The sequence below is a fragment of the Brevibacillus brevis genome, assembly GCF_022026395.1.
Classification (GTDB): domain Bacteria; phylum Bacillota; class Bacilli; order Brevibacillales; family Brevibacillaceae; genus Brevibacillus.
On record NZ_CP041767.1, the window covers coordinates 2,835,842 to 2,951,184 of the forward strand.

The window sequence follows — 115,343 nt, forward strand, 5'->3', positions numbered from 1 at the left end:
AAAAAGCAAAGGTTAAAGAAATGGCGCTGGATGCGATTCGCTCCCTGGACAATAACAAGGTCATTTTCCAAGAGCTACTGACAAATGAAAAGAGCAGCAAATTTAAAACGCTGCTGCAAACATTTATCGACGCCGAGGAACAAGGGCCAGATGCGAGCTTGACTCATTTAGGCAACCTGACCGACAAGCGCAAGCTCACACGGATTAAATGGATGCCTCTGGAGCGCATGCCAGTCCTTCGCGACCAAGACGGCAACGAGCTAGGTCAGGAAGTAATGGAGTACATGCTCACCGCCTCAATCGATTTCCCGACAGCGCCAAACCAGTTGGTACTTGACTTGAAACCGTCTCTGCAAGCGGCATCTGTTGCTGACTTTACCACGGAAGTTTTGCGCAGTTGGGTCGATAATGGAGCAGTAGCCAAAGAAAAATGGGTCATGCCGCTTTGCGTTGCTTTTGGAGATCGTCGTATAGTCGATACGCTTGGTCAGTTGATTAAGGAGTGGACAGATCACTCTCGCGGAGCTTTGGCTGCGGATGGCGTACGTGCTCTGTCTTTCTCGAATGATTTGACTGCGCTGCGTCTAATCGACCAGATTAAACGTACGATCAAAAACAGGCAAGTCAAATCAGCCGCAGAAGAGGCGCTGTCTATGGCGGCTGCCAATCAGAACATTTCCGCGATGGAACTGGAAGACCGATTGGTCACGACGCTTGGCTTCGATGCGTCTGGCAAGCAAGTCTTTGACTACGGCGACCGCACCTTCACGGTCAAAGTCAGCAACGAGCTGGAGCTGGAAGTTACGAACGACAGCACAGGAAAAGCGGTCAAAAATCTGCCTGCACCGTCTGCGAAAGACGATCAGGAGAAGGCAGAACAAGCGCGATTGACTTTTGCCCAATTGAAAAAAGACCTGAAAAATATGGTGAAAGTGCAATCTCTTCGTCTGGAGGAGTCCCTGTCCAAATCACGTTATTGGTCAACGGAAGCGTGGAAACGTCTATTTGTGGAGAACGTGTTGATGCAAAAATTCGCAATCGGGCTCATCTGGGGTGTATACGAGGATGGAAAACTCGTAGATACGTTCCGCTATATGGACGATGGGACATTTAACACCGTGGACGAGGATGAGTATGAGTTGGCAGATGAGCAGCTTATTGGCTTGATTCACCCACTGGAGCTGGACGAAGAGACGTTGAACGGCTGGCGTACTCAGCTGGAAGATTACGAAATTACGCAACCGTTCGAGCAGTTGAGCCGTGAAGCGTTCCTGCCAACGGAAGAAGAAATAAAAGCCAATGAATTGCTCCGCCTGCCTGTTGAATCGTATTCACCTACTGCTTTTGCGAAAATGATGGAGAAATTCGGCTGGGTTAAAGGAACCCCGCTCGATGCCGGTTATTATTACGAGTTTTACAAACTGTATGACGGTATGGTGGCTGAGCTGAAAATCAGCGGGGCGAGCATTTCGTACTGGGAAGGAATGGAGGATGTGAAGCTGGAAACGTTGGCTTTCTTTCCAAACAAAGATGCCGAGTACAAGCATTTTTACTTCAAACCAGTGGATCGACTGAAGCTCACTGATATTCCAACACGCATTTTCAGCGAAACCGTCTATGATGTCATGCGAGCAGCAGGAAAATAACGATGGCGGATTTCACATCAGAATTTCATCGGTTTATCGCGCTGTGCAACGAAGAGTATCTGATCAAATACGCGAACAAAGGCATTTACAATCGTTCCATCAAGGAAATGGAAAAAGGAATGTCCGTTTCCTACGAGTTCGGGGACGATTACGTCGAGTGTGCGCTGTCAGATGACAGCGTATGCCGACTTCATGCAGATATTGATCGCTTTTCCTGCTCATGTCCATCAGACAAGATTTGCAAGCATGTTATCATCGCCATCGTCTACTATGCCAAAAACCACTTGCAAGCAGGAGCAGAGACTGGGGAAGAGCTGGAGACCTACAAGCCTGACTTTAGCTGGCTCTTGCAATTGCAGCCGTCTCACATTAGCAAGGCTTTTACCCCAGCACAGCTGGAAGAAGTGCTGTTTCGCCTCGACTATTTCGAGGAGATGGAGGTCGTTGAAACATCCTTCTTAACCATGACATTGCGCACCCAAGATATTTCCGTATCTTTTGACAGTGAATCGGAGATCGGGAAGAGCATGTGCACCTGCAAGGCGAAAGGCAATTGCTTGCACAAGCTGGAGGTCATTTTACGCTATCGGGCCATGCATCAGCTACAGGATCGGGAGCAGTTACAAGCATCTGTAACCGATGTCAGCTACGAAACCGATGTCGTAGCGGAAGCCAAAGCGATAATCGCAGAGATTCTTGGCATCGGCTTGGCGAAGCTATCCCAAACGATTTGTACACGGCTGGAGCTGCTTGCTATTGCTGCGCATAACGGCAATCTTCCCCGGGTGGAAAAAGACCTACGCGGCATTCATGGGGAGCTGAACTTATTTTTTCAGCGTCATGTCAAGTTTTCGACGGAAGCGCTGCTCGACCGACTTTCCCGGGTGTATCTCAGTTTGCTTGCCATAGAGAAGACCGATCACATCGAAGCGAAAAAGCAGCTGCTCGGCAGCTTCAAAAGCAAGTACCATATGGTTCCACAGTTAAGTCTGTATGCATTGGGAGCAAATCCATGGGAGACACGGTCAGGGTACAAGGGGATTACGTATTACTTTTATTCGCTTTCTGATCAACGCATTTACACGTATACAGAAGCGCGCCCCGTATATTATGAGGGCATATCGTTTTCCTTTAAGGACAGCTATAAAGGCAAGGTCCCATGGGGCGGGTTGATCTCCATGGAGGAGCTCTCTCATTCACAGGTCATCCTGACACAGGCAAAGACGAATCGGGAGCAGCGCTTGTCTTCCAGTGAAGAGACGCGGCTAACCATCGTTCCCAGGGACAGCATCGAAGAGCTGGATCTCGGCAAGGTGCTCGTTTGCGACTGGTCAAGTGACTGGAAGGACGCGGCAGGCGATATGTTTGAAACTGCTTTGGACTCGGTTTTTCTATTGAAAGCGAACAAGTTCAATCAAGTCGATTTTGATCAGAAGTCGCAACAGTTGATTTTGACGATCGAAGACGAGCAAGGTTATTCCCTCCCATTGAGCATCTCCTATCAGGGGGATTTCGCCCGCAATATACGTCATCTGGAGCAAAACAAACGGCTGCTGGAGTTGCGCGATGTGTATTTGCTTGTGCAAAAAATAGGGGATGGGCTTTATCCCATCAGCATCATGCAGGGAAAATCGCTGACGAGCTTCAAGTTAGACCTATAAACGGTGAGGGAGTGGACATAAAATCATGGAGGAGTTATATTCCTTTACCGAAAAGCTAACTGATTGGCAGGAACGCTTGTTACTCAAAGGAATCCATAAACTTGATAAGCAAGATTTGCAGGAATTGAAAAAACTGCAAGAGCTCGCAACCGAATACGATATGAGCTTTCTGGGCTCATTGATAGAAGATCTGCATGTGGAGGGCAATCGCTATTTGCAGGAAGTAAAAGCAGATGCCGAGTTGCTAACGCAGCAATATTTGTATGTGGTGCAGTACATCAATATGATGAAAAAGCCTTTGACTCGATCATCGTAATAGAGTCCAGTGAAGAAAGAGAGATTCTTGAGGAGTCTCTCTTTTTTGTTTATTTATCAAGTTGTAAAGAAACTGAAAATAAAGGTAAACAAAGTGAAAATACAATGACTGAATATTGTCTAAAATAAAACATGTTTGAATGCTAAAACATTTGCAACAAGAATTGGGGGAACACAGATGAAAAAGAAAAGCTTTTATCACACGCTGATTGCCATGACAATCGCGGTATCTGCGGCATTGGCTGGGTGTTCGTCGGGGCAGGATGCGTCGACTAGCGCCGGACAAGCAGGGGGTACTGCGGAAGCTGGCAAAACAGGGGGAACCCTCGTCATCGCTCGTCTGTCCGATGCGAACAACCTCGATCCACATTTCCTGTCCCAAATCCCTTCTGCAGCAATCGTTCATCACAAAGTATATGAAGGGCTTGTCCGCATGGATAAAGAAAGCAAATACGTCCCATCCCTGGCAAGTGAATGGAAACAGCTCGATGACTTGACATGGGAGTTCAAGCTTCGTCAAGGTGTGACGTTCCATGATGGGGCACCTTTCAATGCGGAAGCGGTAAAAGCAACGATCGCTCGTGTTCAAGACCCTGCCGTTGGCTCCAGTCGGATTAACATGTTTGAAGCAATCAAAGAAGTGAAAGTAGTAGATGAGTACACGGTACAATTTCTACTGAATTACCCGTACTCACCACTCTTGTCTGTTTTGGCGAGTGCAGAGGGAAGCATTATCAGCCCGAAAGCCATTGAACAATATGGAAAAGATTTGAGCAAGCATCCAACCGGTACAGGCCCGTACAAATTCGAAAAATGGACGCCGGGTCAAGAAGTGGTTCTGGTGAGAAACGATAGCTACTATGGCGGTACAACGAATTTGGATAAAGTCGTTTTCAAAACCGTACCGGAAGACACAACTCGCCTTGCCATGGTTGAGACAGGAGAAGTTCAAGTGGCAGAAAACTTGCCTGTGAGTGACATCGATCGCGTACAAAATTCTCCATCCATGCAATTGGGTCGATACCCTGGGTTCTCTGTCGACCACATCGGATTGAATACAAAGAAAAAGCCGTTTGATGATGTGCGTGTTCGCCAAGCCATTGCCCACGCCATCGACAAGAAAACCATTATTGAAGGCGTTTACAACAGTGTGGGAACACCAGCTCACTCCTCGATTACACCAGCGATGGTTGGGTACAGCCCGAATGTAAAAGACATTCCGTATGACGTCGAGAAAGCGAAGCAATTGCTCGCAGAGGCTGGTTATCCAAATGGCTTCAAAGCAAAAATCGCGTTGAATGATAACAAAGCACGAATTAGCGTAGCCGAGGTTTTGCAACAACAACTGAAGCCAATCGGTATTGATCTGCAACTGGATGTGATGGAATTCGGGGCGTATATCGAAGCAGCATCCAAAGGGGAGACAGACCTGTTCATGAGTGGATGGGGAAATGCTACAGGCGATGCCGACTACAATCAATCGAACCTGTATCATTCGAAAGCACATGGCGCACCTGGTAACCATTCGTTCTACAACAATCCGGAAGTAGACAAGCTGATTGACGAAGGACGCAGAGAAACAGACGCAGAAAAACGAAAGCAACTCTATGAAAAGGCACAACAAATCGAAATGACTGAAGCACCGCTCATTCCGTTCCGATTCTCCGAGAACCTAGCGGCGATTCAAAAGAATGTACAGGGTGTATGGATTAGCCCTGCAGGCCATATCGAGATTGACGAAGTAACGATTCAATAACATGAGGCGCCGCTGACATGCTTGTGTCAGTGGCGTTTTTGGGTTGAAAAGTAGAACGCCATCCCCTAAGATAGATTATATTTTGTTGACCAGCGTGGAGTGGAGGTGGAATGGCGTGAAGCAAGGAAAAACGAATGCGATGCGGATATTGGATAAAGAAAAAATCGCATACACCATGCTGACATATGCAACGGATGATGGGAAAATCGACGGAGTCGCTGTCGCCCAAAAGATCGGTCGCGAAGAGAACGTTGTCTATAAAACTTTGATTTCGCAAGGGACGAGCAAATCATATTATGTGTTTGTCATTCCCGTTGAAGCCGAGCTTGACCTCAAAAAAGCGGCGAAAGCAGTCGGCGAGAAGAAGATCGAGATGATTCCCGTGAAGGAAATCACAAAGGTATCCGGCTATATTCGTGGTGGATGTTCGCCAGTCGGGATGAAGAAATTGTTTCCGACGGTGATTGATCAACGAGCACAATCGCTAGAGTCGATTATCGTCAGTGGTGGAAACATTGGCGTCCAGATCGAGATGGCAGTAGAGGGCTTGTTACAAGCAACGAAAGGCTCCTTGGCAGATGTATCTGCAATCTAAAGCAAAAAGGCCACGGCATTAGCTGGGGCCTTTTTGCTGATTATGGAAAAAGTCCCGTCCAAACTTGGATAGGGGTGTCGCATGAGCAGCAGTTCAATTCACCAGCAAGATAAGGAAGGTGGGCAAGCAGCGTTTTATCCTCAATTGCAAGCGCACTTTGGTATAATCCCTGAAGTCCGCTGTCGTTTGTAGTGTCCGGTCTTTTGGTGATGATTGAAAGTCGTTTCGCTTTATCATGAAAAACGGGGTCTTCTTCGTAACCATACAAGACTCCCTCTTCCTCATCTGGCCATATATAGATAGACTGATCGCACGTTGGACACACCGTTACATATTCGTCTCCCGCCGAAAAGGTGAGAAGCATGTTGGCAATGTCTTTGTCCCCACGAAACGCAGCGTTCGCAGCTAGTATGTAGCGCTTCTCTGCATTATGCTCTCCCATCCGTGCTAGGTGAAGAATCGATTCTGTCTTCTCTGTCAAAGAGAGAATGGCCTGTCGGTATTCCCGATAGATATCTCTGATGGTATCTTGATCCAATAATGGTATCTTGATCCAATAATGGTATCTGATCTCGTAAAAACTCCGATGGTATTTCCAGATGAGGCGCATTTTCGCTACTGGCTTCGAACATGCCGCAGGTTATGAAGATGTCCAACAAAATATCGGGGCTCTCTGTTTTTCGTGCGATCTCAACTAAATAGGGGACCGCAGCATATGTACATGGATAAATCGTATTTTGATGATACAGAAGCTCCCAATACAACTCTTCTTTTTCCTCGGAAAAATAGTCGTGCTGAATATGCTGGATGAGCGCAGGGATGTGATCGGAAAGACCATAAGGACCATGTAGCTTCCCCCATACAGGACTTGCTAAATCTAGCATAAGAACTTCACCTCTCTTGCTGAAATGTGCCACTATTCCCATATCATAGTAGAACTTTCCGCCTTTCGCTATAATTTGAGAATGATTAGCATATGCGTTGTACAAATCTGTCCCTGCATCCAGAGATGGGGGAGGGGTATGTTCGTCGGTTTCTTCCGCGATATAATAGGAAACTTATTGAGCTTTTCCAGATGCTTGGCAAGCCAAAAAGTACGCATACGATCACCTTCATGTATACTTAAGCATAAGCGGAACGAATCGGTAAGCAACTAAAGGAGATCCATACGTAATGAAATCAGACCGAATAAAATTCCCGGCGGGATTTTGGGCGGGATTACAACGACTAGGGATTGCCCCCGACGAGCTCGTTCGCAAAGCGCGCCTGCCGCTCACCATTCTTACAGAACCAGCTGTAGTCACCACTGCCCAATATTTCACAATCTGGCAAGCGTACTCTGATCTAGTTGGTGACATTGCTACTGCAATCGTCACACTTTCAACCAACTTTGAAACGGCACAATACCCACCCACTGTTTTAGCGACCTACCATGCTCGTGACTATCGCGACGCGCTTAATCGAATGGTACGGTACAAACAACTGTGCCCTCCGGAAAGGTTGCGTATAACAGAGGAGGGAGAGCACTGTACAATCGAATTGAAGTGGATGCATAGTGAGCAACCCGGACCACCAGTCTTGGTTGGAACCACGCTCGCCTTTCTTTTAGAACTTGGACGACGGGGCACGGGCAAGCGATTAACCGCACAGTCCGTGGAATTTTCTCATTTGATGGGGGATGTCACTGCTCTTGAAGCTTACTTCGGTTGTCCGATACGGATTGGCACCACCGATAACCGATTAACACTCCATCGCCGGGACCTAGACCGCCTCTTTCTTTCGTATAACAAAGAATTGCTGGAGATATTGACACCTGTATTGGACCGATCATTGGATGAACAGTACAGTCATTCCGTTGCTGAGATGGTCAAGTGGATTTTGAAGAGAGGTCTAACCGGAGGTCGCCTTGATATTCGAGCTGTAGCGAGCGAGTTGGGCATGAGTGATCGTACTTTGCAGCGCAGACTTACGGATGAATGCACAACGTTCAAGCAACTGTTAACAAAGGCACGGCATGAACAGGCACGAGAATACTTGGCTGACCCCAAGCTCGATATAAAAGAAGTGGCTTTTTTACTTGGATATGAGGATCAGAACTCATTTTACCGGGCCTTTCGCCTTTGGGAAGGCGATACACCTTCAAATTGGCGTTCCAAAACTCTCAGGTCAATCCCGTCGTCATAGAATCCGTGACCTAACCCGTTCCTCCCAGGGCTAGCATTTTTACGGTTTCTCATATTTGGCGGGTTCAGCAAGAATTTTGGCGCAGTACGCTAGTTACCCAACGATCCAGAAAAAGTACGATAATCTCTATCCGGAGCACAAGGATGTTCCAAGATGAACTTCTAGTCAAGCTTGCCGTAGATGACAACAAAGGAGACAAGTGTTATGGATATGGGATTAAGGAACAAAACTGCTTTAGTTACTGGATCGACGAAGGGTATTGGGAAAGCAATTGCCATTGAGCTTGCCAGAGAAGGCGTCAATGTCCTCGTAAATGGACGGAATGATCAAGAGGTAGAACGTATCGTAAATGAATTGAAGTCGGAATTCCCGGATACTTCTCCTCAGAATGCTACGGCCGATCTTGTGGATAGGCAGCAAAGAGAAGCTTTATTTGAGAAATATCCCCATGTAGATATTCTCGTTAACAATATGGGTATTTATGAGATCATGTCCTATGAAGACGTTGACGATGAAGTATGGGAAAAATACTTCCGAACAAATGTCCTTGCCGCGAATGGATTATCTAAATTTTACTTGCCTAACATGTTGAAGAACAATTATGGACGAATCATCTTTATCGCAAGTGAAGAAGCGATCATGCCTTCAGGGCAAATGCCTCAGTATTGCATGACGAAGTCGATGCTATTATCACTGTCAAAAAGCCTATCGAAACGAACGGTAGGAACAGAAGTCACCTCCAATACAATCATGCCAGGTCCAACGCTTTCCGAAAATGTCTATCAAATCATTGATCGTTTGTTTTCTGATGATATGGCATTTTCGGAAAAAGAGAAGCAATTTATGGCAGCTAACCTCCCTCAATCCGAGTTACAGCGGTTTATCAAGCCTTTTGAAATAGGCAGGCTGGTAGCATTTGTATCCAGCCCTTATGCAACCGCATTTAAAGGTTCACCAATTCGTATGGACGGGGGCATGGTGCCAACTATTTTTTAAAATACGGAGATCGATACAAAAAGTCCTGATGCATTGTTCATCAGGACTTTTTCTTACTCTTGTTGAAAAGAAGCGAGAATCTCCAGGTAGTGTGCATTGTACATGATGCCGAGGACATTCCCAAATGGATCAAGGACAGAAGCCGTAATGAATCCGTCACCTCGCTGGACCAAAGGTTCGTACTCTCTTGCTCCCATGGATAACAACTTTTCCAGTACGGATTCGATATCGTCGACGTGCCAGTACATCACAGCTCCGCCCGGATCAGGTACCGCTTTAGCAGGTGCGAAACGGCGATCAATGAGGCCTAGCTCGTGCTTGTAGTCGCCAATGCGAAACTCGACATAGGCGAGCTGTCCATCTGGTCCAGAGCGTTCGAAATATGGCGCATAGCCCAGTAGTTCTGTGTACCACTTTTTTGCCGCCTGCACATCATCCGCCCAATAACTGATCGTAGCAAAGCCCCGCAAGGTTTGGGTGTGACTCATCATCATCGAAGTTCCTCCTTAAAATGGATGGTACTTCCGATTATAAGGATCGACTACTGACAACTGTCTGTCAGTAGTTTAACTGTACTTACTCAGCACATCAAAAAACTCTTTCAGAAAATGATAAAAAAGCTTTTCGGAAGGGGGGAGCTCCCGGTTGTTGGGGATGATAATGCCCACTGTTCGCGTCACCAATGGCTCACTTATCGGGATTTTCACTGTCTCACGAGGAACGTTATCCGTTAAGGTAAGCTCTGGCAACAAAGTGACGCCCAAGCCCGCTGCCACCAACCCTTTAATGGCATCGATGTCTTCCCCTTCAAACGCAACTTTAGGAGAAAAGCCCATTTGCGAGCAAGCATTGACTGCGATATTGCGGAGGATGAAACCGGGTGGAAACAACACAAAGGTATCTTCCTGCAATTGACTGAGACGCAAGCTTGGCTGTTTGGACAGCGGGTGCTTCGCGGGCAGGAGTGCCACGATATTTTCAGCGAAAAAGATGTAGCTGCGCACATTTTTTTCCTGAGTGGGAACAGGTCCAAGAAAAGCCAGGTCAATTTCTCCGTTGATGACCGAGCTGATCAATCCCTGATAAGAACCTTGCTTCAATTGAAAGCCGATGTCCGGATACCGAGCCCGAAAACCTGAGATGACCGTCGGAAGGGGATTGGCTGCAAGGCTGCTCGTAAAACCAACACGAATCGTGCCCCGTGACGGGTCAAGGAACTCCTCGATCTTTTCCTTCGCTTTCTCAATTTCGTTCATCGCCATTTCGACGTGCTGTAAAAAGATTTTACCAACTGCCGTCAGCTTGATATTGCGACCTTCGCGGAGGAACAAGGAAACACCAAGCTCCTCCTCCAAATTGGCGATTTGCCGACTGAGGGCAGATTGGGCGACGTGCAAATGATGTGAGGCTTCGGTGAAATGCTCTCGTTTGGCAACCTCGATGAAGTATTGAATCTGTCGTAGCTCCATGAATACTCCCACCTTACCCATTTATCTCGATTTGAGATAGGTTTTGTATAAATTATATATTGTTTGTATCGTTTCACTCAATCTAAAATGTACATACCAGAGAGAGCAAGGAGAGTGGAGATACATGACGACACAAGGAATGCCTGCTAAGCAAGGTCTGTACGATCCGATTTTTGAACATGACGCTTGCGGAATTGGTTTTATTGCCAATTTGAAATCGAAATCGACGCATGATATGGTCCGGAAAGGTCTGAAAATTCTGTGCCAACTGGAACACCGCGGCGGTCAAGGCAGTGATCCGGAAACGGGAGACGGTGCAGGGATTTTAACGCAAATACCACACGCCTTTTTCAAAAAGACCTGTAAAGAGCTGAATATCACGCTACCGGCGCCAGGCAAATACGGTGTAGGTATGCTGTTTCTTCCGATGAATGAAGCGAAACGCCAAATGTATGAAGATCAGCTGGAGGCGATTGTTGCGGCAGAGGGACAAAAGCTGCTTGGCTGGAGAACCGTTCCTGTCGATTCTACGAAAATTGGTAAGACGGCTGTAGCGAGTCAGCCTTATGTCCGCCAAGTATTTATCGGAGCCAGCTCGAATATACAGGACCAAATGGCATTTGAACGGAAGCTGTACGTCATTCGCAAGCAGGTGGAACAGGCAACAGGTGCTGATTTTTACGCCGCTTCCATGTCATCGCGCACAATTGTCTATAAAGGATTGCTCACACCAGGACAACTGGATGCTTTTTATCTCGATTTGAAAGATAATTCATACACTTCTGCCTTTTCCGTCGTTCACTCGCGTTTCAGCACGAACACATTCCCAACATGGGAGAGGGCGCACCCGAATCGTTATTTGATTCACAACGGGGAGATTAACACCTTGCAAGGAAACATGAACTGGATGATGGCTCGTGAAAAAATGTTCCAGTCCGAGGCGTTTGGTGCTGATTTGGCAAAAGTGGTGCCAGTCATTGATATGGCGGGCAGTGATTCGGCGATTTTGGATAACTGCGTGGAGTTTTTCTCGTTGGCAGGCCGTTCCTTGCCGCATGTCGCGATGATGATGATTCCTGAACCGTGGGATCAGGATGAGCGGATCGACGAAAATAAGAAAGCTTTTTACGAGTACCATAGCTGCCTCATGGAGCCGTGGGATGGTCCAACAGCTATTTCATTTACCGATGGCAGACACATCGGCGCGATTCTCGACCGAAATGGCTTGCGACCAGCGAGATACTATGTGACGTCCGATGATACCATCATTTTCTCATCGGAGGTTGGAGTTCTCGAAGTACCAGATGAAACAATTGTTCAGAAAGGACGGCTGAGTCCTGGACGGATGCTGCTCGTCGACCTCGAAGAAGGCAGAATCGTAGCTGACGAGGAAATCAAGCAAAAAATCGCAAGCGAACAGCCATATCGGGAGTGGGTGAAAAACAACCTGTATGCGATCGAGGATTTGCCGGCAGCAGGTCGCATGGAGGAGCTGCAAGGAGATAGCTTGCTTGCGTATCAAAAAGCATTTGGCTATACACAGGAGGAAGTCGACAAGGTACTTGTCCCGATGGTGGCAGAACAAAAAGATCCCATTGGTTCGATGGGAGTAGACACACCACTTGCGGTACTGTCTGATCGCCCACAGCTTTTGTACCACTATTTCAAACAATCATTCGCCCAAGTCACGAATCCGCCGATCGATGCACTACGAGAGGCTTGCGTAACATCGACCCATACTGTGCTTGGCGCGGAAGGAAATCTGCTTGCACCGGATGCGAGGAATTGCCGCAGAATTCGTTTGTCCAATCCGTTGATCTCCAATCAAGAGCTGGCGAAGCTTCGTGCGAATCCACACCAAGAGTTCAAGGCAAAAACATTGTCGACACTCTTCCCGGCGCAAGGGGGCGAACAGGAGCTAGAGCAGGCACTTGATCAATTGTTCGCTGCGGCAGATGAAGCGATTGCTGCCGGTTACACCTTGCTGATTTTATCTGATCGCGGAATGAATCAAGATTTGGCTGCGATCCCTGCCTTGCTGGCTGGAAGTGGACTTCACCATCATCTCGTCCGCACAGGGACACGTACCAAAGCGAGCATCATCATAGAATCCGGTGAACCGCGTGATGTACACCAGTTTGCCATGCTGATTGGTTACGGTGTCGATGCGATCAATCCGTACGTCGCTATCTCAACGGTAAACCATCTGGCTGTATCGGCTAAGCTGAAGGATATCACAAGCGACGAAGCAGTCGAAGTGTACCTGCAAACAGCCGTAGAAGGTGTCGTAAAAGTCATGTCCAAGATGGGCATTTCGACCATTCAGAGCTACCGTGGCGCACAAATTTTTGAAGCGGTGGGCATTCATTCTGCCGTCATCGATCGCTATTTTAGCCGTACCCCTTCTCAGATTTCAGGGATTGGACTGGATGTGATTGCGCAAGAGACATTGATACGTCATGCGAAAGCATTTTTGCCAGAGCATTCCGAGGAAGCATTGGAGGCAGGCAGCGATTTTCAGTTCCGCCGTGATGGTGAGTTCCACCTGTTCAACCCGAAGACAGTTCATGCCTTGCAAAAAGCTTGTCGGGAAGGCAGCTATGAGCAGTACAAAATTTATGCGGAGCAAGCCACAGCCCAGCAATTCGTAGCCCTACGCCATTTGCTCGATTTCAAGTCCAACCGACAACCGATCCCGCTGAGCGAGGTAGAATCTGTTGACTCCATTGTTCATCGTTTTAAAACGGGGGCGATGTCATACGGTTCTCTCAGCAAGGAAGCGCATGAGACCTTAGCAATCGCCATGAACCGCTTGGGTGCGAAAAGCAACAGCGGGGAAGGCGGCGAGGATTCGGCACGCTACATCATGGATGAAAACGGAGATTTGCGTCGCAGTGCCATCAAGCAGGTCGCATCCGGACGCTTTGGCGTATCCAGTCATTACTTGGTCAATGCCTCTGAGATCCAGATCAAGATGGCACAAGGAGCAAAGCCGGGCGAGGGCGGTCAATTGCCAGGAAGCAAGGTCTACCCGTGGATTGCCGAAGTACGCGGATCGACGCCAGGAGTTGGGCTCATTTCACCGCCGCCTCATCATGATATTTACTCGATTGAGGATTTGGCACAGCTGATTTTTGACTTGAAAAATGCGAATCCACGAGCACGAATCAGCGTGAAGCTCGTATCCAAGGCGGGAGTCGGAACGATTGCGGCTGGTGTGGCGAAAGGTCTTGCAGATGTCATTGTGGTCAGTGGACACGATGGCGGCACAGGCGCTTCCCCAAAATCAAGTATCAAGCACGCAGGACTGCCATGGGAACTCGGTCTTGCTGAGACACATCAGACGCTGTTGTTGAACCAGTTGCGCGACCGTGTTGTTCTGGAAACAGACGGCAAACTGATGACAGGACGAGATGTCGTCATTGCAGCTTTACTCGGTGCGGAGGAATTCGGCTTCGCTACGGCACCACTTGTTTCGATAGGGTGTGTCATGGCTCGCGTATGCCACCTCGATACATGCCCAGTGGGTGTGGCGACACAAAATCCCGAGCTGAGAAAACGGTTTAAAGGCGACCCGCAGCACGCCGTGAATTTCATGCGTCACGTTGCCCGTGAAGTTCGAGAGATCATGGCGGAGCTGGGCTACCACTCTATCGAGTCGATGGTCGGTCAGAGCCATGTCCTGAAGATGAGTGATTCGGCAAAAGAACATTGGAAAGCCAAGCACATTGATTTGTCTGCGCTCTTGTTCCAACCGGATGTCTCCGAGGATGTGGGCCGCTATCATCAGCGCAACCAAGATCACAAGCTCGAAGAAACGCTGGATCGTCAAAAGCTGCTCAAGCTGTGCAAGCCAGCATTGAATAAACAGCAGCAGGTAGAGGCAAAGCTCGCCATCACCAATACGAATCGTGTGGTTGGTACGATCTTGGGCAGCGAGGTAACCAAACGTTTTGGCGAGCATGGTCTGCCGGAGGATACCATCCGCCTGCATTTTACTGGGTCGGCAGGTCAAAGCTTCGGGGCGTTTGTTCCACGTGGGATTACGCTGCATCTTGAGGGAGATGCAAACGACTACGTAGGAAAAGGGTTGTCGGGCGGCAAAATAACGGTCGCACCATCGAAAAACAGCAAATTCGCTCCCGAGCACAACATGATTATCGGAAACGTTGCGTTCTACGGAGCGACCTCTGGAGAGGCGTATATCAACGGGATGGCTGGTGAGCGATTCTGCGTTCGCAACAGCGGCGTGACTGCAGTGGTTGAAGGAGTAGGTGACCATGGTTGCGAGTATATGACTGGAGGACGTGTCGTTGTTCTCGGCCCCGTTGGCAAAAACTTTGCAGCAGGCATGTCAGGTGGTACTGCCTACGTACTGGCCGAGGATAAAGAGAAGTTTGCTGCGATGTGCAATCAGGAAATGGTACTCCTAGAGACACTGGAAGATCAGCGGGAAATCGCTCGAGTCAAACGCTTGCTGGAAAACCACGTCAGCCACACAGGCAGCCGTCATGCACAAGCTTTGCTCAATGAGTGGGAACGTACCGTCCAACAATTTGTCAAAGTCATTCCAAAAGATTACAAGCAAATTGTTACCACAATGGAGGAGTTGGAGAAATCCGGCATGAAGCGTCAAGAGGCAATATTGGCAGCTTTTGAAATGAGCCAGAAGAAAGGCGATGCCAAAGCATCGAAAAAGAAAGCCAGCGAGCAATCCTTTGTTTCAGTGGGGAAATAAGGAGTTGGCCGATGACTTATTATGTGAGTCGTCGGCTTTTTCTTTTGGTAGCCAATGCGACGTGGTAGGGGATTGGGAAGTGGAAGAAACTCTGCTATGATGATGAGTAAAAAGGTAGAGGAGGGATCGCAATGGGCATGTGTGGCAATTACATGATAGCAAACGACGAGATGATCGATTCATGGATTGCAGGAGCGATCGATTTATATGACGTAGAGCTGATAGAAGAGGATATGCTGGATATAGATAAAACCTGGCAAGCCATTCCCTATACTTTGTGCGGAGAATTAATGGATGGAGAGCCTCCCTTTTGCTATGTGGTACCTCTATTAACGGACCAAACAGGTGAATTCGGGGAGTTTGGCGCATTCTATTTACATAGTGAACAGGTAAAAGCAGCGTATGAGGCCATTGCCAATATGTCCGAGTCAGCTCTAAAAGAGAAGTACCATTTTCCTACTTTGGTGGAAAACGATGTGTACCCACTTCACGAGGGAGATGAAGCAGAAGGATTTTTTGCGTACATGTATCATCATTTTCAATCCATTCAAGCATTTTTCAAGCGAGCAGTAGAGCAAGAAAAAGGCCTTATTTTCTACATCAGCTAGTGGAACGAGGTGCAGGTTTGCCCCTGCACCCCATCTTGTCAGACATAGAAGAAGCTTGTTTTATTCGGTTCGGTCTCTATTGGCATCATTATTTGTAGCACCAAACGCGTCATTGGCGTCAGCCGACACATTTTCCCCCATTTTGTTGCCAAGTGCACCCCCGGCAACGGCACCTGCAATGGTACCAAGAGGACCTAAAATAGAGCCTACAGCCGCACCTACAGCCGCACCGCCAACTGTTCCTACAGCTTCACCAGCTCCATTGCCTGTCATGTTCGCTCCGTCGTTGCCAACAGCATCGTTGTGATTGCGTTCGTTGTTCGTAGCCAAGATTGTCACTCCCTCGATTAGTGTTGGGAAGCTCTGCTATATCAAACGTGCAGCCCCAAGGCATAGTGTGTCCCAAACTTATCATTTCATTCCAAAAAAAACCTTCAAGGGTGGTACCCAGATTATGATTCAGTCCATCGTCCATATCGCGCTCGTGGTCAAAGATTATGATGAAGCCATTGAGTTTTATACCAAGAAGCTCCATTTTACCTTAGTGGAAGATACGTATCAGCCAGAACAGGAAAAGCGGTGGGTTGTCGTATCTCCGCCTGGTTCTGTTGGAACTACAATCTTGCTTGCAAAAGCATCAAAACCTGAGCAAGAGCCATTTATCGGGAATCAGGCTGGCGGGAGAGTTTTTCTCTTTTTAAACACAGACGATTTTTGGAGAGATTATCATGAGATGGTCGGAAGAGGAATCCAATTTGTGAGAGAGCCAAAAGAACAGCCGTATGGAATGGTGGCAGTCTTTCAGGATTTATACGGCAACCTGTGGGATTTACTGGAGCTGAATGAGGATCATCCGATTGCCAAACGAATGAAGTAGCAAGTTACCGAGCCAGACCAAAAACAGGTCTTACCTCCAACGATATGGATGGAAAGACCTGTTTTTCATTTTGTGCTACACGATATAGGACAGTCCCATGATCAGAATGATTGCCACAACAGAAAGAATGGTCTCCATCACTGTCCATGTTTTAAGCGTGTCTTGCACAGACATATTGAAGTATTCTTTGATCAGCCAGAACCCGGAATCGTTTACGTGGGACAGAATCAGGGAGCCAGAACCAGTCGCCAGTACCAAAAGCTCTGGGCTGGTTCCAGGGATTTGCAACGCGATCGGACCTACGATACCGGCTGCTGTCATCATGGAGACGGTCGCAGAGCCTGTTGCCACACGGATCAGGGCCGCGATCAACCAGCCCAGGAAAATAGGGGAGATCGCAGATGCCGTAGCGAGCTCGGCAATATAGTCACCCACACCGCTGTTCAGCAGTACTTTGTTGAATGCGCCACCTGCACCGATGACGAGCAAGATTGTCGCGGTTGGGGCCAAGCAATCATTTGTGAATTTCAGAATATCGTCTTTCGTAAATCCACGGTTGAACCCGAGCGTCCAGAAGGAAACACTCACGGCAATCAATAGAGACGTAATCGGGCTTCCAATAAAATCAGCCCATTGGCGAATCGTATGTTCTTTTGGCAGAGTTACATCCGCAACGGTTGCAGACAACATCAACAGCACAGGGAGCAAGACGGTGAAAACGGTAATCCCAAAGCTAGGCAAGTCACGCTCTGATTTTGGTTCTGCCAACTGGGAAGCGAGCTCTGGAGAGATGCTGGCCTTGACTCGTTTGCTAATCCAGCTGCCGTAGATCGGTCCTGCAATGATCGCGGAAGGCAGGGCGACAATGATCGAGAGCAGAATCGTTTTACCGACATCCGCCTGGAACAGATCGACAGCGGCCATAGCAGCAGGGTGAGGCGGGACGATCCCGTGAACGATGGAAAGGCCGGCTACGAGCGGAATTCCGATTTTGACAAGGGAGACCCCTGTTTGTCTGGCAATCGTAAACACGAGAGGAATCAAGAGCACAAAACCAACCTGGAAAAATACCGGAATCCCTACAATAAATGCCACGAACATCATGGCCCAGTGCACGTTTTTCTCACCGAAGAGGTTGATGAGCGTACGGGCAATGCGTTCGGCACCGCCAGATTCAGCCATCATTTTGCCAAGCATGGTTCCCAAGGCCAGCACAATCGCGATAAAACCGAGAGTGCCACCCATCCCATCCTTGATTGAATCTACAACTTTTACAAGCGGCATGCCGGATGCGATTCCCACAAATCCAGCGGCCAATAACAGTGCGATAAATGGGTTCAGTTTGAAACGAGTAATGAGAACGAGCAGGAAGACAATGGACAGCAGTGTAATGACGAGTGGCATGATGAACCCTCCCTAGTTGTTGTCTCTAGTTGTTTAACCGCTTTTGGAATTCGGCTATCAGCTTGTACTCTTCCAGCAGGTTGTAGTAAACACGCTCGTATATATAGAAAAGCTCCAAATAAGCACTGGATCGTTCCAAATCAGGCTCGTGGCGATGCGAAATATGAATCATCTTTTTCACATCTTGTAATTGATCCATCGCTCCCAATGCATGCATCGCCAGAAGAGCGGCACCAAAGCTCGAGCTTTCATGACTCTCCGGAATCAGCACTTCATACCCGAACATATCGGACATTATCTGCCGCCATTCCCGCGAGCGGGCGAAACCACCCGATGCTCGGATTTCCTTGGCTCCACCTGCCAGATCACGCAGGGCGATACCAATGCTGTAGACGCTAAACAAGATTCCTTCGAGAACAGCTCGGATAAAATGCTCGCGCTTATGATGCAGGCCGATACCGAAGAAGGAGCCTCTTGCTTGTGCGTTCCAGTACGGAGCTCGTTCGCCCGACAAAAAGGGGAGAAAGAGCAACCCGTCTGCACCAGCTCGAACATGCTCAGCAGCTTGGATCATGACATCGTAGGGATCAACGCCGAGCTGTTTGGCTTTTTCCACTTCAGGCCAACTGAATTCGTCACGGAACCAGCGAAGCATGATCCCGCCATTGTTCGAGGGTCCACCTATCACCCAATGGTTTTCCGTCAGCACGTAGCAGAAAGTCCGTCCTTTTGGATCCGTGATCGGCTCTGGAACAACCGTTCTTACTGCGCCACTCGTGCCAATCGTGATGGCTACTTGTCCGGGGTCAATAGCTCCAATGCCGAGGTTTGCCAAAACCCCATCGCTGGCACCGACAACGAAAGGGGTATCGGGATCGATCCCAATCTCTTCCGCATAACGAATCTTCATTCCTCGCAGGATATGAGTAGTCGGTACAGGCTCACTGAGATGATGCTTGGAAATGCCTGCGACTCGCAGCGCCTCCTCATCCCAGTCGAGCTTTCTCAGATTAAATAGCCCCATAGCAGAAGCAATGGAGTAATCGACGATATACTCACCAAAAAGCCGATAAATGACATACTCCTTGATCGAAATAAACTTGGCAGCCCGCCGAAACGTATCTGGCAAGTTCTCCCGTAGCCACATGATTTTGGGCAGTGGAGACATGGGATGGATGGGCGTGCCCGTCGCTAAGTAAATCTGATGACCGACACCGTCGGCTTTTAATCGATCTGCCTGTGCCACGCTCCGATTATCAGCCCAGATAATGCTATTCGTCAGGGGATTGCCACTCGGATCGACAGCGATCAAACTGTGCATGGCAGTAGAGAAGCCAATACCACCGATCTCGCTTTTAGCAATGCCTGCATGCTCCAGTGCTTGCTTCAATGCTTGAATGACAGCAGCAAAAATCGTCTCCGGCTCTTGCTCAGCCCAAGACGGCTGGGGAACGAGCAGCTGATAATCGATATTGCCCGTACCGCGGATGGCGCCGGAAGGAGTGAAAACAATTGCTTTGGTACTGGTTGTCCCGATATCAAGCCCGATAAAGTAGGATTGCGTCATAGAAGTCACCCCTAATTGAATACGCTTTCAACGTGTTGTCGTGGAGATAACGCGATTATATCGAAATTTTTTTCATTTGTTAAGCATTAAGAAAAAAATTATTTCGTAATTAAACATTTCACACGATGCTTGTATGATTTGCATTTTTCACCTACAAGTTGCAAGAGGAGGCAAGCAAAAGAAAAAACGCCTGATTTACAGGCGTTTGAGTGAGATGGCTTCGCGGATGTGCTGGATATTGGCGATCGTATCATCCTGCCGCCGTAAGGATACGGCTACATAGAGCAGATCAATTAAACTGAGCTGAGCAAGCCTGGACGACAGGGCTTCTGTACGAAATACCGTTTCGCGTGAAGTCGTGTACAAGCACATGTCTGCCAGACGAACAAGTGGGGATTTCCCATAGCTTGTGATGCCGATTGTTTTTGCTCCGGCTTCCTTGGCAACCTGCAGGGCTGCCAAGATATCTTTGTTGGACCCAGAGTGGGAGATGCCTACGACAACAGCACCCTCGGTAAGCAGAGAGGCGGACATCACTTGATAGTGGGCATCAGAATGATAGAGACAAGGGATGCCTGTCCGCATAAATTTGTGGTATGCGTCCTGTGCGATGACAGCTGAGCCTCCCGAGCCATAAAACTCGATCCGGCTAGCGTTTTCCAAACAGGAGACGATTTTCATTAACTCATCTTTATTGATAATCTGCTGCGTATCACGAATCGTCTCGATATTCGCTGTGAAAATTTTTTCAGCGATTGCACTGACGTCATCGTCGTCGAGATTGATTTCTTGGTGAATCGTTTGCTTCGGATTTGTGACTTCACTCGCCAAGGCGATCTTGAATGCTTGGTAACCGCGAAATCCAAGCCTGCGACACAGACGAAATACGGTAGCATCTGCACACTGGCATTGATCGGCTAGCTCCGTGATCGAGAAGTGAATAATTTCACTGGCATGCTCCAAAATATAGTCGGCGATCTGTTGTTCTTTCCCGCTTAATTGTGTATAGATAGCGCGTAATTGCGTGAGAACACGCGGAGCATGCGGGGTGGAAGCGTTCATCAATAGGTACCTCCTAACGTTCCATTGTGAATCTGTACTGATAGTATAAGGAAAATCAGACTCCTTTTCATAGGTTCGAAAAAATTTTCTTCATTTTTGATGAAAGATGAAAATTTTTGTCTTATAATACGTGGTAACGGATATGATCCAAAAAAGGAGTGACGTACACGATATGAAACTAGCGATCCTCGGATTAGGAAAAATGGGGTACAATCTCACGCTGAATTTGCTTTCGCATCAGCATGAGGTTGTAGCGTATGATGTAGATTCTGCGCGTGCAGAAGAGTTGAGTCATGAAGGCGCGATTCCGGCATTTTCGGTGGAGGACGCTGTAGCGAAACTGCCGACACCTCGCGTAGTATGGATGATGGTACCAGCAGGAGAGATTGTGGATCAACTGGTTGATCAACTCTCCACCTTGCTTGCCGCAGGAGATATCGTCATTGACGGTGGCAACTCTCATTACAAGCAATCGCTAGATCGCTATGCACGCTTGAAAGAGAAAGCTATTCACTTCATGGATGCAGGAACGAGCGGAGGCATGGAGGGAGCGCGCCACGGAGCATGCATGATGATTGGCGGAGATCGGGAAGCATTCACGTATATCGAGCCGATGGTTCGCGACATTAACGTTGAAAACGGATATTTGTATGCTGGGGAAGCGGGCAGCGGCCACTTCTTGAAAATGATTCATAATGGAATCGAATACGGCATGATGCAGGCGATTGGAGAAGGTTTTGAGGTACTTGCGAAAAGCCAATATAACTATGATTTTGCAGAGGTCGCACGCGTGTGGGCAAATGGTTCCGTCATTCGAGGCTGGCTGATGGACTTGACAGAGCGAGCTTTTCGAAAAGACGCCAAGCTTGATGAAATCCGTGGGGTCATGCACTCTTCCGGGGAAGGAAAATGGACACTGGAAACCGCGCTGGATCTACAGGCAGCCACACCCGTGATTGCGATGTCCTTGCTGATGCGGTACCGTTCGTTGGATGAGGATACGTTCCACGGAAAAGTGGTCGCAGCCTTGCGTAATGAATTTGGCGGGCATGCCGTAGAAAAGAAATAAGATAGGGGATGACCAAAGGTGCTTCGGTGGTTGAAGCTCCGGGGTCATCCTTTTTTTGTGTATGGAAAAAGAAGGGATTTTTGATTCGGAAAGCAAAGTGTGCAGGTATCATCCAGAAGTTTGCCTGGTCGAAAAGTGCTTTTATTCAGTAGCTTCTAAAACGATGGGAGGATGGAAAGATGAGCGTTGAAGAGGTTGTTTTGTACAAAAATGAGAAAGGAATTGTGACCCTTACGCTAAACAGACCAGAGGCATTGAATGCTTTGAACCGAGATGTCCTTAATCAGCTTTCGACCATCTTGGACAGGATCAAAACCGATACCAGTGTGAGAGCGATCATCCTTACAGGGGCGGGAGAAAAAGCATTTTCGGCCGGCGCTGACATTTCGTATCTGCATCAGGCGACACCGTTGGAAGTTAGGAATTTTGCTCAGTTGGCCGTGTCGGTGACCAGTAAAATCGAATCGTTGGGAAAAGTAGTCGTTGCTGCAATGAACGGCTATGCGTTAGGTGGGGGACTTGAGATCGCCGAATCGTGCACGCTGCGTATTGCGGTTCACCATGCCAAAATGGGACATCCAGAGGTACGAATTGGAGCAGTGGCGGGCTTTGGTGGAACAACCAGACTTCCTAGGCTAATAGGAAAAGGCCGAGCTGCGGAATTGCTTCTTACAGGGTCAGCGATAGATGCGGATGAAGCATATCGAATGGGTCTGGTAAATCGGGTCGTTTCGCGTGAGCGGCTACTGGCGGAAACAGAGGAGCTTCTCCAGGAAATTTTGTCTCAGTCTCCGCTAGCAGTGAAACTGACGTGGGACGCGATTCACCGCGGAAGCAACCTGACAGTAGAGGAGTCCGCACTTCTAGGCGCAGACTATTTCGGACTCGTGGCATCCACCGAAGACTTTCGGGAAGGAACCAAAGCTTTCTTAGACAAAACTCCACCGCGTTTTACAGGGAGATAATCACACGAGCTTCAGTACCTCACACAATTCAACCAACCGCCTAACTCCGTACATCTGATGGCGATTGCGATCGTGAATGCTTCTAATCGCATTCGTCGTCACTTTTTTGGCCTGCTCAATACTTTGATTTTCTACTGCTTGTACAATTTCTTTCATGTTTGTTAAAAAATACACCGTATTGCGCAATGTCCGGATAAGCAAAATCTTCCGAATATCCATGGGAGTGAATTGGCGGTAGCCATTCGCAGGATCTCGTGGCAGTACGAGCAAGCCTTCTTTTTCCCAATGGCGAATCGCAGACGTGGTGACTCCTGTGTAAGCAGCGACTTCACCAATCGTCATGCGATCTCGCCACTTTTTGTTAGAAGGCAAGGAGACATCGAGATTTTCCAAAAGTCCGAGTGTTTGGTCTGCTGCGACCTTCTCTTGTTGGAGGGTGGCCTGTTCTTTATTCACAAGCCAAAAGGCAGCATCCATATCTGCTTTTTGAATCAATCGAAGGACTTCACAGGTGATGGCGACACCGAAGCCGGGGAACATAGCGCGAAGGCAACGAAAATAGGCAAGATGGCTCTCTGTATAAAGTCGATAGCCATTGTCTGCACGTTCGGGAGCAGGAACGACTCCCCAAGATTCATAATGGCGTAAAGCACTCGTGCTAATATGTAGCTCGCGAGCGATCTCAATCGGCTTGAAATAAGGCATCTGACGCACCTCCCGCTGGTTTGTTATCGCGGATTTCACTATACCAAGAACAGCAATTCGAAGCAAATAATCCTGTCATTTTTGGGAAGTCGCCATACTTTTACCCTGTTCAGCATGGGATGGAAAGGCGAATATTGTCAGTAGATATTCATACTTCTTTTCCAGAGGTGAGACAACGTATGGCCATTGTTCAGCTACGCTCAGAGAACCCGGATTTTTCGTTCATGATCAAGAAAAATCCAAATTCCGGGCTGAGTTTACGATCTATTCGAAAAGGCATCGCTTACGGGTGGTTTTCCAATACGGATACATACAACGTTTACTTTAAAGATGCAGAAAATGAGGTTTCCTACAAACAATCGGAACAGGAGCATTTTGAATATTTGAATGTCTCCCGGTACAATACACCCTTGTTTCCGTTAAATGCGATTAATGAATTTTTTTCCGCTTCGATGAAGCAACACGACGAGCGGGATGCTGAAGGGTATGAGCATGTTTTTTTCATCAACATGATACACATCGAACGCCTGCTTTATCTGACTTTTTTTGAGAAGCACCTCAAGGATTTCACCTTTGAACTCAAGCACCACGCCGATAAAAGCTACGCTCTGACCATCACAACGAGAACGAGTCTGCATCAGCTTCTCCATGTCGTAAGCGTGCTCTGTCTATTCTTGAGTATGTTTGGAAAAGAGTACATCGATATATCCGATAACATCCTGGATAAATACATCAAAAGCATCCATGTCATCGACGCACCTTTTTACATACGAAGCCTGTTCGCACGCAACTTCCTGACAACCAGAGATCGCTATCGCAAGTATAAGACCGAGATCGAGAAGACAAGCCGCTACCCCATTCAATTGGAGTATGGCAGCACTGGTTTGCAGAGAAGGAACTACATCGCGAGTAAGCTTCCTTTTACCAAATCGATTGTGGATATCGGATGCGGAGAAGGCTTTTATGCGATTCCGTTTGCTACCAAGCTGCCACAGTATTACTATGCCATCGATATCGATGAACAATCATTGGAAGTAGTCAGACGCAGGGCAGAGGAAAAAGAAATCTCGAATCTCATTTTGTTCCGCTCGCTTGATCAGTTTTTACAGGATTACAACGGTGAACAGGTAGATGTCATTTTGACTGAGGTCATTGAGCATATGAGCAAAGAGGAAGCGCGAGCGCTCATTAAGCAAATCTGCAGTCTATTGGATTTTGACCATCTTATCATTACAACGCCCAACGCGGATTTTAATCAGTTCTACGAGCTGGAAGGCTATCGCCACGACGATCATAAATGGGAAATGGGACAAGAAGAGTTCCAGGCATGGATGACCGAGATCATGGAAGAAGCCGGGGTAGAGGGGCAATTTGTATCTATTGGTGACGGCGTAAACGACATCCATACCACGCAAGGCGTCATTCTCCAGAGGAAGGGGGCGTAACGATGCTGTTACAGACACAGGTTCATACGATTTTCATGCTCGTCGGTCCCACCGAATGTGGGAAAACGACTTTTGCCAAGGAAGTACTCATGCCAAATCTTTCATTCGAAGATGAACAAAAAAACGTAAAAGCAAATGTCCAATACATTTCCTCGGACAGCATTCGCCAGGAATTGCTGGGCTATGATTACGACAAGTATGATCAGGTGATGCTGGAGGCTAGTGAGCAGGCTTTTCAGCTCCTGTTTGAAAAGCTGCGCTTGGTGACTTCGTTTCCGATCAACGCCGAATTCGTGGTTGTCGATACAACAGGGCTAGCGGAAGACTTCCGCTCGAAAGTCCGCGACATTGCAGCCGAGAACAATTACCGCTTGGAAGTGATCCTCTTTGATTATCGCAATCGGGAAGATTACTACGCATCTGAACGGTCGAAAAAACTGATTACCAACCATATTCTCCGTCTAAAGCAAGAAGTGCTCCGGGCATTGTCCAAAGAAGGGTACCACAACATTCACAGGATACGGCACAAAGATTTTTATGCAATAGCTGATGGGATGGCAAATCCTCTATATGAGGTCGTGATCGAAAATAAGGATGCCTATCTGGCTACGATCCTTCCCAAAGATCAAACATACATCATCATCGGAGACGTTCACGAATGCGTCCATGAGTTAAAAGGTCTTCTGCAAACCTACGGATTCAAGCTGGGGGACAATCGTCTCATCTCGACTGACAAGGTGCAGCATACCAAAATCATCATAGCAGGAGACTGGATCGACAAAGGAGCGCAAACGAGGGAGATCATCGAGTTTTTATATACGAATCAAGAGTATTTCTTGTTTGTTCTCGGGAATCACGAAAATTTTGTCTACAAGTACCTGCGCAAGGAACTAAAAGGGGTAGACCCACAGCTACTGGATACTTATTTTGATTCCATACACGTCCTGGAAAAAGACGCCGAATTAACTGAGAGGTTCAATCACCTGTATACGCTCGCTCAGCCGTTTTATCGATCGAACGCACTGACTGGCCCGTCCTATTATGTCACACACGCGCCCTGCAAAAAGAAGTATATCGGAAAGCTTGATGCGAATTCGATGCGACGCCAACGCAATTTTCGGATAGACCGAACAGCTTCATTGGAAGAGCAACTCGCATTTTTGACGGTTGAAGCAGTAAGTAACCATCCCTACCATATTTTTGGGCATATTGCGGCTCAAAAAGCGTTTCGCTTGAAAAACAAGCTTCATCTCGATACCGGATGTGTGCACGGAAATGCTTTGACCTCTGTCGTGATCGCACACAAGCCGTTTTTCAAATCGTTTCAGTCTGAGCATCGGGTGATGACTGAGGAGTTGCCGATCTTGTTCCACGCTGAAAAACAAGTATCCATAGGAGATTTGGAAGAGGAAGAACTTCGTCGACTCCGTTACTGCTCGCAAAACAAGGTCAATTTTATTTCTGGAACGATGCCTCCCGCGGATACGAATGCGGCGACTCAGGAATTGGAGTCGTTGAAGGCGGGGCTAGACTATTTTGCGAGTCGAGGCGTTCATCAAGTCGTGTTGCAGCCAAAATACATGGGTTCGCGATGCAATCTCTATCTCCATCATGAGCGCGACAAATGCTTTGCGATCAGCAGAAACGGTTATGCCATCAATCAGGTTGATTTGACACCGATTTATGACAGTCTATATGCAAGGTTCCGCACGTACATGGAGCAAAATGAAATTGCGATGCTCATCCTGGATGGTGAATTGTTGCCGTGGAGTGCAATTGGGAAGGGCTTGATCGAAAAGCAGTTCAAACCAATTGAATCCGCGTTGCGGAGTGAATTTGCATTTTTGCAGGAAAACGGTTTTGAAGAGGCGCTTCAGCAACTCATTCACAGCTATGACGAGAGCGGATTCGAAAAAGACCAGTTCCATCTATCCAAGAGTGCACTCACGGAAAAATTCGGCGCGAGCTTGTATCAAAACTATAAGTATGTGCGAGAAATCAAAGAGAGCTACGTTTCTGTCGCCGAGCATTTGGAGGCCTATCACATTTACCAAAAACAGATGGAGCTCTATGCAGGAGAAGGGGAGCTTGCCTACAAGCCTTTTACGATTCTAAAGACCGTCTATTTGAATGGGGACGAGCAATTGCCCGATTGGAAAACATCCGATATGTATCGCTTTGTCAATGACGATCATTTTCTCACTATCGATTTGTCTGAGCCGAATGCGTATGAAGAAGCGGCTCGTTACTTTTCCACGATTACAATGGAAAACAAGATGGAAGGCGTCGTGATCAAGCCAGAGCTGATCAATCAGAAGGTCGTTCCTGCCATGAAGGTACGCAATCCGGAGTACTTGTCGATTATTTATGGCTACGACTACCGATTCCCACACAAATACCGCAAGCTTTTCCATCAGAAAAATATTACGCAAAAACTCAAGACTTCCATGCAGGAGCATAGGCTGGGTGAGCGGATGCTTGGTTTCAAATTCGCCGATATTTCTCCAGAAAATACGGAGTATCAAAAAGTAGTCGCAACGATGCTCTTTGAAGTGGCGAAGGAAAAAGAGATCGATCCACGATTGTAAATGAAAAACGAGAAGCCGCTACTACACAGGCTTCTCGTTTTTATTCGTTGCGTTATTTGTTGGAGGAAGGCGTAGCATTATCCCAGGCTTCAATATTATTGAGACCTTCAATACTGTCCTTGTAGAACACAGGGTCTTTTCCTGCCTTTTTCTGTTTCAAATAATCATGTAGCGCAGCATAGGCGACTTTTGACAACATGGCAATTGCAATCAGGTTGACAATGACCATCAAGCCCATGAACAAATCGGCCAAATCCCATACGAGCTGTACCTTTGCCACTGATCCGAACAACACCATAGCGAGTACACTCAAACGATACAGCAATAGCCAAGCTTTGCTTGTTTTCAAAAACTCGATGTTGGTCTCGCCGTAGTAGTAGTTACCAATCAATGTACTGAAGGCGAACAGGAATACCATAATGGCAAGGAAGCCGGACGCCCAAGAACCAATATGAATGCTCAGTGCTGCTTGGGACAGCTCAATGCCACTCAATCCTTGTTGCGTGTACGCGCCGGACAGCAAAATGATGAAAGCTGTGCTTGTACAGATCACGAGGGTATCGAATAGAACACCGAATGCCTGAATCAGACCTTGCTTCACTGGATGGCTTGTCGTTGCCGTTGCCGCAGCATTCGGCGCACTACCCATACCTGCTTCGTTCGAGAACAATCCTCGCTTGATGCCGTGCATGAGCGCTGCACCCAGAGAACCACCTGCGATTTGTTCGAAGCCGAACGCGTTTTTCACAATCAACGCGATCAGTGCAGGCATCTCGGTGATGTTCATCAACACGATAAACAGCGCCATCCCGATGTACAATACAGCCAATACAATTACAATGTACTCAGACATTTTCGCAATGCGCTTTACGCCGCCGAAAATGATCGCTGCAAATGCGATCGTCATGATGATACCCAGTATCAAACGATCTGTCCCAAACGAATTTTCAAAAGCAATCGTGATCGTGTTGGATTGCACTGCGTTAAATACGAGACCAAACGAAAGGGTGATGAGGACAGCAAACAGCGCGCCCATCCAACGTTTGTTCAGGCCTTTTTCCATGTAGTAAGCCGGACCGCCACGAAAACCGCTCTTATCCTTGATTTTATAAATCTGAGCGAGCGTACTCTCAACAAAACTGGATGCCGAACCGATAATCGCGATGACCCACATCCAGAATACGGCGCCAGGACCACCTAGAGCAATGGCAATGGCAATTCCTGTAATGTTCCCTGTGCCGACACGCGCGGCCATACTAATAGCGAAAGCTTGAAAAGGGGAGATGCCACCGTCGTCTTTCGCTCGTCCTTCTTTAATGGAACGGATCATTTCCGGCAACATACGTACTTGCAAAAATTTACCCCGGTAGGTAAAGAACAAGCCTAACGCGATGAGCATGATAATGATAATATAGGACCACAAAAAATCGTTTATAGAAGTTGTTACATCCAGTAGGAATTGTTGCATCGTGTCACCTCGGAGTTTGTTATGAATGTTTCCTTAGTATTCTCTAAAAAATTGTTACATCCCATTCGTGAGCCATATGTTTTAACAAAGAAACGCCCGCTACACTATTTCCACAACCGTCAATGGAAGGTCCGAAAATACCGATTCCACAGCCATCTTGAAACGGTGAATGTGGTTTGCGGTTAGGAGGAACCAGCGTCATGATACCGCCTGATACGCCACTTTTTGCTGGCAAGCCAACATTCGCCGCAAATTTGCCCGATGCATCGTACATGCCGCAGGTGAGCATCAGTGCTTTGGCTAAACGGACGACATCTTTCGGGAGAACTTGTTCGTTGCGCAGAGGATGGAAGCCGTCGAGTGCCAACAGGAGACCAATCAAGGCGATTTGCTCGGTAGTTACTTCAATCGAGCATTGCGTCAGATAAACCTCCAAAGCCTCTTCTACTTCGCAGGCCAGATAGCCTGTATCCTTTAAATAATGGGCGAGTGCCCGGTTTCTGTGAGAGTTTTCCCATTCGGAAAGAAACACTTCCTCGTTCACCATTGGCGTGACACCTGTGATTTTACTGAAAAATGCATACAAGTAGCGCAGCTTATGATCCGGTGATTGACCAGGGAGGAGTGAAGAGGTCGTAATTGCTCCCGCATTGATCATCGGATTAAAAGGCTTACCTGGCTTGTTCATTTCCAGTCGGATAATGGAGTTGAATGCATCTCCAGTCGGTTCTACATCCACCCGATCCAACACGTAAGGGATGCCATGGTAGCAGCAAACAGCAATAAAACTGATGACTTTGGAAATACTTTGCATCGTAAAAGGAACTTCCCAGTCACCCGCGGTGTGCATTTTTCCTGTAGGCTCGATGATACAAATCCCTAACTGATTCGGATCCGTTCTGTACAAGGCAGGGATATAACTGGCACATTTTCCTTCTGATGCCTTGGAACGATATTGTTCCACCCATTGCTCTAATTCATCCACGAGTAAAACCTGTTGAATCAACGCCTGTCCCCCCAAAAATCGAATACACTGCTCTTACGCGAAGTGGATGAGAAAGCGCTTCCATGCTTCGCGAAAATACATATAATGATCACTTTACAACCACCCTACAAAATAAAACAAAAACTCACAGATTGTTTCATGAGAGTTTCACATTTTTTTTTACTTGTCCGATATGCGTATCCTCGGTAAAAATAGATAAGGGCATCAAGAAACAACATGGGAAGTGAAAGGCGTGCGTGTTCAGACACAAGTAAAACGAGATTGGTATATATTGGTGCTCATGCTGATTACGGTGCCATTGGCAGGGGAGTTGAAATTTTATCCCGTCAATGAGACTTTTCGAATTAGCTTTGGAGCTCCTACCTTTTTCTTCTTTTTATTATTGTTTCAACGAATTCCATCTGTTCTCGCTGGCTTTTTGACGGGGATTACGGTCGTATGCTTCCGGGTTGTGATGGACCTCATCGCCGGGAATCATACAGCATGGGAGGCTTCTCTCCAAGCGCATTATTCTAGCTTTTTCTTTTATTTCGCTTATTGTGTTCTGTTTTACTTAACCGGAGTACGTCATTTTCACAACAGGACGATTTTGGTTGGATTAATGGGAATGGTCATCGAGGTATTGGCTGACCTCATTGAGTTTCTCTCGCAACATGTACTGCTGGATACCGTCCTCACATGGGGAGCGGTGCAAGAAATGCTCGTCATCGCTCTGTCCCACAGCTTTATCGTGATCAGTTTTCTCAACATGATGAAGCTGTACGAAGCACAGTCGCGCGAGCAACAGACAAGAAAACAGAACGAACACATCCTGATGCTGATATCAAACTTGTATGAGGAATCGATTCATTTGAAAAAAACATTGCAAAATGCCGAGAGTATTAGTATGAAGTCTTTCGAGCTATACCAAGGCTTGCAGGAGCTCCATAAGGAACAGGTGGTCACGAATGTAGAGAGCTTTGCCAAGAAAGCCTTGATTGTTGCAGGCGAGGTTCACGAGATTAAAAAGGATAATCAACGCATTTTTGCAGGGCTGCACAAGCTGATTTCCGATGAAAGCCTTACGGATTACATGGACATCCATCAGCTCGTGGACATTATCAGACGAAGCAATATGAAGTATGCGACTTTGTTGGAGAAGGACATACAGATAACAGCTTCCATTACGGGGACACATCCGCTCTACCATGTTTTCATGATGCTTTCCCTGATCAATAATCTGGTGGCAAATGCAGTGGAAGCTATCCAGCAAACAGGAGCCATTTCCATTGAAATTGATCGGATTGGGGATCATGTGGAAATCAAAATCAACGATGACGGGCCGGGAGTACCTCCACGGAGAAAAGCTTTATTATTCAAGCCTGGCTTTACTACGAAATACGATCAAACCGGCAACCCCTCTACAGGGATCGGACTGTCTTATGTACAACAATTGGTAGAACAATGGCAAGGGGAAATCTCCCTACAGGATGGAGTAGATGGGAAGGGGACGACATTTCTCATGCGAATACCAATTGATCCGATAACGAAGAAAGAGTGAGAAGATGCTGTTTTATTTAGTGGATGACGATGATGCTGTTCGCCTTATGCTGACGGAAATTATAGAAGACGAGAATCTGGGCGAAGTCGTGGGGGAAGCATCTGACGGTTCGATGGTAGACGGTCATACGTTAACCGCACGCAACGTAGATATTTTGCTGATCGACCTGTTCATGCCCGACCGGGATGGGATCGAAACGATTCGCCAAGTAAAGCCGACGTTCTCAGGAAAGATCGTTATGATCTCACAGGCAGAAACGAAAGATTTGATTGCCCAAGCTTACGCCCTTGGAAGCGAATACTACATTATCAAGCCTGTAAACAAAATCGAAGTCGTAACGATCCTCCAAAAAGTGATCGAGAAAATTCGCCTCGAGCGTTCGATACGGGACATTCACAAATCGCTGAATGCCGTCATGCAAGTGGACCAGCCACCTTCCGGACAACATCGTCCGTCACAGGGTAAACCACTTCGCGAGGCGGGGCAATTTCTATTAACAGAATTGGGCATCGCGGGGGACAATGGTAGTAATGACTTGCTAGATATTTTGGACTTCTTGCATGGATACGAACAGACGCACACGTTTAAAAATGGATTTCCTGCGTTAAAAGAGATCTTTGTGGCAGTAGCTCAGGACAGGCTAGGAGTAGCTCCGGATGATCCACAAATCGCTAAGGTTGTCAAAGCTTCTGAGCAGAGAGTACGTCGAGCGATTTATCAGTCGCTGAATCATTTGGCGTCTCTTGGGCTTGCGGACCTCTCGAATTGGAAGTTCGAGAATTACGCTTCGCAGTTTTTTGATTTTACGTATGTGTGGAAGAAGATGGCGGAATTGAAAAGCAATGCTACATCGCCGAGTTCAGATATTCGGATCAATATGAAAAAGTTCATTCAAGTGCTGTATGCAGAGGCGAAGCGCATACAGTCGGAGTCGTGATTGGCAGATTCTAACGTATAGAGGTAAGTCCTGATCAGGTTGATTAGGGCTTTTTGCTTTGTATGGGGAATACATGTTTTTTATTGACTAAACGTTCATTCAATAATAAACTGGGGTCATATACCAAATACCAAATCTACAATTCACGGAGGGATCACCGATGGATTTGTACTATGAGGTTTCAGGGGAAGGAAAACCAGTCATTTTGTTGCACAGTGGCGGTGCTGATTTGCGGGATTGGGTGTTTGTCGCGCCGATTCTGGCGAAGCATTTTCAGGTCATCGCTTTTGACGGACGCGGCTGCGGGAAATCGCCGTCTCCAACAGAGACACCGAACTACGTCGATGATTTGCTTTCCGTCATGGACCATTTTCGGCTGGATGAAGCCACACTCGTGGGGCATTCGATAGGTGGACGAATTGCAACTGAGTTTGCTTTGGCTTATCCGCAGCGAGTGAGCAAGCTCGTGTTGATCGCTCCGGATTTGTCAGGCTATACGTTCAGCAAGCCTTTCACAGAATGGATGCAAACAATTCAAGCGGCAGCACCGGATGTTGACCGTATGTTGGAGCTTTCTCTGTCCTCCTGCTCGTACCGCGTCGTGATGGCAAGTCCCGAGAAGGACCTCATGGTAGAGATGACGAAGCATAATATAGCGAAAATGTTCGAGTGGGCCACCTGGGAGTCCGTATGGCCGCAACCACCTGCGATTGAGCGTCTGGGAGATTTGGCTCATAAAACATGCTTTCTCCTCGGCAAGGAAGATGCGCCTGATCTACAACGTATCGCCGAACATTTTCAACAAGTCTTGCCAGAGCATAGGGTTATCGAGATTACGGGTGCCGATCATAAACCAACGTTGACGCATCCGGAAGAAATCGCTCGCGCTATCATTGGATTTTTGGAGGATTGATGTAAACCGTGCCGCGTACTCCAGCTGAAAATGAACGCATTCGCCAAGCTGCAAAAGACAAAATCCATGCAGCCGCGATGACGCTATTCATAAAAAAAGGCTACCACGCGACCTCAATCGACGATGTAGCCAAACAGGCCCAGATATCGAAGGGACTGCTTTACAATTATTACAAAGGCAAAGAAGAGCTTCTCGCCGCGATGGTTCAGGTACGGATCGAGGAAGTAAAAGAAGTGATGGAGGCTGCGACTCAGCTTGCAACGCCGAGCGAACAGCTGCGCCATATTGTCAACGGTGCGCTTGATAACGTATACCAGCGACCGGATGTTTATCGTTTTTACTTGAATTTGCAGACGCAGCCCGAAGATGATCGTGTTCTTGCTTCTTACAGAGAGCAATTAAATGAGGAGTCAAGCAGGCAGTTTGAAGTCCAGTGCCAGATCTTCAAACAATTAGGAGTAAAGCAGCCCAGATTGAGATCGCTCTATTTTTCATCGGCGCTCCAAGGCGCAATGCTGATGATGACGACTTATCCGGAAGGGTTTCCGGTTGAAGAGATGAAGGAGCAGATTGTTCGGGAGTATTGTAGCCCTCCGGCAGAAACAGAGAGTTTTGATTGATAATGAAGAGGCTATCCCATTCGTAAAGGATACAGGTGGGGTAGCCTCTTTTTTTCTGTACCTATGACCTATGGTATTACTGAAAAGCCCAAAACACATACCATCCAAACCACCGCTTTGATATATCAAAATATTTTAAATTGACAGAAATAAATAAAACCAATATATTGGTTTTATGGACATGAACCTAATCAAACAGATCGAACGCCCCACATTACGCGAACAGGTATACCAAGGCTTGAAGAAAGCGATCATCATGCTGGAGCTAAAGCCAGGACAACGAGTCAACGACAACGAGCTGGCGGCTTTATTTGGCGTGAGTCGAACACCTGTGAGAGAAGCGCTCAAACGGCTGGAGGACGAAGGGCTTATTGAATCCGTTCCCGGCTCTCTCACACGGGTGACACCCTTACTCGAAAAGGAGGCGAAGCACGCTTTTCCGGTTGTTGCGGCCTTGCACGGGTTGGCAACACGATTGGCGATGCCATTTGAAACAGAGGTCATCTGTAGTTTGGAGCAATGGAATGAAAAGCTGCAGGTCGCACTCGAACAGCAAGATGTGATCAAAGCGCTTGAAGCAGATGATGGCTTTCACGACGTGATCCTCGAAGCTGCTGGGAATCGTGAAATCTACCTGGCTCTTGAGCGAGTTGTACCGAAAATTCGGCGTTTGGAATTTGCTCGGTTTGGTTCCTTAGAAGGGGTGGAATCAGTAGAACAGCATCGCAGAATCATCGAAGCGATTCGAGACAACAACAGTCAGCTTGCCTCTTCTTTAATGGAAGAAAACTGGATCAACCTTGGCAGATTGCTTACGGACCATTCTAATGATGAATAGGGGGTAATGGCATGAGTACGGTTGAAATGAAGGGAGAAGTACATGATTCGCGTGTTCTTCAATGGGCACGATCCATTATCGAAGAGAGTCCGTCCCACCGTCTGATTCAGCAAGAGATCGTGAATGCTGTCAACCGCAATGCGATTTGGCGCGGCGAGGAATGCCTGAATTTGCTCGCACCAGAAGCTCCTACCACGCCCATCGTACGTCAACTGCTCGCTTCTGAGGTTGGTACTCGCGCTGCGGAAGGACATATTGGCAGCACGCAGAGATGGTTCGCTGGCACAAAATATATCGACGAAATCGAAGCGCTATGTGTGGAGCTATTGAAAAAAGTATTCCACGCCAATTTTGCTGACCATCGATTGGTAGCGAGCATGATCGGGAACATGACAGTCTATGCGGCGTTAACACAACCGGGCGATACGATTATGACGATTGCGCAACCGTTTGGGGGGCATTCCAGCAATCGGGTGGACGGGCCTGCTGGCATTCGCGGTTTGCAAATTGTGGATGTGCCAATGGACCCCGCTGAGCTTACCGTTGATTTGGACGAATTCGCGAAAGTCGCACGGCAAGTTAGACCAAAGCTCGTTACCCTCGGCGCGTCCATGACCTTATTCCCATTTCCTTTGAAGGAAATGGCTGAGATCGTGAAGGAATGGGGCGGGCGCATTTATTTTGATGGTGCACACCAGTTGGGGTTGATCGGTGGTGGTCAATTTCAAGACCCGCTACGAGAAGGGGCATGTGTGATGACTGGCTCGGCTGGCAAAACATTTAGCGGTCCGCAAAGCGGCATTATCGTCTGGAATGACCCGGAACTTTCGATACCGATTACAGATGCCATTTTCCCAGCCCTTGCCGCGACACATCAAGTCAACCGGGTAGCGGCACTGGCTGCGGCGGCGGCAGAGTTTTTGGCGTTTGGCAAAGAATACATGGCGCAAATTGTGACGAATGCGCAAGCGCTGGGAAAAGCATTCGATGAACGGGGTATTCGAGTTCTTTGCGCCCATAAAGGCTATACACGTACACACCAAGTCATTCTGGACGTAAAAGAGTTTGGCGGTGGGTACGAGGTAGGTAAGCGATTGGCAGAAGCGAACATCATCACGAACAAAAATTTAATTCCAGGCGATGGACCAGAGGATTGGGACTTTCCAAGCGGTCTGCGTATCGGGACGACAGAAGTCACTCGCTTTGGTATGAAGGAACAAGAGATGGACATGATTGCAGAACTCATTGTTAGTGTGTTGTCCGGCAGGGAAAAGCCCGAGGTGGTTAAGTCAAAGGTGATCGAATTGCGCAGATCGTTTAGCAAGATGCAGTTCTGCTGCCCAGAATAGAGCCGGTGGGAAAAACACCGTATGCCGGTGGGTCAAACCTTGGCATACGGTGTTTTTCGAGTGGTAAGTGGACTCTCATTCTTGACAATGTCTTTTCATTTCGTAAATAATCGATTGATACCATCAAAGAATGGGAGTCTAAACGGATGAGTACAGACCATACAAACTCAAACTCGGATGTTACTATTGATCAGACAACGAAAGAGCTTGCTCTCGTATTTGGTCAGCTAAAGCGGATCGGACATGTTTTCAGTCCTTCGAAAGACCTCCGTCAGAGCGAACTGAATTTGCTAGTTCACTTGACCTACGTCAGTCCACCTGGCACGAACGGCATCAGAGTTTCTGAGCTAGGCAAGCAGTTGAAAATAACGTCTGCAGCTGTGACCCATGTGATTCAATCACTCGAACAGCAAGGCTACATAACCCGTACCGTAGGACCTAAGGATCGACGCTCCATTCTCGTAGCCCCTACGAAAAAGGGATTTGATTTTGTGGCAGCGAGAGAGCAAGAGCTGTTTAATCGTTTTCAGCAGCTGCATGAACATCTAGGTACGGATGATGCACAGGCACTCATACGAATTTTAACGAAATCAATCCGATTCCTGCATACCTATCAGGATAGCGATGAATCACACCCATAGTTCGAAGAGGAACTATGGTTTTTTATTGTTTTGATAAGAACCTTGCTCCAGCTCTTTAAGGAGAGAGTTCGCAGAGGGGCTCCATTGCAACTGTTGTTCCGCGCGCAATCCAGATATCCTCTGATTGATGCTCGCCCCCCAAGCGGCTGGTCCTAACTCCTTGGCCGCATCCTCATAGCTCCATGATTCCGCTTTGTCTATCCCAGCTATTTTGGCAATCGAAGTCATGAGCTCTTTCGTCGTAATCATTTCCTTAGAAGTTCCGTTAAATAATGAGCCTGGTTGTGCGCGTAAAAAAGCGCATTCGTAAAGTCTCGCCAAATCATCAATATCGATAGTAGACCATGCCGTTTGTCCATCATCGATGTAGTTGGCTGACTGAGAGAGCTTCGTTCTTTGAATCGTTGCTTGGACGAGTCCACCACCACGACCATACACAAGTGTAGGACGTATGACGATTGTTCGAATGTTGCGCTCGGCAGCTACTAAAACTTCCTGCTCCTGGTTCGCTTTCCATTGGAGAAAAGGCAAAGGGTTGAGAGGGGAGTTCTCATCCACGACAGTGTCGTACGTATCGTTATAGATCAGCGTTCCGCTCGTATAAATGAATGGCTTCCCTGTCCCTTCCAAACCATCCAGCATTGCCTGAACCGCAGCTACATCCAGTTTTTCCATATCAGGAGTGTGCGAGATCGCCATATGAATGACCCCATCGAATTTTTTAACAATCTCCGTTAGCAGTGTGGTGTCCGCAAGATCGCCAGCAATAGGGGTGAACCCCTGTGAAAGCAACAGCTCCGCTTTCTCTTCCGATCGTACAAGTCCAGCAACCTGATACCCAAGAGACTGAAAATGCTCGGCGACTACGGACCCGACATAACCTGTTATTCCTGTAAGGAAAACATTCATGACAAAACCTCCTTCATACATAATTAATTTAGTAAATAAATTATATAGTGAATTATTTAGTAAGTTCCTTGCAATGTCAACACAATTTATAATTAACTAAATATTGACAAAACGAAAATTGGGTGTTATTTTCACATTAGGAAAACGTTTACCCGCTACATAGAAAGTGAGTGAAGAACCATTACTGTAACCATTAAAGATATCGCTCAACTCGCCAACGTTTCCATCGCGACTGTTTCGCGCGTGCTGAACAATTCCAAGCCAGTCCGACCAGAGCTGCGGGAAAGAGTCTTGAAAATCGTGCAAGAGACGGGCTTTCAGCCGAATGCGATTGCCAGGAGCTTGGTTAGCAAGGAAACCCGCATCATCGGGGTGATGATTCCCGATATCTCCAACAATTTTTACTCCAATCTCATTTACGGAATTGACAGCGTCATTAGCGAGTACGACTATAGTATGTTTTTGGCGATATCCGATGAAGTGGTGGACAAAGAGCTGAAGTACTTGCGCCTGTTCAAAGAAAAACAAATCGATGGTGTCATTATTGCGAGCATCCATTTCCTGGAGGGCAACATCCAGACGCTGCAAGAGATTCAGGTTCCCCTTGTTGTTACCGGCCACGATTTGCCCGGCTATCAGATTCCGACTGTCAACGTGAACAATGTGCAAGCTTCTTATGATGCTACCGCCTATCTCATTTCGCAAGGCCATACAAAAATCGCGTGTATATCTGGTCCACTGTGGGACCCGCCGTGTGGTCTGGATCGCATGGGTGGTTACCGAAAAGCCATGCGGGCACATGATTTGCCCATCCATGAAGGATTTGTCGTGGAAGGAGAATTCACAGCCAAGAGCGGTTACGAAGCCATGCGCCGTATTTGTGAGGAAAAAATTCGTCCAACAGCCGTTTTTGTCGCCACAGACCTGATGGCGGTTGGCGTCCTCAATTACTTGTACGACCATGGCATTCGTGTACCAGAAGACATCTCCGTCATGGGCTTCGACAATTTGGAGCTCGCCTCACTTTCCCGTCCGATGCTCACCACCGTGCACAATGACCCGTTCATGTACGGAAAAGCCGCAGCAGAGCAATTACTCAGACAAATCCGCAATGAACCTGTAGAGAGAATGAGCACCGTCCCCCATCATCTCGTCATTCGCCAAACTGTAAGCGTTTTACTGGAGTGAGGCAACAAGTCTTTACCATATAGAAGAAGCAAACGAGTTTACGCATTCAAAAGGGGTGAAGAGATATGAAGCTTGGCGTATTTACTGTTCTTTTTAGCGAGAAGTCGTTCGAAGAAATGCTGGATCATGTGAAGGCAGCAGGTTTAGAGGCCGTGGAAATCGGCACAGGCTGCTATCCGGGCAATGCACACTGCAATCTGGATGAGCTGTTGGAAAGTCCGGAAAAAAGACGAGCGTACAAAAAAGCAGTAGAGGATCGGGGATTGATAATCAGCGCGCTTAGTTGTCACGGAAACCCGTTGACACCAGAGAAAAGCTTTGCGCAGCAATCCCACGATACGTTTGTGAAAACGGTACAATTAGCCGAGATGCTGGAGGTGCCTGTGGTCAACTGCTTTTCAGGCACGGCAGGCGACCACGAAGGAGCGAAATACCCGAGCTGGCCCGTTGCTCCTTGGCCCAATGAGTATCACGATGTGCTGCATTGGCAATGGAATGAGAGGCTCATCCCGTATTGGCGCGAATGGACTGCTTATGCGACTGACCATCATGTCAAGGTTGCGCTGGAACTGCATGGCGGATTTCTCGTCCACACACCAGGGACACTGCTAAAGCTGCGGGAACAGGTAGGCGAGGGAATCGGGGCAAACTTCGATCCAAGTCACATGTGGTGGCAAGGGATTGATCCTGTAGCTGCGATCAAAATCTTGGGCAAAGAAAAAGCTATCTATCATTTCCATGCCAAAGACACGTATATCGACCAGGAAAAAGTGAACATGTACGGGCTGACGGATATGAATTCCTACGCCAACCTACATGAACGTGCGTGGTATTTCCGAACCGTAGGCTATGGGCATTCGCAGCAGACGTGGGCGGATATGATGAGTGCACTGCGCATGAATGGATACGATTATGTCGTGAGTATCGAGCATGAGGATGCCATCATGTCGATTGAAGAAGGCTTTTTGCGCGCTGTTCAAAATCTGCAGCAGGTCATCTTGCGAGAACCAGTCCAGAATCTATGGTGGGTGTAGGAGGGAAGGAAATGACGAGTAGACGCAAATGGAAAATCGGAATCATCGGTGCAGGGGGGATTACAGAAGCACACTTGGAGGCGATCAAGGAAGAGCCGCGAGCAGAGGTAGTTGCGATTGCAGATATTTCAGCAGAAATGGCTTCCTTTCGTGCGAAACGGCATGAGATTCCGCAAGTTTTCACCGAATACCAGACGATGCTGCAAGAGTCTGATACGGACGCAATCATTGTTTGTGTCCCGAACTACTTGCATGCAGAAGCGACCAAACGTGCGCTTGCAGCAGGCAAACACTTGTTGTGCGAAAAGCCGATGGCGATGAATGCCCAGGAAGCAGAAGAAATGATCGAAGCCGCGAAGAAAGCAGACAAAATCCTCATGGTAGCTCAAAACAACCGATTCCGAAGCGATTCCCTGCAAGTCAAAACATGGCTGAAGGAAGGAAAACTGGGGAACATTTATCACGCCAAAACCGGTTGGATCAGGAGAAATGGGATTCCCGGATGGGGGAGCTGGTTTACGCAAAAAGAAAGGGCTGGCGGCGGTCCGTTGATTGATATCGGCGTACATATGCTCGATTTGACCTTATGGCTCTTGGATCATCCAAAGCCTGTATCTGTCCTCGGGCAAACGTATGCGCAATTCGGACCTCACAAACGCGGCTTGTCAGAGTGGGGAAGGATCGATGATAACGGGAAGTTTGACGTGGAAGATATGGCAGTTGCGATGATCACTTTTGAGAATGGATTGTCACTTACGCTCGATGCAAGCTGGGCTTCTCACATCGCAGAGGAAAACGTTTTCCTTCAACTATATGGACAAGAGGGTGGGGCCTCCCTGCGTTTATTGGAGAACCAGTTCACGCTTTACCACGAGTGGAACGGCGTAACTGCTTCGACAGAATTAACACCAAAACCTCAAAAAGAACGCGTACTCTTATTCCGTAATTTCATAGACGCCATCGAAGGGAAAGCAGAGGTGCTCTGCACACCGGAACAAGCCTTGTACATCAACAGATTGATCGAAGCCATCTACGCATCTGCACAAAAAGGTGAAGCAGTCCGCTTCTAACATGAGCATAGGGGGTTACTTAGATGAAAGTTGCAAAAAGACTTACATCCGCTGGACTTACCTTATTAATGGCCTTCTCATTGGCAGCATGTTCTTCCACACCTCAGCAAGCTTCTACAGATACAACCCCATCACAGCCTTCAACACCAACCGCACCTAAAACAGAGCCATCACAGCCCACAGCAGAAAAAATCAAGCTTGTCTACGCACGCGGAAAAGACGCGACGGATTCCACCAAAAAGCTCGTGGAGGCTTTCCAAAAAGCCCATCCGAATATCGAAGTAGAAATCCGTGAGATGCCTGCCGATTCCGGGCAGAGTCATGATCAATACGTTACCATGTTCAGTGCCCAATCCTCCGAGATCGATGTATTTGACCTGGACGTGATCTGGCCGGCTGAATTCGCACAAGCGGGTTATCTTCTGCCGCTCGACCGCCTGATGGAGCAAGATGGAATCGAGACCGGAAAATATATCAAGGGGGCCATGGATGCTGGGAACTTTGGCGGCCAGCAATGGACCATGCCCAAGTTTATCGACGCGGGACTCTTGTTTTACCGCAAAGATCTTGTATCCGAAGCACCAAAGACGTGGGATGACCTGATTGCCCAAGCAAAGGCAACGAAGGGCAAGGGCGGCACGAAGTTCGGCTACTTGATGCAAGCCAAGCAATATGAAGGACTGGTTTGCAACTTTGTCGAGTTCAGTGCATCGTACGGCGGAAAAATTTTGGATGAACAAGGCAAAGTAGCGGTCAACAATCCGGCTACGATCAAAGGGTTGAAAAAAATGATCGAGGTCGTCAAATCTGATTTCGTCCCATCCAATGTCACCACATTCATGGAGCCGGAATCACACACCGCATTCCTCGAGGGGCAGGCACCTTTTATCCGTAACTGGCCGTATCAGTTCGCGTTGGCGCAGGATCAGGCCCAGTCCAAAATCGTTGATCAAGTAGCGATCGCTCCACTGCCAGCTGGCGATGTAGGCTCCGCAGCAGCACTTGGCGGTTGGATGGGCGGAATCAACAAGTTCTCGAAGCACCCGAAAGAAGCATGGGAATTCCTCAAATTCATGACAGGTCCAGAGGGTCAGAAAATATCAGCGATAGAAGGTGGGCTCGCACCAACTTACCTGCCAGCCTATGAAGACGCCGATGTTCAAAAAGCCAGTCCGTTGTTCGCCAACAAAGATTTCGTCGATGGCGTAAGCGCTGCTGTATCTCGTCCAACGACTCCGATCTATCCCAAAATTTCGGAAGTGATCCAGATTGAAGTGTCCAAAGCGCTTGCAGGGCAGCAAACAGCCGAGCAAGCGGTGCAAAACATGGAAACGCAGATGAACGACTTGATGAGAAATTAAGCGGCACCATATGGAGCTTCCAAGGGAGTCTAACCGACTTCCTTGGAAGTTGCACAACGATCAGGCAAGCCCAAGCATGCTTCTAGCGGGAAGGAAGGTGGTGAACGGATGAATCGATCAACCAAAATGTCTCTCTCAGAAAAACAGATGGGGTATGTGCTGATTTTTCCTGCACTGCTCATCATACTTGTTATCGCGATTTGGCCTGTCATGCGATCCTTTTGGATCAGTCTGCACGATATTCGGTTGAACGACCCGACGAAATCAGAGATTCACTCTTCATACGGACTAGATATGGAACGCTACGTCAGCACGTTACCCAATCTGCTCCGGTATGTAAAGAGGGAGGCGGACTCTGCAGAAGGGTCATCAAAAGAAAAATTGAACGCGCTCCAAGTGCAAATCGAGCAAATGAACACTTCCCTCAACCAAACAGGCGAGGTCGCGAGCCGATACCAAATGATCGACCAGCTATTGCTGGACTTTAAACCAGTCCCCACAGAACTCAAATATGTGAGCCTCTCGAACCTACAAACAGAGTCTATCAAAAACACCTTGGCGGAAATCAGAGCGGTCCTTTTGCAAATGAGTGAACAAAAGCTGCTTTCGAAGCCAGAGGGTGCTCTTGGCGTGATCCAAGGCATTGAAGCTTCGATAATCGAACCCAACTTTGTTGGCTTTGCCTACTACAAGAAGTTTTTAACGGACGCCCGGATGTGGGGGGCTATGTACAATACAGCATTTTTTACCGTTATTTCCGTTGCTATTGAACTAGTGCTCGGCATATTGATCGCGCTGTTGATCAATCGACCTTTTCGTGGAAGGAGTCTTGTACGAGCAACTGTGTTAATACCGTGGGCGATTCCGACTGTTATCTCCGCGATGATGTGGAAGTTTTTGTACGATGGGCAAAATGGCATCGTCGCCTATCTTTTTGAGCAGGCAGGGCTGATCGCGGATATGGGGATGCTCCTGACGACAAAGGCTGGAGCCATGTTTTCCGTCATTTTGGCCGATGTGTGGAAGACGACGCCGTTCATGGCTTTGCTCATATTCGCAGGCCTGCAAACGATTCCCCAAAGCTTGTATGAAGCAGCTTCTGTCGACGGTGCCACCCGCACCCAGCAATTTTTTCGTATTACGCTTCCGATGCTGAAATCAACCATTCTGGTGGCGCTATTGTTCCGCACACTAGATGCGTTCCGCGTATTTGACCTGATTTACACGCTGACAGGTGGGGCACCCGGGAACTCAACCGAGACCATTTCCATTTACGCGTACAAAACGATGTTTGCTCAAATGAGTTTTGGAGAAGGTTCTGCGCTTGCGGTCATTGTCTTTTTATGTGTGGCATTGATCTCCATCGGCTATGTCAAAATATTGGGAGCTGATCTGCTGAGTGATGGCAGTAGCAAATAAGGAGGTGATTGGATGGGTAAACATACAGGTCCCTTGTTTTACGTGGGGCTACTGCTATTCGTTTTTCTTGTGATGTTCCCGTTTTTATGGATTCTCCTCGCAGCATTGAAGCCACCAGCGGAGCTGTTTGGAGAGCGAGCCTTTCATTTTATCATCCAAAATCCTTCGTTGGACAACTTTGTCCGCGTCTTCACGGAAAGACCGTTTGCCCGTTACTTGTGGAATTCAACTGTCGTGGCGACGTTAACCACACTCTACTCTATAACGATCGCTTCCTTTGCTGCATATGCAATTGCCTGGCTTTCCTTTCGGGGGAAAACGGTTATTTTGGGTGTCGTACTGGCTGTGTCCATGTTTCCGCAGATCGCTACCATTTCTCCTATTTTTATGTTCATGCAATCGATGGGCTTAACGAACAGCTACATTGGCCTGATCATTCCGTATACAACCTTCGCGCTGCCGCTCGCCATCTGGAATCTGACCATCTTTTTCCGCAAAATACCGAGTGATTTGGGCGAAGCAGCCAAAGTAGACGGTGCGAGCATTTGGCAAACGATGACGAAAGTGTTTTTCCCGCTTGCTATGCCTGGGGTTTTTACGACCGCCATCCTCGTTTTTATCGCAGCGTGGAATGAATTTTTGTTCGCCTTGACGTTGAATACACAGGAAGCGATGAAGACAGTGCCTGTGGGAATCGTCATGTTTCAGGGAATGTTTACAATCCCGTGGGGAGAAATATCTGCTGCCTCCATCATTGTGACGATCCCGCTCGTAGTGATGGTGTTGATTTTCCAGAGGCGGATTATTTCAGGATTGACGTCCGGGGCAGTAAAAGAATGAAAGGGAGTCATTCGATCATTTGTCCCGCAAATGTGATTGTGTTACGGTGGAAGCAGCAATCAGAAAGCGAGTTGACGAACGCATGAATAATCTTACAAAATTTCAGATTAACAGGCCTGCCCATGAAGTGTTCGAAGCTTTCGTGGACCCGGCGAAAATCGGCAACTTCTGGTTCTCTTCCAGCTCGGCAAGGTGGGAAGAAGGGAAGCACATTACATTATTCTACGATATTTACAACGCAGAAGTAGGGATTGCCGTTCGCGAAATCAAAGAGCACAAACGAATCGTTTTCCAGTGGGCGGGAGAAGAAAATACTGTAACGATTACATTAAACGCGTTGGATGAAGCCACGACGATCATTGAAGTGAATGAAGAGGGTTTTCAAGAAGATGATCCAGCGCTTCTACAAAAAATCGTCGACAATAAAGAAGGCTGGGTGTACGTCTTAAGCTGTTTGAAGGGGTATCTGGAGCATGGGATCAACACTTTAAGAGAAGGGCTTGTGAAATAGCCCCCGGATGTTTGCGAGACCATACGCTGAAAGAACGAGAAAGCCCGAACCAAAGTGTATCGGGCTTTTCCTTTTGCCTTATTTAATGCCGAGGGTACGCTTTTTTCGAACGAGCGTAGATATGTTCACTTGCAGCTTATCCGCACACTGCTGCATGGTGTCTGTCTCTTTCAAGAGGCGCTGGATATACGCTCGTTCAAACCGTTCGACCGCTTCTTTTAGCGGCAATAGCTCATCCATTTTAGCGAGTTGGAGAGGCAGGGCTGTCTGTTGCGTATTACGAATGGATGTTGGCAACTGATCAAAGGTAATCCGCCCATTTTCACACATGTGGAAAGAACGTTCCACCACATTTTTCAACTCGCGTGTATTCCCTGGCCAATCATAATCCATCAGCGCCTCCAACGCATCTGTTTCGATGCGCATCTCTTGCTGGTACTTCCATTCGAGCTTTTTCAAATAGTAGAAAATGAGAGCCGGAATATCCTCGCGGCGCTCACGCAAGGGTGGGATGGTAAGAGAAAGTACGTTTAGCCGGTAGAACAAATCCTGCCGAAAACGCTTTTGTTCCACCATCGCTTCCAAATCACTATTAGTGGCAGCGATGATACGCATGTTCACTTGACGAGATGTTTTCCCCCCAAGTCTGCGAATCCGTCCATCCTGCAACACATTCAAGAGCTTCACCTGTAAAGGAAAGGGAAGGTCTCCAATCTCATCGAGAAATATGGTTCCTCGATCCGCCAGCTCAAACAATCCTTCCTTTGACTGGCTTGCCCCCGTAAATGCGCCTTTCTCATAGCCAAACAATTCTGACTCAAGCAAATGCTCGGGAATGGCCCCACAGTTAATCTTGATAAACTCTCCAGTTCGTCCGCTTTGCGCGTGAATGTAATTCGCCATGACATCTTTACCAACACCAGACTCACCTAGCAAAAGGATGGGAGAGTCGTTGGTCGCAAAGCGCTTGGCGAGTGAAGCGATTCGATGCATGAGCCCACTGCGATAAATGATCTGCTCGTCAAAGTTACCATCGGTTTGGATATGCTCCAGAGCCCTTTGATACGCCGAACTGATTTGACGTGTTTCTTCCAGCTCCTTCTGAAGCTGATTCAGTTCCGTGACGTCGCGCACATTTCCCACTACTAACAATAATTCCTGGTTCGAATCGAGCAGCGGAGTAGCCGTGTTAATCGCTTGCCGACCGTTTGGATAATCGATCACGACACTATGGGTTCGTTTCGTCAAAATCGTCCGCACAGCAGAAGAGTCAGGAACAAGATGCATTTCTTTTTGCTCCATAAAGCTGAAATTATTCAGGATGTCGGCGGGAACTCCCGTGATGTTCAAGTACGCCTCATTGTAGAGCAGGACGTAGCCGTTGCGGTCACAGATCGCCAATCCATCGTGGGACGTACTGAAGATGGTTGTCAGCAATTTTGCGAGTTCATGATTGTCACTGGCCTGGAAATACTTGGTTTGATACATGGAAGTCCTCCTATGTAAGCTTGTAAACGGAATAATCAGAATTAATCATCGATGCGCAATTATGCATATGCAAAAGTGATCATTTTTGAATGGTTTTGTTGTGAAATCGCTTTCAAATGTTTGGCATGCTACTTGCTCTTCTATAAAGACGAAAGCAAAAGCAAAACGATCAGGATCACACTAACGAAAGACACCGCGGTGTTTTTCATTGAAAAAGAGAGGGATGTTCTATGTCTTCATTATATCAGGTATTGAGTCCAGCGGGTGAGCTGGTAGGCGATCTCAAGGGGCAATTAGACGAGGCGACGATGATCAAGATGTATGAAAATATGGTGCTGGCTCGCCAGTTTGACCGCAAGTCGATTAACCTGCAACGACAAGGAAGAATGGGTACGTATGCTCCTTTTGAAGGGCAGGAAGCTTCGCAAGTAGGCAGCGCGATGGCATTAACACCTGGAGATTGGCTTTTCCCAACCTACCGAGACCATGCGGCAGCAATCGTCCATGGTCAGTCCATGGCACGGGTGTTCCTCTATTGGATGGGCCACATGGAAGGGAGTATCAGTCCGAAGCATTTGAATATCATGCCGCCCTGCGTACCGATTGCGACTCAAATGGTTCATGCGGTAGGGACGGCTTGGGCGAGCAAGCTGCAAAACGAAAAGCATGTCAGCATCGCCTACTTTGGTGATGGAGCAAGCTCAGAGGGCGATTTTCATGAGGCATTGAATTTTGCAGGCGTATTTCAAACACCGACCATTTTCTTCTGTCAAAACAACGGCTTCGCCATCAGCGTTCCGTTTTCACAGCAGTCTTCATCGAAAACGATTGCACAGCGTTCGGCTGCTTATGACATCCCTGGAGTTCGGATAGACGGCAATGATATCTTCGCTGTTTGGCTGACGATGAAAGAAGCCATGCAACGTGCACTAGATGGCAAGGGACCGACGTTGATCGAAGCGGTGACATTCCGCTATGGCGCACACACAACCGCAGATGATCCAAAGAAATACCGGGATCAAGAGAGTTTGTCCGAGGAATGGCGTCAAGAACGCGATCCACTCCAACGTCTGCGTGTATATCTGGAGAATCAAGGGTTGTGGAATGAAACGAAGGAAGCAGAGTTGGTTGCACGGATGAATGAACAGATCGACGCAGCTCTTGTCGAAGCAGAGAGCTATCCGAAGTCCAAACCGGAAGACATGTTCAAGCACGTCTACGCTGAACCATCGTGGATGGCAACGGAACAGGAGAGCGAGCTCGTCAAGCCATCGAAGCAGGAGGGAATCCCCGCATGAAACGCAAACTGACGATGATTCAAGCAATCACGGAGGCTATGGATCAAAAATTGGCAGATGATTCACGCATTATGCTGCTCGGCGAGGATATTGGCGTGAATGGTGGCGTGTTCCGGGCGACGGAAGATTTGATTCACAAGTACGGTCCGGATCGTGTAGTGGACACGCCGCTTGCTGAGGCGGGAATCATCGGGGCAGCAATCGGTCTTGCCATGAACGGGAAAATTCCTGTGGTCGAGATTCAATTCCTTGCCTTCATATATCCGGGTTTTGAGCAAATTGTTTCTCATGCGGCACGCATGCGCTATCGGACTCGCGGACAGTACCATGTCCCGATGGTCATACGCACACCGTATGGAGCAGGGATTCGCGGTCCTGAGCTGCATTCGGAGAGTGTCGAAACGTTTTTTGCTCATGTCCCTGGCTTAAAGGTTGTAGCACCAAGCACACCTTATGATGCAAAAGGCTTGCTGATTGCAGCAATGGAAGATCCTGACCCGGTCATATTTTTGGAGCCGACCAAGCTGTATCGTGCATTTAAACAAGAGGTTCCAGAGGAAATGTACCGTGTCCCCATTGGAAAAGCGAAGGTCGTCCAGGAAGGCTCGGATGTATCCATTTTTGCTTGGGGAGCGATGCTTCGCGTCGCTGAGGATGCTGCGAAGCAGATCGAGCGCGAAAACGGCTTGAGTTGTGAAGTCATTGATCTGCGGACGCTCTATCCATTGGATCGGGATACGATCATCGCCTCGGTCAAAAAGACTGGACGCGCAGTTGTCGTACATGAAGCGCATAAGACAGCCGGGTTGGGTGCAGAGATCATCTCCATAATCAATGATGAAGCATTGATCTACATGAAGGCTCCCGTGAAACGGATTACCGGATTTGACGTCCCCGTCCCGCAATTCAGTATCGAAGATGACTATTTGCCAACGGCTGAACGCGTGAAGGACGGAATTTTGGAAACGGCTACGTTTTAAAGAGAAGGAGCGAGTCATATGGTTGAGTTCAAGCTTCCTGATGTGGGAGAAGGTATGCATGAAGGAGAAATTGTAAAAGTACTGGTTCGCACGGGCGAATCCGTTCAACAGGATCAACCGCTGCTGGAGGTTCAGACAGACAAGGTGAATGCCGAGTTGTCTGCGCCAGTGACAGGCATTATTCGTGACATTTTCATATCAGAAGGGGAAACAGTAGAGGTCGGAACTACCCTTCTCGTAATCGATGCAGGTACGGAAGCAAAGAAGGAAGAGACAAAGCTTCCAGAAAAGGTCGTAAATCCGGATAAGACAGTCAATTTTGCCCCAGCTCGTGCTGATCACCGCCGCTCATTGGCCACACCATACGTTCGGCAGTTGGCACGGGAAATGAAGCTGGATATCGAGTTGGTCACGGGAACAGGAGCAGCAGGGCGTGTGACGGAAGAAGATTTGCGCCAATTCGCCAATCGACTGCAAAAATCAGTACCAGCCAAGTTTCCGACTTCGGCTACTGGCAATGAGCGTCTGTTGGAGGCAAGTACGGTGGAGGTTGAGACTGAACCGGTTGTTCAGCCGAAAACAGGAACCACTACTCGCGCGACCACCTCGTCGCAGGGAGATATCGAACGGCTACCTTTAAAAGGCATCCGGAAAAAGATTGCCGAGCATATGGTGAAATCAGTGACAATCATCCCGCATGTTACTTCAGTCGATGAGCTGGAGATGGATCAGCTGCGTGCTTTGCGCGAAAAGCTAAAGCCATATGCGGAAAAACGGAATATCAAGTTGACCTTCCTGCCGTTCTTTATCAAGGCGTTGGTCATTGCACTGAAGGAATTCCCGACGCTGAACGCATCGATTGACGAACATACGAATGAAATCCTGCTCAAGCGTTTTTACCATATCGGCATTGCAACGGATACGCCGGAGGGCTTGATTGTACCAGTTATCAAGGATGCAGACCACAAATCGATTTTTCAACTCGCAGAGGAAATCGATCAGCTGGCACGCTTGGCTCGCAAAGGCAAATTGACTATGGAGCACATAACAGGCGGCACCTTCACGGTCAGCAATGTAGGTCCTATCGGGGGACTGCAAGCAACTCCCATCATTAATCACCCCGAAGTGGCGATTATCAGTTTGCACAAAATGGAGAAGCGTTGGGTCGTGCGTGAGGATGAAGGCGTTATTCGCTGGATGATGAACCTGTCACTTTCGTTTGATCATCGCCTGATCGATGGCGTGACGGCGGTACGTTTTACCAACCGGATCAAGGAGTTGCTGGAAGATCCGAATCTATTGTTTGCGGAGATGGTATAGATGGTAGTCGGCGAAGTAGCAGTAGAAACAGATGTGGTTGTCATCGGCGGTGGGCCAGGAGGTTATGCAGCCGCTATTCGTCTCGGACAGCTGGGGAAATCAGTTGTTCTGATTGAGAAAGAAGTACTGGGTGGGGTCTGCTTGAATCGCGGATGCATTCCGTCGAAAGCCTTGATTCATACAGCAGGCGAATACCACAAGCTAAGTAGTCTAACTAAGCTTGGAATTCAACTGCCGACAGGGAAAACAACGTTCCACATGCCGAGCTGGCAGACGTGGAAGTCTTCTGTCGTTGCTCAGCTGAACAAAGGGGTCGATTATCTCTGCCAGGCCAACGGGGTTACGGTCGTAAAGGGGACAGCAACATTTCTGTCGAGTGATCGGATTGGCGTAGAGACGGGTGGCGATTTTGAAACGTACAAATTCAAACAAGCGATTATTGCGACAGGATCACGTCCATTCATTCCATCGTTTTTAAAAACAGATGGAGAATATATTCTGGATTCTACTGATATGCTGGCATTGGATGACGTACCGGAAACACTGGCCATTATCGGCGGGGGCTATATTGGAATGGAGCTCGGGATGGCGTTCGCCAAGCTTGGATCGCAGGTGACTGTCATCGAGGCAACCGAGCGCATTTTGCCACAGACAGCGGCGCATCTCTCTTCGGAAGTGCTCAAGCAAGCGAAACAGCTCGGGATGACGGTCAAGACCGCAACAAAGGTAGAGAAGGCTGAGGTAGCGAACGGAAGAGTCACGCTCGCATGCACCTCGGAAAAGAACGGTTTCGAAAGTGTCATCGCACATAAAACACTCGTCACCATAGGGCGAGTGCCGAACACAGGCGAACTCGGACTTGCGCAGGCGGGTGTAGAAGTGGACGAGCGCGGCTACATACCCGTGACATCGATTGGCAGTACGAACAGGGCGCATATTTATGCCATCGGCGATGTAACACCTGGCCCTGCGTTAGCCCATCGTGCAACGAAGCAAGGGATTGTGGCAGCCGAGGTGATCGCAGGGCTGCCTAGCAGCGTAGATTCCCCTTTTGTACCTTATGTGATTTTTACCGAACCGCAAATAGCGGGTGTGGGGATGACACGCGAAGAGGCAGAACTTCAAGGATACAAGGTCAAGGTAGCGGCTTTTCCTTATCGGGCGAATGGAAGAGCACTCGCCATGGATGAGGGAGAGGGTTTTGCAGAAGTGATAGTGGATCAAGATAGCCATTTATTATTGGGAATGCACGTTGTAGGTGCGGATGCCTCAAACCTGATTGGGGAGGGTGTGCTGGCACTTGAGCTTGCTGCACGTGTAGAAGATGTGGCGTTAACTATGCATCCGCATCCCACTTTAAGCGAAGTATGGCTGGAGGCTGCTGAAGCGGTGTTAGGTCATGCCATTCATATCGTAAACAAATCAAAAGTAGCTGTGAACCAATAGAACTATCGTGAAACCTTAAAGATATGTGACGGATATTCATGACAATGATCAGCCTCAGACCCTGTCAAGATTAGCATTTGCATGAATGTGCTACGCTTGAATTAATCTCGTGCAAAGGATGTGTGGTCATTATGAAATTGAATCACGTCAATCTTACGGTTACGGATGTTCCAGCTGCTTCTGATTTCTTGGAGAAGTATTTTGGCTTGAAAAAGTTAGATACGTCGGATGATGCCCGTGGCGATAGTTTTGGGGTCCTATTTGACGATAACGGCCTGGTGTTTACCTTGATGAAGGGTGCCGAAGTCCAATATCCAAAGACATTTCATATCGGCTTCATTCAGGAGAGCGAAGAGAAAGTAAATGAAATCAATCAACGCTTAAAAGAAGATGGTTACAAAGTAGCACCGCCAGTAAGATCGCATGGCTGGACGTTTTACGTGAAAGCTCCTGGTGGATTTACAGTTGAGGTACTTGCGTAGCATTAAATACACATAGTTGAAAGCCTTCTTTTTCTTACAAGAAAAGAGGGTTTTCTTTTTTATTGTTTAAACATCCGGTAAATCAGAAGGGGTGGGCGTTAAGTTGCAACTCCCACCGCTGGCTACGATAGAAAAACATTTTTTATACTTGCAGGCTCTCTTTCTTCCCATAATGGAATCCCAATTGATATGCACGGTCCAACAACTGCTCGATATGCGCAGGATTTTGCGCCAAGGTGTCATAAAGGAACTCAACTCTCGAATTGTCGATTCCGACGTAACCAGAGATTCCGACATTGAGGTGATGCGCTATCATTTGGTCATAACTTCTTTTTTGAAAATGATCTTCCGTTGCAGCTGCCAGACCAATCCACAATGCATGCTTATGATGCAGTTTACTTGAGCCGTAGGCAAACCCGTTGTTCCAGACGCGATCGATATATCCTTTCAACATGGCTGGCATGCTGAACCACCAGATCGGAAAAATGAAGGCTAACGCGTCGTGTTTTCTCATACGCTCCATTTCAATCTCGACCTCTTCGGAATATTTCTTATCGCCATTATTCCAATCCGGCTCATCTTCCTCCCATAATACAGGGTGAAACCCACTGCGATGCAAATCCAAAACTTCAACCTCATGCCCTGCATCTTTTAGGCCCTGAACGAAGCGTTCTGAAACGGCAAAGGTCAAGGAATTGGTTCGTGGATGGGTAACAACTGTCAGTACTTTCATTTCATACACCCTCTATCTTTGTAGTCATTTATACGGCCATCTTCTAAGGCGCTGGTATATCCGAATCATGCACCATATAATGGAATGTGAAAAGTACGCACTTTTTTGTGCTTTTAATACCAAAAAGTAACATAGGAACAAAAAGGTTCCTGAAAAAATCGTAAGCCATGAGGGAGGATAGTAAATCGATGAGACCAAAGCTCAAACATACATACCAAATTCCTTCTGAAGCAACGCTAGATGTTTTAGGTGGAAAATGGAAAACCTTGATTTTATGTCAGCTATACTACGGGCCAAAAAGAACGAGCGAATTGAAAAAACAAATGCCGGACATTAGCCAAAAAATCCTGACACAGCAGCTTCGTGAGTTAGAAGAGGATGGAATCGTCATTAGGACCGTGTACAGCCAAGTACCGCCAAAGGTCGAGTATGAATTGAGTGAATTGGGAGAATCGCTCAAACCAATTATGGATCTCATGTGTGAATGGGGCGAACGTTACCTACGCGGGGAAATACCGGGCAAAGAAGTTGCAGACCCTGCAAAAAACGCGGTTAGATACAGAGCTATTCAAGGAATTTGACAGAAAGATCAGAAATTGGCAAGAAAAGCAGATTGTTTCAGCAGCATGGGTTCAAGAGTCGATTCAGCCAAAATTTCGGACATACGAGAGGATTGGGTCTTACGGCTTGTTGTGTTCAGCAGTGAGCTGTATGACCATTCTTTGCGGCCTTTTGCTTTATTCAGAAAGTACATACTTGCAGCGGAATAGAGCGAAAACCAGTTCAGGGCACGAGCAGGTCCTTCGAACTGGTTTCTTTTTACATGAAACATTTTATTTGGGTGGTGCGTCTGTATGGACAAGAGTTGACTGGCAGATTGGCTAGCAGGAGGAAGATGTTGCTGTACACAGATGCGCAGGATTTGCTAAGCCCGTTCAAGGATGCATTCAAATAAAGCATCAAGCAGGATACAAGTGGATAAGGAAGGTATTGTGTACCCATAATACCTTTGACAGACAACAAAGAATTCGGGGTGTTTAGAATGAAAAAATGGAAACTGTTATCGCTCATGCTGATTACCGCAATGGGGTTAAGCGCATGTGGCGGTCCTGCTGCACCGGATGTGCTGGAGCAAGTAGAAGTTGTACCGAAACCTACGTATACAGTAGGGAGTGAAGTCATCTTGAAAGCAAGTCACCAACCAGGGATGCAAGGGGCGAAAGCAAAAATCGTGGGGGCTTACGACACGACGGCCTATTCCGTTACCTATACGCCTACAACGGGTGAGCCCCCTGTGAAAGGTTATAAATGGATCATTCAAGAAGAAATCAAGAACCATATCCAGCAACCGTATAATCCGGGAACGGAAGTCGTCTTGAAGGCGGATCATGTGAAAGGGATGCTCGATGCATCAGCCAAGCTTGATACGGCAAATACAACGACTGTCTATATGATCGATTACACTCCCACGACAGGGGGAGGAGAAATAAAGAACTACAAATGGGTAACGGAGGATGAGATATCACCAGTCAAATGATCGATGCCATCCTTTTATGGAAAAAGGCAGCCGCGGCTTTTTCAGCGCCAAAGCTGCCTTTCTGCTTTTCCATTGATACGAGCTATTTGCTGTTACATACGACGAGACTTCCACTCAACGAGCATTTGGTTGAGAGATTCCCTGTATAGCTCAATTGCTTCCAGCATCTCATGGAATCGCTGCATAACTAGCTCACTATCCTGCAAATTTTCAATTTGCATTCCTTTTTCTATGATATTCTTTAATGATAGGATTCGCTCTAAACCCTGTATAAGCTCTTCCTCAATTGTGTCTGGTGCCATGATGTAATAGCTCACACGGTCGCCTGTCACACTCTTTTTTTCCGCGAATCCAATTTTCAAAAGCATGCGCATATTGGTAGACACGCTTCCGAGACTGACTTGTAATGTAGTGGCAATCTGCTCGGATGAAAGGGGTTCCTGAGAGACCATCAACAGTCCAATAATCCGGCCAGCAATTCTGGATAATCCTTGATTTTCGTGATGGAGAGCCATTTCTTCAATCAATTGCATTGTTTCCGCCGTTAATTTGTCCAACTTCATGACTCCTTTTTCCTCGTTTTGCCCGATTTCCATGCTTTTGTCTATTATACTACCAATAGTCATCGCTTTCTTCAGAAAATACCAAAAGAAAATGCACCTGCTCTTTTGACAGGTGCCCACGTCATTCCTTATTTTAGTGGCGTGGAAGTAGTTTCATGGGTTTGACGAAGATATTCCATGATCATCAAGGCAGAACCTAGCTGGACACCGCACAATTCGCGCAGCGGACGCATCGACCAGTTAAAAAAGGAGAGTAGCTCTTGTAAGCCTTGATTCAGCCATTGTTCTGAATCTGCTCGAATCTCCGAAAGGGCGATGTTGTCGGGCTGGGCATCCAGCATGCGGATAAGCATGCTACAGCAGCATAGAGAACTCCAAAAAGTGCGTAGTTTCAGGTCAAACATTTCAGCTACTGTTGCGAAGCGTGCTAAAGCTGCATCACTTTCAGCTGATTGTAAATGATGGGATCGAACTTCCTCCATACCGATCAGAAAATCCTCTACAGACCGCTGAAATTTGGTTGGTACCGTTATGAATGCCTGTGCGTTTTGGTACTGTTTGGATAAAAAAGCAATCTGTTCCCCTTCCAGTTTGGCTATGTCCAGCGTAGCATCCTTGTAGCTATGAGTGGTTTCCGATTTATCTCCCATCCTTGGATCCGTAAACAACGATATTTCCGAAACAAGGCAAAAGGTATCGTAACGTGTCCCAGCATAATCGCGCGATGAGCCCCCCATGAGGATTGCTTTCGAAGGGTCTTCTCCAGTAGGCAGGATACTTTGGTAGTAATCGTACATAGCAGACAGCTCAGGTAGCAGATAAAAACCGGCTTGGATAGGGGGCATGAATGGTGCCTCCGGTTCGCCGATCATCAGCGGTAATTGATGATCATGGGTCAGTTTTATGATCTGTTGGCACAATGCGTCGGGAAGAGGAGTCGATACATAATAAAACGTTCCAGTTTGATCGGAGCTGTGCAAGCTGTTGAGGAAATGCGGCTTGGCTTCATCAATCGCCCGCATAAATGCTACGGTTTCAGGAATGGGCTCGCTGAAGCTGAACGTTTTATACGCATACGGGAATGTCCATTCAACTTGTTCGTGCATACTGGGACGATAGTAGTTGCGGATGTAACGATCTGGAGAAAACGGGCCGCCGTACCAACCTTCATTCAGTCGGCAACCATCTACATCGATTTCTTTGATGATATAAAAGGTATAATCCATTTGCTCTAATAGGGCTGAATCCTCACATAGCTTTTTGCTGAGATACTCTAGCGATAGAGCTCCAATCGGCTCATTTGGATGCGGACAACCGACGAACAGCGCGCGATGCTGGCCATTTCCAATTCGCAGCATAAGGATGGGGTGTCCTTCTGTTGAGTGACCGATGGTACTGAGGGTAACAAGATCTGGATAGGCGGCTGCTAGTTCACGGGAAGAGGTGTCCAATTCCTCAATGGTTAGAAAATGTGAAAAATCAGGCATTTCTTGTAACAGTTTTTGAATGAAATCAGTCAAGCTCCTCACTCCTTTTGAGATGGATAAGAAAGGATGAAACAAGTGCAATTCCTGCACCTACCAGCAACAGGGAAAAACCGGCTTGAAAGGAGAACGCCTGAATAAATGCGCCCATCGCGATTGGTGTAAAAATACTTGCCAGCTTTCCTCCGGTTAACAGAATTCCACTAGCAGTACCCAAAGCATCTGAGGGAATGATACGCATGGTAAGGCCAATAATGGGTTGAGTGGTAAGGGAGAGAAAAAACAAAGAGATCGACTCAAACAACAGAAACTGGTTGACATTGTCAGATAGGATCATAAGTGTAAGGAGAATCGTTGAGAACAGAAGGGACGGAATGACCATCGATCGAAACTTTTGATGAAAATAACGGTCAAACAACCAACCTCCTGCCAAATAGCCAAGCATGGAAATGAGAAGAGGAAGCGATGCGTATAAGCCTGATTGGGTAATAGCAAGATGTTTTTCCGTTGTTAAGTAAGTAGGTACCCATGTCAAGCATCCAACCATCACGATTTGAATTCCGCAGAGCATACTTGTTAGTTTCCACAAATGCCCGTTACGGAAAAGAGACATGAAAGGGATGGGGTTCGACTCTGATGATGCTGAGCATGATGGTGATTCCTTCACGAAAGGACGGGGAAGGGATATCCAGAGAATGGGGGCCAAGAGCAGGCCGATTAATGCTGTAACAAAAGTAGCTTCCTGCCATCCCAGTATCGCAATCAATGGTGCTACTAGAAAAGGGGCAAGTCCAGTCCCAATTGGTTCAGCTGATGAAACGATGGAGACTGTGGTCGTACGGATGTTTGCAGGTGTTCGTTCGGCAATCGCTTTTAACATAGCAGGCATTAGGGGGGCATCGATAAACCCCAACAAAAATCGGATGACGAGTAAGGCTGCAAAACTTGTGACCGCCCCTGTAAGCGCAGTCAATATTGCCCACAGTACCAAGTTGATTACAATAATTTGCTTCGATCCTCGTTTATCAGCAATGATCCCTCCCGGAATGGTAAAAATCGCGAAGCCTAAAAAATAAACACTGATGATCGCACCTTGCTCCACTGGATTCAGATGAAATTCTTCTCCAATAAATGGCAGCGCAATAATGATGCTGTACGAGCCAAGAACCCCAACGAGTATGGTGACAAACAAGAGCACAGCACTGATCGAAGTAGTTTTTTTCATGTGCATCACTTCCTAAAAGATGTTATGAGTATTATATTAAGTATTTTCAGTAATTTTAGTCAATACTGAAATTACTGAAATGAATGTCGGCTGAAAAAACTTCAAAGCCATGAGGTGCGGTTATGGAGGTTCCTTATGGCAATGAGATTCAACTGCACATATAATGGGAAGCCGCTGAGAGCTACATTTCGAAAAACGAAAACGACCTGTGGGTTGCACGAATGGTTTTCCATCGTGTTACCTACAGGTCGTTTCATGATCTCATTTCGTAATAGATTGTATCCGTTATGATTTAGTACTTTCTTGTGAGAATTCGAGAATGCTCTCCGTCTACAGTGATTTCCCAGCCTCTTGGGATTTCATAAGCAAAGGCTGGCGAAGGGTGTTTGACCGCTTCAATGCTGGATTCAGTAGGGATACTGGTGATATTGACGATTTGTTTTTCATAGAGACTTACATTTACCACGACCCAGCCATATGGTACAGGCACCCCGGTACCGACCCATTTATTCTCCAGCTCGTGAGGTTGGTACCGTTTTTTATTCTCATTTCTGATATCGATATAAGCCTGTCTCTTGCTGTTATAACCTCGACCGATTTCTACCCAACCAGAAGGGATGTTAAAGCTCAAGCTTCTTTCCACTTGCCCATAATTCGCGCCATTAATATATTTCGCTACTTCATATCCAAGCTGTGTTCCACGATGTGGCTCTTTTTCAATCGAAATCCATCCATTCGGAAAGAACGTATCGTATGCCACTACTAACGTATCACCGTACTTCCAGTTTCCATCAAAGATATATTTTTGTGGACGGACGTTAGAGTCTTTTCCCTTTCCTACCGCATCCGCTGCTTGAGTCGGGACGAACAGGAATGATGATGCCAAGACGAGAATACCCAGACTTCTTACCACTTTTTTCATGATTTACTCCTCCATATGAATGCGAATAAGAAAAAAGAATTTCAATAAGCATGAGAATTCTAAACACATTTGAAAATACCTTCTTTTATGGAAAAAAATTCTTATTCCAGCAAAACGATTGTTGCGAGGGTACACGAGTTTTCAATAGAATCGCAGTAAAAAAACGGAAATATTACTTGTTGAAACGTATAAATGAATATGTTATGATGCTGTTAACTTAATGACTGGAGCTGAAGAGTATAATGGATAATTTTCTTGCTTAAAAAATAAAACAAACTGCGATATCTTTCGCATGTTTTATTCTTTATGTGCAAGAAAGTTACTTATATCTCTTCACTCAAACAATATATCCTTATCTAACTTCATTTTTTGAGTTGGATTTGCTGTATTTATTTGAGCTACAAGAGAGTAACTTTCTTGTAGCTTTTCTATTTTTTGCATGCAGGGGGATGATTGTATGTCATTAATCAATGTAAATAACTTGACGTTTGCCTATGAAGGCAGTTTTGATAACATTTTTGAAAACGTGAGCTTCCAAATTGATACGGATTGGAAATTGGGTTTTACGGGAAGAAACGGCAGGGGGAAGACAACTTTTCTCAACCTGTTGCTTGGTAAATATGAATACAGCGGGAAGATTAGTGCCCATGTCAGCTTTGAATACTTTCCTTTCCAAGTCGAGAACAAAGAATATCTGACGCTTGATATCGTTCAAGACATTGTCCCGGACTATCAGCTATGGGAATTAATGCGCGAATTCTCCCTCTTAAAGGTTTCAGAGGATGTTCTATATCGTCCATTTGAATCTTTGTCTAACGGGGAGCAAACGAAAGTGATGTTAGCCGCCTTATTTCTAAAGGAAAACAGTTTTTTGTTAATTGATGAACCAACCAATCACCTCGACATGCATGCAAGGGAGCTCGTCAGTGATTATCTCCATTCCAAAAGCGGTTATATTCTTGTTTCTCACGACCGAGCATTTCTGGACAATTGTGTCGATCACATCTTGTCCATCAACAAGACGAACATCGAGGTGCAAAAAGGGAATTTCTCCGATTGGTGGGAAAATAAACAGAGACAGGATAACTATGAACTCGCTGAGAACGAGAAGCTCAAAAAAGACATTAAACGCTTGTCGGACGCAGCGAAACGAACGAGCAACTGGTCGGACGCTGTGGAAAAGACGAAAAATGGTACCTTAAATTCAGGCTCTAAGCTCGACAAAGGCTATGTGGGTCACAAAGCTGCGAAAATGATGAAACGCTCTAAATCAATTGAGCAAAGACAGCAATCTGCGCTGGAAGAAAAGTCGAAGCTCCTGAAAAACATTGAAAGCCATGACAGCTTAAAGATTGCACAGCTTGCTTACCATAAGAACCAACTTGCTGAACTGGATAAGGTTTCGATTCGTTATGGGGAGAAGTTGGTTTGCTCAGATATTAGTTTTACGATTGAGCAGGGGGAGCGTATCGCGCTGTCAGGCAAAAACGGCTCTGGCAAATCCAGCATTCTCAAGCTCATTTGCGGGGAGAACATCGATCATACTGGTGCCTTCCGAAAGGGGAGTCAGTTGAAAATCTCGTATGTATCCCAAGACACTTCGCATCTAAAGGGCAATCTGACGGATTTTGCCCGAGAAAACGGGATTGATGAAAGCCTGTTTAAATCGATTTTGCGAAAGCTGGACTTTTCCCGCGTACAATTTGAGAAGGACATTTCCGCTTTTAGCGGCGGCCAGAAGAAGAAAGTATTGATTGCGAAAAGTCTTTGCGAGAAAGCCCATCTCCATATTTGGGATGAGCCACTTAACTTTATTGATGTCATTTCGCGCATGCAAATTGAAGAGCTGCTTCTCGAGCACTCGCCAACGATCCTTTTTGTCGAGCATGACAGGGAGTTTTGCAATAACATTGCTACAAAGATCGTTGAACTGTAATTGGACGAAAAGTCTCTAAAAGAAAGAAGGTGGGGAAAACCGTTTCGTTTTCCTCACCTTTCTTTGTAATGTCTTCTCTAAATGTAGGAACGACTACCTCTGCTGGAGGGGGAATTTGAGCAGTCGAGAAGAAATACTAAGTAGTGAAATGTGGTAATCTTTTGATAATACTTTTGAAAGAATGGCGGAGATTCGATGGGGAAGATAATGGCAAACGTAAGCAGCACATTGAATGGTATTTATACGGGGCCGACAGGAGAAGAAGACAATATGGTTAGCTGGGCGTTGCCTGGAATTATCGACGCCACAGATGATGGTCTTGCGTTCTTCCAGAGGGTTGACGCCATCTTGATGGGGCGAGTCACCTATGAAGGCTTTGCAAGCTATTGGCCGTTTCAAGTGGGGGATTGGGCTGATGCAATGAATAAGACTCAGAAGTTTGTAGTAACCAATAATCGTGAGTTTACAGAAGTTCATTGGGGGAACTACACCGAGACGATTACACTCCTTCATTCTGATGTCATGACAAAAATACAACAGCTAAAAACACAAATCAAAGGTGATATCATTGTTCCTGCAAGTGCGAGTCTTGTTCAAAGTTTGATCAATGCTGATTTGCTTGATGAACTCCGGATAATCATTCATCCGGTCTTAATGGGCAGCGGCAAACATTACTTTGACAACATCAACACACGTCACGACATGAAGTTGCTAGAAACAAAGCTTTATGGAAAAAGCGGGTCCATACAACTGCGATATGAGATCGGAGAGGCACAAGTAAAATAAATGGTTGTGTTAACAATTAGTTGTACTCTGGAAGAATAAAAAGCCCCATTTCACGGATAGAGAAATGGGACTTTTTATTGTTTTGCTCTAATTCGTCCGCAAAGCAGGGTACACAAAAGCCTTTAACGTAACGCCTGTAAAGGAACATCCGGAAGCCTTTGGATGACCGCCCCCACCGTAATGTTGGGCGATCACCGACAGATCCAGGTCTTCGCGTATGGTTCGAAAGCTGATTCTGCCTTTTCCAGGATCGAGCATCGCGACGAAATCAATCATTTCCGCATTTTTACATAAGAAATTGCCTGTCGTGGAGTGATATTGCTCAAGGAAAACCACGCCTACTTGATATGTTTTTGGCTCATCTAAATCGATTTCTACGGGGATCAGCTTCATTTGCTTCAGCTTTTTTTGTTCAAATTCATCGATTCGCTTTTCTTCTGTATAGATGAGAATAGATTCTACTTCATCAAATACAAATTGGTCTGTATTGGCACCATCAACACGCAAGCGTCCTAGCACATTTTGAATAAACGTGTCTCGCTCGATCATATAGAATAAAATGTTCAGTTGATTAGCCTGTACAGTACCGGTTGCATCCCAATCCCACGTATCAAAGGCCCGAACCAGCTCCACATAGTCAGAGAGAACGCCAGTAGGGGTCAGATACCCCTGGTTTACCAGGTAATCATAATAAAGGCTCGTTGCCGAAGTCTTTTTCCCTGATTCTTCCGTAATAACTTTTGCCCATTCGTACTTGGAAGCCAACGGCAAGGCAGTTGGGTGATGATCGATCAAGACAAACGCATGTCCTTGATCGACCTTTTTCTGAATAAGCGATCCGACCTCGTCAGTGACACTTACATCGGTAATCATCACGTACGCATCGGGGGTAAGCTCTTCTTCGATAAACTTTTGAACTTCTTGATTGACAGTGTAAGGAGTCACCCCGCGGTAATCGACTTCTTGATTGGAAAAAGCAATTTGACTAAGAATTGCACAGGATACGCCATCCAAGTCCTTATCACTGAAATGAATGATTTTTTGATGATTCATGAAGTATCTCCTTAGGAATCCGTCTGTCGTCCGAATTGTACTGCCTTCATTCATCTTTCCCATTCAATAAGACGTGCTTGCACGAAGACAACAATTGGTGATTATTTGCAATATTACTTTGGTTGTATTATAATGCTTGGGTTAAAAGCACTCCACGTTAGTTCAATCGGTCGGGCGTGTTCGCGTATGTTCGTGATCGCCCTTTTTTCTATTACGCGAGTAAAGCAGTGGAGAGAAAAAGTAAAAGGTGGTCCTTAACATGAAAAAGTCTACATGGATCCCGGCTGCACTTCTGCTAGCAGTCCTGACTGCTTGCGGCAACACGCAGCCTACAGAGCAACCAAAAAATCAAAATCAAGCGGCAACAGGTACCCAACAGCAAGCGGGTGAAACAACTACGCAAAAACCTGAAGAAACGAAAAAAGAAGAGCAACAGGTGATCGCTACTCCACAAGAAATCGTCGTGTACAAGCAAGGGGAAAAAACATCCCTGAAGCCGGAAGATGACAAGTTCAAGGAAATTCTTGCGCTCATGAACAAACGCTTTGAAACACCTGCGGACCAAATGCGTTTTGACGAGAGCACCCAAGCGGTGGAGAAGGACAAGAAAGAGGCTTTGGCAGTAGAATTCAACTACGCTGAAGTAACGACAAACACTTTGCCAGCGACTGTTAATACAGATAACAAAGCGGAAGTAAAGGCGAAGACACTGTTCTTCGTATTGAGTGGAGAAAACAAAGACCATATGTTTGATTCAGAAGATGGCAAAACTTATGGAACGGCACCGTTGCACTTGACCGAATCCACTGAACTGACCGAGCTATTGAATAAGTAAGCGAACTACCCAGACTGTCGAGCAATCGGCAGTCTTTTTCTATCTGTACTGCCTGATCAAAGAAAACCCTCTTGATCTTGGGGCAAACGATCAAGAGGGAAGGGCATGACAATCTATTTCCTTTTTTGATCCGGTTCGGATTGCACGACAGTTAACGTCGTATCACCATCGGTCTCCACCAGATGCTTCAACATAGAGAGCTTATTGTTCCAAAACTGCTCGTAAAAGGAAAGCCACTGCTTTACTTCCGTCAGAGGACCGGGATGCAACCGATAGATTTTCTCGCGACCTACCTTATGTCCTGTAACCAAATCTGCGTCAGCAAGTATATGAAGATGCTTGACTACAGCCGTTCGGCTTATGGGGAAATGAGAGGTAATCGCTGAGATCGGCAATTCTTTTTCAGCGAGCAAGCGAAGTACTTCCCGACGAGTAGGGTCAGCGATCGCTTGAAATACATCAACCTTTTCTGCTGAAGCAGACATTTACCCTTCCACAACCTTTTTCAGACGTTCGTGTACAATACCAACCCAACCTTGATTCATCTTCTCGCGAATCATTGAGCTCTTCGCGTTTGCTTTTCCGATAATCTCATCTGCCGCTTTCCATCCACCATGAATGAGGGTAAACTCCGTTTTTTCTCCCAGTTCTTTTAAAAGAAACGAGACGACCCACCCGTCTGTATCCCAAGCAAAAGAAAGGCGATGTGGTGCTTCTACTTCCAACACTTTGCATGGAGACGGCCCAAAAGGGGATTGGATATGGAACTCATGACCTACCACTGGTTGAAAATCATTGGGCATAAACCAAGCAGAAATGGCTTCCGCAGTGGATACTTTCTCCCATACCTTTTGAATAGGGGCGTCGAAAACGATGGTTTGTCTAATATCTTCTACGGCTTGTTGATTGTTTTGTTCCACGATAAAATCTCTCCGTTTCGTAGTGAAAATCTAACACCCTTTGGTTATACTTTAAGATAATATAACACCTTTTGGTTATATGTAAATGGTATTTTTCCTCCCATTCACGAATTATATTCGGCTGGGAGTGCGCTAAAAATGTACGAATGTGCTCGAAACTCGCAAGAAAAGGGTATAATAAATTGGCAAAATGTATCATGTGTACGTTACGTCCATGTAAATAACGCCAATCGATAAAAGGAGATCCAATGACAGACAAAAAAGCAACAATCGAACCGGGATGGAATTTTGATAACAGCTATACAACGCTGCCAAAATCGTTTTTTTCCAGGCTCAATCCACCTCCTGTACGATCACCGAAGCTAGCCATTCTCAATGAACGTTTGGCAAAAACGCTTGGGCTGAATGTCGAAGCTCTGCAAAGCGAAGAAGTCATAGCCATGCTTGCGGGAAACAAAACCCCAGAAGGCGCAATGCCTCTTGCCCAAGCATATGCGGGACACCAATTCGGTCATTTTACCATGCTAGGCGATGGCAGGGCTCTTCTTCTTGGTGAACAAATTACACCCTCCGGCGAGCGCTTTGATATCCAACTGAAAGGTTCAGGCAGAACACCTTATTCACGCGGCGGTGACGGTAGAGCAGCCCTTGGCCCGATGCTGCGCGAATACATCATTAGCGAGGCCATGCATGGATTCGGAATTCCTACTACGCGGAGCCTTGCAGTAGTGACAACGGGCGAGTCTGTCTATCGCGAAACCGAGCTGCCTGGTGCTATTTTGACGCGTGTCGCTGCCAGTCATATCCGAGTAGGGACGTTCCAATTCGCGGCAAGATGGTGCTCCATAGAAGATCTCCGTGCGTTGGCTGATTACACGTTGCAAAGACATTTTCCAAAGATCGCAGCAGAAGAAAACCGCTACCTCCTCTTACTGAAGGAAGTCATCCAGCGTCAGGCTGCGCTGATTTCCAAGTGGCAACTCGCAGGATTTATTCACGGAGTCATGAACACCGACAACATGGCAATCAGCGGCGAAACGATTGATTACGGTCCTTGCGCTTTTATGGACACATATGACCCTGCAACTGTATTTAGCTCCATTGACGTTCAGGGTCGGTATGCTTACGGAAATCAGCCGTACATTGCTGTGTGGAATCTTTCTCGTTTTGCGGAAAGCTTATTGCCGTTGTTGCATGAAAATGAAGCGCAGGCTGTAAAAGTGGCCGAAGATGCACTTGCCGAATTTAGCAAACTGTATCACAGCCATTGGCTCACAGGAATGCGGGCAAAACTCGGATTGTTCAACGAAGAGGAGCAAGACGAAGCGTTGATCGAAGGTCTGCTCAACATGATGAAGGACCACCATGCTGACTATACGAATACATTCCGTGCTTTCACGCTTAATCAACCAGAAGAAACTGCAATGTTTGGCACGAGCGAATTCACGGAATGGCACGAGCAGTGGAAAGCACGACTAACAAGACAGCCAGAGGACACCGCTGCGGTACAACAGGTAATGAAAAAGAGCAACCCGGCAATCATCCCACGGAACCATCGTGTAGAAGAAGCATTGGAAGCAGCGTGGAAAGAGGGCGATTACACGGTGATGGAACGACTCCTGGAAGTTCTTTCTAATCCATATGCGTACACGCCTGAACAGGTAGAATACACGACTTTACCAGCGGAATCGGCATGTCCTTACCAAACGTTTTGTGGTACATGATAGCATGCAATCAGAGTGCAACGATCTTTCACATGTTGGACTCTTTTTTCATACGTCTGATTCGCGCTAAAATATGGAAAGCCGAAGAAAAAAGGAGCAATTGCTTTATGGATAAAAAAGCAAAGCAAATCTTGATGAAAACATTTTGGAGCAGCAACGGGTGGAAGAGTCGCCCATACGATTTTTCGGGAGCAGATTTTGAATACGCCAAAAGCAAAGGTCTCATGTTTGATCTGCAGACAATTAGTCACGAAGAGTGTATAGACAAAATCATTACTCTGCATAAAAAAGTGACGAAAGAACAAGCCGCCGCTGCATTTTTGCACAGTCTCTCGACGCGAAAGGTGTACCTGCGCAGCGCCTTGTCTAGCTGGGCTTTGACAGAGTCTTTAAAAGCCCATGACTTCGAAAGTAACGTCGGCAAGTATACAAATCCAGAAAACGGCACCTATTTCGCCATGTACGGAGACTGCCATAAGTGCGACCGTTATTATATCGCTGGACGAGAGTTATATACCGAAGAAGATTTGAACGTTTTGAATTTTGAAAGAATCAAGTGGGGAGGTATCCGCCTAAACTATCTACCGTACCTCATGCTTGATTTGGAGCTGTTAAGCAAGGAAGAAAATCTTTCAGTACAGGAAGAAGATGTAGCAATTCTCCGTCAGGTGCTAGCCATCATTGCCAGCAGTGAACCAACCGATGCCGCCCGTCAATTGGAGAAGCGCCTCCATGGTGTCTTCCCATCTAGCAAAAACGAACGGGATGTCTTCATGGAAATTCTTGCATCCGCCGGGATCTTGGCGCCAAGCAAGGACAGACCAGGGCGTGGCGGGAAGAACGACTTTTTTGCCGTAGTAAATTGGCGCGGCGAAGATAGCTATTCCGAGCAAGCTATCCAGAACTTCTTTGGCCCATGGCTGTAAAGAACGGAAAATCTAGGAACAAAGAAGGGTGCCATCTATACGCGAAGTGTGTATAATATTGGAAAAGCATGTCGAAAAGTTTGTTTTTATTGAAAGGAGGTGAGATATAAGTGAAAAAGAAATTAATCGTCCTGTCAGGCATTGCGGGCAGTGGCAAAAGCAAGTGGGCACAAGAAATTGCCAAAAAGGAACGGGCAACAATCGTGTCTACGGATGAAATTCGTCAGAACTTATTTGGTGACGAGCGAAAACAAAAAAGATCAGCACAAGTATTTTTTGAGGTCTATTCGAAAATCGCAACGGAGCTGGCGAATGGAAAGAATGTCATTTTAGATGCAACCAATATTGACAGAGAGAAAAGAATGAAGGTCCTTGCCAAATTTCCCGATGTCCAGAAGGAATGCTATTACGTCGATGTTCCCTATACCGTTTGCCTAGAGCGCAATCGATCCCGAAAGAGAACCGTAGACGAATACATCCTGGCGAAGATGCGGAAGAACTTCCATTTTCCCATTAAGAATGAGGGCTGGGATCACATTCATCTCTTGCACGAGCCAGTTCCTTATTCCATTGAAAAAGAAGAATTCGTTCAATTGCTTCAAAAAGAACCCTCCTATGAAGAGCTGTTTGAAAGGTTGAATGCCATTCCCATCTTCAAAGAGATGTATCAATTTAATCAGGAAAACCCTTATCATCAGTACCCTTTGTGCAAGCATACCTATCATGTTTTCGATTATGTAAACGCCTTTTACACGGAAGAAGACAAATTTCTCATGCAAGTGGTCGCCTTATTTCACGATACAGGAAAACCATTTTGCAAAACCTACAAGCCGATGAAAGGCCATTACTCCTACTTCGGACATGAGCATGTTTCTGCGCAAATTGCTTGTCATTTCTTAAAAGAATTAGGATTCGAAGATGATTTTATTTTCGAAGCCGTCAACCTGATTCAAATGCACATGAAGATTAACTATGGAACTCAGCAAGATATTTCCGAGATTTATCATTTGTTGGGCGAAGAGTACCTGTGGAAGCTGTACTTCTTCAAGGAAGGAGATGCCTATGCCAAATAAGGAGGTGAATAACGTTGTTGAAAAAATATCCGAGAACCTTTCATCTACCCTGGTCAAGAAGTAGAACCGACGACGATAAAATCTTGCGATCAGTGTGTCACTTCGAGGGGAAACAAGTAGTCGTAACAGAAAAGCTGGATGGAGAAAATACCACGCTGTACCGAAATCATATCCATGCAAGGTCACTCGATAGCAAAGATCACGCATCTAGACATTGGGTAAAGATGCTTCACGGGACGATTTCGTTTCATATCCCGGAAGGCTGGAGAATTTGCGGGGAAAACGTATATGCGCTGCACTCCATCTACTACGAATACCTAACGAGCTATTTCTACGTGTTCTCGATCTGGAATGAAAACAATGAATGCTTGTCGTGGGATGAAACGGTAGAATGGGCCGAACTACTGGGCTTAGAAACAGCACCTGTCTTATACAGAGGGATTTGGAAGGAAGAGACCGTAAAAAGTTGCTACACCAAACAATCTGCCTTCGGCGGAGAACAAGAGGGGTACGTGGTACGGGTAACGGAGAGGTTTCCGTACGAAGATTTTAAACAATCTGCCGCCAAGTTTGTGCGCAAAAATCATGTGCAAACCGACCAGCACTGGTTATCGAAGCCAGTCGTTCCAAATGGGCTAGCACAAACATATTAAAGACTTTGATATTGAAGGGAATGAGAACGATGTAATTTGCTAAGTAGTATTGACCGTCTAATAGAGTATCCAAATTTCATTTTGGCTATTGTTAAGACAGTCATTACATAGGAGGCGTGAGAAATGAACGAAGAGATGAACGAAGAATTGAATGAAGAAATGATGTCAGCTGGCTGGGATGCCATTGATCAGGAGATGCGAAAGATTTATGGAGAGCAGGAGCCTAAACATTACGGCACGCTTATCTCGTATGCACTGGGTGGTCCCGATCCATTAGATGGAATTAGCGCCTACAAAGCGGACGAGCCTTACCCGCATTGGCATTTTGTGACTTATGGGTTTACTGAACTGTATGAAAAAGAGTCCGAGAATGAAGAGGAAAGCGGTTTTGGCTTTGAATTGACGTTTCGATTGGCTCGTAAAGACGACGAGGAGGAACCGCCTGCCTGGGCGCTGAATTTGCTTCAAAATATGGGGCGTTACGTATTCAACACGGGCAATGTTTTTCAAGCAGGTGATCATTTGGATGCAAACGGTCCGATATGCTTGGGTGCCGATACCCAACTGACTGCGCTCGCTTTTGTCACAGACCCACAGCTTGCCGAAATCGATACGCCGAATGGGCGGGTGCAATTTTTGCAAATGGTAGGAATCACTGGTGATGAACTCGATGCAATGATGGCTTGGAATACACGTGGTGTGCTTCAATCTGGCTTGCCGTATATGCCTTCCTACATAACCGATCTCGAGCGTGATTCTCTCCTTTGCAACTCTACAGTTTCTGATGCTGTTCAAAAAGGAATGGAACAAGAAGGCTCCAACACTGCCTATTTGTTTGTCAGCCAGCTTGGCTGGGAGCCAGGGAAAAAAGGCTTCTTGAAAAAAGCACCTTCGACCCTGAGCTTGGGAGCTAAGCAAGCGGAAGTCATCGGAAAAATTCTCCGCGGACGTATGCGAAAAGGAGAAAGCCTGAGCCTGCTGGGACCTGATGTCCGCGTTGTCTTTGAGGCAGGAGCCAATCCTGAATGTATTCCAGGAGAGGACGTTATTCGCTTTGTTCTCGATGATGCGACAACGATTGCGCTTACCAAGCAGTTGCTTCCAAAGGAAAGCAGCTTTGAGATTCCTTCCCTGAAAGGAATTGCCATCAACATTGTGAAAACCAATATTACCGATAGCGAGGGCAATGTCGTCAAGGTCATCGGTTAAAGGCGACAGCGCTGTTTTTTGCGAGGAGGAGAGTCAGTCAATGCATGAGGCAGCAGAAGCATTTCTAAACGAAGTATGGACTTCTATCCAAGAAATTTACCAAAAAGAGAACCAGCGGATCAAAGAGATCAAAGACTGGAGTCTACTGCAGGCGGGGGTCAAAGACTACCTGAGAGTGGCGTGGAGAAAAGGAAAACTCAATTGGGCCAATGGCAAAATCCACGTGGATGTCCACGAACCTTTCAGTTGGAGTGACGACTCGTACAAATACGATGCTGGCTCTTATATCGAGGAGCTTACAGAGGAAATGCTCATGAATGAGTTTTTCCCCGCACTGTGTGATCGAATGGAATCCCTGTTCCATTCCACCGATTATGATTCTCACTTTTTTAATTACCGCTTCGAGCTTGTTTTCGAATTTGAGTGGAAACAATCGGTGCAATGCCATGCTCGCCATTTCATAAACGAGCGAAAACGCGAGAGTCTAAAACAAGTACTGGATCAATTTATCGAAACAAAAATTAAAGCGGAGCTTCCTGTACGTCCGAAAGAAAGAGACGATTTCTTCTTCGCTCATTGCCTCGTCAATCCCGATTTGATGGAACAAAAGCAGGAGCTTGTCGAACCACTCATCCAGCGTCTTAGCGAAAAGCTGCGCTCCAACAAAGAACGCAGTGATTCGTGGACATACCACTCTACTTTGGCTTTAAAAGGCTGGGCGGATGAGCGTTTTTTAGTCAAATTTTTTGATCGTACCGGGCATTATGGATTGGATTGGGTTTTGAAACCCGAGCAGGAGCGTCAGGAACCAAAAACAGAGGAGCTGGACTTTTTCCTGTACGTCGCTCTCGCAATAGGTAACAAGGAGCCGGATACCCGCAAGAAGTACCTGGACCTCGCTGTTCAGCTTGGCTCCAAGCGAGCTGTGGACTATGTAAAACGGGGCAGTGGTCGCTTTGAAAACGAGTATAAAAGCAGCCTGATTCAAGCAATGGCCAATGACGTTTTACAAGCGATCGACATCCGTATCGTATCGGAGGAAGAAGCTGCCTACGGTGAAGCCATTGATTTTATCAACGGCCTTTTGCGTGAAGGCTTTCCCAAAGGGTACAAGCTCAAGCTGAAGAGCAGCGAAAAGAATTACTTCCCAGTAAAAAAGCTGGCGAAGTCAGGTCTCCATCAGTTTTTTGCCAATGCGTCCCGTTATCCTTCGTTATATCCGAAAATCGCAGAATATGCCGAGCTTGCGATGGAGGAGTTCGCGTGGTACGGGGATGTAGAGCCAAGCGAGAAATCCGTCATGCCTGGTACCTATGCGGTATTGGCTCTCGGCTTGTCTAGCAGCGATTATTTTCCACTCTTTCGTCGCTATATGGAGATGGTCGACACGGAGCATCAGTCTGCTCAGGACGATTTTGCTTTAGCTTTTATGGAGGCGCATGGTGTAACCGTAGAGAATATCCCCGTACTCGTCTCTCTGGTGCTTGGCAGTAGTGATTCGGCGAAGCCTTTGAAAAATGTCACCATCGATCGTGCAGAGCTGGTGGATGCGCTTATAGAGGAGCTTGCAGCGCTGGAAGATTACAAGCGGGAAACCGTTATTTATCGTCTTTTCGGTGGGAATAAGAAGCTCGCACAGGCGGTAAAAAAGGAATCTTCCCCCATCAAGGACAAGCTCGGACAATTGCTAGCCTTGGTCGAATAGCTACATTGACAATATTTAGAAGGCCATGCTATATTGAAGTCAACTTCATGGAACGGAGGGTGAATCATTTGCGCAATTGTTTATTTATTGGAAAAGCCAATCCCATAATAAATAAACAAGAAGCCAAATTCACCCGCAAATGTATAGCTTGAATTCCTGTATGATCTATTTTTCATATAGCGATTTCTATTAGGAGAGCAAGATGCTTCTGTTTATTGGACAGGAGCATCTTTTTTGTTGTCAAAAAAAGGGGGTGATACAGATGAACAAGGAGTAAATGACGAGAAACGTAAAAACGAAATGGGGAATCCACATGGTTGAACTGCACAATATCACGATTACCACCAAAAAAGACGACAGGACTCTCATTCAAAATTTGCATCTGACCCTGCAACCCGGTGACAAGATAGCCATCATCGGGGAAGAGGGAAATGGAAAAAGCAGCTTATTAAAGTTGATATACGCGGAACAAATGATTGCCGAGTATTGCACATTTGCAGGTAACGTGCTGCGAAACGATTGTTCCATGGGATTTCTTGCACAGGAGCTATCGGGCGAAGAAAAACAATGGACCATCGCCGAGTTTTTTGTCGAAAATCAATGGAGCAAAGAACTGGTGAGGGCGATGGATGACCTCGGCATTCATGTATTGGATTCAGATAAAAAGATGGGTGTTCTGTCAGGTGGTGAGCGTTTCAAATACCGCTTTTTAAGTCTGCTGGCACAGAATCCTGACGTTTTATTGCTAGACGAACCCACGAATGATTTGGATATTCAAACGATGGAATGGCTGGAAGAGTTTATTCAACAAACATCGCTTCCTGTCCTATATGTATCGCATGACGAATCATTTATTGCTAATACAGCAAACGGTATCCTTCATATGGAGCTGACGAAGCGTAAACAAGTACCTAAATATACTTTTTCAAGAGAGCCATATGAAAATTACATTGCGAATCGCGAGAGCCACCTGAACAAACAAGAACAGATAGCCAGAAAGCAAGTTTCTGATCATCAAAAGCAAATGGAGAAATGGCACGACGTTTGGAATAAGGCAGAGCATCAACATCGGAACGTGTCCCGCTCAAATCCACGTCTGCAAAAGAAGATTAAGTCTTTGAAAAATCAAAGAGAGCGCATGGAGAAAGCATCGGAAACGTTTGTAGAGGCTCCGAGTGTGGAAGAAGCAAGCGAATTCCGATTTGATTCTGAGGTACATGTGCCTGGCAGTAAACAAATCCTCGACTTTTCATTGGAAGTCCTGCAAATAGCGAACAATCAGCTATCGAAACAGATTCATTTATCGATTAACGGGCCAGAAAAAGTCGCGATTATTGGGGAAAATGGGATCGGAAAAACGACGTTGTTGAAAAAGATCATGGATGAGCTAGTCCAGCACTCGTCATTAAAGATCGGGTATATGCCCCAAAATTATGAAGAACAACTGGATTCGACCAAAACACCGATTGCGTACCTGGAAAGAACCGGGAATAAAGAAGCGATCACAAAAGCGTATACGCATTTAGGCAGTATGAAATTTACAAAAGATGAGATGCACCAACCCATTCAAAACTTGTCTGGGGGACAGAAAGCGAAATTGCTCCTGTTAAAAATGATTTTGGATCAGTGCGAAATCTTGATATTGGATGAACCGACCCGAAACTTCAGTCCTTTGACGACTCCTGTTCTGTGCCGGGCGTTAACGGCTTTTGACGGTGTGATTATCAGTATTTCGCATGATCGACGGTATTTGCATGAGGTCGCAACAACTGTTTATGAACTAACCTCCAACGGTCTTACGAAAATAAAATAAGGGATCGTGGCGGAATCCTTGCTACATGGTTGACATTGCTATTTGAATTCAATATACTGACTTTAATTTCATATGAAACATACGTTGAAAGAGCCCAGTAGCAGCTTATTCCCTGTCCTAGAAAGCCGGGGGTTGATGGAACCCGGTACACAATAAGCGAGCGAATTACACTCTGGAGTATCTCGGGTAATGCCGAGCGGAATCGCGAACGATAACTCGCTACGAGTGGCATGAATGGCCTGCGCAAGCGCTTGGGTCCATTGGTGCAAGATGGGTGGTAACACGGTTATTCAATCGTCCCTATGTCTACAATAGACAAGGGGCGATTTTTTGTTTTTTTACCATAGGAGATTGAAGGAGTGTATGGCAGTGAATATTATCGACGAACTCGAATGGCGCGAAGCCATTAATCAGCAAACAGATGCAGATGGGCTGCGAGAATTAACGAATGAAAAAGCAGTCTCGTTATATTGTGGTGTCGATCCAACAGGTGACAGCATGCATATCGGTCACTTGATTCCTTTCATGGTACTGAAACGCTTTCAGCTCGCTGGTCATCGTCCGGTCATTTTGATCGGTGGTGCAACAGGTACGATTGGCGATCCGAGCGGCCGTCAATCCGAGCGCTCTTTGCAAACACTGGAACAGATTCAGGAGAACGTCGACAAACTCACCGCGCAGATGAAAAAGCTGTTCATTACAGATGGCGACAACCAAATTCGCTTGGTGAACAACTACGACTGGACGCACAAAATCAATGTCATTGAATTTCTGAGGGATTACGGGAAAAACTTCAGCATCAATACGATGCTTGCCAAGGATGTCGTATCGAGCAGACTGGAAAGCGGCATTTCGTTTACGGAGTTTTCCTATCAAATTCTGCAATCCCTGGATTACCTGCATCTGTACAAACATGAAGATGTTCAACTGCAAATCGGCGGTTCCGACCAATGGGGTAACATCACGAGCGGTCTCGATCTGATCCGCAAAAAAGAAGGACCAGAAGCAAAAGCATTCGGTCTCACTATTCCTCTGATGCTGAAGGCAGATGGCACGAAATTCGGGAAGACAGCAGGAGGAGCCATCTGGCTTGATCCAAATAAAACAACACCATTCGAATTCTACCAATTCTGGGCGAATACCGATGACCGCGATGTTGTGAAATACTTGAAATACTTTACGTTCCTCTCCAAGGAACAAATTGAAGAGCTGGCTGAAAAAGTACAGACCGAGCCACATAAACGCGAGGCGCAAAAAGCGCTGGCAGAGGAAATGACGAGATTTGTGCACGGCGAGGAATTGCTGGAGCAGGCGAAGCGCATTACAGCAGCTTTGTTTACTGGAGATATCAAATCGCTGTCGGCAGATGAGATCGAGCAAGGCTTCAAAGAAATGCCGACATTCGAATCTACCCTCGAAACGAAGAACATTGTCGACTGGCTCGTTGAGGTCGGCATCCAGCCATCCAAACGTCAAGCACGTGAGGATATTACAAAAGGCGCTATCTCCATGAATGGTGAACGTGTTACCGATCTGGAACTGGAAGTAACGCCAAGCCTTGCTATCGGCGGTCGCTTCATCATTATCCGCAAAGGTAAGAAAAACTACAGCTTGGTAAAATTGTCTCAATAGATAAAGGAATAAGAAGCTTCCCTAGACCCACTAGGGAAGCTTCTTTGTATTTGTGGGATTTATTTCGGATGTGAAGTACTATCTACTTTGTTCGCAGCAATAACGGCAACTGCATTTGGCTCCAGATCGAACCAAAAGATAAGATCGCCATCCGCTTTCTTTTGCGACGGCTTCATCCCGTTCACATAAACTTCCGAAGCTTTTGTCGCCATGGAAAGACCAGAAATCTTTTGCGTACCATCGTTGTGCAGAACGATAGAGCCGTTTGGTGCATATTCCAATCTGACTTGAGAGAGGGCGAGCCAATAATCCATGATTTCACGTACGGTTGTCAAATGCAATTTTCCTTGGTCTCGCAGAACTTCCATTCGCTTTAGCAAGCGGTCAAAATCGGGATGGATGATCCAGTTTCCTTGGGCATCTCGAATGACAAATTTCCCGCCCTGCTTGTTGGATGGAAATCTTGCCAAGTAGGTATGGTTGATAAAAACTCCACGGTTTTGAATGAGCTGCTGGAGATTTTGCTTCCGATACAGATAAAGTGAATCTTCTGGAATGGTGGCAGCCGACCATGAATAAAACGGGCCTGTCACTGTCGGGTGCGACCAATAGAGCGGAGTGCGCAGGGAGTCGCCTCTTTGGGATTGGTACAGATCGAGACCATTATTCGGATTCGCGATATCTTCTGAGCTGTAGTGCCAAAAATACGATGTGCCGTATTTTTTCCACTGATGCGCCAAGTAATTCGCAGTCTGGTTGTCGAGCGCGTTAAACGCAAAGCTGGTCTTCAAATACCCATGGTCAATCCAGGTACGGCTCCGGAAGTGATCTTTCATTACCTGCAATGCATCTTCCGTCGTCTTTTGATAGTGTCTGATTTCGTATGGATAGAGGGTATGTAGCCCAATTTCATCACCGTTCCGATTCAGATCATTCAGAAACTGCAAAAATTCAGGGCTTTGCGCAATGGCGACATTGACAGGCAATTTCGCTTGAAAATACGGATTCGAGTAAAATACGCTTTTTGTAACCGGAATCCGGTGTTTAACAAAACCGCCTGTTGCTTGTGCCGACGATGTAATCCTCTCGGAGCCGAAATAAACAGCTCGATTCGTTTGCAGCGTCTGCTCGTCAGCATGCTCTGTCCATACATGAGTCGCCAAAAAACCAGAAGGCTGGCTCATAAAACGCGGCATGAGCTTTGGTTGATACCCAACTACCAGCGAGAAAGAATTCGTCCGTTCTTCGTTTGCGCGATATTCGGAAGCGTGGCGGACTTTTCCGACTTGATTCGTAGAGCCTTGCTGTACGTATCTGTGATCGTTCATGTGATCCAGATTCACGATGAGCTGTTTTTGCGTTGTATTCAATTCAAGTGAAGACACGTTGGGGGCATGGTACAAAAAAGCTGCTTGCTTTCCTTGACCAAATTTCGCGCCTTGGTGATCCAGCCAGTAAGAAGGTTGGAATTTCTGTGCGTCCACTTTCCGATTCTTGCGATATACCTCTGTCACATTTGGCTTGAATTGCAGGGCGAAGGCTTCACGAAAAACCTTTGCCTCTCGCTTATAGGTGGTTTTTACGGTGATATCGATGGCTGGGCTGTTTTTTTGCAATGCATATTGTATTGTAACCACTGCAATCGGAGTATGACCTGTGACAATGACTGTGTTACCAGTAGCGGTTTCCTGGTGTTCCACCTTTACGTCATCCCATTTACGAACCCAGTGGCTGCCCCGTTTGATAAAAATGTTCCTGTCGATCACTTTCGTCGTAGGTGGAGAGAAATACAAATCATTTCCTCGGACGGCAGTAACTTTCGCCTGATGGACAAGCGGAGCATTCATTCTACCGCCAAACGATTCTGAGCGAATTTCGATGGCCGTGCCTGGTTGAAATGGTGGGCTTTGATCCAACGTTAATTGATTGGAACCATTCGGAAGGGAAGGAGTCATCGCATTATAAATGGTGCCATATTCAGCTTGGTACTGAATGGAAGAGAGGATTTCGTTTTTTACCAAATCAGTAATGCGGACATTGCCTTTCTCATCCCAGCCAAATACATAATACAGATTTTGAATGGACGATTCCTTCGCAAGCGTAGGGATTGGAAAAGAAAGTACGAAGAAAAGCAATAATAGGAAGTGAATAGCGAAGAACCTTTTTTCCAGCATGATTTTCTCCTTTGTATGATGATATAGGTTAGACGAATGTGTGAGGAAAAAGCCACAAGGTAACCCATCTTGATTTAGACCTTCTCAAACAGCAAGGAAAGATATATAATTATAATTAATTAAATTAATTAACTAATGATAAGGAGCGTAACATGTACCCATTCTTTTCAAAAGTCGCATTCACACATCGTGTATACAATAACCAATTGCAAGAGGAATTACTTCCATTCGGTATATCCGTCACGCAATGGGCGTTAATTCGTTATCTCAAAAATAACGGTTCGGCTACTTTTAGCGACGTTGCCGATTATTGGCAAGTAGAGAAGCCGGCGATTACACCTATTGCGCAAAAATTAGCTGCGCGTGAAATGATTTCAATTTTATCAGGTGAAGACAAACGGCAAAAAATTATGTGCTTGTCTGAGAAAGGTGAAGCGCTATATAAAACGATCATGGAAGCGACTGATCCATTCTTGGAAGAAGTAATGGAGGGCATCACACAAGAAGAAAGAGACGCAGCAGCCACAGTATTAGAAAAACTTATCATGAACCTAAAGAGAAGAGGGTAAGCAGTGAATAAGGAAAGGCTTTGGACAAAAGAGTTCGTCATTGTTTCTTTCATCAATTTTCTTTTGACACTTATGTATTTTTTACTAATGGTTACAATCGCTTCGTATGCCAAAACAGAATTTCACGCTTCAACCAGTTTAGCCGGATTAGTTTCCAGTATCTTTATCATTGGTGCTTTGATCGGGCGGCTACTCACGGGTAGAGCCATAAGTCATATTGGCACGAAAAAAACGCTTTGGATTGGGTTGGGATTTTTTGCTGTCACCTCGTTGCTTTACTTTTTTGCCGTCCATACCAGCTTTTTACTGGTAAATCGATTGCTGCAAGGAATCGCCGTTGGTATTGCCAGTACAGCTACAGGTACCATTATTGCCCAAATCTTGCCCGCATCTCGCAAGGGTGAGGGGATTGGCTATTACAGCTTAAGTGCGATTTTAGCCACTGCGATTGGTCCTTTTCTCGGCATGATCTTATTGCGGCTTGAAAATGGTTTCACCTGGATCTTCACGCTGAATGTCGTGTTTTCCCTGATTTGTTTGCTGTTTTATGCGATGGCAAAAATCAATGTTCCGCTTCCTTCCACAAGTGTAAAAGAGGAAGCAAAAGGTTCTCTGCTTTCGAAATTCATCGAGCCCAAAGCCTTACCGATTTCATTCGTCGCTTTATTAATCGGCTTCAGCTATTCGGGTGTCTTGTCATTTCTCTCGTTTTATGCGGAAGAAATTAATCTCACCTCAGCTTCGAGTTATTTCTTTTTGGTGTATGCCATTGTCATTATTCTCTCGCGACCATTCTCAGGGAAGCTAATGGACGCAAGAGGGGCGAACATCGTGACTTACCCCAGCCTGGTGATATTTGCTGCCGGGATGCTTATATTCAGTCAAGCTTCGACTTCCTGGATGCTGCTGTTATCCGCTGCATTGATTGGAGTAGGCTTCGGTAACTTTAACTCCATTGCCCAAACGGTAGCTGTGAAGGTGACAGCTCCGCATCGCTTTGGATTAGCTACCTCTACTTACTACATTATGTATGATCTGGGATTAGGAATCGGGCCCTATCTGCTCGGATTTATCGTACCACACACAGGATATCGCATGATCTTCAGCGGGATGGTTGCCTTTATCCTTTTCAGTATCCCGCTTTATCACTGGCTACACGGCAAACGGGATCGGGAATTGATACGTGCTACGTAACTCACCCAAGTAAAAAAAGGGGAGTTAATCCCCCTATAGAAGATAGGCAGGCTGCCCTAAGTGGTAGCCTGTTATATTTTTTCAGTATGTTTTGATACGCATGATTGTGATAAGTTCGTGGGGAGTTTTAGTGAAAGTGGAAAAATAATTACGTACAGCTAAAAAACATAGTATACTTTTGGGTGGACATAGTAATGGAAAAGTTTATGAACAAACAGATCAACTTAGAACTCACAAAGATTAGGAGTCATCCGGAAAATGATGGAGAAAGTACACTGGCGAGATATAAAGAAATACATAATGATCGCGACTTACACCGTATTGCTGTTTGCTGTGGTATGGAATTTTCCTGAGGTAAAGTCATTTGTCTATGAAATATTTGACTTATTAGATCCTGTGATTTATGGGATTGCCATTGCTTTCATCTTGAACATTTTAATGAGATTTTATGAAGAAAGACTTTTCTCCCCCCTTAACCGCGGCAACAATCGAATCTGGTTGAAAGTAAGACGTCCTTTTTCAATCCTGTTAACCCTTGCGACTGTCCTGGTATTTTTTACATTTCTCATGTGGTTTATTGTCCCTCAGCTTCTGACGAGTATTTCCATGCTTGCGGCAAGTATTCCGAATGACATGCAATCATTAAAGGCTTTCGTCGACGGTTTTGCAGAGAGGTTTAACTTGTCCGGCGATTTATGGAATCCACTCATGGAGAAGTGGAATGAAATTGTAAATAAGTTAGGCCATTTTTTCCTGACTTCCATCCCAGTATTACTGACGTACACGAAAATGTTTACCGTTAGTTTTATCGATGTCATCATGGGACTAATGTTGTCCGTCTATTTGCTCCTCCATAAGGAAAAGTTGACGCTCATTGCGAAAAAACTCGTCTATGCCTATTCCTCAAAAGCAAAGGCGGATCGGGCTGTAGAAATTGGACAAATCACCAATCGCGCATTTAGTGGCTTTATTTCAGGCCAGCTAACAGAGGCTCTCATTCTTGGCGGGCTTTGTTTTGTGGGAATGTGGGCATTTCACATGCCTTATGCATTACTTGTGAGTGTGATCATTGGTGTTACGAGCATCATTCCGATTTTTGGTGCTTATATCGGGACGATTCCGAGTGCCTTTATCATTCTAATGATCGATCCAGTCAAGGCTATTTGGTTCATTGCCTTTATTCTTGTCTTGCAGCAAATTGAAGGGAATTTTATCTATCCAAGAGTGGTAGGTAATTCAATCGGATTGGATGGCTTATGGGTGATAATAGCCTTATTGGTTGGGGGAGCATTGTTCGGGCTAATGGGAATGCTGCTTGGAATCCCTGCTTTTGCTGTCATATATACGCTCGTCAGAAGTACGACGAACAAGCGACTGAAGGACAAGAATATTTCCCTGAAAGAATAGTGTCCACCGTTTCGATTCCTCCATGAAATCGTAAATCAAAAGGCTCACACTTTCGAATGAACCCAGAAAGTGTGAGCCTTTTTTAGGGATGGGAGAATGGTTGGGTAAAAAGTAACACAAATAACAAAAATTACCTATTTTTTAACTGATTTCCAAAACACTCTCTGTTATAATGAATAACAGTTTCTCAAACAGGTGCATAAGAATACGTTATTCTGCTGGATTGTAAGGAGGTGTGCAGGCCAGCACATTTGTTTCCAGGTAAGAGTAGCAGAGCACATGTTTTGACCAAAAATGGAAGGTGACTTTTGTCCTGAAAACTGCATGGAGCAAACAGGGAATTATTCCCATTGTGAAAAAGTGTAAAATCGTGGAAAATTTGTAGGTGAAAATTGGTTCATGACCATAGTAATATGAAGATGGGTAATACTTACAAAAAAGATACAAAAACCCACATATTTTGTTACAATTGGCCATTATATTAAATGGTGTTGATGAGAGGGGGGCTAACATGATCCATTCGTCACTGAGGCTCCATCTTCAGTTTTAGCAGACCATTTCCTTGTAGCTTCGTTTACTTGTTTGGCCATTTCATTGTATTGTCGTACTTCATGATAGACAAAAGTTTGCCAATTATCGGAGGGGACATATGTTAGCAAATCAGGCCAATCTTATCGACTTGGAGTGGGAAAAAGAACAGGTAGCCTTGTTTAATAATACAAAGGCGGATTATCCCCAGGATAAGTCGATCCATCAGTTGTTCGAGGAGCAGGCAGAGGCTGTGCCGCACCGAGTTGCCATCGTTTATGAAAATGAGCGCTTAACTTACCAGGAGCTCAACAGGAAGGCCAATCAATTAGCAAGAGCACTGATCGAAAAAGGGATTACAACAGACAGCATTGTCGGTGTAATGATGGAAAAATCCATTGAAAATGTTACGGCTATTCTGGCCATCCTCAAGGCTGGCGGAGCGTATGTTCCCATCGATATCGAATATCCCCGTGATCGGATTCAATATATCCTACAAGACAGTCAAACCAAAATCGTCATCACCCAGAAAAGTGTCAGCCAACTTGTATACGACGTCGGATACCGTGGTCCTGTAGTGGTAATCGAGGAAGAACAGTTGGATTCTCGCTCAGATTCCAACCTTGACTTGCCAAGCAAACCTACTGACTTGGCGTATGTCATCTATACTTCAGGCACAACCGGCAAACCGAAAGGAACCATGCTGGAGCATAAAGGGATCGCGAATTTGCAATCATTCTTTCAAAATACGTTTGGTGTAACACCTGCAGACAGGATTGGGCAGTTTGCCAGCATGTCTTTTGACGCATCGGTATGGGAAATGTTCATGGCTTTATTAACCGGTGCCAGCCTCTATATCCTTTCCAAGCAGACGATTCATGATTTCATCAGTTTTGAAAACTATGTAAATGAAAATGAATTGACCATCATCACGTTGCCACCCACTTATTTGACGCACCTCACCCCAGAGCATATTACTACTCTTCGCATCATGATTACGGCAGGTTCAGCTGCTAACTTCCCTTTAGTGAATAAATGGAAAAACAAAGTCAGGTACGTGAATGCATACGGACCTACAGAAACAAGCATTTGCGCGACAATATGGGAGGCGCCTTCCAATGTGCTTCTCAACCAGACGATCCCAATCGGTAAACCGATTCAAAATACATCCGCTTATATTGTCAATGAAGAGCTGCAACTTCAGCCAATTGGCAGTGAAGGTGAATTATGCATAGGTGGAGTAGGCTTAGCAAGAGGATATTGGAATCGTCCAGACTTGACCGCCGAAAAATTTGTGGATAACCCGTTTGTACCAGGAGAGAAGATGTACAGGACAGGAGACCTGGCCAAATGGTTGCCGACTGGAGAAATCGAATTTCTCGGCAGAATCGACCATCAGGTGAAAATCAGGGGTCATCGGATTGAGTTAGGAGAAATCGAGTCTGTCTTACTGAAACATGAACAAATAAAAGAGGCAGTGGTAATCGCTAGAGAAGACCAACACGCTCAACCCTATTTGTGCGCTTATTTTATTTCGCAACTGGAAGTAACTCCTGCGCAGATCAGAGAATATGCGGCTCAAAAGCTTCCTGCGTACATGCTTCCTTCTTATTTCGTGAAGCTGGATAAAATGCCGCTTACGCCGAATGACAAAATTGATCGAAAAGCATTGCCAGAACCCGATATTACTTCTGAGACAAATCCAGCATACGAACCTCCCAGAAATGAGACAGAAGCGATTCTTGCAAACGTATGGCAAGAGGTATTAGGAATCGAGAAAATTGGGATTCGCGACAATTTTTACTCACTCGGTGGGGATTCCATACAAGCGATCCAGGTCGCTGCTCGTTTACATGCCTATCAACGAAAACTAGACACGAAAGATTTGCTGAATTACCCGACAATTTCGCAGGTTGCTCTCTATGTCAAAAGTACGACGAGGAGAAGCGAACAGGGAATCGTCGAAGGCACTGTTAACTTAACACCAATTCAACAATGGTTCTTTGAAAAGAACTTTACGAATATGTTCCATTGGAATCAATCTTATGTGCTGTATCGCGAACAGGGATTTGATCCTGAAGCCATCCGAAAGGCCTTGGATAAAATCCTTTCTCATCATGACGCGCTCCGTATGATCTATCGAAACGAGAATGGTAGGATCGTTCAACAGAATCGTGGATTGGTGAGTGAATTATACCAATTCCTTCAATATGATCTGACCACTCATTCGGATGTCCAGCAAGCAATCGAAGAAGAGACGAGACGGTTGCATGGCAGTATGAATTTACAAGAGGGACAGTTGGTAAAGGCAGCTTTGTTTCATACGCTTCAAGGCGATCATTTGTTTTTGGCTATCCATCATTTAGTCATGGATGGAATCTCTTGGCGCATTCTGTTTGAGGATCTAGCAACTGCATACAGTCAGGCACTAGCAGGAAAAGATATCGTTCTCCCAGAAAAAACAGATTCTTTTAAAAATTGGGCAGTGTGGCTGAACGAGTATGCGAATAGTGATGCATTGATCAGAGAAATCCCGTATTGGGAGAATCTTGAATCCGGAGCTAGGCATACTTCCCTTCCAAAAGACTATGAAACGGTCGGCTGCAAACAGAAAAGTATCCGAAACATACAGGTCGGATTGTTAGCAGAGGAAACCGAACAGTTGTTGAAGCAGGCAAATTCTGCTTATCAAACAGAAATCAATGATTTGTTACTGGCAGCGTTGGGGTTGGCTGTTGCAGAGTGGAGCAGGCTTGACCAAATCGTGATTAATCTGGAAGGGCACGGGCGCGAGGATGTGATCGAACACGCTAACGTGACAAGAACAATCGGATGGTTCACGTCCCAATATCCTGTTTTACTAGATTTGAGTCAAATGAATCACTTGCCTGACCATATCAAATGCACGAAAGAAAACCTGAGGAAGATCCCTAATAAAGGCATTGGCTATGAAATTTTAAAATATATGACAAAACCTGAAAAACGAAGTTCCTTGTCCTTTTCCTTGCAACCTGAAGTGACGTTTAACTATTTGGGTCAGTTTGACTCAGGACTTAACAGTGAAATGTTTACCCGTTCTCCTTATAGTTCAGGCAACTCACTCGGTGCCGATGGGAAGAACAATCTGAGTCCCGATTCGGAGATTTATACCTCCTTGAATATTACAGGAAGAATGGAAGGTGGGGAGCTTCTCATCACGTTTACTTACAGTGAGGAGCAGTTTAGAGAAGAGTCCATCCTTCAATTGAGTGAGAGCTATCAAAAACATCTCCGGGCAATTATTACCCATTGCTTGCAGAAAAAAGAAGTCGAACGGACTCCCAGTGACTTTAGTCTAAAAGGACTTCAAATAGAAGAAATGGACGACATCTTCGAAGCACTTGCCAATACGCTTAACTAGAGAAACGCTTGCTAAAATTTCATGGGGAAAATCATGCTCCCAACTTACATTTTTAAACAAATAAGACAAATAATGTTGATATCGAGGTGCCGGAATGAGTGTTTTTAGCAAAGAACAAGTACAAGATATGTATCTATTGACGCCCATGCAAGAGGGAATGTTATTTCACGCCTTGCTAGACGAAGAACATAACTCTCATCTTGTACAGATGTCCATTTCGATTCAGGGCGATCTTGATGTTGGTTTGTTTACCAATAGTCTGCATGTGCTGGTAGAGAGATATGACGTATTCCGTACGCTGTTTCTCTATGAAAAATTAAAGCAGCCTTTGCAGGTTGTCTTGAAAGAACGGCCCATTCCCATCCTTTTTTGTGATTTAACTGCATACGACGAGCAAGAAAAGCAGCAACGCTATACACAATACAAAAGGAATGACCAAGAGAAAACCTTTCATCTAGCGAAAGACTCGTTGATGAGAGTGGCTATTTTCCAAATGACGGAGAGCGAATACCAAATCATCTGGAGTTTTCATCACATACTCATGGACGGTTGGTGCTTTAGCATTATTTTTGATGACTTGCTTTCCGTCTATTTATCCTTGAAGAACGGGGCTCCGATTTCCCTTGATCCGGTGCAGCCATACAGCCAATTTATTCGTTGGCTGGAAAAGCAAGATAAAGAGGCTGCTCTCGCATATTGGAGAGACTATCTGGAACAGTTTGAACAGCAAACTTCCTTGCCGAAATTTGGGAAGTCTTCTAGCAATGCCTTTCTACCAGCGCAATATCGTTTTGTGCTGGACCGCATGCTGACGCAGCAGCTTTCTGCGATCGCAAGTCAAAATCAAGTGACATTGCCAACTGTGATCCAAACCTTATGGGGAATCCTGCTCCAATCCTATAACGCTACGAATGATGTGCTATTCGGCTCTGTTGTATCCGGGCGACCAACAGAAATCGTCGGAATCGAAAAAATGGTAGGGTTGTTTATCAATACCATTCCATTCCGTATTCAAGCGAAAAACGATCAATCCTTTGCCGATTTAATACAGGATGTGCACCAAAGAACACGGCAATCTCAGCCATATGAGCATGTACCTTTGTACGACATTCAAAACGATTCCGTATTAAAGCAAGATTTGATCGATCACCTGATGGTTATCGAAAACTATCCATTAGTCGAGGCCTTGCAGAAAAAAGCAGCGACGCAGCAGGTAGGCTTTGCCATTTCTGATGTCGAGATGTTTGAACCTACGAATTATGACATGACCGTCATGGTAATGCCGAAAGAAGAGATTGCGATACGGTTTGACTATAATGCTGCTGTTTTCGATGAAGGATTTATCCAAAAAATGGCTGGGCACCTCAAGCAGATCGCAGCTTGCGTGGCAAACAATCCGAAGGTCACCCTTCAACAGGTTACCTTGCTGACAGAAACGGAAAAACAACAGCTAATGGCTAGAAATCTTGATACTTCGGCTGCCTATCCTACGAAGACGATGCATGAACTCTTTATGGAACAGGTGGAAAGGACACCCGAGCAGGTTGCTGTCGTATTCGGGGAACAGCATCTGACGTATCGGGAGCTAGACGAAAAATCCAATCAGGTCGCCAGATTTTTGAGAAGAAAAGGGATTGCAGCAGACAGTCTGGTTGGAACGATGATGGATCGCTCCATCGAGATGATTGTCGGAATTCTAGGGGTTCTGAAAGCCGGTGGTGCGTTTGTACCGATTGATCCAGAGCTGCCAGAAGAACGAATTGCCTACATGCTCGAGCATAGCGGGATTCAATTGGTAGTGACCCAGCAGTATTTGCTTGGGAAAGTCTCCGCTTCTACTGAAAAAATCGATATTAACGCTCCAGCCATCTGGGAAGAGAGCAGTGCACCTGTCGAAACGATCAATCATCCAGATGACTTGTTTTATATCATCTACACTTCAGGAACAACGGGGAAACCAAAAGGCGTCATGCTTGAGCATAAAAACATGGCAAATCTGATGCACTTTACGTTTGCCAAGACCAACATCGATTTTCATGAAAAAGTATTGCAGTATACCACTTGCAGCTTTGATGTTTGCTACCAGGAGATTTTCTCCACGCTGCTTTCCGGGGGACAGCTCTATCTCATCACGAATGAGTTGAGACGTCATGTTGAAAAACTGTTTACCTTTATCCAGGAAAATCAGATCAGCATTTTGTCCCTCCCTGTATCCTTCTTGAAATTTATCTTTAACGAAAAAGATTATGCACAAAGCTTCCCGCGTTGCGTCAAGCACATTATCACGGCCGGAGAACAGCTCGTCGTCACGCTTGAGCTACAGAAATATCTGCGTAACCATCACGTATTTTTGCACAATCATTACGGGCCGTCGGAGACACATGTGGTGACCACCTACACCATGGACCCAAGCATGGATATACCGGAGCTGCCACCAATCGGAAAACCGATCAGCAACACTGGCATTTATATTTTGGATGAAAAGCTCCAGATGAAACCAGAGGGCATTGTTGGGGAGTTGTATATCTCTGGTGCGAACGTAGGAAGAGGATATTTGCACAATCCGGAGCTGACTGCGGAGAAGTTTCTCGAGAACCCGTATCAATCAGGAGAAAGAATGTATCGAACGGGTGACCTCGCTCGTTGGATGCCAGATGGCAATATCGAGTTTTTAGGGCGAATCGACCATCAGGTAAAAATCAGGGGTCACCGCATCGAGCTGGGGGAAATCGAATCGCAGTTGCTCAACCACGACGTGATTAAGGAAGCAGTGGTCATTGATCGAGCGGATGAGACTGGCGGAAAGTACTTGTGCGCCTATGTCGTTTTGACAGAAGAAGTCAGCAACGAGGAGCTGCGTACGTACTTATCACGAAAGCTACCGGAGTATATGATCCCTTCGTTCTTTATAAAACTCGAGCGAATTCCGGTCACACCTAACGGAAAAACAGACAGAAGAGCCTTGCCCATCCCTGAGGGGAACGCTTTTACGGGAGCGGATTATCTCGCTCCGACAACCGAACTGGAACAGAAAATGGCAGCGATTTGGGAAAGCGTACTCGGCGTGTCCCCGATTGGCATTCTGGATAATTTTTTCACGCTCGGGGGTCATTCTCTAAAAGCGATTCATCTCATTTCCCGGATGCAAAAAGACTGCCAAGCAGATGTTCCGCTTCGCGTCTTGTTTGATAGACCAACTATTCAAGAAATCGCCAAGTATGTGGAAGGGGTAGAGGAAGGATCGTATCACGCTATTCCGCGGGTCGTCATACAAGAGCATTATCCCGTATCTTCTGCGCAAAAACGCATGCTGATTTTAAACCAGCTCGATCCAGATAGTACGGTGTACAATTTGCCCGTTGTGACGGTACTCGATGGGGAATTGAATATGCAGCAGATGGAGCATGCCATTGCCAAATTGGTGAGTCGTCATGAATCGCTGCGAACCTCCTTTCATACTATCAACGGCGAGCCGGTTCAACGCATCCATCCGGAATGCAAGCTGCCAATTATCTACATGGAAGCAACAGAAGATCGTTTGAATCAAGTCATCACGGATTTTATGCGTCCGTTTGATTTGGAAAAGGCGCCATTAAGCCGGGTTGGACTGGTCAAACTGGGAGAGCGGCGCCATGTCATGATTATCGATATGCACCATATCATCTCGGATGGCGTGTCATCGCAAATCATCCTGAATGATTTTGCGCAGCTCTATCAAGACAATTCCTTACCAGAGCAGCGCATTCAATATAAAGACTTCGCAGTTTGGGAAAAAGGCTTGGCACAGACAGACGAATACAAAAAGCAGGAAGCGTATTGGACCGAGCGATTCCGTGGTGAAATTCCTGTCTTGAACCTGCCTTTGGACTACTCTCGACCGTCTGTTCAAAGCTTTGAGGGCGAACGTTATCTATTCCGTTCTGAAAAACAGCTGCTGGATGGCTTGCAACGAGTGGCGGCCGATACGGGTACTACGCTCTACATGGTGCTCATGGCAGCCTATCATGTTTTGCTCGCGAAATACTCCGGGCAAGAAGACATGGTGGTCGGAACCGTGACAGCTGGAAGAACGCACCCTGACACGGAAAGCATCACGGGTATGTTCGTCAACACGCTGGCAATGAGAAATCAGCCGGTGGCAACCAAAAGTTTCAAGCAATTTTTACAAGAAGTGAAGGACAATACACTTTCTGCTTTTGAGCATGGGGAGTACCCGTTTGAGGAGCTCGTCGAAAAGCTGGCGGTCAATCGAAATCGAAGCCGCAATCCATTGTTTGACACGTTGTTCATTTTACAAAACATGGATGCCGATCCGATTGAGATCGAGGGCATGACAGTGACGCCGTACGTGCCAGAGGGCAAGATGGCGAAATTCGATTTGTCGCTCGAAGCAACTCAAAACGATGCAGGTCTCTTATTCTGCTTCGAATTTTGCACCAAGCTGTTCAAGCAGGAGACCATCGAGCGCATGTCGCGTCATTACACCCAAATCTTGCAAGAAGTCACCCGGAACACGGATTTGGCTCTCTATGAGATAGAGATGCTCACCGAGCAGGAAAAGCAGGAATTGTTGGTTCAATTCAATGACACATCCAAGCCTGTTCAGTTGGAAAGCACACTTCCCCAGCTATTTGAAGAACAAGTGCTGAAAACCCCTGATCAAATCGCACTGGTTTGCGGGGACCAAAAGTTGACATATCATGAGCTCAATAAGAAAGCCAATCAGCTAGCTCGCACATTACGGAAAAAGGGAGTAAAGGCTGACCAACGAGTTGGGATTATGGCAAATCGTTCCATGGAGATGGTGATTGGAATCCTTGCCATTCTCAAGGCTGGTGGAGCATACGTGCCGATTGATCCCGAATATCCGAATGATCGCATTGCTTATATGCTGGAAGATTGCGAAGCTCGTCTGGTGCTTACTCATGAGCATCTTGGAACAAAGATTGCTGCTGGGGTGGAATGCCTGTATCTGGAGGATAAGAGTAACTACTCCCGCATCACCACAAACCTTGACCCGATTCATGCGGCTACCAATCTGGCTTACATCATCTACACATCGGGTACGACAGGCAAGCCAAAAGGGGTCATGGTGGAGCACCGAGGTATTGTCAACAGTGTGACGTGGAACAAAGAGGAGTTTGCTTTATCCGTCCATGACAGAGGTTTGTTGGCCCTATCTTTTGCCTTTGATGGTTTTGTTCTTACCTTCTTTGCGTTGATTCTATCCGGTTCAACTGTTGTCTTAACGAAGGATGAAGAAGCCAAAGATCCGATAGCACTCAAAAACCTCATCTCAACATGGAGTTGCACCTACACGTTATGCGTGCCGAGTTTGTTCCAAGCGATTTTGGAATGCAGCACCACCGAAGAGATCAGCCCAATGAAAATGGCTGTGCTCGGGGGAGAGAAGCTATCGCCGAAGCTGGTTGAGATGTGCAAAGAGATGAATCCGCAGATGATCACTGTCAATGCGTATGGTCCAACAGAAAGCAGCGTTATCGCCACCTATCTGTGCGATACGCTCCCGGATGCTCCGATCACCATCGGACGGCCAATTGCAAACACAAGCATATACATCGTGGACCATGCTCACCAGCTGCTACCAATCGGTGTAGTAGGAGAGATATGCATAGGCGGACTTGGTTTGGCGCGCGGATATTGGAACAAACCAGAGCTTACCGAGGAGAAGTTTGTTTCCAATCCATTTGAGCCAGGTGAACGCATGTACAAGACAGGCGACCTTGGCAGATGGCTCCCGGACGGTACGATTGAATTCGCAGGACGCCTGGATGAACAAGTAAAAGTGAGAGGATACCGGATTGAGATCGGGGAGATAGAATCGGTTCTTCTCAGCTATGAAACGATAAATGAAGCGATTGTCGTTGCTTATCAGGACGATAGTGGGGACGCCTACCTGACAGCCTATTTTACCGGTAAAGAAAACATCCTGGAAGTGGCGCTGCGAACACATCTATCTCAAGAACTGCCAGCGTATATGGTTCCAACTTATCTGGTTCAAATGGACGCTTTCCCGCTCACGCCAAATGGCAAGATCGATCGCAAAGCGCTGCCGAAGCCGGAAGGAAAGCCTACAACAGGTGTGGAGTATGTCGCGCCTGCCAATGAAGTAGAGGCAACACTGGCAAAGATATGGGAAGACGTCCTTGGCATCTCCGGCATCGGAGTAATGGATAACTTTTTTGAGCTGGGCGGACATTCTTTGAAAGCCATGACGGTAGTAGCGCATGTGCATCGGGAGCTTCAAACCGATCTTCCGTTGAAGCATTTCTTTGAACAGCCTACCGTTCGAGCCTTGTCCAGGCTGATCGCAAACAGTGAGAATGCGTCGGATGCATCGATTCAGCCAGCAGAACCACAAGAGTACTACCCGGTATCCTCTGCCCAGCAGCGGATGTACGTGCTCCATCAGTTGGAAGGCGCGGGCATCAGCTACAATACGCCTGGGATGATCATGCTAGAGGGTCAACTGGACCGCGATCAATTGATGCATGCGCTGCAAGCATTGGTAGATCGTCACGAAATATGGAGAACCTCCTTTGAAATGGTAGGAGATCAGCTGGTCCAAAAAATTCATGACCGTGTGGAAGTGGAAATGGAGTATAGGAGTGCAGAAGAACATCAGATCGATGAGATTTTCCATGCGTTTGTCCGTCCGTTTGATCTGGCTGTTCCGCCACTGCTGCGCATGGGTCTCGTGCAAATCTCGAATGAACGTCATCTTCTCTTGTATGACATGCATCATATTGCTTCGGATGCCTCGTCCATCACAATTATTTTCAACGAACTGGCGGAGTTGTACCAAGGCAGACAATTACCGGAGCTGCATATCCAATACAAAGATTTTTCTGTCTGGCAAAAACGCTTTATCGAATCAGATGACTTCAAGAAGCAGGAAGAGTATTGGCGTCATGCGTTTGAGGGGCATAACACTGTCTTGGAGATCCCGACAGATTTTCCGCGTCCAGCTGTGAAAAGCTTTGAGGGTGATCAAATCGTACTTGCTACCGATAGACCTCTGTTGGAAGCTTTACACGCGTTGGCTGCAGAGACGAAAACGACCTTGTTCATGGTCTTGCTAGCCGCCTACAATTTGCTGCTTTCGAAGTATACGGGGCAGGATGATATCGTTGTCGGAACGCCAATTTCCGGCAAGACTCGCGCTGAGCTCGAACCGATTGTCGGCATGTTCGTCAATACGCTAGCAATCAGAAACAAACCGATAGCAGAGAAGACCTTCAGGGAGTTTTTGATGGAAGTCAAGCAGAATGCATTGGATGCCTATGATCATCAGGATTATCCGTTGGAAAGTCTGGTTGAGAAGCTTGGCATTCAACGTGATCCGGGACGCAATCCACTTTTTGATACCATGTTCATTCTGCAAACCGACGATTTGTACCAAAAAACACTTGGTCAACTAACCTATCATCCCTATGAATCGACAAGCGCGCTTGCCATTTCAAAGTTCGACCTGTCTTTTCATCTAACTGAACGAGAAACAGACCTGTTGCTGCGACTGGAGTACAGCACCAAGCTGTTTAGAAGAGACACCGTAGACAGAATGTCGCGTCATTTCATGCAAATTCTACGCAATGTTGCGGCAGACCCTGATAGGCAACTTCAAGCGATTGAGATGTTGACGCCAGAAGAAAAGCAGTTGTTGCTGGTGGAGTTCAATCATACAGACAGAGAGTACGTGGAAGACCAGACGATACAACAGCTCTTTGAGGACCTGGCAGCGAATACGCCTGATCAAACGGCTATTGTATTTGAAGAGAAGCAGATGACGTACCAAGAGCTCAATGAAAGAGCGAACCAGCTAGCCGCGGTTTTGCGGGAAAAAGGGGTAGGTCCTTCGCAAATTGTCGTCATGATGGTAGAGCGTTCCTTGGAAATGGTCATTGCCACACTCGCTATTTTAAAAGCTGGCGGCGCATTTTTACCGGTCGATCCTGATTATCCCGAAGAAAGAATTCGCTACATGATCGAGGACAGTCAGTCGAAGCTCGTGCTTACCCATTCTCACTTGACCCACAAAGTGTCCAGTCAGGCAGAAATTATCGATTTGGACGACGCGGGGAGCTATTCGTCGCATACAGACAACTTGCTTTGCATCAACAAATCGTCAGATCTGGCCTATATCATTTACACGTCTGGTACCACTGGCAATCCAAAGGGCGTCATGCTGGAGCACAAAGGGGCAGCAAACCTACAGGCGGTTTTCAAAAATCAACTCGGCGTAACGCCACAAGATCGTCCAGGGCATTTTGCGAGTATCTCTTTTGATGCATCGGTGTGGGATATGTTTATGGCGCTATTGACAGGAGCGACCTTGTATATCATTTCGCGTGATACGATCAATGACTTCCGCAAATTTGAGGAATACGTCCACAAAAACGGAATTACTATTCTCACGTTGCCGCCGACGTATGCCATTTATCTTGAGCCTGATCGTATGCCGTCATTGCGCATCTTGATTACTGCTGGATCGGCAGCATCTATCGCTTTGGTAGAGCAATGGAAAGAGAAAGTGACCTATGTCAATGGCTACGGCCCTACAGAGAGTACGGTTTGCGCGACACTCTGGAAAGCTTTGCCTCATGAACCAGTTGGTCAGACCATTACGATTGGCAAACCGATTCAGAATACGAAGCTGTTCATCGTGGATGAACAAATGCAATTGAAGACAGTTGGTCAAATAGGTGAATTGTGCATCAGCGGGGTGGCGTTAGCCAGAGGATATTGGAATCGACCAGAATTGACGGCTGAAAAATTCGTCGACAATCCGTTTGTGCCAGGAGAGAAGATGTATCGTACCGGGGATCTGGCCAAATGGCTTCCGGATGGAAATATCGAGTATCTCGGCAGAATCGATCATCAGGTGAAGGTGCGTGGTCATCGGGTAGAGCTGGGCGAAGTCGAGAGTGTTCTGTTGCGATATGAGTCGATTATTGAGGCAGCAGCTATCACACATTTGGATGACCAGGGGCAACCTTACCTGTGCGCATACTATGTAGCTGATGGGGAAGCAAGCCCGGCTCAACTTCGAGAATTTATGGGAAAAGAATTGCCAAATTACATGGTTCCCTCCTTCTTTGTTCAGTTGGATAAGATGCCGTTGACACCGAACGACAAAATTGACCGCAAAGCATTGCCAAAGCCAAGCCACGAAGAAAAATCGGGCAGAGAATATGAAGCACCGCAAAACGAACTGGAACATTTACTTGCAACGACTTGGGCAGAGGTATTGGGAATCGGGCAAGTGGGAATCAAAGACAACTTCTTTGAATTGGGCGGAGATTCTATCAAAGCCATTCAGGTATCCACGCGTTTGCACGCAGCAGGCTGGACGCTGGCGATGAAGGAACTGTTCCAATATCCGACCATCGAACAAGTTGCCGCCCATGTCATACCAAACAACAGAGAGAGCGATCAGGGAGTAGTAGAAGGCGAGATTGGCTTGACACCCATCCAGAAGTGGTTCTTCGAGCGCAATTTCACTGATCGTCACCACTGGAATCAGGCTGTCATGCTGTTCCGGGAGGATGGCTTTGATCCGGCACTTGTTCAGCAGGCGTTCTATAAAATCGTCGAGCACCACGATGCGTTGCGCATGGTATACAAACAGGAGAATGAGACGATCACGCAAATCAATCGAGCACTGACAGGTGAGCGATTCCGCTTCCATTCGTATGACTTGAAAGACCATGCAAATAGCGCAGCTCATATTTTGGAGTTGTCTGATCACATCCAAAGCAGTATCGATCTGGAACAGGGGCCGCTCGTTCACTTGGCGCTCTTCTCCACAAGGGAAGGGGACCATTTACTGATCGCGATTCATCATCTGGTCGTGGATGGCGTCTCTTGGCGCATCTTGTTTGAAGATTTTTCATCTGCCTATTCGCAGGCTCTCCACAATCAGGAGATCGTCTTGCCGAAAAAGACAGATTCATTCAAGGATTGGTCGGCTCAATTGCAAAACTATGCGGAGAGTGAGGAGCTTTTACGAGAAGTTGCGTACTGGCACAACCTCGAGAGCACGGTCACGGCAGAAAAGTTGCCTACTGATTTTGTTACAGCAGATCGTAAACAAAAGCACACACGTACAGCGAAGGTCGAGTTGACAGCCCAAGAGACAGAAAACCTGTTACGCCACGTTCATCATGCCTATCACACCGAAATGAATGACCTGTTGCTGACTGCTTTGGGATTAACCGTGAAAGAATGGGCGAATACCAACTATGCTGTTATCAACCTCGAAGGTCACGGTCGCGAAGATATTCAGAATGAAATGAACGTGACGAGAACGATTGGGTGGTTCACATCCCAGTTCCCTGTTGTGCTTGATATGGAAAAATCAAAGGACTTGTCCTACCAAATCAAGCAAATCAAAGAAAGCTTGCGCCGTATTCCGAAAAAAGGAATTGGCTACGAGATTTTGCGCACGATGACGGCGGATAAACTGCGTCCATCCCTGCAATTTAGCCTGCAACCGGAAATCAGCTTTAACTACCTCGGGCAATTTGATTCGGATGTAAAATCGGGTGGATTTACTTTCTCGCCACTTGGTACGGGTCAGCTTTTCAGTCCAGAATCGGAGAGAGTATTCTTGTTGGATATTTCCGGCATGATCGAGGATGGAAAGCTCCAGATCAGTTTTGGCTACAACAGTCTCCAGTATCAGGAAGAAACCATCGCGAGATTGGCAGATAGCTATCGGAATCACTTGCTCAGCATTATTAAGCATTGCCTATCAAAAGAAAATGGGGAATTGACCCCGAGCGATCTGGGTGATGATGACCTTTCCATGGAAGAACTGGAGAACATCCTGGAATTAATCTAATCAGGCGACATGAGAAATGTTATTCCTCCAATAAAAGCTTGGACATTTCGCTTTTATTGGAGGAACCCTCTCTAAAACGATAAATCACAGAGTTGAGGTGCAGAATGAATAAGCAGGAAAATATCGCAAAAATTTACCCGTTAACCCCATTGCAAGAGGGTATGTTGTTTCATGCTGTCAGTGACACAAACAGCAGCGCCTACTGCCTCCAAATGTCCGCAAAACTCCAAGGTGATTTTCACCTGCCCATTTTTGAAGAGAGCATGAACAAGCTCGTAGAGAACTATGAAGTTTTGCGCACGGTGTTCGTTTATCAAAACCTGCAGAGACCTCGACAGGTTGTTTTTAAAGAGAGAAAAGTTACCATTCATTTCGAAAACATTGCTCATTTGCCAATAGATGATCAGAACGAATACATAAAAGCGTATACCAACCAGCATCATACGTTTGAGCTGACGAAAGACGTCTTGATGAAAGCAGCCATTTTCCAAACGGGGGAGAACCAGTACCAGTTCGTTTGGGCATTCCACCATATCATCGTCGACGGTTGGTCTTTGGGGGTCTTGCTTCATAAGCTGCTCGCGTACTATGCCGCCATTCGTAAGGGTGAGACTATTCCGCGAGAAGCAACCAAACCATACAGCGAATATATCAAATGGCTGGATAAGCAAAATAAAGAAGAAGCACTTACTTACTGGCAGAACTACCTGGAAGGCTATGACCATCAGGCTGACTTCCCTAAAAAGAAGAATGTAGCGGAAGATGGCAGTTATGTCCATGTGGAGAATCTTTTCACCATCGCACCTGAGAAGACTCAGCAGTTGATGCAGATTGCCAGTCAGAATCAGGCTACGTTGAGCAGTGTATTTCAATCTCTTTGGGGGATTTTGGCGAGCAAGTATAAAAACTCGGACGATGTGGTTTTCGGTTCTGTTGTGTCAGGTCGTCCGCCAGGGATTCAAGGGATTGAGAGCATGGTCGGATTGTTCATTAACACGATCCCAACCCGCGTGCAAACGAGTAGAAAACAAACCTTCAGTGGGCTGCTAAAAACAGTTCAGAAGCAAGCCTTGGCTTCTGCTTCTTATGATTTCGCTCCGCTGTACGAAATTCAGAGCAAGACGGTACTGAAACAAGAGTTAATTGATCATTTGGTGACGTATGAAAACTACCCGGATCATGCTTCGAGTGATCGGGAGGATTCCTTAGGCTTTCAATTCAACGTGGAAAATGGGGAAGAACAGACTTCCTATGATTTTAACGTTGTGGTAGCAGTCGCGCCTTCGAATGAGATGTATGTAAAGTTGAGCTACAATGCATCGGTTTATGAAGAGTCATTTATGAACCGAGTAGAAGGTCACTTGAAAACGATCATTGATCAGGTCATTCACAATTCGAATGTACTGCTTGAAGATATCGGCATCATTACGGATGAGGAAAAACAGCAATTGCTGGTCGCTTATAACGACACAACCGCTGATTATCCACGCGACAAAATGATTTTCGAGCTGATCGCGGAGCAGGCAAGACAGACACCTTCGAAAGTAGCGGTTGTTTGCGGGGAAGATCGCCTTACTTACCAGGAGCTTCAGGAGCGTTCCAACCAGTTGGCCAGAGCTCTGCGTGGGAAAGGAATTTCTCAGGGCAGTATCGTCTCCATTATGGCGGAGCATTCACTCGAGCTGATTGTGGCGATTATGGCAGTTCTAAAATCAGGCGGCGCCTATTTGCCGATTGATCCCGAGTATCCGATAGAGAGAATTCAGTATTTACTAGATGACAGTCAGACGACGATTCTATTGACGCAGTCTCATCTTCAAGAAAAAGTCGAGTTTGAAGGCGACATCCTCTACCTAGACAATCCTTCTTTGTTTGAAGGTGACAGTACGGATCTTGACAATTCATGCACACCGGACGATTTGGCGTACATGATCTATACTTCCGGGTCAACGGGGAATCCAAAAGGCGCGATGATTACCCACCGAGGTCTCGTCAATTACATTTGGTGGGCGAACAAGGAGTATGTTCAAGGGGAAGCTGTCGACTTTCCGTTATACTCTTCCATTTCGTTTGATTTGACTGTCACCTCGATTTTCACGCCACTTTTGTCAGGCAATACGATCTATGTATACAGAGGGGCAGATAAGGTACAGGTCATTTTAGACATCATCCAAGATAATCAAGTGGGAATCATCAAGCTGACGCCAACACATTTGAAGCTGATAGAAGAAATAGATGGAACAAACAGCAGCATCCGACGGTTTATTGTCGGTGGTGAGAACTTGCCAACCCAATTGGCGAAGAGAATCTATGAGAACTTTGGACAGAATGTCAAGATTTTCAATGAGTATGGACCTACCGAAACGGTTGTAGGCTGCATGATTTATTTGTATGACCCAGAGAAGCCGATCCAAGAATCGGTACCAATCGGAGTTCCTGCTGACAACGTCCAGCTTTATTTGCTCGATTCCGCTATGCAGCCGATACCCGTTGGCTCCATCGGTGAAATGTATATAGCTGGGGATGGCGTAGCCAAAGGATATTTCAACAGACCAGACCTGACCCAGGAAAAGTTCATCGATAATCCGTTCCGTCCGGGGACCAAAATGTATCGAACAGGCGATCTGGCGAAATGGCTGCCCGACGGCAATATGGAATACTTGGGAAGAATCGACCATCAAGTGAAGATTCGTGGACATCGGATTGAGATGGGTGAGATTGAGACGCGTTTAACGCAGCATGAATGGATCAAGGAAGCCGTTGTTATCGCGGAAAAGGATGACAGTGGTCAAAATGTGCTCTATGCCTACATTGTTTCCGAGCAGGAGTTGACCGTATCAGAACTACGAGAGCATTTGGGAAGTACGCTTCCTTCCTACATGATCCCGTCCTTCTTTGTTCGTCTGGAAGAAATTCCGCTGACAGCCAATGGAAAAGTTGAGCGGAAGAAATTGCCGAAGCCTGACGGTGCAGTTGTAACGGGAACGGCGTACGTCGCTCCGCAGAATGAAATGGAAACCAAATTGGCTGAGATTTGGCAGCAGGCCCTGGGGGTTAGTCGTGTAGGTGTTCACGATCATTTCTTTGATTTGGGCGGACATTCACTGAAGGCTATGACAGTCATCTTTCAAGTATCGAAAGCGTTGGAAGTGGATTTGCCAGTAAAGGCACTGTTTGAGAATCCGACCGTATCCCAGCTCGCTGCTTTTATCGCGAAATCGGGGAAAAGCGCGTACACAGCCATTCAACCGGTTGAGGAAAAAGAATTTTATCCCGTATCTTCTGCTCAAAAGAGAATGTACATCCTTCAGCAATTTGAAGGAAGTGGCATCAGCTATAACATTTCGGGCGCAATGCTGCTGGAAGGAAAGCTGGATTACAATCGTTTTGCTAGCACGGTCCAACGACTGGCGGAGCGCCACGAAGCCTTGCGCACCTCCTTCCACCGTATCGATGGTGAGCCTGTACAGAAAGTGCATGATGAGGTAGAAGTACCCATCCTGATGCTGAAGTCTACGGAAGACAAGGCGGAGCAGATCATGCGCGATTTCGTCCGTCCTTTTGATCTCGGAATCGCTCCGTTGATTCGAACAGGCTTGGTTAAGCTGGGCAAAGATCGTCATTTGTTCCTACTCGATATGCACCATATCATCTCGGACGGTGTTTCGTCCCAAATTTTACTGAGCGAATTTGCCAAGTTATACCAAGGGGAAGCCTTGGAGCCTCTTTCTCTCCAATACAAGGATTTCGCGGCTTGGCAAAATGAGCTTTTCCAGACGGATGTGTACAAGAAGCAGGAGCTCCACTGGTTAAATACGTTTGCTGATGAAATTCCTTTGCTCAATCTGCCGACGGATTATCCGCGACCAACCATTCAGAGCTTTGATGGGGATCTTGTCCTTTTTGACGCAGGAAAAGAATTGACGGAGAGTTTGCGCAAGATAGCAGCAGATACGGGAACAACCCTGTATATGGTCTTGCTCGCAGCTTACCATGTCCTCCTGTCCAAGTATTCGGGCCAAGAGGACATCATTGTGGGGACGCCTGTCGCTGGTCGTTCTCATGCCGACGTGGAAAACATCATGGGAATCTTTGTGAATACGTTGGCGATGAGAAATCATCCTGCGAGTGACAAAACCTTTACCGAATTCTTGCAAGAAGTGAAACAAAATGCGCTGGCGGCTTATGACAATCAGGATTATCCATTTGAAGAGCTGGTGGAAAAGCTGGCGATTCAACGTGACATCAGCCGAAATCCTTTGTTTGATACTATGTTTTCTTTGGAAAATGCGAATCAGCAGTCGCTGGAAATCGAGCAGCTTACAGCAGCTCCTTATGAGTTGTTTAACAAAATTTCAAAGTTCGATCTTGCTTTGAATGCGAGTGAATCGCAATCTGACATTCAATTCCAATTTGCATTTGGAACAAAGCTGTTCAAAAAAGAAACGATCCAAAGAATGGCCCATCATTATCTGGAAATCCTGCGTACCATTCCTGCACAGCCGAATGCCAAGCTAGCAGAAATCGACATGATGACAGAAGCAGAAAAACGTGCTCTGATCCTGAACGTCAATGACACTTTTGTCGAACGTTCCGCTGATCAGGTATTGCATCAAATGTTTGAAGAGCAGGTAGTGCTTACGCCAGATCAAGTAGCGGTAGCCTATGACGGATACACATTGACCTATCGCCAGTTGAACGCCCGGGCCAATCAAGTAGCTCGTTTGCTGCGGAGCAAAGGAACGCAACCAGATACGTTGATCGGCATTATGGTAGACCGTTCTATCGGGATGGTCGTGAGCATGTTGGCCGTGTTAAAAGCAGGTGGTGCGTATACGCCAATTGATCCTACCTACCCGCCAGAAAGAATCCAATACATGCTCAGCGACAGCAAGGCTCCTATTCTTCTGACACAGCGTCATTTGAAAGAGACAGTAGAGTATACAGGAGAAATCATTGATGTTGACGATGAAGCGATTTATGCAGGGGACGACACCAATCTTGACAATGTCGCTGGTGGGGATGACTTGGCTTATGTCATTTATACTTCTGGATCGACCGGAAATCCCAAAGGGGTTATGATCACGCATCAAGCGATTTGCAATCACATGCTTTGGATGAGGAATGCCTTCCCGCTGACTACAGAAGATGCTGTCTTGCAAAAAACGCCATTTTCCTTCGATGCTTCCGTATGGGAATTTTATTTGCCACTGATCACAGGGGGACGCCTGGTACTGGCAATGCCAGACGGACATCGCGACATCGCGTACATGACTCGCATGATCAGAGAAGAGAAGATCACGACATTACAGATGGTTCCTTCCTTGCTGGACCTGATCATGACCGAACCAGGATGGAGCAATTGCACGAGCTTGCAACGCGTTTTTTGTGGTGGAGAAGCATTGGCACCTGCGCTAGTTTCGCGCTTTTACCAGACGCAAACGGCACAGTTGATTAACCTCTATGGTCCTACAGAATCCACGATTGATGCGACATACTGGATTTGCCCTCGTTTGCCGGAGTATGGCGTGATTCCCATTGGCAAACCGATTGATAACGTCCGTTTGTATGTCGTAAATGCGAGCAACCAGCTCCAGCCAATAGGGGTTGCAGGAGAACTGTGCATTGCTGGCGATGGTTTGGCCCGCGGCTACTGGAATCGTGAAGAACTGACAGCAGCCAGCTTCATTGACAATCCGTTTGAACCGGGTAGCAGGATGTACCGTACGGGAGACATGGTAAGGTATCTAGCCTGCGGCAACGTGGAATATCTCGGACGCATCGACCATCAGGTCAAAATCAGAGGACACCGGATCGAATTGGGTGAGATCGAAGCAAGGCTTATGCAGCATGAATGGATCAAAACGGCTATTGTCCTTGCCCGTCCAGATGAAAAAGGGCAAAACAACTTGTACGCTTATATCGTTTCCGATAGGGAAATCAAGACAGCCGACCTGAGAGCTTATATGGCGTCCCATTTGCCAGCTTATATGGTTCCTTCTTATTTTGTTTATTTGGAGAAGCTACCGCTCACAGCAAATGGCAAGGTGGATCGCAAAGCATTGCCTCAGCCAGAGGGAGCATCCACATCTGAAATCGTGTATGTAGCTCCGCGCAATGAAGTGGAAGCTACGCTCGCAGACATTTGGCAAAGTGTACTTGGCGTGAACCCAATCGGGGTACACGATCATTTCTTCGAGTTGGGCGGACACTCCTTGAAGGCGATGAACGTCATCTCTTTGATCCATCGCACCCTTCATGTAGATGTGCCGTTGAAAACACTGTTTGAATCGCCTACCATCGCTGGCTTGTCGGCATACATCGCTACTGCTGGAAAAGGCAAGTATACGAAGATTGAACCTGTCCAAAAGCAGGAGTATTACTCCGTGTCTTCTGCACAAAAGAGAATGTTTATTCTCCGACAAATGGAAGGTGCAGGTATCAGCTACAACATGCCGGGCATCCTGTACATCGATGGCAAGCTGGATACAGAGCGTTTGCAGCAAGCGCTCAAGAGTCTGGTGAGACGCCATGAATCTCTGCGTACCTCGTTCCACACCGTGAAAGGAGAGACTGTTCAGCGCGTACATGAAGATGTTGAACTGGAAATCTCGTCGATGGAGTCAACAGAGGGAGAGCTGAAACAAATCGTCGAGCAATTTATTCAACCGTTCGACTTGGAAAAAGCTCCACTGATACGCGCTGGACTGGTCAAACTGCCTCTGGAACGCCATCTTTTTATGCTGGATTTTCACCATATTGTGGTGGATGGTGTATCGATTGGCATTCTGGTTCAAGAGCTTGCTCAGCTTTATCACGGGGAAGAGCTGCCTGAACTGAGCATTCAGTACAAAGACTTTGCCCATTGGCAGAATCAATGGTACGAGACGGAAGAGTTTGCTGCACAGGAAGCCTATTGGATCGATACCTTTACGGGAGAAATTCCTGTATTGAATCTTGCAACGGATTATCCGAGACCTTCTGTGAAAAGCTTCGAGGGTGAGCGATTTATTTTCGGCTCCGGTGCCCTTTTGAAAAAAGAACTGAATCGACTTGCCCATGGTACAGGAGCTACGCTCTACATGGTTTTGCTGGCGGCCTACAATGTACTTCTGGCCAAATACTCTGGACAAGAGGACATTATTGTTGGCGCGCCTACTGCTGGCAGGTCCCATGCTGAAACGGATTCGATCATCGGTATGTTTGTCAATACACTGGCGTTGCGAAACGAGCCTGTGGGGACGAAGACCTTCCTTAGCTTTTTGGCAGAAGTGAAAAACAATACGCTGAAAGCTTTTGAGAATCAGGATTATCCACTGGATGAGCTGATCGATAAGTTGGACATTCAACGGGATCTGAGCCGCAATCCTTTGTTTGACACCGTATTTATCTTGCAAAATATGGATCAGAAGCCATTCGAAATGGAGCAACTGACGTTTACACCCTATATGGCAGAAGTAAATCAGGCCAAGTTTGATCTGTCATTAGAGGCGTACGAAGAAGATGAAGAAATCATCTTTAGCCTTGATTACTGCACCAAATTGTTTACAAGAGAGACCATTGAAAAAATAGCGGCACATTTCATCCGAATCCTTCATGCCGTTATTGAGCAAGAAGCCGTTACATTGTCCGAAATCAGTATGCTTTCCGCTGAAGAAAAGCATCGCTTATTAGTAGAATTCAACCAAACGCATACGGAATATCCGCAGAACAAGACACTCCATGAGCTGTTTGAGGAGCAAGTGGAAAAAACACCACAGGTTACAGCGATTGTAATCGGTGATAAGCAGATGTCCTATCACGAATTGAATGAGCGAGCAAACCAGCTTGCCGTTACCTTGCGTGAACGGGGAGTAAAGGCTAACCAATTCGTAGGAATCATGGCGAATCGTTCTTTGGAAATGGTTGTGGGAATCATGGCCATTTTAAAAGCAGGTGGAGCCTACGTGCCTATCGATCCCGAATACCCGGAAGACCGTGTGGCCTACATGCTGGAGGATTGCGAAGCCCGCCTGTTGCTTACCCAAAAGCATCTTGGAGCTAAACTGGCTTCTAGCGTGAGCGTGGAATGCCTGTATCTGGAGGAGGAGAACAACTATTCTCCCAACCGTTCGAATCTTGAACCGATTCAAACCGCTTCCGATTTGGCTTATGTCATCTACACATCGGGGACAACAGGTAAACCAAAAGGAGTCATGGTCGAGCATAGAGGCATTGTCAACAACGTGCTGTGGAAAAAAGAGGAGTATCAGTTTAGCGTTCATGATCGAAAACTGGTGTCCCTATCCTTTGCATTTGATGCCTTTGTTCTTTCCTTCTTTACGCCGATCCTTTCCGGTTCAGCTGTCATCCTGGCGAAGGACGAAGAAGCGAAAGATCCTGTATCTCTCAGAAAGCTCATTGCAGCTGCGAGATGCACTCAAATGACATGCGTGCCAAGTTTATTCCAAGCGATATTGGAATGCGGTTCTGCTACAGATATCAGTTCCCTGCAAAACGTCACACTAGGGGGCGAAAAAGTAACCGCTCAGCTCGTTGAGAAGAGCAATCAGCAGAATCCGCAATTGGTCATCGTCAATGAATACGGTCCGACAGAAAGCAGTGTCGTCGCCACCTGGCAACGAATTTCGCAACTGGATTCTGTGATAACAATCGGGCGTCCCATTGCCAACACCAGCATCTATATCGTGGACAAATTCCATCAGCTACAGCCAATCGGCGTCGTCGGGGAAATTTGCATCGGTGGCCACGGTTTGGCACGTGGATATTGGAACAAGCCGGAACTCACAGCAGAGAAATTTGTTTCTCATCCGTATTTGGAAGGCGAGCGCATGTACAAGACGGGCGATCTAGGAAAGTGGCTCCCTGACGGAACGATTGAATTTATCGGTCGCTTGGATGAACAGGTAAAAGTAAGAGGATATCGGATTGAAATCGGCGAGATTGAGTCGGTTATGCTCTCCTTTAAAAAGCTGACTTCGGCTGTCGTGATTGTCCATGAGGACCAACAGGGCCAATCGTCGCTTGCTGCTTATTACACGGCGGAAGAAAAGCTTGAAGTCTCGAATCTGTGGACGTATCTGTCGAAAAGCTTGCCGTCTTACATGATTCCTGCGTACTTGGTCCAGCTCGATCATCTCCCGCTTACGCCGAATGGAAAGATCGACAGGAAAGCCTTGCCGAAACCAGAAGGCAGGCCTGTAACGGGGGCAGAATATGTGGCGCCAGCAAGTCCTGTGGAAAGCAGGCTGGTAGAGATTTGGGAACATGTGCTCGGGATAACCGACATCGGTGTTCTCGACAACTTCTTCCAGTTAGGCGGGCATTCCTTGAAAGCCATGTCGCTCTCCGCACAGATCCATAAAGAATATCAAGTAGAGCTTCCACTCAGCGTGCTCTTTGCGACACCTACCATTCAGGCATTGGCACAGTATATCGAGACAAGTGGAAAAGACACGCATATACCGATTCATCCTGTACCGCAGCAAGAATATTATCCCGTTTCTTCAGCACAAAAGAGGATGTATGTCCTGCGCCAGTTTGAAGGTACCGGCACAGTTTATAACATGCCAAGCGTAATGTTTATTGAAGGCGATCTGGACTACGCACGCTTTGAAACCGCGATACACGGGCTGGTCAAGCGACACGAATCGTTGCGGACATCCTTCCACACAGTGAATGGTGAGCCTGTTCAGCGTGTACATGAGGCAGTCGAACTGGATGTGCGCTATGAGGATTTGACGGAAGATCAAGTCGAGCAAACCATCGAAACATTTGTGCAACCATTTGATTTGGAAAAGGCTCCGTTGTTGAGGGTTGGACTCTTCAGATTGGGAGAGAAGAGACATCTCTTCCTGATGGATATGCATCACATCATTTCGGATGGTGTCTCTGTCGGGATCATCATGGAGGAATTCTCGAAGTTGTATAGAAACCAATTATTAACAGATATGGCTGTTCAATACAAAGACTTTGCTGTCTGGCAGAAGGATCTGTTCCAAACCGACATCTATACAAAGCACGAGAACTACTGGTTGCAGTCCTTCGCGGGAGACATTCCGGTACTGAATCTGCCCGCCGATTATTCTCGCCCGCTTGTTCAAAGCTTTGAGGGAGATTGCATTACGTTCCAGGCTGACAAAACGTTGATGGACGATTTATACAAGCTCGCCCATGAGAACCAAACTACGCTGTTTATGGTCTTGCTGGCGGCTTACAATGTGCTCCTTTCCAAATACAGCGGTCAAGAAGACATCGTAGTGGGAACGCCGATTGCTGGTAGATCGCATGCGGATGTAGAAAAAGTCTTGGGGATGTTTGTCAATACATTGGCTTTGCGAAACTACCCTGACGGCAAAAAATCGTTCCAGGCATTTTTGGAAGATGTTAAACAGAATACACTGCAAGCATACGCCCATCAGGATTATCCGTTTGAAGCACTGGTCGAAAAACTGGAAATCCAGCGGGATCTCAGCAGAAATCCACTGTTTGACACCATGTTTATTTTGCAAAACCTGGACAAAAAAGCCTTTGAGGTGGATGGACTGAAATTTGAAGCCTACTCCGGAGATGGGCAGCAAGGCAACGCCAAATTCGATCTCACGCTGGAAGCACATGAAGATGAGACAGGAATTCATTTTGGTCTCGTATACTCAACGAAATTGTTCCAAAGAGACACGATAGAAAGAATGGCAGGTCATTTTCTACAGGTGCTGCGAGGAGTTATTGCAGATCAAACCGCTGCCTTGCACGAGCTCAGCTTGTTGACCGAAGAAGAAAAACAGCTTGTGACGGTCGCATTTAACAACACGATAGTCGATTATCCACGCGAGAGCACCATTCAAGAGCTATTCGAGGAGCAGGTTCTGAGAACGCCTGAGCATGCCGCTGTCATTTTTGACGGACAGATGTTGACGTATCAGGAGCTGAACCAGAAAGCGAATCAGATCGCAAGTGCTCTTCGCCGTAAGGAAATCGGGGAGGATTCCGTTGTCGGATTGATCGCAGATCGTTCTCTCGAGATGATCACAGGCATTATGGGGATCATCAAAGCGGGAGGCGCCTACCTGGGGATTGATCCAGAGCATCCATCCGAGCGGATTTCTTACATGCTCGAAGATGGCGGCGTGAAGGTTGTCCTTGTTCAAAGACATCTTTTGCATCTCGTCGAAGAAGGGCTCATTCCAATCATTTTGGAAGACGAGAGCCTGGAGCAAGAAGATGCCAGCAATCTGATCAACCTCAATGACGCCAAGGACTTGGCCTATGTGATGTACACGTCGGGTTCAACAGGCAAACCAAAAGGAGTCATGGTCGAGCATCGCAATGTCACCCGATTGGTGAAACATACGAATTACGTTCAGGTACGCGAAGAAGATCGCATGATTCAAACGGGCGCCATTGGCTTTGACGCCATGACGTTCGAGATTTTCGGGGCTCTGTTGCATGGTGCTAGCTTGTTCCTTGTGAGCAAGGATGTCCTTTTGGATGCGGAGAAGTTAGGCAGCTTCCTACGAGAGAATCGGATTACCACGATGTGGTTAACTTCACCACTGTTTAACCAGCTTTCGCAAGACAACCCGGCGATGTTTGAAGGTTTGCGTGCGTTAATCGTCGGTGGCGAAGCACTGTCTCCGAGACACATCAACAAAGTTAACAGCGCCCATCCAGCTCTGGAAATTTGGAACGGATACGGCCCGACCGAAAACACAACTTTCTCGACATGCTATTTGATTGAGAAGGAATTCGAAGACAATATTCCGATTGGGAAGCCAATCTCGAACTCCACAGCGTATATCGTGGATCGCTACAACCAGCCGCAGCCAATTGGGGTGCCCGGTGAATTGTGCGTCGGTGGTGATGGAGTTGCCAGAGGCTATTTGAACAAGCCGGAATTGACCGCCGAGAAATTTGTTCCGAATCCGTTTGTTTCTGGTGAAAATATGTACCGCACAGGGGATTTGGCGAGATGGAAGGCGGATGGAACGATTGAGTATTTGGGACGTATCGACCAACAGGTAAAGATCAGGGGCTATCGGATCGAGCTTGGGGAAATCGAGAGCGTCTTGACTAATCTGGAAAAGGTAAAAGAAGCTGTCGTTACCGTGATGGATGATACGAACGGCCAAAAAGCTCTCTGCGCTTACTTTGTTCCAGAAGAGGAGCTCGACGTAGCAGAGGTGAGAGAGGCTATTTCCAAAGAATTGCCTAGCTACATGGTTCCAGCCTTCTATGTTCAAATGGATAAACTGCCTTTGACTGCAAATGGGAAGGTCAATCGCAGAGCTTTGCCTGAACCATCTGGAGATCGGGTACAAGGCTCCACATATGTCGCCCCACAAAATACAACGGAGCAGAGGCTGGCTGAAATTTGGCAAGAGGTTCTGGGGATTCATCCGATAGGCATTCATGACAACTTCTTTGAACTGGGTGGACATTCTCTCAAGGCTATGAATGTAATCACGCAGGTGCATAAAGCATTCCAGGTAGAGCTTCCGTTAAAAGCACTGTTTGAATCTGCTACGATCCATGAGCTGGCTGCCTATATCACTGCGAGTGAGATTGAACAGTTCGAGACCATTCAACTAGTAGAGCAAGCAGAGTTTTACCCAGTCTCGTTCGCACAAAAAAGAATGTACATCCTGCATGAGTTTGAAGGAAGCGGGATCAGCTACAACGTGCCAAATGTGCTGATCATAGATGGCCAACTGGATTACGAGCGCTTTGAACATGCGATCCAAACACTGGTAAAACGACATGAATCCTTGCGAACATCCTTCCATTCGAAAAACGGGGAACCAGTTCAACGAATCCATGAGGATGTCACGCTGCACATCGGTATTTCCGAGGCGACAGAAGACCAAGTAGAGCAACGCATTCAAGAGTTGGTTCAGCCATTTAATCTCGAGTTGGCTCCGCTGTTCCGGGTTCACTTGTTGAAACTGGGAGAAGAACGACACTTGTTCTTCATGGATATGCATCACATTATCTCTGATGGTGTATCGCTTGCAGTCATCGCCAAGGAGTTTGCGAGCTTATACGAAGAAAAGCAGCTCCCTGACATGCGCATCCAGTATAAAGATTTTGCTGCTTGGCAGACGAAACTGTCCCAGTCTGAGCGTTTCCAAAAACAGCAGGACTATTGGACGGATGTCTTTGCAGGGGAGATCCCGTTACTCAACCTGCCAAATGATTTCCCAAGACCTACTGTTCAAAGCTTCGAAGGCGACACAGTAGCGATCGGTACAGGAAATCAATTGCTTGCGGAGTTGCGACAACTCGCTGCAAATACGGGCTCCACACTGTTCATGGTGCTTTTGGCAGCCTACAATGTACTGCTGTCCAAATACGCAGGACAGGAAGAAATCGTTGTCGGTACACCGATTGCAGGTCGATCCCACGCAGATGTGGAACGAGTCGTCGGCATGTTCGTCAACACGCTTGCCTTGAAAAATGTGGCAGCAGGCAACCTGACCTTCCGCGAGTTTTTGGGTGACGTGAAACAGAATGCACTGCAAGCGTTTGAACATCAGGATTATCCGTTTGAACATCTCGTAGATAAGTTGCAAGTACGGCGCGATTTAAGTCGAAATCCACTGTTCGATACGATGTTCAGTCTGGGGCTTGCGGACTCCTCTGCATTAGAAATTGCCGGACTCAACATGTCCGCTTACCCGGTAGATGGCAAGATCGCGAAATTCGATATCGCTCTGGACGCGATGGAACAACAGGATGAGCTACTCGTGCAATTCAGCTATTGCACGAAGTTGTTTGCAAAAGAATCGATCGACCGCATGGCAACGCATTACGTCCATCTTCTACAGACGATCATTGCCAATCCAGATTGCAAGCTGGCAGAGATCAATGTTTTGTCAAAAGAAGAGATAGAGCAAATGCTGCATGATTTCAATGCAACAAAAGCCGCTTATCCAACGAATAAAACGTTCCAGGAGCTATTCGAAGAGCAGGTAGAAAAAACACCGAACGAAGTAGCTGTCATCTTCGAGGACGAACAGCTTACGTATCGGGAATTAAATGAAAAAGCCAACCAACTCGCACGTGTTTTGCGCAAAATGGGAGTCAAGCCAGAGAGCAATGTCGGCATCATGGTAGACCGCTCCTTGCACATGGTAGTAGGGACGCTCGGTATTTTGAAAGCCGGCGGCGCCTACGTTCCGATTGATCCAGACTATCCGTTGGAGCGTCAAACATTCATTTTGGAAGATAGCGATGCGAAGTTGTTCCTTACCTTGCAAAAGATGAATACGCAGCTTGCATTCCCTTACGAAACGCTCTATCTGGATGCAGAGGGGTTGTATCAGGGAGAAGCGAGCAATCTGGAACCTGTTGCACTGCCGGAACACGCTGCTTACATCATTTATACGTCCGGTACGACTGGCAAGCCAAAAGGGGTCGTGATCGAGCACCGGAGCTATGCGAATGTCGCGTTTGCATGGCAGGATGAGTATCACTTGGATACCTTCCCGGTTCGCTTGCTGCAAATGGCGAGCTTCGCCTTCGACGTATCGACTGGCGATTTTGCCAGAGCATTGCTCACAGGAGGGCAACTGGTCATTTGCCCGAATGAGGTCAAAATGGACCCTGCTTCCTTGTACGAAATCATCAAGCGGTATGAAATAACGATTTTCGAAGCCACACCAGCTTTGATCATGCCGTTGATGCATTACATTTACGAAAACAAGCTCGACATCAGTCAGATGAAGCTCCTGATCCTCGGAGCAGACAGTTGTTCGGCAGAAGACTTCAAGACCTTGCTCGCCAGATTCAGCCAGACAATGCGCATTGTTAACAGTTATGGCGTAACAGAGGCGTGCATCGATTCCAGCTATTACGAAGAAACAGATGCCTCATCCATTCGCTCGGGAACGGTACCGATCGGAAAACCGCTGCCGAATATGCAGATGTATGTGATGGATCAACAATTGAATCTTCAACCTGTTGGAGTCGTGGGGGAGTTGTGCATCGGTGGAGCTGGGGTCGCTCGCGGTTATTTGAACAGACCTGAGCTGACGCAGGAGAAGTTCGTACCGAATCCTTTTGCATCAGGTGAACTCTTGTACCGTACGGGTGATTTGGCAAAATGGCGCGCGGATGGCAATGTAGAATTCCTGGGTCGTAACGATCATCAAGTGAAAATCAGGGGTGTCCGTATCGAGCTGGGCGAAATCGAGACACAGCTACGCAAGCTGGACGGAATCCTTGAAGCAGTTGTCATCGCAAGAGAGGATCACAGACAAGAAAAGTATCTATGCGCGTACATGGTGGCAGACCATGAGATCGATACAGCACAAGTACGTAAGGAATTGCTAAAAGAATTGCCTCAAGCGATGATTCCATCGTATTTCGTAACGCTTGAAGCGCTGCCGCTTACCGCAAACGGGAAGATCGACAGACGTTCCTTGCCGGCGCCAGATGTATCTCTACTCAGAACGACAGAGTACGTGGCACCTCGTACGGAGTTGGAAGCGCAATTGGCCCGCGTCTGGGAGCAAGTGCTGAATGTGGAACATGTAGGGGTTCTGGATGATTTCTTTGCAATTGGCGGTCATTCCCTACGTGCGATGAGTGTGATTTCGAGCATGCATAACGAATATCAAGTCGATATTCCGCTTCGTATTTTGTTCGAAAAACCGACGATTCAGCAATTGGCTGCACACATCGAAGAGACAGCAAGAGGATATGTCATTTCGATCCAACCAGCACCTGCGCAAGAGTATTACCCTGTTTCATCGGCTCAAAAGCGCATGTATATCCTCCATCAGTTCGAGGGAGTCGGCATCAGCTACAATATGCCTTCGACTATGCTGATCGAAGGAAAGCTGGAACCGGAACGATTAGAGACAGCGTTCAAGCGGCTGATTGCGCGACATGAAAGTCTTCGTACGTCTTTTGCCGTTGTAAATGGAGAACCTGTTCAGAAGATTCACGAGGAAGTATCTTTTGAACTTTCGTATACAACGATCACAGAAGATCAGGCACAAGAGGTTCTTTCATCCCTTGTTCAGCCATTCGATCTGGGGGTAGCGCCGTTGCTTCGCGTCCGTCTCCTGCATATCGGAGAAGATCGTCATGTGCTCTTTACCGACATGCATCACAGCATTTCCGACGGTGTATCCTCCGGCATTCTCCTGTCTGACTTAGTGAAGTTGTACCAAGGGGATGTTTTGCCAGAGCTGCGAATCCAGTACAAGGACTTCTCCGTATGGCAACGGGAGCTTTTTGAGTCCGATGCCTTCAACAAGCAAGAACAGTACTGGGCTCAAGTGTTTGCAGACGAAATTCCAGTGCTGAACCTGCAAACAGATTTCACCCGACCAAGCATTCAAAATTTCGCAGGAGATCAGTATAGCATCGGAACCGGTAAACAGCTTATGGAAGGCTTGAACCAGCTGGCTCGAGAAACGGGAACGACACTGTATATGGTGCTCCTCGCGACGTACAACGTACTGCTTTCCAAATATTCCGGGCAAGAGGACATCATCGTCGGCACGCCGATTACAGGTAGATCCCATGCTGATCTGGAACCAATCGTCGGTATGTTTGTCAACACATTGGCGATGAGAAACAAGCCGCTTGCTGGGAAAACATTCACCGAGTTGTTGCTGGAAGTCAAGCAGAATGCACTGGACGCTTATGTTCATCAGGATTATCCGTTTGAGGAACTGGTGGAAAAACTCGACATTCCGCGAGACTTAAGCAGAAACCCGCTCTTCGACACGATGTTTACTGTGCAAAACAACACGGATGATGCTATCGACTTGCTCGGCTTGACACTCGCTCCTTTCATGACTGATCAGGCTGGCAACCATTCCAAATTTGATTTGACGTTGATTGCCACAGAAGAGCGTGAAGAGATTCGCATTGGCGTGGAGTACAGCACAAGCTTGTTTACGAGAGAGACAATTGAACGGTTAAGCAACCACTTCATGGCTATTGCCCAAATCGTTGTGCAAAACCCGCATATCCGCTTGAGCGAAATCGATATGCTCTCGACGGAAGAGAAGCAGCAAATTTTCGGGAAGTTCAATGATACAGGTGTTAGCTACGTACCGGACAAAACGATGCATCAATTATTCGAAGAGCAAGTCGCGAAGACGCCAGATCAGGCAGCCATTCTCTTTAACGGTCAGTCACTGACGTACAGCGAGCTCAATGAGCGGGCCAACAGACTGGCAAGAGTTTTGCGCACCAGGGGAGTTGGACCCGATCGTCTTGTAGCAGTCATGGCGGAGCGTTCACCAGAGATGATCATTGGCATCCTCGGTATCTTAAAGGCAGGCGGAGCGTATGTTCCAATCGACCCGGCTTATCCGCAAGAACGCATCCAGTACCTGCTTGCGGACAGCAACGCAGCACTGCTTCTCTGCCAATCTCATTTATCAGAACTATTGTCTCGCGTGTCGAGCGGTCTTGACTGGCTTGATCTGAACGCAGAGCATGACAACAAGATGGATGGCTCCAATCTCTCATCACTCAATCAACCAACTGATCTCGCCTATGTAATCTATACATCGGGTACGACCGGTAAGCCGAAGGGCGTTATGATTCCACATCGAGGAATCGTCAATTGCTTGCAGTGGAGAAGAGATGAATATGGATTCGGACCGGGAGACAAGGCGTTGCAGGTATTCTCATTTGCCTTCGATGGGTTTGTAGCCAGCTTGTTCGCTCCGCTTTTCGGAGGTGCTACTTGCGTCTTGCCGAGAGAGGAAGAAGCGAAAGATCCGGTAGCGCTGAAAAAGCTGATTGCCTCGACGGAAGTCACACATTACTACGGTGTACCGAGTCTGTTCCAGGCAATTCTGGATTGCTCGACTGCTGCCGACTTCTCACCTCTGCGTTGCGTGACACTGGGAGGCGAGAAACTACCTCCGCAGCTTGTGCAAAAAACGAAAGAAAAGCATCCAGCAATCGAGATCAACAATGAATACGGTCCGACCGAAAACAGCGTCGTCACCACCATCTCTCGTTCGATTGAAGCGGGGCAAGATATCACGATTGGACGACCGCTAGCCAATGTACAGGTTTACATCGTAGATACGCAACATCATTTGCAACCGATTGGCGTAGTGGGAGAGCTATGCATCGGAGGACCAGGACTGGCAAGAGGTTATTTGAATAAACCAGAGCTCACTCAAGAAAAGTTCGTTCCGAATCCGTTTGTGCCAGGGGAGCTCATGTATAAAACGGGTGACTTGGTGAAATGGCGGACGGATGGCACGATCGATTACATCGGCCGGGCTGACGAACAGGTGAAGGTGAGAGGGTACCGCATCGAGATCGGGGAGATCGAGAGCACTATACTTGCTTACGATGGCATCGATCAGGCAGTGGTAGTTGTGCAAGAGGATGACGTAACGGCCGGACAGTATCTTTGCGCTTATCTCGTCCCAGCAGCAGAGGTATCCATTTCCGAGCTGAGAAGGTATCTGGCGAAGGAACTGCCTGCTTACATGGTTCCAAGCTATTTTGTCCAGTTGGATCAACTGCCGCTTTCAGCCAATGGAAAAGTGGATCGCAAAGCGTTGCCGAAGCCAAAGCCATCGGATGCGGCCTCACGTGAGTTCGTGGCCCCAAGAAGTGCGACTGAGCATCAATTGGCTGCCATTTGGCAGGAAGTTTTGGGGATAGAACCAATCGGCATCACTGACCATTTCTTTGAACTGGGTGGGCACTCATTGAAAGCAACACTGTTAGTTGCAAAGGTGTATGAGTACATGCAGATTGAACTTCCGTTAAACCTTATCTTCCAGCATCCAACCATTGAGAAGGTAGCCGATTTCATCACGCACAAGAACTTCGAGGGCAACTCCGGTGGTCCCATTCTCTTAAATGAAGAGACGGCGAGAAAGGTATTCTGCTTTACGCCGATTGGAGCCCAAAGTGTCTATTACCAAAAGCTTGCTGATGAAATCAAGGGCGTCTCCTTGTATAGCTTTGATTTCATCCAAGAAGACAATCGACTTGAGCAGTACATCGAAGCCATTGTAGCGATTGATCCAAAAGGACCCTATACGCTCATGGGGTATTCCTCTGGAGGCAATCTGGCATTTGAAGTCGCAAAAGAACTGGAGAACCAAGGATATGTCGTGACCGATCTCATCTTGTTCGATTCGTACTGGAAAGACAAGGTGATGGAGAGGACTCTGGCGGAAACAGAGAGTGACATTGCCCAGTTATTTGCCGAAATTGGTGAGAACATCGAGATGTTCAACATGACGCAAGAAGACTTCAATTTGTACGCTGCCAATGAATTCGTCAAGCAAAGCTTCATTCGAAAAACGGTCAGCTACGTGATGTACCACAATCAACTGATCAATACGGGTGCAACGAACGCAGCGATCCATCTCATTCAATCAGAGCTGGAATCGGGCGAAGAAGATCTGGCCGCAGTCAAATGGAATGAAGCCGCTTGGACACAGGCTACGAAACGACTGATGACGTACGAAGGGTACGGTATCCACTCCAGAATGTTGGGTGGAAATTACGTGACAATGAATGCCTCCATCCTCCGAGACATCCTGCAAGAGCTGTTCATTCTGAAATAAGATCGAGGCTTTGTGATGATTCCCCTTGGGAACACGATTTCCAAGGGGAGTTCATCCATTACATCCTTGGAGAGGAGCAGCAAATGATTTTTACCAAGCAAGCTCAGCACAGAAAGAAAGAGCCCGTGTTTGGCTGGATACTCTCATATGTAAAGCCTTATCGAGGTTGGGTCATGATTTGTATCATTGCCTCGCTCCTTGTGGCTGTTGCAGACATTTGGATGGGAATCCTGATCAAAACCATGGTTGAACATACGAACAACTTCGACAAGCTGGTCAGTATTGCCCTTATCATTTTTTGTCTGACCATCGTCGGTTTTCTCTCAAAATATTTCATCACGTATTCGGCAGCTAGATTTAGTGCAAGAGCCATGAGAGATTTGAAAAACAGCATGGCTTCTCATCTTGAAAAAGTCCCCATGTCCACGATGGATAAATTTCATTCTGGCGATCTCGTTTCTCGCTTAACAACGGATGCCCAAATCTTGCAAAGCTTTTTGCAAAAGCATTTCTATCAGCTTTTTTATTTGCCGGTTGTTTTTGTCGGAGCTCTTGGACTGTTGTTGACGATCAATTGGAAGTTAATCATCTTCAGCGTTGCA

At 46.7% G+C, this 115,343-nt stretch carries 76 protein-coding genes (2 of these 76 running past the window's edge); 54 read left to right on the top strand and 22 right to left on the bottom strand.

Translation table 11 applies throughout. The features are described from left to right. The 5 genes from FO446_RS14045 to ybaK form a co-directional block, all read left to right on the top strand. Positions 1-1,646: the 3' portion of a DUF4132 domain-containing protein gene (locus FO446_RS14045; RefSeq protein ID WP_173609307.1), read on the top strand. 1,822 nt of this gene lie to the left of the window's left edge; the window shows 1,646 of its 3,468 coding nt (coding positions 1,823-3,468); its start codon lies beyond the left edge, outside the window; the stop codon is at positions 1,644-1,646. 2 nt (positions 1,647-1,648) lie between these two features. Continuing rightward, positions 1,649-3,307 carry a hypothetical protein gene (locus FO446_RS14050; protein WP_237900915.1) on the top strand — a complete coding sequence of 553 codons (1,659 nt, stop codon included), beginning with the start codon at positions 1,649-1,651 and terminating at the stop codon, positions 3,305-3,307. Between the two features lie 25 nt (positions 3,308-3,332). Continuing rightward, a complete protein-coding gene (locus tag FO446_RS14055) occupies positions 3,333-3,623 on the top strand; it encodes a hypothetical protein (RefSeq protein WP_173609305.1) in 291 nt (96 codons plus the stop codon). A gap of 177 nt (positions 3,624-3,800) precedes the next feature. Continuing rightward, positions 3,801-5,378, top strand: a complete 1,578-nt coding sequence (locus tag FO446_RS14060; RefSeq protein WP_237900916.1) for a glutathione ABC transporter substrate-binding protein — start codon at positions 3,801-3,803, stop codon at positions 5,376-5,378. 115 nt (positions 5,379-5,493) lie between these two features. Continuing rightward, the gene (gene ybaK / locus FO446_RS14065) at positions 5,494-5,973 is read left to right on the top strand and encodes a Cys-tRNA(Pro) deacylase (RefSeq protein WP_221867017.1); all 480 of its coding nucleotides are present in this window, start codon (positions 5,494-5,496) and stop codon (positions 5,971-5,973) included. Positions 5,974-6,013: 40 nt separating this feature from the next. Here ybaK and FO446_RS14070 read toward each other — a convergent pair whose 3' ends face one another. Then, positions 6,014-6,241, bottom strand: coding sequence for a hypothetical protein (locus FO446_RS14070; protein WP_237900917.1), 228 nt, complete (start codon positions 6,239-6,241; stop codon positions 6,014-6,016). Between the two features lie 160 nt (positions 6,242-6,401). Beyond that, positions 6,402-6,857, bottom strand: coding sequence for a hypothetical protein (locus tag FO446_RS14075; protein ID WP_237900918.1), 456 nt, complete (start codon positions 6,855-6,857; stop codon positions 6,402-6,404). Positions 6,858-7,146: 289 nt separating this feature from the next. Here FO446_RS14075 and FO446_RS14080 point away from each other — a divergent pair, with 289 nt between their 5' ends. Then, positions 7,147-8,157 (top strand): helix-turn-helix transcriptional regulator, encoded by a 1,011-nt coding sequence (locus FO446_RS14080; protein ID WP_173609302.1) that lies wholly within the window; start codon positions 7,147-7,149, stop codon positions 8,155-8,157. 204 nt (positions 8,158-8,361) lie between these two features. Next, positions 8,362-9,153: an SDR family NAD(P)-dependent oxidoreductase gene (locus tag FO446_RS14085; RefSeq protein ID WP_173609301.1), complete on the top strand. Its 792-nt coding sequence runs from the start codon at positions 8,362-8,364 to the stop codon at positions 9,151-9,153. Between the two features lie 53 nt (positions 9,154-9,206). Here the strand turns inward: FO446_RS14085 and FO446_RS14090 are convergent, their stop codons facing one another. Continuing rightward, positions 9,207-9,641 (bottom strand): VOC family protein, encoded by a 435-nt coding sequence (locus tag FO446_RS14090; RefSeq protein ID WP_173609825.1) that lies wholly within the window; start codon positions 9,639-9,641, stop codon positions 9,207-9,209. 78 nt (positions 9,642-9,719) lie between these two features. Further along, positions 9,720-10,622, bottom strand: a complete 903-nt coding sequence (locus tag FO446_RS14095; protein ID WP_173609300.1) for a glutamate biosynthesis transcriptional regulator GltC — start codon at positions 10,620-10,622, stop codon at positions 9,720-9,722. A gap of 124 nt (positions 10,623-10,746) precedes the next feature. Between FO446_RS14095 and gltB the strand changes: the two genes are divergently transcribed. Beyond that, positions 10,747-15,360: a glutamate synthase large subunit gene (gene gltB, locus FO446_RS14100; RefSeq protein ID WP_237900919.1), complete on the top strand. Its 4,614-nt coding sequence runs from the start codon at positions 10,747-10,749 to the stop codon at positions 15,358-15,360. Between the two features lie 131 nt (positions 15,361-15,491). Further along, the gene (locus tag FO446_RS14105) at positions 15,492-15,968 is read left to right on the top strand and encodes a YfbM family protein (RefSeq protein WP_173609298.1); all 477 of its coding nucleotides are present in this window, start codon (positions 15,492-15,494) and stop codon (positions 15,966-15,968) included. A gap of 60 nt (positions 15,969-16,028) precedes the next feature. On the opposite strand, the gene FO446_RS14110 is transcribed toward FO446_RS14105, so the two are convergent. Next, a complete protein-coding gene (locus FO446_RS14110) occupies positions 16,029-16,307 on the bottom strand; it encodes a glycine zipper domain-containing protein (protein ID WP_370646631.1) in 279 nt (92 codons plus the stop codon). A gap of 115 nt (positions 16,308-16,422) precedes the next feature. Between FO446_RS14110 and FO446_RS14115 the strand changes: the two genes are divergently transcribed. After that, the gene (locus FO446_RS14115) at positions 16,423-16,845 is read left to right on the top strand and encodes a VOC family protein (RefSeq protein ID WP_221867013.1); all 423 of its coding nucleotides are present in this window, start codon (positions 16,423-16,425) and stop codon (positions 16,843-16,845) included. A 75-nt stretch (positions 16,846-16,920) separates the two neighbouring features. Here FO446_RS14115 and FO446_RS14120 read toward each other — a convergent pair whose 3' ends face one another. The 3 genes from FO446_RS14120 to FO446_RS14130 form a co-directional block, all read right to left on the bottom strand. Beyond that, positions 16,921-18,249 (bottom strand): GntP family permease, encoded by a 1,329-nt coding sequence (locus tag FO446_RS14120; protein ID WP_221867011.1) that lies wholly within the window; start codon positions 18,247-18,249, stop codon positions 16,921-16,923. 25 nt (positions 18,250-18,274) lie between these two features. After that, positions 18,275-19,816 (bottom strand): gluconokinase, encoded by a 1,542-nt coding sequence (gene gntK / locus FO446_RS14125; RefSeq protein WP_221867010.1) that lies wholly within the window; start codon positions 19,814-19,816, stop codon positions 18,275-18,277. Positions 19,817-20,011: 195 nt separating this feature from the next. Continuing rightward, a complete protein-coding gene (locus FO446_RS14130) occupies positions 20,012-20,878 on the bottom strand; it encodes a MurR/RpiR family transcriptional regulator (RefSeq protein ID WP_088907452.1) in 867 nt (288 codons plus the stop codon). A 172-nt stretch (positions 20,879-21,050) separates the two neighbouring features. On the opposite strand from FO446_RS14130, the gene gnd reads away from it, so the two are divergent. After that, positions 21,051-21,947 (top strand): phosphogluconate dehydrogenase (NAD(+)-dependent, decarboxylating), encoded by an 897-nt coding sequence (gene gnd, locus FO446_RS14135; RefSeq protein ID WP_221867009.1) that lies wholly within the window; start codon positions 21,051-21,053, stop codon positions 21,945-21,947. A 179-nt stretch (positions 21,948-22,126) separates the two neighbouring features. Next, positions 22,127-22,912 (top strand): enoyl-CoA hydratase/isomerase family protein, encoded by a 786-nt coding sequence (locus FO446_RS14140; RefSeq protein WP_221867008.1) that lies wholly within the window; start codon positions 22,127-22,129, stop codon positions 22,910-22,912. Here the strand turns inward: FO446_RS14140 and FO446_RS14145 are convergent, their stop codons facing one another. After that, entirely contained in the window at positions 22,913-23,617 is a 705-nt protein-coding gene (locus FO446_RS14145; protein ID WP_221867006.1) for a MerR family transcriptional regulator, read from the bottom strand. It lies immediately after the preceding gene. A gap of 179 nt (positions 23,618-23,796) precedes the next feature. Here FO446_RS14145 and FO446_RS14150 point away from each other — a divergent pair, with 179 nt between their 5' ends. Continuing rightward, positions 23,797-25,062, top strand: coding sequence for a class I SAM-dependent methyltransferase (locus tag FO446_RS14150; RefSeq protein WP_221867005.1), 1,266 nt, complete (start codon positions 23,797-23,799; stop codon positions 25,060-25,062). 2 nt (positions 25,063-25,064) lie between these two features. Beyond that, positions 25,065-27,650 (top strand): metallophosphoesterase, encoded by a 2,586-nt coding sequence (locus FO446_RS14155; protein ID WP_237900920.1) that lies wholly within the window; start codon positions 25,065-25,067, stop codon positions 27,648-27,650. Between the two features lie 52 nt (positions 27,651-27,702). Here the strand turns inward: FO446_RS14155 and FO446_RS14160 are convergent, their stop codons facing one another. Continuing rightward, complete coding sequence (locus tag FO446_RS14160) at positions 27,703-29,118, bottom strand: alanine/glycine:cation symporter family protein (RefSeq protein WP_173609288.1); 1,416 nt, start codon at positions 29,116-29,118, stop codon at positions 27,703-27,705. A gap of 43 nt (positions 29,119-29,161) precedes the next feature. Beyond that, complete coding sequence (locus tag FO446_RS14165) at positions 29,162-30,139, bottom strand: glutaminase (protein WP_173609287.1); 978 nt, start codon at positions 30,137-30,139, stop codon at positions 29,162-29,164. Positions 30,140-30,404: 265 nt separating this feature from the next. Between FO446_RS14165 and FO446_RS14170 the strand changes: the two genes are divergently transcribed. From FO446_RS14170 to FO446_RS14200, 7 genes are all read left to right on the top strand, one after another. After that, on the top strand, positions 30,405-31,664 hold the full coding sequence (locus FO446_RS14170; protein WP_237901062.1) for an ATP-binding protein: 1,260 nt from the start codon (positions 30,405-30,407) through the stop codon (positions 31,662-31,664). Positions 31,665-31,668: 4 nt separating this feature from the next. Next, positions 31,669-32,601 (top strand): response regulator, encoded by a 933-nt coding sequence (locus FO446_RS14175; protein WP_173609286.1) that lies wholly within the window; start codon positions 31,669-31,671, stop codon positions 32,599-32,601. Positions 32,602-32,761: 160 nt separating this feature from the next. After that, a complete protein-coding gene (locus FO446_RS14180; protein WP_237900921.1) occupies positions 32,762-33,514 on the top strand; it encodes an alpha/beta fold hydrolase in 753 nt (250 codons plus the stop codon). A gap of 8 nt (positions 33,515-33,522) precedes the next feature. Next, on the top strand, positions 33,523-34,134 hold the full coding sequence (locus tag FO446_RS14185) for a TetR/AcrR family transcriptional regulator (RefSeq protein WP_173609284.1): 612 nt from the start codon (positions 33,523-33,525) through the stop codon (positions 34,132-34,134). A gap of 175 nt (positions 34,135-34,309) precedes the next feature. Then, positions 34,310-34,972 carry a GntR family transcriptional regulator gene (locus FO446_RS14190; protein ID WP_173609283.1) on the top strand — a complete coding sequence of 221 codons (663 nt, stop codon included), beginning with the start codon at positions 34,310-34,312 and terminating at the stop codon, positions 34,970-34,972. 11 nt (positions 34,973-34,983) lie between these two features. Continuing rightward, positions 34,984-36,321: a serine hydroxymethyltransferase gene (gene glyA / locus FO446_RS14195; protein WP_173609282.1), complete on the top strand. Its 1,338-nt coding sequence runs from the start codon at positions 34,984-34,986 to the stop codon at positions 36,319-36,321. Positions 36,322-36,467: 146 nt separating this feature from the next. Then, entirely contained in the window at positions 36,468-36,962 is a 495-nt protein-coding gene (locus FO446_RS14200) for a MarR family winged helix-turn-helix transcriptional regulator (protein WP_173609281.1), read from the top strand. Between the two features lie 12 nt (positions 36,963-36,974). Here the strand turns inward: FO446_RS14200 and FO446_RS14205 are convergent, their stop codons facing one another. Beyond that, complete coding sequence (locus FO446_RS14205) at positions 36,975-37,871, bottom strand: NAD-dependent epimerase/dehydratase family protein (protein WP_173609280.1); 897 nt, start codon at positions 37,869-37,871, stop codon at positions 36,975-36,977. Between the two features lie 201 nt (positions 37,872-38,072). Here FO446_RS14205 and FO446_RS14210 point away from each other — a divergent pair, with 201 nt between their 5' ends. The 7 genes from FO446_RS14210 to FO446_RS14240 all read left to right on the top strand — a co-directional run bounded on the left by FO446_RS14210 (position 38,073) and on the right by FO446_RS14240 (position 45,294). After that, complete coding sequence (locus tag FO446_RS14210) at positions 38,073-39,059, top strand: substrate-binding domain-containing protein (protein WP_173609823.1); 987 nt, start codon at positions 38,073-38,075, stop codon at positions 39,057-39,059. A 65-nt stretch (positions 39,060-39,124) separates the two neighbouring features. Continuing rightward, positions 39,125-40,093, top strand: a complete 969-nt coding sequence (locus FO446_RS14215; protein WP_173609279.1) for a sugar phosphate isomerase/epimerase family protein — start codon at positions 39,125-39,127, stop codon at positions 40,091-40,093. Positions 40,094-40,104: 11 nt separating this feature from the next. After that, positions 40,105-41,163 (top strand): Gfo/Idh/MocA family protein, encoded by a 1,059-nt coding sequence (locus FO446_RS14220; RefSeq protein ID WP_173609278.1) that lies wholly within the window; start codon positions 40,105-40,107, stop codon positions 41,161-41,163. A 23-nt stretch (positions 41,164-41,186) separates the two neighbouring features. Next, the gene (locus FO446_RS14225; RefSeq protein WP_237900922.1) at positions 41,187-42,524 is read left to right on the top strand and encodes an extracellular solute-binding protein; all 1,338 of its coding nucleotides are present in this window, start codon (positions 41,187-41,189) and stop codon (positions 42,522-42,524) included. 108 nt (positions 42,525-42,632) lie between these two features. Beyond that, positions 42,633-43,943 carry a carbohydrate ABC transporter permease gene (locus tag FO446_RS14230; protein WP_173609276.1) on the top strand — a complete coding sequence of 437 codons (1,311 nt, stop codon included), beginning with the start codon at positions 42,633-42,635 and terminating at the stop codon, positions 43,941-43,943. Between the two features lie 12 nt (positions 43,944-43,955). Then, the gene (locus FO446_RS14235) at positions 43,956-44,783 is read left to right on the top strand and encodes a carbohydrate ABC transporter permease (RefSeq protein ID WP_232772830.1); all 828 of its coding nucleotides are present in this window, start codon (positions 43,956-43,958) and stop codon (positions 44,781-44,783) included. Positions 44,784-44,802: 19 nt separating this feature from the next. Continuing rightward, a complete protein-coding gene (locus FO446_RS14240; RefSeq protein ID WP_221866996.1) occupies positions 44,803-45,294 on the top strand; it encodes an SRPBCC family protein in 492 nt (163 codons plus the stop codon). A 78-nt stretch (positions 45,295-45,372) separates the two neighbouring features. Here the strand turns inward: FO446_RS14240 and FO446_RS14245 are convergent, their stop codons facing one another. Continuing rightward, positions 45,373-46,782, bottom strand: a complete 1,410-nt coding sequence (locus tag FO446_RS14245) for a sigma-54 interaction domain-containing protein (protein WP_237900923.1) — start codon at positions 46,780-46,782, stop codon at positions 45,373-45,375. Between the two features lie 230 nt (positions 46,783-47,012). Between FO446_RS14245 and pdhA the strand changes: the two genes are divergently transcribed. The 5 genes from pdhA to FO446_RS14270 all read left to right on the top strand — a co-directional run bounded on the left by pdhA (position 47,013) and on the right by FO446_RS14270 (position 52,308). Further along, the gene (pdhA, locus tag FO446_RS14250; protein WP_237900924.1) at positions 47,013-48,080 is read left to right on the top strand and encodes a pyruvate dehydrogenase (acetyl-transferring) E1 component subunit alpha; all 1,068 of its coding nucleotides are present in this window, start codon (positions 47,013-47,015) and stop codon (positions 48,078-48,080) included. Further along, positions 48,077-49,060, top strand: a complete 984-nt coding sequence (locus FO446_RS14255) for an alpha-ketoacid dehydrogenase subunit beta (RefSeq protein WP_237900925.1) — start codon at positions 48,077-48,079, stop codon at positions 49,058-49,060. The genes pdhA and FO446_RS14255 overlap by 4 nt, the downstream gene beginning before the upstream one ends. An 18-nt stretch (positions 49,061-49,078) precedes the next feature. Further along, the gene (locus FO446_RS14260; protein ID WP_237900927.1) at positions 49,079-50,380 is read left to right on the top strand and encodes a dihydrolipoamide acetyltransferase family protein; all 1,302 of its coding nucleotides are present in this window, start codon (positions 49,079-49,081) and stop codon (positions 50,378-50,380) included. Then, positions 50,381-51,826 (top strand): dihydrolipoyl dehydrogenase, encoded by a 1,446-nt coding sequence (lpdA, locus tag FO446_RS14265; protein WP_237900929.1) that lies wholly within the window; start codon positions 50,381-50,383, stop codon positions 51,824-51,826. It abuts the gene before it with no gap. Positions 51,827-51,957: 131 nt separating this feature from the next. Next, positions 51,958-52,308, top strand: coding sequence for a VOC family protein (locus FO446_RS14270; protein ID WP_173609268.1), 351 nt, complete (start codon positions 51,958-51,960; stop codon positions 52,306-52,308). Positions 52,309-52,450: 142 nt separating this feature from the next. On the opposite strand, the gene FO446_RS14275 is transcribed toward FO446_RS14270, so the two are convergent. Then, complete coding sequence (locus FO446_RS14275) at positions 52,451-53,041, bottom strand: NAD(P)H oxidoreductase (protein ID WP_237900931.1); 591 nt, start codon at positions 53,039-53,041, stop codon at positions 52,451-52,453. Between the two features lie 188 nt (positions 53,042-53,229). On the opposite strand from FO446_RS14275, the gene FO446_RS14280 reads away from it, so the two are divergent. The 3 genes from FO446_RS14280 (at position 53,230) to FO446_RS14285 (ending at position 54,578) form a co-directional block, all read left to right on the top strand. Continuing rightward, positions 53,230-53,622, top strand: a complete 393-nt coding sequence (locus FO446_RS14280) for a winged helix-turn-helix transcriptional regulator (protein ID WP_173609266.1) — start codon at positions 53,230-53,232, stop codon at positions 53,620-53,622. A gap of 242 nt (positions 53,623-53,864) precedes the next feature. After that, positions 53,865-53,996, top strand: coding sequence for a hypothetical protein (locus tag FO446_RS28930; RefSeq protein WP_269137335.1), 132 nt, complete (start codon positions 53,865-53,867; stop codon positions 53,994-53,996). Between the two features lie 87 nt (positions 53,997-54,083). After that, on the top strand, positions 54,084-54,578 hold the full coding sequence (locus FO446_RS14285; RefSeq protein ID WP_173609265.1) for a YdhK family protein: 495 nt from the start codon (positions 54,084-54,086) through the stop codon (positions 54,576-54,578). 92 nt (positions 54,579-54,670) lie between these two features. On the opposite strand, the gene FO446_RS14290 is transcribed toward FO446_RS14285, so the two are convergent. The 4 genes from FO446_RS14290 to FO446_RS14305 form a co-directional block, all read right to left on the bottom strand. Next, positions 54,671-55,141, bottom strand: a complete 471-nt coding sequence (locus FO446_RS14290) for a GbsR/MarR family transcriptional regulator (protein ID WP_173609264.1) — start codon at positions 55,139-55,141, stop codon at positions 54,671-54,673. A 128-nt stretch (positions 55,142-55,269) separates the two neighbouring features. Further along, the gene (locus FO446_RS14295; protein WP_221866989.1) at positions 55,270-56,661 is read right to left on the bottom strand and encodes a M14 family zinc carboxypeptidase; all 1,392 of its coding nucleotides are present in this window, start codon (positions 56,659-56,661) and stop codon (positions 55,270-55,272) included. Then, on the bottom strand, positions 56,654-57,850 hold the full coding sequence (locus FO446_RS14300) for an MFS transporter (protein ID WP_173609262.1): 1,197 nt from the start codon (positions 57,848-57,850) through the stop codon (positions 56,654-56,656). The genes FO446_RS14295 and FO446_RS14300 overlap by 8 nt, the downstream gene beginning before the upstream one ends. 292 nt (positions 57,851-58,142) lie before the next feature. Next, positions 58,143-58,772, bottom strand: coding sequence for a hypothetical protein (locus FO446_RS14305; RefSeq protein WP_173609261.1), 630 nt, complete (start codon positions 58,770-58,772; stop codon positions 58,143-58,145). Positions 58,773-59,229: 457 nt separating this feature from the next. Here FO446_RS14305 and FO446_RS14310 point away from each other — a divergent pair, with 457 nt between their 5' ends. Both FO446_RS14310 and FO446_RS14315 read left to right on the top strand, forming a co-directional pair. Further along, positions 59,230-60,708, top strand: coding sequence for an Lsa family ABC-F type ribosomal protection protein (locus FO446_RS14310; RefSeq protein ID WP_237900933.1), 1,479 nt, complete (start codon positions 59,230-59,232; stop codon positions 60,706-60,708). A 207-nt stretch (positions 60,709-60,915) separates the two neighbouring features. Continuing rightward, positions 60,916-61,494: a dihydrofolate reductase family protein gene (locus FO446_RS14315; RefSeq protein WP_237900934.1), complete on the top strand. Its 579-nt coding sequence runs from the start codon at positions 60,916-60,918 to the stop codon at positions 61,492-61,494. 87 nt (positions 61,495-61,581) lie between these two features. Here the strand turns inward: FO446_RS14315 and FO446_RS14320 are convergent, their stop codons facing one another. Continuing rightward, entirely contained in the window at positions 61,582-62,547 is a 966-nt protein-coding gene (locus FO446_RS14320) for a DHH family phosphoesterase (protein ID WP_173609258.1), read from the bottom strand. 259 nt (positions 62,548-62,806) lie between these two features. Between FO446_RS14320 and FO446_RS14325 the strand changes: the two genes are divergently transcribed. Beyond that, positions 62,807-63,382, top strand: a complete 576-nt coding sequence (locus FO446_RS14325) for a hypothetical protein (RefSeq protein WP_237900939.1) — start codon at positions 62,807-62,809, stop codon at positions 63,380-63,382. 113 nt (positions 63,383-63,495) lie between these two features. On the opposite strand, the gene FO446_RS14330 is transcribed toward FO446_RS14325, so the two are convergent. Beyond that, positions 63,496-63,867 (bottom strand): ArsR/SmtB family transcription factor, encoded by a 372-nt coding sequence (locus FO446_RS14330; protein ID WP_087347353.1) that lies wholly within the window; start codon positions 63,865-63,867, stop codon positions 63,496-63,498. Then, entirely contained in the window at positions 63,868-64,302 is a 435-nt protein-coding gene (locus tag FO446_RS14335; RefSeq protein ID WP_173609256.1) for an SRPBCC family protein, read from the bottom strand. Positions 64,303-64,550: 248 nt separating this feature from the next. On the opposite strand from FO446_RS14335, the gene FO446_RS14340 reads away from it, so the two are divergent. The 8 genes from FO446_RS14340 to tyrS all read left to right on the top strand — a co-directional run bounded on the left by FO446_RS14340 (position 64,551) and on the right by tyrS (position 75,037). Beyond that, on the top strand, positions 64,551-66,026 hold the full coding sequence (locus FO446_RS14340) for a protein adenylyltransferase SelO (protein ID WP_237900941.1): 1,476 nt from the start codon (positions 64,551-64,553) through the stop codon (positions 66,024-66,026). 107 nt (positions 66,027-66,133) lie between these two features. Further along, a complete protein-coding gene (locus FO446_RS14345) occupies positions 66,134-66,952 on the top strand; it encodes a hypothetical protein (protein WP_221866985.1) in 819 nt (272 codons plus the stop codon). A 110-nt stretch (positions 66,953-67,062) separates the two neighbouring features. After that, positions 67,063-68,025 carry an AAA family ATPase gene (locus FO446_RS14350; protein WP_173609253.1) on the top strand — a complete coding sequence of 321 codons (963 nt, stop codon included), beginning with the start codon at positions 67,063-67,065 and terminating at the stop codon, positions 68,023-68,025. Positions 68,026-68,039: 14 nt separating this feature from the next. Next, on the top strand, positions 68,040-68,678 hold the full coding sequence (locus FO446_RS14355; RefSeq protein WP_173609252.1) for an RNA ligase family protein: 639 nt from the start codon (positions 68,040-68,042) through the stop codon (positions 68,676-68,678). A gap of 147 nt (positions 68,679-68,825) precedes the next feature. Next, positions 68,826-69,887 carry a suppressor of fused domain protein gene (locus FO446_RS14360; protein WP_260506815.1) on the top strand — a complete coding sequence of 354 codons (1,062 nt, stop codon included), beginning with the start codon at positions 68,826-68,828 and terminating at the stop codon, positions 69,885-69,887. A 40-nt stretch (positions 69,888-69,927) separates the two neighbouring features. Then, positions 69,928-71,592 carry a DUF6138 family protein gene (locus tag FO446_RS14365; RefSeq protein ID WP_237900943.1) on the top strand — a complete coding sequence of 555 codons (1,665 nt, stop codon included), beginning with the start codon at positions 69,928-69,930 and terminating at the stop codon, positions 71,590-71,592. Between the two features lie 277 nt (positions 71,593-71,869). Then, positions 71,870-73,405 (top strand): ATP-binding cassette domain-containing protein, encoded by a 1,536-nt coding sequence (locus FO446_RS14370; RefSeq protein ID WP_237900945.1) that lies wholly within the window; start codon positions 71,870-71,872, stop codon positions 73,403-73,405. 369 nt (positions 73,406-73,774) lie between these two features. After that, complete coding sequence (gene tyrS / locus FO446_RS14375) at positions 73,775-75,037, top strand: tyrosine--tRNA ligase (RefSeq protein WP_237901063.1); 1,263 nt, start codon at positions 73,775-73,777, stop codon at positions 75,035-75,037. A gap of 59 nt (positions 75,038-75,096) precedes the next feature. Here tyrS and FO446_RS14380 read toward each other — a convergent pair whose 3' ends face one another. Then, complete coding sequence (locus FO446_RS14380; protein ID WP_237900947.1) at positions 75,097-77,211, bottom strand: hypothetical protein; 2,115 nt, start codon at positions 77,209-77,211, stop codon at positions 75,097-75,099. 152 nt (positions 77,212-77,363) lie between these two features. On the opposite strand from FO446_RS14380, the gene FO446_RS14385 reads away from it, so the two are divergent. From FO446_RS14385 to FO446_RS14415, 7 genes are all read left to right on the top strand, one after another. Beyond that, the gene (locus FO446_RS14385) at positions 77,364-77,780 is read left to right on the top strand and encodes a MarR family winged helix-turn-helix transcriptional regulator (protein ID WP_173609249.1); all 417 of its coding nucleotides are present in this window, start codon (positions 77,364-77,366) and stop codon (positions 77,778-77,780) included. A 3-nt stretch (positions 77,781-77,783) separates the two neighbouring features. After that, positions 77,784-78,974, top strand: coding sequence for an MFS transporter (locus FO446_RS14390; protein ID WP_173609248.1), 1,191 nt, complete (start codon positions 77,784-77,786; stop codon positions 78,972-78,974). 258 nt (positions 78,975-79,232) lie between these two features. Then, complete coding sequence (locus tag FO446_RS14395; RefSeq protein ID WP_173609247.1) at positions 79,233-80,381, top strand: AI-2E family transporter; 1,149 nt, start codon at positions 79,233-79,235, stop codon at positions 80,379-80,381. A 649-nt stretch (positions 80,382-81,030) separates the two neighbouring features. Beyond that, positions 81,031-84,309, top strand: a complete 3,279-nt coding sequence (tycA, locus tag FO446_RS14400) for a tyrocidine non-ribosomal peptide synthetase TycA (protein ID WP_173609246.1) — start codon at positions 81,031-81,033, stop codon at positions 84,307-84,309. A gap of 94 nt (positions 84,310-84,403) precedes the next feature. Further along, positions 84,404-95,173, top strand: a complete 10,770-nt coding sequence (tycB, locus tag FO446_RS14405) for a tyrocidine non-ribosomal peptide synthetase TycB (RefSeq protein WP_237900949.1) — start codon at positions 84,404-84,406, stop codon at positions 95,171-95,173. Between the two features lie 104 nt (positions 95,174-95,277). Continuing rightward, positions 95,278-114,741 (top strand): tyrocidine non-ribosomal peptide synthetase TycC, encoded by a 19,464-nt coding sequence (tycC, locus tag FO446_RS14410; RefSeq protein WP_237900952.1) that lies wholly within the window; start codon positions 95,278-95,280, stop codon positions 114,739-114,741. 83 nt (positions 114,742-114,824) lie between these two features. Continuing rightward, positions 114,825-115,343, top strand: partial view of an ABC transporter ATP-binding protein gene (locus FO446_RS14415; protein ID WP_173609243.1) — the 5' portion only. The gene runs 1,263 nt beyond the window's last position; 519 of the gene's 1,782 nt are visible here — the first part of the coding sequence; the start codon lies at positions 114,825-114,827; its stop codon lies beyond the right edge, outside the window.

Coding starts and splice junctions, on each gene's coding strand:
- FO446_RS14325 (WP_237900939.1), top strand. CDS start 62,807: ATGAAAAAGTCTACATGGATCCCGGCTGCACTTCTGCTAGCAGTCCTG.
- FO446_RS14280 (WP_173609266.1), top strand. CDS start 53,230: ATGAGACCAAAGCTCAAACATACATACCAAATTCCTTCTGAAGCAACG.
- FO446_RS14330 (WP_087347353.1), bottom strand. CDS start 63,867: ATGTCTGCTTCAGCAGAAAAGGTTGATGTATTTCAAGCGATCGCTGAC.
- FO446_RS14175 (WP_173609286.1), top strand. CDS start 31,669: ATGCTGTTTTATTTAGTGGATGACGATGATGCTGTTCGCCTTATGCTG.
- FO446_RS14315 (WP_237900934.1), top strand. CDS start 60,916: ATGGCAAACGTAAGCAGCACATTGAATGGTATTTATACGGGGCCGACA.
- FO446_RS14370 (WP_237900945.1), top strand. CDS start 71,870: ATGACGAGAAACGTAAAAACGAAATGGGGAATCCACATGGTTGAACTG.
- glyA (WP_173609282.1), top strand. CDS start 34,984: ATGAGTACGGTTGAAATGAAGGGAGAAGTACATGATTCGCGTGTTCTT.
- FO446_RS14140 (WP_221867008.1), top strand. CDS start 22,127: ATGAGCGTTGAAGAGGTTGTTTTGTACAAAAATGAGAAAGGAATTGTG.
- FO446_RS14205 (WP_173609280.1), bottom strand. CDS start 37,871: ATGAATGTTTTCCTTACAGGAATAACAGGTTATGTCGGGTCCGTAGTC.
- FO446_RS14395 (WP_173609247.1), top strand. CDS start 79,233: ATGATGGAGAAAGTACACTGGCGAGATATAAAGAAATACATAATGATC.
- FO446_RS14160 (WP_173609288.1), bottom strand. CDS start 29,118: ATGCAACAATTCCTACTGGATGTAACAACTTCTATAAACGATTTTTTG.
- FO446_RS14310 (WP_237900933.1), top strand. CDS start 59,230: ATGTCATTAATCAATGTAAATAACTTGACGTTTGCCTATGAAGGCAGT.
- FO446_RS14050 (WP_237900915.1), top strand. CDS start 1,649: ATGGCGGATTTCACATCAGAATTTCATCGGTTTATCGCGCTGTGCAAC.
- FO446_RS14255 (WP_237900925.1), top strand. CDS start 48,077: ATGAAACGCAAACTGACGATGATTCAAGCAATCACGGAGGCTATGGAT.
- FO446_RS14130 (WP_088907452.1), bottom strand. CDS start 20,878: ATGAACGCTTCCACCCCGCATGCTCCGCGTGTTCTCACGCAATTACGC.
- FO446_RS14270 (WP_173609268.1), top strand. CDS start 51,958: ATGAAATTGAATCACGTCAATCTTACGGTTACGGATGTTCCAGCTGCT.
- FO446_RS14290 (WP_173609264.1), bottom strand. CDS start 55,141: ATGAAGTTGGACAAATTAACGGCGGAAACAATGCAATTGATTGAAGAA.
- gntK (WP_221867010.1), bottom strand. CDS start 19,816: ATGACGCAATCCTACTTTATCGGGCTTGATATCGGGACAACCAGTACC.
- FO446_RS14245 (WP_237900923.1), bottom strand. CDS start 46,782: ATGTATCAAACCAAGTATTTCCAGGCCAGTGACAATCATGAACTCGCA.
- FO446_RS14230 (WP_173609276.1), top strand. CDS start 42,633: ATGAATCGATCAACCAAAATGTCTCTCTCAGAAAAACAGATGGGGTAT.
- tycA (WP_173609246.1), top strand. CDS start 81,031: ATGTTAGCAAATCAGGCCAATCTTATCGACTTGGAGTGGGAAAAAGAA.
- FO446_RS14385 (WP_173609249.1), top strand. CDS start 77,364: ATGTACCCATTCTTTTCAAAAGTCGCATTCACACATCGTGTATACAAT.
- FO446_RS14060 (WP_237900916.1), top strand. CDS start 3,801: ATGAAAAAGAAAAGCTTTTATCACACGCTGATTGCCATGACAATCGCG.
- FO446_RS14180 (WP_237900921.1), top strand. CDS start 32,762: ATGGATTTGTACTATGAGGTTTCAGGGGAAGGAAAACCAGTCATTTTG.
- gnd (WP_221867009.1), top strand. CDS start 21,051: ATGAAACTAGCGATCCTCGGATTAGGAAAAATGGGGTACAATCTCACG.
- FO446_RS14275 (WP_237900931.1), bottom strand. CDS start 53,041: ATGAAAGTACTGACAGTTGTTACCCATCCACGAACCAATTCCTTGACC.
- FO446_RS14260 (WP_237900927.1), top strand. CDS start 49,079: ATGGTTGAGTTCAAGCTTCCTGATGTGGGAGAAGGTATGCATGAAGGA.
- FO446_RS14095 (WP_173609300.1), bottom strand. CDS start 10,622: ATGGAGCTACGACAGATTCAATACTTCATCGAGGTTGCCAAACGAGAG.
- FO446_RS14190 (WP_173609283.1), top strand. CDS start 34,310: ATGGACATGAACCTAATCAAACAGATCGAACGCCCCACATTACGCGAA.
- FO446_RS14305 (WP_173609261.1), bottom strand. CDS start 58,772: ATGAAAAAAGTGGTAAGAAGTCTGGGTATTCTCGTCTTGGCATCATCA.
- FO446_RS14200 (WP_173609281.1), top strand. CDS start 36,468: ATGAGTACAGACCATACAAACTCAAACTCGGATGTTACTATTGATCAG.
- FO446_RS14155 (WP_237900920.1), top strand. CDS start 25,065: ATGCTGTTACAGACACAGGTTCATACGATTTTCATGCTCGTCGGTCCC.
- pdhA (WP_237900924.1), top strand. CDS start 47,013: ATGTCTTCATTATATCAGGTATTGAGTCCAGCGGGTGAGCTGGTAGGC.
- FO446_RS14055 (WP_173609305.1), top strand. CDS start 3,333: ATGGAGGAGTTATATTCCTTTACCGAAAAGCTAACTGATTGGCAGGAA.
- FO446_RS14365 (WP_237900943.1), top strand. CDS start 69,928: ATGCATGAGGCAGCAGAAGCATTTCTAAACGAAGTATGGACTTCTATC.
- FO446_RS14345 (WP_221866985.1), top strand. CDS start 66,134: ATGGATAAAAAAGCAAAGCAAATCTTGATGAAAACATTTTGGAGCAGC.
- FO446_RS14340 (WP_237900941.1), top strand. CDS start 64,551: ATGACAGACAAAAAAGCAACAATCGAACCGGGATGGAATTTTGATAAC.
- FO446_RS14115 (WP_221867013.1), top strand. CDS start 16,423: ATGATTCAGTCCATCGTCCATATCGCGCTCGTGGTCAAAGATTATGAT.
- FO446_RS14085 (WP_173609301.1), top strand. CDS start 8,362: ATGGATATGGGATTAAGGAACAAAACTGCTTTAGTTACTGGATCGACG.
- tycB (WP_237900949.1), top strand. CDS start 84,404: ATGAGTGTTTTTAGCAAAGAACAAGTACAAGATATGTATCTATTGACG.
- FO446_RS14320 (WP_173609258.1), bottom strand. CDS start 62,547: ATGAATCATCAAAAAATCATTCATTTCAGTGATAAGGACTTGGATGGC.
- FO446_RS14220 (WP_173609278.1), top strand. CDS start 40,105: ATGACGAGTAGACGCAAATGGAAAATCGGAATCATCGGTGCAGGGGGG.
- FO446_RS14120 (WP_221867011.1), bottom strand. CDS start 18,249: ATGCCACTCGTCATTACACTGCTGTCCATTGTCTTCCTGCTCGTTCTC.
- gltB (WP_237900919.1), top strand. CDS start 10,747: ATGACGACACAAGGAATGCCTGCTAAGCAAGGTCTGTACGATCCGATT.
- FO446_RS14090 (WP_173609825.1), bottom strand. CDS start 9,641: ATGAGTCACACCCAAACCTTGCGGGGCTTTGCTACGATCAGTTATTGG.
- FO446_RS14150 (WP_221867005.1), top strand. CDS start 23,797: ATGGCCATTGTTCAGCTACGCTCAGAGAACCCGGATTTTTCGTTCATG.
- FO446_RS14215 (WP_173609279.1), top strand. CDS start 39,125: ATGAAGCTTGGCGTATTTACTGTTCTTTTTAGCGAGAAGTCGTTCGAA.
- FO446_RS14170 (WP_237901062.1), top strand. CDS start 30,405: ATGCTGATTACGGTGCCATTGGCAGGGGAGTTGAAATTTTATCCCGTC.
- FO446_RS14285 (WP_173609265.1), top strand. CDS start 54,084: ATGAAAAAATGGAAACTGTTATCGCTCATGCTGATTACCGCAATGGGG.
- FO446_RS28930 (WP_269137335.1), top strand. CDS start 53,865: ATGAAACATTTTATTTGGGTGGTGCGTCTGTATGGACAAGAGTTGACT.
- FO446_RS14235 (WP_232772830.1), top strand. CDS start 43,956: ATGGGTAAACATACAGGTCCCTTGTTTTACGTGGGGCTACTGCTATTC.
- FO446_RS14075 (WP_237900918.1), bottom strand. CDS start 6,857: ATGCTAGATTTAGCAAGTCCTGTATGGGGGAAGCTACATGGTCCTTAT.
- FO446_RS14145 (WP_221867006.1), bottom strand. CDS start 23,617: ATGCCTTATTTCAAGCCGATTGAGATCGCTCGCGAGCTACATATTAGC.
- tycC (WP_237900952.1), top strand. CDS start 95,278: ATGAATAAGCAGGAAAATATCGCAAAAATTTACCCGTTAACCCCATTG.
- FO446_RS14380 (WP_237900947.1), bottom strand. CDS start 77,211: ATGCTGGAAAAAAGGTTCTTCGCTATTCACTTCCTATTATTGCTTTTC.
- FO446_RS14080 (WP_173609302.1), top strand. CDS start 7,147: ATGAAATCAGACCGAATAAAATTCCCGGCGGGATTTTGGGCGGGATTA.
- lpdA (WP_237900929.1), top strand. CDS start 50,381: ATGGTAGTCGGCGAAGTAGCAGTAGAAACAGATGTGGTTGTCATCGGC.
- FO446_RS14225 (WP_237900922.1), top strand. CDS start 41,187: ATGAAAGTTGCAAAAAGACTTACATCCGCTGGACTTACCTTATTAATG.
- FO446_RS14300 (WP_173609262.1), bottom strand. CDS start 57,850: ATGAAAAAAACTACTTCGATCAGTGCTGTGCTCTTGTTTGTCACCATA.
- FO446_RS14105 (WP_173609298.1), top strand. CDS start 15,492: ATGGGCATGTGTGGCAATTACATGATAGCAAACGACGAGATGATCGAT.